At 31.7% G+C, this 115343-nt stretch carries 110 protein-coding genes and 1 tRNA gene (2 of these 111 only partly in view); 41 read left to right on the top strand and 70 right to left on the bottom strand.

Features of this window, described 5'->3' with window-relative positions; all coding sequences use genetic code 11:
• Positions 1-1567, top strand: the 3' portion of a protein-coding gene (locus FG167_RS06245; RefSeq protein ID WP_203460551.1) for a tetratricopeptide repeat protein. 494 nt of this gene lie to the left of the window's left edge; 1567 of the gene's 2061 nt are visible here — the last part of the coding sequence; its start codon lies beyond the left edge, outside the window; it ends in the stop codon at positions 1565-1567.
• A 202-nt stretch (positions 1568-1769) separates the two neighbouring features.
• Here the strand turns inward: FG167_RS06245 and FG167_RS06240 are convergent, their stop codons facing one another.
• The 11 genes from FG167_RS06240 to FG167_RS06190 form a co-directional block, all read right to left on the bottom strand.
• A complete protein-coding gene (locus tag FG167_RS06240; protein ID WP_203460550.1) occupies positions 1770-2369 on the bottom strand; it encodes a hypothetical protein in 600 nt (199 codons plus the stop codon).
• Between the two features lie 406 nt (positions 2370-2775).
• Positions 2776-5382 carry a T9SS type A sorting domain-containing protein gene (locus FG167_RS06235; protein WP_203460548.1) on the bottom strand — a complete coding sequence of 869 codons (2607 nt, stop codon included), beginning with the start codon at positions 5380-5382 and terminating at the stop codon, positions 2776-2778.
• A gap of 123 nt (positions 5383-5505) precedes the next feature.
• Complete coding sequence (locus FG167_RS06230; protein ID WP_203460547.1) at positions 5506-6000, bottom strand: CAP domain-containing protein; 495 nt, start codon at positions 5998-6000, stop codon at positions 5506-5508.
• A gap of 309 nt (positions 6001-6309) precedes the next feature.
• Positions 6310-7023, bottom strand: a complete 714-nt coding sequence (locus FG167_RS06225) for a LytTR family DNA-binding domain-containing protein (RefSeq protein WP_203460546.1) — start codon at positions 7021-7023, stop codon at positions 6310-6312.
• Positions 7024-7032: 9 nt separating this feature from the next.
• A complete protein-coding gene (locus FG167_RS06220) occupies positions 7033-7350 on the bottom strand; it encodes an Hpt domain-containing protein (RefSeq protein ID WP_203460544.1) in 318 nt (105 codons plus the stop codon).
• Positions 7337-8401 carry an ATP-binding protein gene (locus FG167_RS06215; RefSeq protein ID WP_203460543.1) on the bottom strand — a complete coding sequence of 355 codons (1065 nt, stop codon included), beginning with the start codon at positions 8399-8401 and terminating at the stop codon, positions 7337-7339. Before FG167_RS06215 ends, FG167_RS06220 begins: the two co-directional genes overlap by 14 nt.
• Entirely contained in the window at positions 8401-9534 is a 1134-nt protein-coding gene (locus FG167_RS06210) for an FIST signal transduction protein (RefSeq protein ID WP_203460541.1), read from the bottom strand. Before FG167_RS06210 ends, FG167_RS06215 begins: the two co-directional genes overlap by 1 nt.
• Positions 9535-9536: 2 nt before the next feature.
• Positions 9537-11495, bottom strand: a complete 1959-nt coding sequence (locus FG167_RS06205) for a PAS domain S-box protein (protein ID WP_203460540.1) — start codon at positions 11493-11495, stop codon at positions 9537-9539.
• Positions 11495-12034 carry a heme NO-binding domain-containing protein gene (locus tag FG167_RS06200; RefSeq protein WP_055444001.1) on the bottom strand — a complete coding sequence of 180 codons (540 nt, stop codon included), beginning with the start codon at positions 12032-12034 and terminating at the stop codon, positions 11495-11497. Before FG167_RS06200 ends, FG167_RS06205 begins: the two co-directional genes overlap by 1 nt.
• Before the next feature lies 1 nt (position 12035).
• Positions 12036-12449, bottom strand: coding sequence for a response regulator (locus FG167_RS06195; protein ID WP_055444002.1), 414 nt, complete (start codon positions 12447-12449; stop codon positions 12036-12038).
• A 117-nt stretch (positions 12450-12566) separates the two neighbouring features.
• Positions 12567-12884 carry a hypothetical protein gene (locus tag FG167_RS06190; protein WP_203460539.1) on the bottom strand — a complete coding sequence of 106 codons (318 nt, stop codon included), beginning with the start codon at positions 12882-12884 and terminating at the stop codon, positions 12567-12569.
• A 478-nt stretch (positions 12885-13362) separates the two neighbouring features.
• On the opposite strand from FG167_RS06190, the gene FG167_RS06185 reads away from it, so the two are divergent.
• Both FG167_RS06185 and FG167_RS06180 read left to right on the top strand, forming a co-directional pair.
• On the top strand, positions 13363-14877 hold the full coding sequence (locus tag FG167_RS06185) for a PAS domain-containing sensor histidine kinase (protein WP_203460538.1): 1515 nt from the start codon (positions 13363-13365) through the stop codon (positions 14875-14877).
• Positions 14864-15265: a two-component system response regulator gene (locus tag FG167_RS06180; protein ID WP_203460537.1), complete on the top strand. Its 402-nt coding sequence runs from the start codon at positions 14864-14866 to the stop codon at positions 15263-15265. Before FG167_RS06185 ends, FG167_RS06180 begins: the two co-directional genes overlap by 14 nt.
• Before the next feature lie 164 nt (positions 15266-15429).
• On the opposite strand, the gene FG167_RS06175 is transcribed toward FG167_RS06180, so the two are convergent.
• The 3 genes from FG167_RS06175 to FG167_RS06165 form a co-directional block, all read right to left on the bottom strand.
• Positions 15430-15503, bottom strand: a tRNA-Asn gene (locus FG167_RS06175).
• Between the two features lie 76 nt (positions 15504-15579).
• A complete protein-coding gene (rseP, locus tag FG167_RS06170; protein ID WP_203460536.1) occupies positions 15580-16920 on the bottom strand; it encodes an RIP metalloprotease RseP in 1341 nt (446 codons plus the stop codon).
• A gap of 72 nt (positions 16921-16992) precedes the next feature.
• On the bottom strand, positions 16993-18933 hold the full coding sequence (locus FG167_RS06165; protein ID WP_203460535.1) for a M1 family aminopeptidase: 1941 nt from the start codon (positions 18931-18933) through the stop codon (positions 16993-16995).
• A 113-nt stretch (positions 18934-19046) separates the two neighbouring features.
• On the opposite strand from FG167_RS06165, the gene FG167_RS06160 reads away from it, so the two are divergent.
• The 4 genes from FG167_RS06160 (at position 19047) to FG167_RS06145 (ending at position 22306) form a co-directional block, all read left to right on the top strand.
• Positions 19047-19718, top strand: coding sequence for an SCO family protein (locus tag FG167_RS06160; protein WP_203460534.1), 672 nt, complete (start codon positions 19047-19049; stop codon positions 19716-19718).
• A gap of 73 nt (positions 19719-19791) precedes the next feature.
• The gene (locus tag FG167_RS06155) at positions 19792-20028 is read left to right on the top strand and encodes a FeoA family protein (RefSeq protein ID WP_055444009.1); all 237 of its coding nucleotides are present in this window, start codon (positions 19792-19794) and stop codon (positions 20026-20028) included.
• Positions 20021-22120, top strand: coding sequence for a ferrous iron transport protein B (gene feoB / locus FG167_RS06150; protein ID WP_203460533.1), 2100 nt, complete (start codon positions 20021-20023; stop codon positions 22118-22120). The genes FG167_RS06155 and feoB overlap by 8 nt, the downstream gene beginning before the upstream one ends.
• A gap of 54 nt (positions 22121-22174) precedes the next feature.
• Positions 22175-22306, top strand: a complete 132-nt coding sequence (locus FG167_RS06145; protein ID WP_203460532.1) for a FeoB-associated Cys-rich membrane protein — start codon at positions 22175-22177, stop codon at positions 22304-22306.
• Between the two features lie 301 nt (positions 22307-22607).
• Here the strand turns inward: FG167_RS06145 and FG167_RS06140 are convergent, their stop codons facing one another.
• Together FG167_RS06140 and FG167_RS06135 are read right to left on the bottom strand one after the other, a co-directional pair.
• Complete coding sequence (locus tag FG167_RS06140) at positions 22608-23033, bottom strand: hypothetical protein (protein WP_203460531.1); 426 nt, start codon at positions 23031-23033, stop codon at positions 22608-22610.
• A 112-nt stretch (positions 23034-23145) separates the two neighbouring features.
• A complete protein-coding gene (locus tag FG167_RS06135; protein ID WP_203460530.1) occupies positions 23146-23802 on the bottom strand; it encodes a metal-dependent transcriptional regulator in 657 nt (218 codons plus the stop codon).
• A 99-nt stretch (positions 23803-23901) separates the two neighbouring features.
• Here FG167_RS06135 and FG167_RS06130 point away from each other — a divergent pair, with 99 nt between their 5' ends.
• From FG167_RS06130 to FG167_RS06105, 6 genes are all read left to right on the top strand, one after another.
• Entirely contained in the window at positions 23902-26154 is a 2253-nt protein-coding gene (locus FG167_RS06130; RefSeq protein WP_203460529.1) for a TonB-dependent receptor, read from the top strand.
• A gap of 40 nt (positions 26155-26194) precedes the next feature.
• Complete coding sequence (locus tag FG167_RS06125; RefSeq protein WP_203460528.1) at positions 26195-27106, top strand: metal ABC transporter solute-binding protein, Zn/Mn family; 912 nt, start codon at positions 26195-26197, stop codon at positions 27104-27106.
• Between the two features lie 146 nt (positions 27107-27252).
• Positions 27253-28050: a metal ABC transporter ATP-binding protein gene (locus FG167_RS06120; RefSeq protein WP_239004453.1), complete on the top strand. Its 798-nt coding sequence runs from the start codon at positions 27253-27255 to the stop codon at positions 28048-28050.
• A gap of 542 nt (positions 28051-28592) precedes the next feature.
• The gene (locus FG167_RS06115; RefSeq protein ID WP_203460527.1) at positions 28593-29720 is read left to right on the top strand and encodes a metal ABC transporter permease; all 1128 of its coding nucleotides are present in this window, start codon (positions 28593-28595) and stop codon (positions 29718-29720) included.
• Positions 29713-30873 carry a metal ABC transporter permease gene (locus tag FG167_RS06110; protein ID WP_203460526.1) on the top strand — a complete coding sequence of 387 codons (1161 nt, stop codon included), beginning with the start codon at positions 29713-29715 and terminating at the stop codon, positions 30871-30873. Before FG167_RS06115 ends, FG167_RS06110 begins: the two co-directional genes overlap by 8 nt.
• A 91-nt stretch (positions 30874-30964) precedes the next feature.
• Positions 30965-31111 (top strand): hypothetical protein, encoded by a 147-nt coding sequence (locus tag FG167_RS06105; RefSeq protein ID WP_203460525.1) that lies wholly within the window; start codon positions 30965-30967, stop codon positions 31109-31111.
• A gap of 81 nt (positions 31112-31192) precedes the next feature.
• Here the strand turns inward: FG167_RS06105 and FG167_RS06100 are convergent, their stop codons facing one another.
• The gene (locus FG167_RS06100) at positions 31193-31981 is read right to left on the bottom strand and encodes a TerB family tellurite resistance protein (protein WP_203460524.1); all 789 of its coding nucleotides are present in this window, start codon (positions 31979-31981) and stop codon (positions 31193-31195) included.
• Between the two features lie 425 nt (positions 31982-32406).
• Between FG167_RS06100 and FG167_RS06095 the strand changes: the two genes are divergently transcribed.
• The 4 genes from FG167_RS06095 (at position 32407) to FG167_RS06080 (ending at position 35318) form a co-directional block, all read left to right on the top strand.
• Entirely contained in the window at positions 32407-32817 is a 411-nt protein-coding gene (locus tag FG167_RS06095) for a BrxA/BrxB family bacilliredoxin (RefSeq protein ID WP_203460523.1), read from the top strand.
• Positions 32818-32932: 115 nt separating this feature from the next.
• Positions 32933-33670, top strand: a complete 738-nt coding sequence (locus FG167_RS06090) for a 1-acyl-sn-glycerol-3-phosphate acyltransferase (protein WP_203460522.1) — start codon at positions 32933-32935, stop codon at positions 33668-33670.
• A 4-nt stretch (positions 33671-33674) separates the two neighbouring features.
• On the top strand, positions 33675-34664 hold the full coding sequence (locus tag FG167_RS06085; protein ID WP_203460521.1) for an acyl-ACP desaturase: 990 nt from the start codon (positions 33675-33677) through the stop codon (positions 34662-34664).
• Positions 34665-34667: 3 nt separating this feature from the next.
• Positions 34668-35318, top strand: coding sequence for an HD domain-containing protein (locus FG167_RS06080; protein ID WP_203460520.1), 651 nt, complete (start codon positions 34668-34670; stop codon positions 35316-35318).
• Positions 35319-35321: 3 nt separating this feature from the next.
• On the opposite strand, the gene FG167_RS06075 is transcribed toward FG167_RS06080, so the two are convergent.
• Positions 35322-36194 carry an AraC family transcriptional regulator gene (locus tag FG167_RS06075; RefSeq protein ID WP_203461065.1) on the bottom strand — a complete coding sequence of 291 codons (873 nt, stop codon included), beginning with the start codon at positions 36192-36194 and terminating at the stop codon, positions 35322-35324.
• Between the two features lie 209 nt (positions 36195-36403).
• Between FG167_RS06075 and FG167_RS06070 the strand changes: the two genes are divergently transcribed.
• A complete protein-coding gene (locus tag FG167_RS06070) occupies positions 36404-37003 on the top strand; it encodes a hypothetical protein (protein ID WP_203460519.1) in 600 nt (199 codons plus the stop codon).
• A 296-nt stretch (positions 37004-37299) separates the two neighbouring features.
• Positions 37300-37899 carry a hypothetical protein gene (locus FG167_RS06065; protein ID WP_203460518.1) on the top strand — a complete coding sequence of 200 codons (600 nt, stop codon included), beginning with the start codon at positions 37300-37302 and terminating at the stop codon, positions 37897-37899.
• Between the two features lie 86 nt (positions 37900-37985).
• On the opposite strand, the gene FG167_RS06060 is transcribed toward FG167_RS06065, so the two are convergent.
• The 6 genes from FG167_RS06060 to FG167_RS06035 form a co-directional block, all read right to left on the bottom strand.
• The gene (locus tag FG167_RS06060) at positions 37986-39509 is read right to left on the bottom strand and encodes a hypothetical protein (RefSeq protein ID WP_203460517.1); all 1524 of its coding nucleotides are present in this window, start codon (positions 39507-39509) and stop codon (positions 37986-37988) included.
• Between the two features lie 24 nt (positions 39510-39533).
• On the bottom strand, positions 39534-40316 hold the full coding sequence (locus FG167_RS06055; protein ID WP_203460516.1) for an enoyl-CoA hydratase/isomerase family protein: 783 nt from the start codon (positions 40314-40316) through the stop codon (positions 39534-39536).
• Positions 40317-40366: 50 nt separating this feature from the next.
• Positions 40367-41818, bottom strand: coding sequence for a HAMP domain-containing sensor histidine kinase (locus FG167_RS06050; protein WP_203460515.1), 1452 nt, complete (start codon positions 41816-41818; stop codon positions 40367-40369).
• 139 nt (positions 41819-41957) lie between these two features.
• A complete protein-coding gene (locus FG167_RS06045; protein ID WP_203460514.1) occupies positions 41958-42506 on the bottom strand; it encodes a CopD family protein in 549 nt (182 codons plus the stop codon).
• 7 nt (positions 42507-42513) lie between these two features.
• The gene (gene hemH / locus FG167_RS06040; protein WP_203460513.1) at positions 42514-43545 is read right to left on the bottom strand and encodes a ferrochelatase; all 1032 of its coding nucleotides are present in this window, start codon (positions 43543-43545) and stop codon (positions 42514-42516) included.
• 33 nt (positions 43546-43578) lie between these two features.
• Positions 43579-44475: a helix-turn-helix transcriptional regulator gene (locus FG167_RS06035; RefSeq protein WP_203460512.1), complete on the bottom strand. Its 897-nt coding sequence runs from the start codon at positions 44473-44475 to the stop codon at positions 43579-43581.
• A 193-nt stretch (positions 44476-44668) separates the two neighbouring features.
• On the opposite strand from FG167_RS06035, the gene hemA reads away from it, so the two are divergent.
• The 8 genes from hemA (at position 44669) to hemB (ending at position 53125) form a co-directional block, all read left to right on the top strand.
• The gene (hemA, locus tag FG167_RS06030; protein WP_203460511.1) at positions 44669-45931 is read left to right on the top strand and encodes a glutamyl-tRNA reductase; all 1263 of its coding nucleotides are present in this window, start codon (positions 44669-44671) and stop codon (positions 45929-45931) included.
• The gene (gene hemC / locus FG167_RS06025) at positions 45924-47507 is read left to right on the top strand and encodes a hydroxymethylbilane synthase (protein ID WP_203460510.1); all 1584 of its coding nucleotides are present in this window, start codon (positions 45924-45926) and stop codon (positions 47505-47507) included. Before hemA ends, hemC begins: the two co-directional genes overlap by 8 nt.
• Positions 47508-47622: 115 nt before the next feature.
• Positions 47623-48648, top strand: a complete 1026-nt coding sequence (hemE, locus tag FG167_RS06020) for a uroporphyrinogen decarboxylase (RefSeq protein WP_203460509.1) — start codon at positions 47623-47625, stop codon at positions 48646-48648.
• 178 nt (positions 48649-48826) lie between these two features.
• Complete coding sequence (locus FG167_RS06015) at positions 48827-49579, top strand: EI24 domain-containing protein (RefSeq protein ID WP_203460508.1); 753 nt, start codon at positions 48827-48829, stop codon at positions 49577-49579.
• Complete coding sequence (locus FG167_RS06010) at positions 49579-50124, top strand: GNAT family N-acetyltransferase (RefSeq protein WP_203460507.1); 546 nt, start codon at positions 49579-49581, stop codon at positions 50122-50124. The genes FG167_RS06015 and FG167_RS06010 overlap by 1 nt, the downstream gene beginning before the upstream one ends.
• A 708-nt stretch (positions 50125-50832) precedes the next feature.
• On the top strand, positions 50833-51735 hold the full coding sequence (hemF, locus tag FG167_RS06005; RefSeq protein WP_203461064.1) for an oxygen-dependent coproporphyrinogen oxidase: 903 nt from the start codon (positions 50833-50835) through the stop codon (positions 51733-51735).
• Between the two features lies 1 nt (position 51736).
• Complete coding sequence (locus FG167_RS06000; RefSeq protein ID WP_203460506.1) at positions 51737-52126, top strand: YchJ family protein; 390 nt, start codon at positions 51737-51739, stop codon at positions 52124-52126.
• A gap of 6 nt (positions 52127-52132) precedes the next feature.
• Complete coding sequence (hemB, locus tag FG167_RS05995; RefSeq protein ID WP_203460505.1) at positions 52133-53125, top strand: porphobilinogen synthase; 993 nt, start codon at positions 52133-52135, stop codon at positions 53123-53125.
• 92 nt (positions 53126-53217) lie between these two features.
• On the opposite strand, the gene FG167_RS05990 is transcribed toward hemB, so the two are convergent.
• Positions 53218-54489 (bottom strand): hypothetical protein, encoded by a 1272-nt coding sequence (locus FG167_RS05990; protein ID WP_203460504.1) that lies wholly within the window; start codon positions 54487-54489, stop codon positions 53218-53220.
• A gap of 17 nt (positions 54490-54506) precedes the next feature.
• Positions 54507-54917: a hypothetical protein gene (locus FG167_RS05985; protein WP_203460503.1), complete on the bottom strand. Its 411-nt coding sequence runs from the start codon at positions 54915-54917 to the stop codon at positions 54507-54509.
• 419 nt (positions 54918-55336) lie between these two features.
• On the opposite strand from FG167_RS05985, the gene FG167_RS05980 reads away from it, so the two are divergent.
• From FG167_RS05980 to FG167_RS05965, 4 genes are read left to right on the top strand one after another with little or no spacing between them, the layout of a single operon-like run.
• Complete coding sequence (locus tag FG167_RS05980) at positions 55337-56419, top strand: CNNM domain-containing protein (protein ID WP_203460502.1); 1083 nt, start codon at positions 55337-55339, stop codon at positions 56417-56419.
• 2 nt (positions 56420-56421) lie between these two features.
• On the top strand, positions 56422-56952 hold the full coding sequence (locus FG167_RS05975) for a methylated-DNA--[protein]-cysteine S-methyltransferase (RefSeq protein ID WP_203460501.1): 531 nt from the start codon (positions 56422-56424) through the stop codon (positions 56950-56952).
• 60 nt (positions 56953-57012) lie between these two features.
• Complete coding sequence (locus FG167_RS05970; protein ID WP_203460500.1) at positions 57013-58164, top strand: serine hydrolase; 1152 nt, start codon at positions 57013-57015, stop codon at positions 58162-58164.
• A gap of 29 nt (positions 58165-58193) precedes the next feature.
• Entirely contained in the window at positions 58194-58907 is a 714-nt protein-coding gene (locus FG167_RS05965) for a 3'-5' exonuclease (protein WP_055444044.1), read from the top strand.
• A gap of 190 nt (positions 58908-59097) precedes the next feature.
• Here the strand turns inward: FG167_RS05965 and FG167_RS17410 are convergent, their stop codons facing one another.
• Positions 59098-61974 carry a GEVED domain-containing protein gene (locus tag FG167_RS17410; RefSeq protein WP_239004452.1) on the bottom strand — a complete coding sequence of 959 codons (2877 nt, stop codon included), beginning with the start codon at positions 61972-61974 and terminating at the stop codon, positions 59098-59100.
• Positions 61975-62140: 166 nt separating this feature from the next.
• Between FG167_RS17410 and FG167_RS05955 the strand changes: the two genes are divergently transcribed.
• Positions 62141-63832 (top strand): ABC transporter ATP-binding protein, encoded by a 1692-nt coding sequence (locus tag FG167_RS05955; RefSeq protein ID WP_203460499.1) that lies wholly within the window; start codon positions 62141-62143, stop codon positions 63830-63832.
• A 232-nt stretch (positions 63833-64064) separates the two neighbouring features.
• Here the strand turns inward: FG167_RS05955 and FG167_RS05950 are convergent, their stop codons facing one another.
• The 13 genes from FG167_RS05950 to FG167_RS05890 form a co-directional block, all read right to left on the bottom strand.
• Complete coding sequence (locus FG167_RS05950) at positions 64065-64709, bottom strand: hypothetical protein (protein ID WP_203460498.1); 645 nt, start codon at positions 64707-64709, stop codon at positions 64065-64067.
• A gap of 97 nt (positions 64710-64806) precedes the next feature.
• Positions 64807-65460: a CoA transferase subunit B gene (locus FG167_RS05945; protein WP_203460497.1), complete on the bottom strand. Its 654-nt coding sequence runs from the start codon at positions 65458-65460 to the stop codon at positions 64807-64809.
• 169 nt (positions 65461-65629) lie between these two features.
• Entirely contained in the window at positions 65630-66331 is a 702-nt protein-coding gene (locus FG167_RS05940; RefSeq protein WP_055444049.1) for a CoA transferase subunit A, read from the bottom strand.
• Between the two features lie 205 nt (positions 66332-66536).
• A complete protein-coding gene (locus FG167_RS05935; protein WP_239004451.1) occupies positions 66537-69221 on the bottom strand; it encodes a carboxypeptidase-like regulatory domain-containing protein in 2685 nt (894 codons plus the stop codon).
• Entirely contained in the window at positions 69208-69945 is a 738-nt protein-coding gene (locus FG167_RS05930; protein ID WP_203460496.1) for a GLPGLI family protein, read from the bottom strand. The genes FG167_RS05935 and FG167_RS05930 overlap by 14 nt, the downstream gene beginning before the upstream one ends.
• Positions 69946-70058: 113 nt before the next feature.
• Positions 70059-70238, bottom strand: coding sequence for a hypothetical protein (locus tag FG167_RS05925; RefSeq protein WP_203460495.1), 180 nt, complete (start codon positions 70236-70238; stop codon positions 70059-70061).
• 419 nt (positions 70239-70657) lie between these two features.
• Positions 70658-71365: a GLPGLI family protein gene (locus FG167_RS05920; protein ID WP_203460494.1), complete on the bottom strand. Its 708-nt coding sequence runs from the start codon at positions 71363-71365 to the stop codon at positions 70658-70660.
• Positions 71366-71414: 49 nt separating this feature from the next.
• Entirely contained in the window at positions 71415-71636 is a 222-nt protein-coding gene (locus FG167_RS05915; protein ID WP_203460493.1) for a hypothetical protein, read from the bottom strand.
• Positions 71637-71718: 82 nt separating this feature from the next.
• Entirely contained in the window at positions 71719-72426 is a 708-nt protein-coding gene (locus FG167_RS05910) for a GLPGLI family protein (RefSeq protein WP_203460492.1), read from the bottom strand.
• A gap of 30 nt (positions 72427-72456) precedes the next feature.
• Complete coding sequence (locus tag FG167_RS05905; protein WP_203460491.1) at positions 72457-72660, bottom strand: hypothetical protein; 204 nt, start codon at positions 72658-72660, stop codon at positions 72457-72459.
• Between the two features lie 538 nt (positions 72661-73198).
• Entirely contained in the window at positions 73199-75562 is a 2364-nt protein-coding gene (locus FG167_RS05900) for a penicillin-binding protein 1A (RefSeq protein WP_203460490.1), read from the bottom strand.
• A 49-nt stretch (positions 75563-75611) separates the two neighbouring features.
• Positions 75612-76103 carry a gliding motility lipoprotein GldH gene (locus tag FG167_RS05895; protein ID WP_203460489.1) on the bottom strand — a complete coding sequence of 164 codons (492 nt, stop codon included), beginning with the start codon at positions 76101-76103 and terminating at the stop codon, positions 75612-75614.
• On the bottom strand, positions 76093-77511 hold the full coding sequence (locus FG167_RS05890) for a regulatory iron-sulfur-containing complex subunit RicT (protein ID WP_203460488.1): 1419 nt from the start codon (positions 77509-77511) through the stop codon (positions 76093-76095). The genes FG167_RS05895 and FG167_RS05890 overlap by 11 nt, the downstream gene beginning before the upstream one ends.
• A 279-nt stretch (positions 77512-77790) precedes the next feature.
• Here FG167_RS05890 and FG167_RS05885 point away from each other — a divergent pair, with 279 nt between their 5' ends.
• Positions 77791-79203: a peptidoglycan DD-metalloendopeptidase family protein gene (locus FG167_RS05885; RefSeq protein WP_203460487.1), complete on the top strand. Its 1413-nt coding sequence runs from the start codon at positions 77791-77793 to the stop codon at positions 79201-79203.
• A 4-nt stretch (positions 79204-79207) separates the two neighbouring features.
• On the opposite strand, the gene FG167_RS05880 is transcribed toward FG167_RS05885, so the two are convergent.
• Together FG167_RS05880 and FG167_RS05875 are read right to left on the bottom strand one after the other, a co-directional pair.
• A complete protein-coding gene (locus tag FG167_RS05880; RefSeq protein WP_203460486.1) occupies positions 79208-80212 on the bottom strand; it encodes a radical SAM protein in 1005 nt (334 codons plus the stop codon).
• Positions 80213-81283, bottom strand: a complete 1071-nt coding sequence (locus tag FG167_RS05875; protein WP_203460485.1) for a rhodanese-related sulfurtransferase — start codon at positions 81281-81283, stop codon at positions 80213-80215.
• 675 nt (positions 81284-81958) lie between these two features.
• Here FG167_RS05875 and recA point away from each other — a divergent pair.
• The 4 genes from recA to FG167_RS05855 all read left to right on the top strand — a co-directional run bounded on the left by recA (position 81959) and on the right by FG167_RS05855 (position 85714).
• A complete protein-coding gene (gene recA / locus FG167_RS05870) occupies positions 81959-82966 on the top strand; it encodes a recombinase RecA (RefSeq protein ID WP_203460484.1) in 1008 nt (335 codons plus the stop codon).
• 101 nt (positions 82967-83067) lie between these two features.
• Complete coding sequence (locus tag FG167_RS05865; RefSeq protein ID WP_203460483.1) at positions 83068-83481, top strand: hypothetical protein; 414 nt, start codon at positions 83068-83070, stop codon at positions 83479-83481.
• A 26-nt stretch (positions 83482-83507) separates the two neighbouring features.
• Positions 83508-84050 carry an RNA polymerase sigma factor gene (locus FG167_RS05860; RefSeq protein WP_203460482.1) on the top strand — a complete coding sequence of 181 codons (543 nt, stop codon included), beginning with the start codon at positions 83508-83510 and terminating at the stop codon, positions 84048-84050.
• Positions 84050-85714, top strand: a complete 1665-nt coding sequence (locus tag FG167_RS05855) for a hypothetical protein (protein WP_203460481.1) — start codon at positions 84050-84052, stop codon at positions 85712-85714. Before FG167_RS05860 ends, FG167_RS05855 begins: the two co-directional genes overlap by 1 nt.
• A gap of 95 nt (positions 85715-85809) precedes the next feature.
• Here FG167_RS05855 and FG167_RS05850 read toward each other — a convergent pair whose 3' ends face one another.
• A complete protein-coding gene (locus FG167_RS05850) occupies positions 85810-86550 on the bottom strand; it encodes a 1-acyl-sn-glycerol-3-phosphate acyltransferase (RefSeq protein ID WP_203460480.1) in 741 nt (246 codons plus the stop codon).
• 115 nt (positions 86551-86665) lie between these two features.
• Between FG167_RS05850 and trpS the strand changes: the two genes are divergently transcribed.
• Positions 86666-87634, top strand: coding sequence for a tryptophan--tRNA ligase (trpS, locus tag FG167_RS05845; protein WP_203460479.1), 969 nt, complete (start codon positions 86666-86668; stop codon positions 87632-87634).
• A 291-nt stretch (positions 87635-87925) separates the two neighbouring features.
• Here trpS and dprA read toward each other — a convergent pair whose 3' ends face one another.
• Positions 87926-89029 carry a DNA-processing protein DprA gene (dprA, locus tag FG167_RS05840; RefSeq protein ID WP_203460478.1) on the bottom strand — a complete coding sequence of 368 codons (1104 nt, stop codon included), beginning with the start codon at positions 89027-89029 and terminating at the stop codon, positions 87926-87928.
• A gap of 104 nt (positions 89030-89133) precedes the next feature.
• Here dprA and FG167_RS05835 point away from each other — a divergent pair, with 104 nt between their 5' ends.
• Together FG167_RS05835 and FG167_RS05830 are read left to right on the top strand one after the other, a co-directional pair.
• Positions 89134-90072: an SPOR domain-containing protein gene (locus FG167_RS05835; protein ID WP_203460477.1), complete on the top strand. Its 939-nt coding sequence runs from the start codon at positions 89134-89136 to the stop codon at positions 90070-90072.
• A 209-nt stretch (positions 90073-90281) separates the two neighbouring features.
• Positions 90282-90797 (top strand): acyl-CoA thioesterase, encoded by a 516-nt coding sequence (locus FG167_RS05830; protein ID WP_203460476.1) that lies wholly within the window; start codon positions 90282-90284, stop codon positions 90795-90797.
• A 39-nt stretch (positions 90798-90836) separates the two neighbouring features.
• Here the strand turns inward: FG167_RS05830 and FG167_RS05825 are convergent, their stop codons facing one another.
• From FG167_RS05825 to FG167_RS05720, 23 genes are all read right to left on the bottom strand, one after another.
• A complete protein-coding gene (locus tag FG167_RS05825) occupies positions 90837-91601 on the bottom strand; it encodes a hypothetical protein (RefSeq protein WP_203460475.1) in 765 nt (254 codons plus the stop codon).
• A gap of 56 nt (positions 91602-91657) precedes the next feature.
• On the bottom strand, positions 91658-92890 hold the full coding sequence (locus tag FG167_RS05820) for a murein hydrolase activator EnvC (RefSeq protein ID WP_203460474.1): 1233 nt from the start codon (positions 92888-92890) through the stop codon (positions 91658-91660).
• Entirely contained in the window at positions 92890-93660 is a 771-nt protein-coding gene (locus tag FG167_RS05815) for a DUF4292 domain-containing protein (RefSeq protein WP_203460473.1), read from the bottom strand. The genes FG167_RS05820 and FG167_RS05815 overlap by 1 nt, the downstream gene beginning before the upstream one ends.
• Positions 93661-95022, bottom strand: coding sequence for a lipopolysaccharide assembly protein LapB (locus FG167_RS05810; protein ID WP_203460472.1), 1362 nt, complete (start codon positions 95020-95022; stop codon positions 93661-93663).
• 112 nt (positions 95023-95134) lie between these two features.
• Positions 95135-96154 carry a sugar phosphate nucleotidyltransferase gene (locus tag FG167_RS05805; RefSeq protein ID WP_203460471.1) on the bottom strand — a complete coding sequence of 340 codons (1020 nt, stop codon included), beginning with the start codon at positions 96152-96154 and terminating at the stop codon, positions 95135-95137.
• A gap of 97 nt (positions 96155-96251) precedes the next feature.
• Positions 96252-96686 (bottom strand): dUTP diphosphatase, encoded by a 435-nt coding sequence (gene dut / locus FG167_RS05800; protein ID WP_203460470.1) that lies wholly within the window; start codon positions 96684-96686, stop codon positions 96252-96254.
• 85 nt (positions 96687-96771) lie between these two features.
• Positions 96772-98196 (bottom strand): polysaccharide biosynthesis C-terminal domain-containing protein, encoded by a 1425-nt coding sequence (locus FG167_RS05795; protein ID WP_203460469.1) that lies wholly within the window; start codon positions 98194-98196, stop codon positions 96772-96774.
• Positions 98197-98250: 54 nt separating this feature from the next.
• Entirely contained in the window at positions 98251-98709 is a 459-nt protein-coding gene (locus FG167_RS05790) for a hypothetical protein (RefSeq protein WP_203460468.1), read from the bottom strand.
• A 10-nt stretch (positions 98710-98719) separates the two neighbouring features.
• Positions 98720-98878: a hypothetical protein gene (locus FG167_RS05785; protein ID WP_203460467.1), complete on the bottom strand. Its 159-nt coding sequence runs from the start codon at positions 98876-98878 to the stop codon at positions 98720-98722.
• 301 nt (positions 98879-99179) lie between these two features.
• Positions 99180-100040: an ATP synthase F1 subunit gamma gene (atpG, locus tag FG167_RS05780; RefSeq protein WP_203460466.1), complete on the bottom strand. Its 861-nt coding sequence runs from the start codon at positions 100038-100040 to the stop codon at positions 99180-99182.
• 161 nt (positions 100041-100201) lie between these two features.
• Positions 100202-101782, bottom strand: a complete 1581-nt coding sequence (gene atpA, locus FG167_RS05775) for a F0F1 ATP synthase subunit alpha (RefSeq protein ID WP_203460465.1) — start codon at positions 101780-101782, stop codon at positions 100202-100204.
• Between the two features lie 28 nt (positions 101783-101810).
• Positions 101811-102347 carry an ATP synthase F1 subunit delta gene (atpH, locus tag FG167_RS05770; protein WP_203460464.1) on the bottom strand — a complete coding sequence of 179 codons (537 nt, stop codon included), beginning with the start codon at positions 102345-102347 and terminating at the stop codon, positions 101811-101813.
• A gap of 9 nt (positions 102348-102356) precedes the next feature.
• Complete coding sequence (locus tag FG167_RS05765; protein ID WP_203460463.1) at positions 102357-102857, bottom strand: F0F1 ATP synthase subunit B; 501 nt, start codon at positions 102855-102857, stop codon at positions 102357-102359.
• Between the two features lie 93 nt (positions 102858-102950).
• Positions 102951-103139 carry an ATP synthase F0 subunit C gene (atpE, locus tag FG167_RS05760; protein ID WP_013993139.1) on the bottom strand — a complete coding sequence of 63 codons (189 nt, stop codon included), beginning with the start codon at positions 103137-103139 and terminating at the stop codon, positions 102951-102953.
• 36 nt (positions 103140-103175) lie between these two features.
• Entirely contained in the window at positions 103176-104297 is a 1122-nt protein-coding gene (atpB, locus tag FG167_RS05755) for a F0F1 ATP synthase subunit A (RefSeq protein ID WP_370568424.1), read from the bottom strand.
• Between the two features lie 165 nt (positions 104298-104462).
• Positions 104463-104849, bottom strand: coding sequence for a DUF6168 family protein (locus FG167_RS17500; RefSeq protein WP_370568408.1), 387 nt, complete (start codon positions 104847-104849; stop codon positions 104463-104465).
• Complete coding sequence (locus FG167_RS05750; RefSeq protein WP_239004450.1) at positions 104842-105051, bottom strand: AtpZ/AtpI family protein; 210 nt, start codon at positions 105049-105051, stop codon at positions 104842-104844. The genes FG167_RS17500 and FG167_RS05750 overlap by 8 nt, the downstream gene beginning before the upstream one ends.
• Positions 105044-105463 carry a polymer-forming cytoskeletal protein gene (locus FG167_RS05745; protein ID WP_203460461.1) on the bottom strand — a complete coding sequence of 140 codons (420 nt, stop codon included), beginning with the start codon at positions 105461-105463 and terminating at the stop codon, positions 105044-105046. The genes FG167_RS05750 and FG167_RS05745 overlap by 8 nt, the downstream gene beginning before the upstream one ends.
• 10 nt (positions 105464-105473) lie before the next feature.
• Entirely contained in the window at positions 105474-108044 is a 2571-nt protein-coding gene (locus FG167_RS05740) for a hypothetical protein (RefSeq protein WP_203460460.1), read from the bottom strand.
• A gap of 150 nt (positions 108045-108194) precedes the next feature.
• Positions 108195-108902, bottom strand: a complete 708-nt coding sequence (locus FG167_RS05735; protein WP_203460459.1) for an ABC transporter ATP-binding protein — start codon at positions 108900-108902, stop codon at positions 108195-108197.
• 11 nt (positions 108903-108913) lie between these two features.
• Positions 108914-110392 carry a DUF5687 family protein gene (locus FG167_RS05730; RefSeq protein WP_203460458.1) on the bottom strand — a complete coding sequence of 493 codons (1479 nt, stop codon included), beginning with the start codon at positions 110390-110392 and terminating at the stop codon, positions 108914-108916.
• 47 nt (positions 110393-110439) lie between these two features.
• Positions 110440-111165, bottom strand: coding sequence for a hypothetical protein (locus FG167_RS05725; RefSeq protein WP_203460457.1), 726 nt, complete (start codon positions 111163-111165; stop codon positions 110440-110442).
• Positions 111165-111503, bottom strand: a complete 339-nt coding sequence (locus tag FG167_RS05720; protein ID WP_203460456.1) for a PadR family transcriptional regulator — start codon at positions 111501-111503, stop codon at positions 111165-111167. Before FG167_RS05720 ends, FG167_RS05725 begins: the two co-directional genes overlap by 1 nt.
• Positions 111504-111612: 109 nt before the next feature.
• Between FG167_RS05720 and FG167_RS05715 the strand changes: the two genes are divergently transcribed.
• On the top strand, positions 111613-112665 hold the full coding sequence (locus FG167_RS05715; protein ID WP_203460455.1) for a ferredoxin--NADP reductase: 1053 nt from the start codon (positions 111613-111615) through the stop codon (positions 112663-112665).
• Positions 112666-112942: 277 nt separating this feature from the next.
• Here FG167_RS05715 and FG167_RS05710 read toward each other — a convergent pair whose 3' ends face one another.
• The 3 genes from FG167_RS05710 to FG167_RS05700 all read right to left on the bottom strand — a co-directional run.
• Positions 112943-113953 (bottom strand): glycosyltransferase family 9 protein, encoded by a 1011-nt coding sequence (locus tag FG167_RS05710; protein ID WP_239004449.1) that lies wholly within the window; start codon positions 113951-113953, stop codon positions 112943-112945.
• 91 nt (positions 113954-114044) lie between these two features.
• The gene (locus FG167_RS05705; RefSeq protein ID WP_203460454.1) at positions 114045-114653 is read right to left on the bottom strand and encodes a DUF4254 domain-containing protein; all 609 of its coding nucleotides are present in this window, start codon (positions 114651-114653) and stop codon (positions 114045-114047) included.
• A gap of 88 nt (positions 114654-114741) precedes the next feature.
• On the bottom strand, positions 114742-115343 hold the end of the coding sequence (locus FG167_RS05700) for an SdrD B-like domain-containing protein (RefSeq protein WP_203460453.1). 2125 nt of this gene lie beyond the right edge of the window; 602 of the gene's 2727 nt are visible here — the last part of the coding sequence; its start codon lies beyond the right edge, outside the window — the gene reads right to left on this strand; its stop codon occupies positions 114742-114744.

Here is a 115343-nt window from a genome sequence, read left to right as displayed (position 1 = left end):
TTTAGGCTATGCGTATCAAAAACAGCAATCGCAAAAATACGATGAAGCAGAAGAATTACTAAAAGAAAACCTTACACTATTTGATAATGATAAAGACACCTTATTAAACTTAGCCAATTTATATTTAATTGCCAATCGTTTAGAGGATGCCAAAGCAACCTATGACATTTTAGCTGAAAATCCTGAAAATAAAATCACAGCATTAAACGGTTTAGCATTAGTTTCGCATTTAAACGGAAAAGAAAAAGAGGCCTTACAATTAAGTAATCAAGCTTTTGAAAGTTTAGGAAGTGATACCAATCCAAAATTAATACAACCAACTACCGAAAGACAAATTCAAGCTTTAATTTGGAACAAGAAATACAAAACAGCAGATACACTTATTAATAATTTAATAGAAACCAAACCTAACGAAAACTGGTTATTAGCTTTACGTGCTACCCTTAATATTTATAAAAGTGATTTTAAAAAGAGTGTCAAAGATTACGACCAAATTTTAGTGAATGATAGTACTTCTTTTGATGGGAACTTAGGAAACGCAAATGCTTTAAAAGCTTTAGGTAAATATGAAGCTGCTTATACCTCTGCAGAAAACACCTTAAAGTTTTACGACAATCAAAAAGATGCGACCAACTTTATTAAAAACCTCAACACTACATTTACCCCTTTTTACGAAGGAAAAACATCCTATACCTTTGATAATGGCGATAACGAAGCATTTGCGTTTAACAACAATTTAGAATTTCCGTTTTCTACAAAATTTAAAGTATTAGCAAGCTATAATTACAGAAACACCACCAATGCTGTTACTAATAACGATGCAACTTCTAACGACTTTAGTTTAGGTTTATCTTATCAATTATTACCAAATGTAACCTTTAAAGGTACCGCAGGATTTACCTCTGCAAAAGCAACTACAAATGATTATACCCAACTATTAACCGATGTATCCTTTAATATTAAACCTTTTAAATTACAAGATTTAACGGTTGGTTACAAACGTGAATTACAAAGTTTTAATGCCGAATTATTAGATCGTGAAATCGTGCAAAACAACTATTATGCAAACTATAGTTTAAACACAAACTTTAACTTAGGTTGGTTTACACAATACTTTTATACCAGCCAAAGTGATAGCAATGCCAGAAACCTATTGTTTACTTCTTTATACTATAACATTTTACCAAAACCATCGCTTAAAGCTGGTGTAAACTACCAATACATCACCTTTAAAAACCAAGTACCAACGGTGTATTTCTCACCAGAAACTTTTAATGCTGTAGAGGTTTTTGCAAATCTTATTAAAGACGAAAACATAGCAAAACCTAAAGAATGGTTTTACGAATTGACTGCAGCAACAGGATTACAATATATTGAAGACGATAAAAGTCAAAGTACCTACAGAATACAAGGGAAGCTAGGTTATAAATTCTCCGACCGTTGTATGGCAAACCTATTTGGTACACGAAGTAATATTGCTTCTGCAACTGCTGCCGGTTTTACTTTTAATGAGATTGGATTACGTTTTAAATGGTTGTTGTTTGAAAAGCCTGTTTTTAGGGAGTAGGATATATTCTTCAAGCTTTTACTAGCTCAAATAAAAAGAGGTAATTCAGTCGTAACTCCTTCTGAATGACAACTCAAATTCTGTCATATAGAGTACAGAAAAGCATCTCATGTAATGAAAATTTCCATTACATGAGATGCTTCTGTTATTCCATTATAATCTAATCGAAACTCCTTTAGTATAACTCCAGCTCTCCTATTTATTAATTTTCTAGGAAGTCCTTTATTTCACCATTTTCAGTAAACGTCTGAATTTTAGGTTCTCCATTTTCATCAACATAAATCATCATTTTTGGTGCACCATCAGGTCCTGCTAAAAATAATCCAGAACTGTTTCCTTTTGTTTTACCAATAAACAAACGGTTTACAGCACCTTCTTTTTCCATTAACGCATTTATTTTTTCTTTGCGTTCTTCTTTATCTTCAATCGTTCTTAATTGTTTAAGCTTTTCATTTCTTTCGTCTACATTAGAACCTACGGGATATTGATTGATAGAAAGCCCTCTTTTAATATATGCTATACCATTAGAATAATACTCATCGTTTAGTATTTGTACTACTTGATCGTCTTTGTAATTGTCCATTGTGAAAGACATCCCAGAGATAATTTTCCCATCTTTTTCTTCCGTTTGAAATACTAAACCTCCACATTCATCTCCTTCGTTATTAAAGAAAATAAGTCCAGAAAGACGTTCTCTTTTTTCCCATTCTTTCCCATTCATTCTTCCTGGATGCTGTCTACTTTCATTACTAAGCACCATTCTAGGTAAATTATCTTCACCAATAACAGTGATTTTTTTCACGATGAGCTCATCAAACTATTCCGTTATATCTTTATTACTAACACTACTTATAGCAAAAAAGGAAATAACGCATGCACTTAAAATAGCATAAGCAATAAGGAAGTTAATTTTTCTTTCTAGTTTTTTGAGGAAGGAATTGTTGGTCGTATGATTTTTGGTTTAAAAAATTATAATCTGTTTTAAATATATTTCTTGTATTTACGAATTGAAATTTCATGAAAATGAGATGCTTCCGTTATTCGATTTCCATCGAAACTCCTTATCAATGACAATTCAAACTAGTACATTTTTCCTTTAAAATAAGACCAAAAAAAAGGCAAGAACCCTCGCTCTTGCCTTTAGTAGAAACCAACTTATAAGCTATTATTAGTTTTTAGGTTCCTACGCTATCAATAAATAATTAGTGTTACTTCACGAGTAACTTCAAGGGACTATATTGGGTTTGTGAACTTATTATTTTACAGATGTATAAACCAGAACTTAGATTATTTCTTTCTATTGCTATTTGGTTTTTTCCTGCTTGTGCTTTTACTGTATTATGAAATACTACTTTACCTAATTGGTTATAGATAACTAGTTGTACTGTTTCATTTTGATTGGTACTAAAGTGAATGTTAGATGCATTTTGCATTGGATTTGGATACGCTTTTACAGAAGTGGTTGTTGTTTCTGTTTCAAAATCATTTACAGATAAGGTATTTCCTGTAGAGAAACGTACATCTTGTACATGCATTTCTTTTGCTGTTCTTGTTCCGTCTTCGCTTACCATGGTAAATACTATGGTAACCACATCATTTGCTTGTAATTCGGTATTTAATACAGATGCAAATGCTGAAAAAGGTATTGCAAAACTTTGGTAATTCTCTGTTAAAGCAATAGTTGTTTTGTATTGCTCTTCCCAATTCGTGATGCTTTGTTTTACTAAAGTAATTTCTAAGTTTCCTGTCCCTTTTGCTTTAAGTTTAAAGTTATCGTAACTAGTTACATCTACTGCTTTAAAACGTGGTGTTAATGCTCTGTAAGCTGCAAAATAAGTACTTGTATATGCACTTAATGTTAGGTTTCTTTCTATTGGGAAATCTGCTGTATCAAAATTATTTGTATTTGGCGAAATAGCGTAGTTAGTAACTTCTGTACTGGATTGCGAATCGTCAATTCCCCAAGGGCCATCCGACATAAATAAATCATCTGGTGTGTTTATGCCATCTCCAATTCTAAATCCGACATCAAATAAATTTCCTGTTGGTACTTGAATTTCTGTAATGTAATTTTCGTTTAAATTCAGGTTTGAAGATGTATAGTTAAAGTCGCTAGTTTCTGTTTCTCTAAAACCAGAATCGAAAGTTACATTTTCGGTTGCATTGGTATTTATTATTTGAAGATCTAAAGCGCCATTGTTATACTTTCCTTTTCTTACAAAAACGGTTGGAGGCGTAGATAACTCGTAACCAGAAATTGGTTTTACTACTTCTAATAAGTTTAAGACTTCTTGAGACAAGCCATATAAATCATCTATAGAATTTGACCAAATTTGAAAGTTATAAAAGGTTACATTTTCTTCATATACATCTAAATTCCAGTGACTTTCTATTGCAAAATTATTATCGTTGTTAGCTACTTTAGCAGATAAGCTTAAAACATATTCAAAAGAACCATCTGCATTTTTTATAATGGATTTAATAAACGCTTGTTCATTGATATCTATGGTAGAAACCGAAATTAATTCTGCTCCTAATAACCTATCGCAAATATATTTTGTGTGTTCATAAACTCCGTTTTCTGTTTTTAAAGCTAATATAGAAGCTACAGATGCATCGTTTTGCATATAATCTACAGCGTATACTTCTGTTGCATTGGTAATGTTTAATAAGTCTGTAGGTGTAGATTCTACTGCATAATCTTCGTTAATAGTTGTTAATGGTACAAAGTCCTGTAATTGAAAATCATTGGTTGTTCTGCTCGTATAATTTACAGGATTTGGAGTAACACGTTTTGCCGACTTTTGGTCAAACGCATAGCTCTTTTTAGCACGATTAAAATTACGTTTGCTGATCGCTTCCGATAATCTTCCGTTACTTTCTAAACCACCATCGTTAGCTGTTGTTGGAGGCGCAATCACTTCGCAGCTACCAAAACCAGAACAAGAAGGATCTTCACAATCTATTAAACCATCGCCATCATCATCAATACCGTTATCGCAAATCTCTTGTGCTACAGGAGCTGTAGGACAACGTGCACCATCGTTACTAGAACTTGATGGTCCGAATGCAAATAAATTAGAGTCCATAGTAGATGTCGTGTTTAAATCTTGAACGCTTTGTATCACGTAAACAGTTCCTGTTTGATTTGCCGATACGTAAAAACGACCATCTGCATCAAAATAAACGGCTCCGTACGTATAGTTTAATCCAGATAAAATTGGCACTTCACCTAAAGCTTGTACCACACTTGTTGTAGGATCTATTCTATATAAAATATTTGAAGTTTTTTCTACTGCATATATATTACCATCTACTGCATTAAAAGCCCAATCATGAATGCTAATATTTTGCGTTAAATTTTCTGTAGATAGGTATTGTGCATAGGTTGCTGAGTCTGGATTTAAATCAATTTTAAAATAGCTTTTTCCGCCAGCTTTAAAATAATAAATACCGTCCGGACTAATATCTCCAACATACTTATTTCCTGTTGTTAATTCTGGTATTGTAAAAGAAGTTGTTTGAAAATCTTTACCAATTCTAACAATTGTTTTAGAAGGTGTACTTAAATATCCCCAAATAAAACCATCTGCAGGATTATAAGCTGTAGCATTAATATTCCCAGGTGTAATATCTGTTGCAGCTAAGAAAGAATTACCAGATGCCAAGTCTATTGCGTACACATCATTACGTTGAAACAAGTAAGCACTAAAATCGCAATTAAAAGGGGTATTCTGTGCTTGTATTGTTATGCTAAACAACACTACTGCTAAGATTACTATTTGATTTTTTAAGATGTGTAATTTTGTTATCATGGTTTCTTTATTTCTTATTTACAGTACAAATCTACTAGTATAACCTGCTTTAAAATGTATTTTTCGTTTCGTGAAGCTTTAGTGTAGACGAATGGTAAGTATATATAGATAAGCTATTTTAAATTATAGCTTTACAAAGATGTTTGTTACGTAATTACTACCTGTTTCATCTTCTTTTGAAGAAATACCAAAGTCGGTATAGCTTGGATTCTCTATAGCTTCTTTATGTCCTTCACTATTTAACCACGCGTTTACTATAGATGCAGCACTACTATACCCATAGCCTACATTTTCTGAAACCTTTTTGGCATTTACGGCATCTCTTAAATTTTGAGAACGCGCACTAAAATGATCATGACTAATAACACCTTGAGTAGCCATATATTGATTATGTACAATTGCTTCTTTGGATGCTGCATTAAGAATATTTAAAGTATTAAGTCCTTGTGAAATTCTGTGCGCATTAATAAGCTCTGCAATTTCATAATCTAATGTTGTGTATGTTACATTTACAACTTCTGTTGTAGAATTTCCTGAAGCACTAACTTCCTCTTCAACAGAGCAAGACATTAAAAATGTATTTAATAAAACGGCTGTAATAACTACTAATTTTTTCATCGTGATTGGTTTAATTTGATGACAAAACTATTAGGAAAGCGAGTTCCGTTTTATGTTTTTCGATTAGCGCAATTTAAAGTGTAGACGAGTGGTGTTTTTTTTTAGATAAAGGATTAGAACATTCATTTACCGATAATTAGAAGCAAAAAAAAAAGACAAAAGTTTCCTTTTGCCTTTTTTACCCTAATTAATCATTCAATCCCTTAAAAGATTACACTTCGAAAGTAGAAGGATTAAAAGTATTTGTTGTTTTTAAAAATGCTTGAAAAAAAGTTTAAGACAAAAGTGCTAATAAAATCGTTGTAATACCTATAACAGATTTAAACGCTTCATTAACTCTGGTCTATTCGATCTGCTTACAGGAATAACATCCTTTTTAATAAGCACACTGTTATCTTCAATATCTATAATTTTTTGAATATTTATTATATAAGATCGGTGCACTTTTAAGAACAAATCGTCTGGTAGTTTGTCTTCTATTTTCTTTAAAGTAGAATGTACGGTATAGTTTTTATCTTCGGTTTTAACTTGAATATAATCTCCTTTTGCTTCCACTAAATAAATACTTGGTATGTCTATTTTAATTAAGCGTCTGTCTATATTTACATACAAATCGTTACCAGAAGTAGCTTCTACTTTTTCCGTTTTTGATTGTATTGCAACCGGTTTGCTTTGTTTCGCTTCGGCTTTACCTATAGCCTTATTAAAACGTTCTTGTGTTATTGGTTTTACCAAATAATCGACAATACAATCGTACTCAAAAGCTTGGATTGCAAAGTTAGGATCGGATGTGGTAAGTATTATTTTTGGCGGATTTTTTAGTGTTTCAATAAAATCGAAACCTGTAAAATCTGGCATATGTATATCTAAGAAAATTAAATCAACTTCGTTTTGATTTAAGTATTTAATGGCTTGCATTGCATTAGGAAACTCTTCTAAAACATTAAGACTTGGTACGTTTGAGCATAATTGAGAAATAATCATTCTTGCAGTAGCTTCGTCGTCAATTACAATACAATTCATATGGTATATTTAAATTTCTTCTAGATATTCTGTTATGCTGTTTAAGATAGTTTCAAATGCTTCTTTCTGGTTTGTAGTACCTTCCAGTAAATTATTTTCGTACACTACCGCAACTTCATAACCTTTTTCGAGCCCTAAAATACTAATTTTATGTTTAAGTTTATGCACATTATCTGCTGCTAACTTATAATTTTTAGCATTGTAGTTATTAAGATACACCTGTTTCTCTTCTGGAAACTCTTTTTTAATAACATCTATTAGTTTTTGTTTAAAGGCTTCATCACCTCCAGACAGGCTGTTAATGTAAGATTGATTAGGTTGTTCCATTTGGGGATTTTTTTAAGGTGAAATAAAAAGTGGTTCCTAAATTGACTTGTGATTCTAGCCATATTTTGCCACCATATAATTCGACAATTTTCTTTACTATAGATAATCCTATTCCTGAGGATTCTGGATTGTTTTCTAACTTTTCAAAGGTTTTAAAAATTTTATTAAAGTAGGTTTCTTCAATACCTTTTCCGTTATCTTTTATATAAAATTGCCAATATTTATCTTGATCTTCTACTCCAATATCAATAGTTCCTTGAGCTTTATCATTATACTTTATAGCATTACCAATTAAGTTTTGAAACAGTTGTTGTAGTCTGTATTTATCGCCTTTAATTATTGGTAAATTGGTTTTTGTAATACGAATATGATCTGGAGTATGAATACTATTTATTATTTCTTCAATGAGATTATTTACATCTACTTCATAAACTTTAATTCGATTTTTTCCAATGGTTGAATATTCTAAAATACCACTAATTAAGGTATCCATTTTTTCCACATTGGTTCGTATCAGTTTTAATGTGTTTTTTCCGTTATCATCTAATTCTTCTTCATAATCTTGCAACAACCAAGCGGTTAATGTATCTATACTACGTAATGGTGATTTTAAATCGTGAGATACCATGTGCGCATAATCGCTAAGTTCTTGATTTTGATGCGCAAGTTCGTTTAGCATGGATTGCTTTTGCTTGTTCATCTTTACAATTTCTTTAGTTTGATTATCAATAAAATCTACCAAATTAGAACCTGTTAATTCTACTTCTTCTTCTTTTTCGTCTTCTTTTAAATTATAAAATTTTAGAGTATCAATAACACTTTTAAGTTTATCAATAACTTCCTTTTGCTCGTCTGCTTCCTTTTGTAATTTTCTATTAGCAACATATAACTCATCAGAGCTAATAGCCATTGCTCTTTGAATCATGACAGACTGTTCATCAAAATTATTATAAGACAAATCTACAGCATTAATAAACGCTGTTATACCCTCATTGTTTTTTAAGTCGTCGCTTAAAAACTTACGAATTTGTCTTTTTAATAATGAATTCATTATTCACTTATTAACGTTATGGTCATGGTTTGATTGTGTAATTGGCAAGCCATTTCGCCATGAAAAGGAGCAATTTCTCCGTAAGAATAAAAACCACTAGTTATGGTGTCTTTACCTATAACTTCAATGACTTCTTCAATTTCTTCTTCCACACGTTGATCTAATACTAACTTTCTACCAATACAGCTAACTAATATTGCTAGTTCTGGTTTGTTTTTTCTGTATTCTAATGCTTGTCTTGCTGCGCGTTCTGATGCGTTTGCAATATTATCTACATTGGTCATCATTAACTGCACTTTAGAGTTTTCTTTAATATCTCCTGCTAAGATTACAGCGTTGTCTTCTTCATTTATATTTAAAATAGACCTAACAATAGATTGTTTTTCGTCTGTAGAGGTTACATTTAAAGGATACAACAAAGCAGCTCCTGGTAAGTCTTTTGCTTTATCTCCTAAATATTTTTTGTACAAATCTAGTGCTGGCAGCCCATCTAACTCATATAAAATATTGCCTTTAGATTTAGTCACAATACGTTCTGGACCAAATGGTGTCCATCCTCCATGAATGGAAAAAGATATTTCTAAGGTATCGCCATAAAAACCAACAGCAACTAATTCTCCTTCTTTCGGACTTTCATTATAAGAAGCTAATGTTTTTTCGAAACGTGCATCATCGCCACATAAACCTCCAGTTATAATTATATTATCGTCTGTAGAAGCACTCATCCCTTTGGTAAGTTGACTACCATTAATAAAGCTACCTTCAGATACTACAAATACATATTTTAAACCTTCTTGAGGCAATTGCTGAATAAGTTCGTTTCCTGTTTTATAGCTATCTAAATCTGCGTTTAAAACATTACTTGTTTTAATTATAAACGTACTTTTTTCAAACTCGATAGCAGTTATAGTAACGCTATCTTGATTTACAGTATTCGATGAAATTTCTGCACAAGAAGATGCAAAAACAATATGTCCATCTGGGAATAACTGTCTAATATCACTGTAAACAACTTGATCTTCTAACATATATCTATTACCAAAAACCAAGACTAAAGGTTCTTTTAAGTCCTGTTTTTCATTAACATATTCCCAATCTTTATTTTTATGTTTTACTAGTTGTACTGTTTTCATTATTATTTTTTTAATGTGAAATAAAAAGTGGTTCCTACCTTTGGCTCGCTATCTAACCAGATTTCACCTTCATGTAAATTGATGATTTTTTTAACGATAGATAAACCTATTCCCGAGGAATCTTTACTTTTCTTTAAGGAATGAAATATTTTAAATATTTTATCGTGATACTTTTTTTCAATACCAATTCCATTATCCTTAATAGAAAATTTATAATGACTTTTTAAATCTTCTACATCAATAATAATGCTACCACATTTTTTATCTATAAACTTAACAGAATTACTAATTAGGTTTTGAAATACCTGCTGTAATTTCGTTTTATCCCCATTGATGTTTGGTAAAACATGAAGACTTTTAATTTCTATATGATCCGGAATATATAAAATAGATACCAGCTCATTTACTAAGCTATTTAGATCTACGTCTGTTTTTAAAGAGGTATCTGCTCCTAGGCTAGAATAATTTAAAACATCTGTAATCAGTTGTTCCATTTTCTCTAAGGTAGTTTCTATAAGTCCGAAGTTTTGTAGACTTACCGCATCTAATTTACCTTGATTATCTTCTTTTAACCAGCTAACCAATGCGTGTATACTTCGTAAAGGAGATTTTAAATCATGCGAGACAATGTGTGCATATTCTTGAAGCTCATCATTACTTTTTTCTAGTTTTTCTAATAGTTTTTCTTTTTGAAGTTCTAGGTTCTTTGTTTCAGTAACATCTAAATGAATACCAATAGACCCAATTATTTCGCCATCTATATTATAGTTTGGTGCACCACTAACTAGCCAATGTCTAGTTTTTCCTTTTTTACATATTGCTTTAAACTCATAAGAACTTGACGCTCCTTCCTTTCGTTTTTGTCGTTCTGCTTTTAGTATTTCAGCGTCCTCTTTGGCAGCAAAAAGCTCTCTTGCATTTTTCCCTTTAACTTCCGCTTCGGTATAGCCAGACATTTTTTCAAAACTATGATTTACCATTAGGATTTGGTCGTTGTTATCCAACTCCATCATTCCTAAATTCATATTTGCTATAATATTGTAATACTTTTGCTTTTGTGCTTCTAGGCTTTTTCTATACGTTCTTTTTAGGGTAACATCTGTAAAGGTCCATAAATACCCTTTAGACTTTTCTCCTATTTTTATTGGTGTATAATTACGTTCTAATATTTTGCCATCTAGCATCTCTAACTCATCACCAAGTACTACTTTTTTCTCGGCATCAATAGTTTGCATCCTTTCTAAAAAAGCGTCCGAATTTTTAAATAAGACTTTGTTTTGTTCGGATGCAGCTTTACAATCTAAACCAACTAAATCTTTAGGCGCTGCATTAATATTAAAAAGCTCACAAAACTTATTATTGGTAAGTACTATATTTCTATTTTCATCTTCTAATACAATACCACTATCTAGATTTACAACAAGCGATGCTAATCTATTTTCAGATTCTATTAATTTTTCTTCGGATGCTTTTTGGTGGGTTATATCTCTAACAATGCCTTGTGCTGCAACTGGTTTTTTATCTTTATCAAAAATCATACTTGCATTTATGTGCACCCATTTAACCTCTTTAGATTTGGTGTACACTCTTGCTTCGTAGTTTTTAAAATATCCTTTTGTTTGTAGTTCCATAAAGGAAGAGACGGCGTATACATAGTCTTCTTTATAAACAAGATCTACAACGTTCACTTCATCTCTACTAATATCGTAACCAAATAACTTGGTTGCCGCTTCATTAAATTTTATAAAATTTCCTTGTATATCCATAACTACGTATGCATCTACAATATTTTCGAATACCCCTTGAAGTTGTGAAGATTTTTCGTCTAGAAGTTCTTCTAGTTTTTGGGATGTTAAATATAAATCTCTTGATCTTTCTTCAAGAATTTTTTCGGCTTCTTTTCTTGCCGCTTTTTCTCTTTTTAAAGCACGTTGTAATATTTCTGATTGATTTTGACTCATTAATTTTTATGAATAATAAATCTAACTTCCGTTCCGTCTTCTTTAATTTTTTCTAATTCTATTTTCGCTGTTGCATTAAAATGCTCAAACGTTTTGTTCATTAAGCCTAAACCAAAGTGATGCATTGCTCTACTGGATGTGTAGATCATTATTAAGGAATTCTCTGTTTTTTCTACGACTTCAAAAGTCGGCAATTCTGCATCTGGATATATTTTTCTTACCTCAACATGAATATGGTTCTCTATAGAAGAAATCATTTCTATTGGATCTTTATAAGTAGCTAAAAGGCCTGGATAACTTTTTTCAATCACACTAAAAAAGTGCTCTGCATATACTAAAAGTAAATTATCAATAGATATGCCTGTGTTTTCACTTAAGTGTTGTAATAGTTGAAGCATTTCAGAAAAACTATACGTTCCTACTGCTGTATAAATACCTTCAGATTCTAATTTAGAATTAGAGATAATGTTATCTACCATTTCTAGTCCAAATTTATCTTCTACTAACTCTAAAAACTCCGTAAAAACAATCCCTTTCATCTTATACTACTATTAATTCATTTATACTCCAATATGCTAATAATTTTTCAATTTTACTAACATAATCCTCATACTTTAATGGTTTTAAAACATATCCTGCAACTCCAATTTTATAACATTCCAACAAATCTTTTTGATTATTAGAAGTCGTTAAAATAATAGTAGGGATGTATTTTAAAACATCGTCACTTTTCAAAATACTTAAAAACTCGATTCCATTAATTTTAGGCATATTTAAATCTAACAAAATAATATCAGGTAAGTTATCTTTTTGCTCTAAGATTTCTAGAGCTTCTTCACCATTATTTGCTTCAATAATTTTATGATCTAATTTTAATGTTGAAATTGTTCTGTTCAATTTCATTACTTCAATCATATCATCTTCAATAAGAAGTATTTTAAGTTTTTTCACCATTACGAAGGGATTTGTTTAATCTTTACAAAATTAACTTTATTGCAGGATTAACACTTTTTAATTCGATTAGAGTGATTTTAATGTCGACGGATAACCCTTTAGTGTCGACGAATGGTTTTATTCGAAAAGGCTAATAGAATGCAGCGTTGTTAGCAGATTACTTTGAGAATGCTGTTTTAATGTTTTTAAATCTGTAAAAAACTCTAGAGGAAAATTTTTTAATTGCTTGTCTTGTAAGTTCATTTCCAGATAATTAATAAACTCTAAATTTCTTATATTTTTATTTAAAGAATACCTTTCTATAGTTTTTAAGTTAAATTCTTTATCCTCTTCTTTTAATTGATCTTTATAAACCGAAGCATGGCTTTTAGATCTTTTTTTATTTTTACTTTGTATATTCAAAAATAATCGAGGGGAAATTTTTATTTTTAACATGGTTTTGTTTGGATTAACTATCACAAAACTAACCGAAGACTATCCTGATTTTTAAAATATTCTTTTAACAAACCATGTCTATAGTTAAAAAGAAAAGAAGTGTAGACGAATGGTGTTTTAAACCCATAAATCCCTGTTATTAAACATGATATTGCATTTACACTTTTACAGATGCAGCAAAAAAGCAACATATAAATTAATAAACAGCTTCATTTTCAAAGAATCCACGGACTATTGTTAAGTTAATGCTCTTTTTATAATTACTACTAATTATACACACTCACAACAGCAATAAAACAGTGTTTTTACCACTCAATACTCTATAAGTTTATTCCCACAACCTAAAAATAAATAATGAAAAAATTACTTTTTAACGTAAATAATCGCTCTTTATCGTGTTTTCTGCTTTATATTTGCAATTTTAAAACTATTTTATAAGAAGAAAGCGATAACTTATAAATTCAAACCTACCCAAACCATGAAAGATGTTTATAATAAATTACTTCATATTTCGAATAAACAAACATCTATATCAAATCCTTTTTTAGATTCCATCCAAAAATCTATTGCAATCGGGTCATGGGAAGTAAATCTTGAAACGATGCAAATTAGTTGGAGTCCTATGACTAAATTCATTCATGAAGTGCCACAGGACTATGCACCTAATGTTGAAGAAGCCTTAAGTTTTTATGAAGAAGGACATCATAGAGATTTAATCGCTGTATTATTTGATAAGGCTGTAAATAAAGGTGAAGAATTTGATCAAGAATTTTTATTGCGAACAGCTAAAAATAATTTAAAATGGGTGAGATCTATTGGCTACCCTATTATAGAAAATAATAAAACAGTTAAAATACTTGGTGTTTTTCAAGATGTTACAGAAAAAACAAATACTTATAAAGAACTTGAATACAAGGAAAAATTAATTAGTACTACCTTAGAGAATGCACCTAACGGAATGGCATTAGTAGGATTAAAAGGGGAAATTCTACATCTAAACAAAAAATTTTGTGATTATTTAGGTTACTCCAAAGTAGAGTTAATACATACTAATGTAAACAAACTCTCCTATCCAGATGACATCAACATTATACCAATGCACACTAATGAAATGATTAATGGTATAAAAGATAGTTTTGAATGTGAAAAAAGATATCTAAAAAAAGATGGATCCATCATTTACTGTTTACTATCTGTTTCTATACTTAGAGATGAAGCAAATAAACCACTGCATTTTATATCTAACATTATCGATATAACGAAAAGTAAAGAGGTAAATAAAAAAATTGCATCCCTACTACAAACTACAAAAAGTCAAAATACAAGGCTTCAAAATTTCGCACATATAGTATCTCATAATTTAAGATCCCATTCTGGTAATTTAGAAATGTTACTAGAATTAATGAAAGAAGAAATTCCAGAATCAACTAAAAATGAGTTCTTCCCTTTAATAAACGAAGCGGTAAATAAATTAAGCGAAACCATTCAAAATTTAAATGAAGTAGCGAATATAAATACAAAACAAAAGCAAGTATTAGAAAGTAATAATCTATTAGACTTTACCAATAATGCATTAGGAACTTTTAGAGCTGAAATAATAGAAACAAAAGCTAAAGTTAATATAGAAATTAATAAAACAATAGAAGTATTAGCCGTTCCAGCTTATTTAGAGAGCATTTTATTAAATTTTGTATCTAATGCTATTAAATATAAAAAAGAAGACTTAGACCCTGTAATTAACATTAATGCCGAGAAGGTAAAAAATTACATTAAAATAAAGATTGAAGACAATGGTCGTGGCATAAACCTAGATTTACATAAAGATAAAATTTTTGGTTTGTATAAAACATTTCACAATCATGAAGATGCTAGAGGCTTAGGACTTTACATTACCAAAAATCAAATTGATGCCATGAACGGTAAAGTTGAAGTAACTAGTAAAGTAAATATTGGTACAACTTTCACAATATATTTAAAATATGAAGCAAATTAATTCCGTCTGTTTAATTGATGATGACCCTATTTTCATTTTTGCTATTAAAAGGATTTTTAAGACATCTAATGTATGTGAAAATTTTACCGTGTATAATAACGGTGAAGATGCCATTAGTGGATTACTACAAACTATAGGGGCTGGAAAAGATATTCCCGATCTTATTTTATTAGATTTAAATATGCCAATAATGGATGGATGGCAATTTCTAGATGAATTTGTTAAATTGAAAATGTCTGAAAACATCACATTATATATTGTAAGCTCCTCGGTAGATCCAGTTGATTTTATGAAAGCTAAAGAATATGAACTAATAAAAGATTTTTTAGTAAAACCAATAACAAGTGAAACGTTAATGAGTCTTGCTAAAGATTTAGAACCTAATTAAACACTACTTCCTTCTTTTGCAAAGTGTATTTTCAACTCTTATAGCGTGTCAGTGAATCATTCTACACTATTTTAAGCGCTTGATTTACATATTAGTATTACAAAAACAACCTTGACTTTACTCCATAAAAAAAGCCACTATTTCTAGTGGCTTATTCTAACTTGCTCCTCTTCTAAGACTCGAACTTAGGACCCTCTGATTAACAGTCAGATGCTCTAACCAACTGAGCTAAAGAGGAGTGTTATTCGCTTTTGCGAGCGCAAATATATGTATACTTTTTAATTACCACAAATCTTTTTTGAAAAAATTTTAAATTATTTTAACCAGTCCTGTATTGCCTTAAATGCATCGTTACCATTTGCAAATAAAACTAAAGCTATAAGTAAAACAAAACCAACCAATTGCGCATATTCCATAAATTTATCTCCTGGTTTTCTACCTGAAATAATTTCATATAATAAAAACATTACATGACCTCCATCTAGTGCAGGAATTGGCAATAAATTTAAAACACCAAGCATAATAGATAAGAAAGCTGTCATTTTCCAGAACACTTGCCAGTTCCATTGTGATGGAAACATTTGTCCGATAGCAGCAAAACCTCCAATTTGTGAAGCTCCCTTTTTAGTAAATATATATTGAAACTGTGCTAAATAATCTTTAATCTCCCAATACCCTTTACTAATACCTCCTGAAACACTTTCACCTAAAGAGTATTCTCGCTGATTTACTTTTACAAAATCTGGATCTGTTCTTTTTACCGCAATACCAACCTTATTGTCTTCGGTTGGTGTTAAAGTGAATTTCTTTGTTTCGTTATTACGCTCTACTTCTAAAACAATATCCTTAGTGGCACTGTTTTTTAATTGATACGTGAAATCTGAAAAATAAGTTATAGGATTTCCATTTACAGCAACAATTTTATCTTGCGCCATTAGCCCTGCTTTTTCTGCAGGTAAACCTGGTTCTACTTCTTCTACTTGAAAAGGAGAACGTGGTTCAAAAGCTGGTAAGTCTCCTGCTGCAAAAAGTTGTTTCCCTATATCTTCAGGAATTGCAAGATCTTCAATAGCGCCATTGGTATGTTCTACTTGAATGGTTTCAATATTTCTAAACATTAAATATTTACTAACGTCTTCAGATAAATTTTCAATTGGTTCACCATCTACAGAAACAATTTTATCTCCTTGTTGAAAACCATAATTCTCCATGGTTTTACTAACGCCGTAACCATATTTTACATCGTCTTTTTGAATATAAACAGTTCCCCAAACAAATAATATAACCATGTAAAGGAAGAATGCCAATACAAAGTTCATAAAAACACCACCTAGCATGATGATTAAACGCTGCCAAGTTGGCTTAGAACGAAACTCCCAAGGTTGTGGTGGTTTAGCCATTTGTTCTTTATCCATACTCTCATCTATCATTCCAGCGATTTTTACATAACCTCCAAGGGGTAACCAACCAATACCATAAACGGTTTCGCCAATTTTTTTCTTGAATAAAGAGAATTTTACATCGAAGAATAAGTAGAACTTCTCCACTTTTGTTTTAAACAATTTTGCAGGAATAAAATGTCCTAGTTCATGCAAAACAACTAATATAGAAAGGCTCAAAAATAACTGAGCGGCTTTTATTATAAATACAGTCATGTATTGGGTTTTATTTGTAACGTGCAAAAGTAAGCTTTTATGCTTACTAAAAAAAACATGAATATGTATTGCTTAATCCTTTAACAGCCTTTTATGAAAAACCCCTTGATTTGTAGAAAATTTCACAAAGTGAACACCAGAAGACAAATTTTCGGTATTAATCGTTTCTCTATAATCCATTTCCAACACTAACTTTCCTAAAACATCGAATATTTGAATAGTATTAATTGTTAATGCATCTGGTTTTTCTAACTTAATATAGCTTGTGGTTGGGTTAGGATACATCAATAAACTTCTTGCAATTTCAAATGTATTCGTGTTTAGCGTTAAGTTGTTATTTTTAGAAATTAAATCTACATCTGGATCAAAAAGTATTTCGCTTATGGTAAAATTTACGGTTTCTACAAAAGTTTCCCCTGAAAAGGTATTATCTAAAACGATATCTAACACCTCTCCATTAGTACCCATAATGCGTATTGGAATAGGTACTTCAAAATAACTGACAGAACCATCACTTTGGGTTTGATTTACTTGAAATTGAAGTTGGTTTGTATTAATCCAATTCGCATTTATAGTATAACTTGGATATCCTTCATTGTAAATCCAATCGTTAAAAAACTCGGTTAAATCCTGACCACTAGCAGCTTCCAATTTTTCTATATAATCTGGTGTTTTCGCATAATTATAAGCCAAATTCGAATCACTTAAATAATCTTGCATACCTTGATAAAAATCAGCATCACCCACTTTTTTCCTAAGCATGTGTAATACCATTGCTCCTTTATTATAACTTAATCTACTGCTAAAAATTCTACCAACACTTGTAGTGTCTGTATCTGCCAAATACACAGCTCCGTCTGTTTGTGATGTAATAGAATTTACTCGTCCTTGTTTCCAGCTTTTAAAACTTTCTTCACCATCAAAATCTTCAATTACTAGTCCAGATAAATAAGTAGCAAAACCTTCGTTTAACCAAATATCTTTCCAACTGCCACAAGTAATTTTATCGCCAAACCATTGGTGTGCTAATTCGTGTGCTATTAAACTTCTTCCAAAGCTTCCCATAAAAGAAACCGTGGTATGCTCCATTCCTCCTCCCCAACCAAATTGGGCATGTCCATATTTTTCGGAAGCATATGGGTATTCTTCAAACTTAGTGGAAAATAACTCCATAATATCTACTGTAACTGCTGTACTTTCTTGCACAGAATCGAAGTCTTCGGGATACACATAGTTTACAATTTCAAAAGGGTTTCCGTTATTAGGAACGGTATGTGAATACACTTCATAATTAGTTGCAGCAATAGCTATTAAATAAGCAGGAATAGGAAACTCGTGTTTATAATGTGTTGTTTTACTTGCCCCATTTAAGGTTTGACTTTGCTCTACACCATTACTAACAGCAATATATTCTTCGCCTTGTGCATTGAATTGCGGCGTGGTGATATATACATCTATATTTTCAATTTTATCATTTAGATCTTGCTTACAAGGCCACCAACCTTTTGCTCCATAAGGCTCAGACAATGTCCAAATAATAGGATCACTATTATGTGTCGTTTGTGCAAAAGAACCAAAACCTGAACTTATTGGATTTCCAGAATAGGTGATTTCTACAATTCCTGTTTGCCCTGTATTAACAGTTGTTTGCAAAGTTATTACCAATTCATCATCTGTATTTTGCACATAAGTTAAAGCGTTTCCGTTTTGCAAAACTTGAGAAACAATCATATTATCTGCTAGGTCAAAAGTTACTTCTGTCATATTTTCCTTGGCAACAAAATGCGTGGTTACAACACCCAAAATACTTGCCACACTTGGATCTACAGTAAATTCTAATTTATGATAAATAACATCATAATTTCCGGTGTTCAAGTTTACTCTTTGCGTATAAATTCTATTGGAAGCAGATTTAGCTTCGGCCTCAACAAGTGAATGTAAATCTTCGTCAAAGGTTTGAGAAAAAGAAGAACTGATAGATAACAAGGTGATCAACAAAAAATAATATTTCATTTCAATAGCTTTTTTAAGAATTTAAAGTTACAATATTTAGTTTTAACTTATGTAACCATTATTACCTGTACCCCATAAAATAATTTGTAATTTTGTACCACAAAATACTTCTTATGCTTTCGTTTTTTAAGGACTACAAATATTTTGCTATTGTTTTAGCAATACTATCCATCATTATAATTACTATTTTCTATAATATTTTAAAAGTAGAGAAAGTACTTCCTATTTACCAACCCGCTTTAGTGAATCCAGAACTAGTAGATAGTACGATGCAATACGTGAAAAAATATCATAAAATAGCAGACTTTAGCCTTACTAATCAAAATGGAAAAACAATTACGCAAGAAGATTATAAAGATAAAATATATGTAGCTGATTTCTTTTTTACAACCTGTCAAACTATTTGTCCTGTAATGACAGATAACATGAATCAAATTCAAAAAGAAATTTTAAATGATGATGATGTGATGCTACTATCGCATTCTGTAACTCCTAAAATAGATAGTGTAGCACAATTAAAACGTTATGCATTAAAAAAAGGAGTAAATGATGCAAAATGGAATTTAGTAACTGGAGACAAAAAACAAATCTATGCCCTTGCTAGAAAAAGTTACTTGGCGGTAAAAACCTTCGGAAATGGGGATGCGTATGATATGATACATACAGAAAACTTTATACTTGTAGATAAAAAGCGACAAATTAGAGGTTTTTATGATGGTACTAACCTTGAAGAAATAGAACAACTTATTCAAGATATTAAAATCCTAAAAAAAGAATATAAATAGTTTATTCAGTAACAATTTTTTTAGCTACTACTTTTATATTACATTTGCTTCTTTAAAATCAATCTAAATAAGCTTGCAAGTAACTATAGCACATCTTAAACGTGGAGAACAAGGCATTATTACAGATGTTTCTTCTGCACATATTCCATTGAAACTCTTAGAAATGGGTTGTCTTCCTGGGAATACTGTTGAACTTTTACAGGTTGCTCCTTTTCAAGATCCAATGTACTTAAACATTAATGGAACGCATTTAGCAATTAGAAAAGAAACGGCAAGTCATATATTAATAGAAAAAATAATCCATGAGTAAACAAATAAATGTTGCACTTATTGGAAACCCAAATACAGGGAAAACTTCTGTATTTAACGCACTTACTGGTTTACACCAAAAAGTGGGGAACTATCCAGGAATTACAGTCGAGAAAAAAGAAGGTATCTGCAAACTACCTCGTGGTGTGAAAGCACACATTATCGATTTACCAGGAACTTATAGTTTAAATGCTTCGTCTTTAGATGAAAATGTAGTTATAGAATTACTTTTAAATAAAACGGATAAAGACTATCCAGACGTTGCCATAGTAGTAAGTGACGTAGAAAACTTAAAAAGAAACTTACTTCTTTTTACTCAGATTAAAGATTTAGAAATCCCTTGTATTCTGGTAATTAATATGTCGGACAGAATGCGATACAAAGGTATTTCGTTAGATATTGATTATTTAGAAGAACAACTAAAAACCAAAATCGCTTTAATAAGCACGCGTAAAAACGAAGGTATTGACAAGCTAAAACAACTCATTGCTAATTATAAAGAATTATCTATTACGCCTTGTTTGCATGCTTCAGAAATTGATAAAGAATATTTTGACAGGTTACGTCAAGCATTTCCAAATCAACTTTTATACAAACTATGGCTAGTAATTACACAAGATGTAAATTTTGGTAAAACAAGCAGACAAGAAATTGAAGCTATTGCTAGTTTTAAAACAAAATCTAAAGGCGACCTAAAAAGACTACAGCAAAAGGAAACCATAAAACGTTACCAGTTTATAAATAATACGCTTAAAAAAGGGCAAACCATAGATGCAAGCCAAGCGAAAGGTTTACGTGCAAAATTAGATAGAGTACTAACCCATAAAGTTTGGGGTTACGTTATTTTTGCAGTCATTTTATTAACTATTTTTCAAGCAATTTACGATTGGTCTAGCATACCAATGGATTTTATAGATACTACATTTGCTTCTTTAAGCGAGTGGACCAAAAACGTATTACCAGCAGGTGCTTTCACCAATTTAATTGCAGAAGGTATTATTCCTGGACTTGGTGGAATTGTTATTTTTATTCCACAAATTGCATTCTTATTTCTGTTTATTGCCGTCTTAGAAGAAAGTGGTTATATGAGTCGTGTGGTATTTTTAATGGACAGAATCATGCGTCGTTTTGGTTTAAGCGGAAAAAGTGTTGTGCCCCTAATTTCGGGTACTGCTTGTGCTATTCCTGCAATTATGGCAACTAGAAATATTGAAAGCTGGAAAGAACGATTAATCACTATTTTAGTAACACCTTTTACTACTTGTGCCGCAAGGTTACCGGTATATTTAATTATCATTGCTTTGGTAATTCCAGAAGGGCGAATATTAGGTTTAAGCTACCAAGCACTAACACTAATGCTATTATACCTAATAGGGTTTGGAACTGCTATTACCTCAGCATACATCCTAAATAAAGTACTAAAAATAAAGAATAAAACCTTCTTTGTTGTAGAAATGCCAAACTACAAATTACCACTTATAAAAAATGTTGCCTTAACGGTTTTAGAAAAAACAAAATCTTTTGTATTTGGAGCAGGTAAAATAATTCTAGCAATCTCTATTGTACTTTGGTTTTTAGCATCATACGGACCAGGAGAAAACTTTAATAATGCGGAAGAAATTATTAAAACAGAATACGCTTCTCAAAACCTATCGGAAGATGAAATCAATCAAAAAGTAGCTTCACAAAAATTAGAACATTCTTATATTGGTATCACAGGAAGAGCTATCGAACCTGCTATAAGACCTTTAGGTTACGACTGGAAAATTGGTATTGCCATTGTTAGTTCGTTTGCTGCTCGTGAAGTATTTGTTGGTACACTTGCAACTATTTACAGTGTTGGTAATGACGAAGAAGAGACCATTAAAAACAAAATGGCTAAAGAAATAAACCCAATTACTGGCGGACCATTATTTACATTGGCTTCTGGTATTTCACTATTACTTTTCTATGCCTTTGCCATGCAATGTATGAGTACATTAGCGATTGTTAAAAGAGAAACCAATTCATGGAAATGGCCAACCTTACAATTAATAATCATGACTGCTATTGCTTATATCGCAGCATTAATAGCCTATCAGTTTTTAAAGTGACCTAATTACATAGAAATTTTGTAAATTTATAGCACAATAAACGACCAATTAATTATGAATACAATCATTCAAGACATACTCGTTTTTTCTACCGTTTTACTAGCAGTAGCTTTTATTGTAAAAAAGTATTTCTATAAAAAGAAAGCTAAAAAGGCCTGTGGAACAGATGACTGCGGTTGTCATTAAAATCCCTTTGAAAAAAGGGATTTGATAAATTTTAAACTAATTTTATTCTATTTGGGCGTTACTTTTACACATACCTTCTAGGTTTTAAAAACCTTGTAGGATCGCAAAAGTCAGGCTGTCACTACTCAATCTTTTTTTGCAAAAAAGGATTTCAAACATGCCGTTCCATCCTTAACGCGATTACTCCAACACAAAAATCTTACAAATTATAAAAACCTTTAAAATCTTTGTAAACAGCATTTATTATAACTTTATTTGAGATTTACTGTCTCAAACGACTGCATCTTAATAATGCAATCTTCTACTTCCTCACATCTAACTGAATGTAATAATCTTCCATTGGAATTTTATTATTAGCAACAGGATAAGGCATCACGCTAATTCCTGAAATACTTAATGCTTCCGAAGAAAACAAATTACCAAGTTGCTCCTGCAAAGAAAAAGTGGGATTAATCGTTAACTTTTTTTGTTCTACTTTATTTCCGTTTTTAAAAACGTCTACTAAAACAATTACTTCTCCAGCCCAAATACATTGCACCGCTTTTGGGCAGCGAGAATCTTGTACTACTTCCACAAATTTTAATCGGATATCTTCGAACTGTACACTTGCACCAAAATGAAGTTTTGTTACAATTTTGGGCGGTGTTACTTTGGTTACATCTGTAGAATCTTGCGCAAAACCAATACTTGCTACTAAAAATGTGAGGATAAATATTGTATATTTCATCTTTAGTTTCCGCGAAAGCGGTAATCTTTTAAATTAATAAAGCGGTCTTTAGACATTAAATCCAATCCTAAATCATGCCAAATTATAAATTACAAAAAGATTGCTTACACTACTAAACTTTCTTTAAATACAGATTTTTGGCTACATTTTGAGAAACAACAATTTCAGAATCTTTTAATTCTATTTTTATAGAATTATCATAAGGCTCTTTATGTTTGATTTTAATAATAGTGCCTAAACCAATATTATTACTATCTAAATATTTTAAAAAACTAGAAGAAGTATCATCTACTCCAACACATTTATACACAGCACCTATTTCTGCTTTTGCTAAAACAATTTTTTCAATATGTTTAAAATTACCTTCTTTATCCGGAATTGGATCTCCATGCGGATCGTGTTTTGGAAACTCTAAAAAAGCATCTAATTGATTAATAAGTTTTTCTGATTTTATATGCTCTAAGTGCTCTGCAACTTCATGAACCTCATCCCAAGAAAAGTTTAATTTCTCAACCAAAAAAACCTCCCAAAGCCTATGTTTCCTAATAATATTTACGGCTACAAACCTACCATCTTTAGTTAACGTAACTCCTTGGTATTTTTTATAATTCGCATATTTTTTTTCAGACAGCTTTTTAATCATATCTGTAACCGAAGATGCTTTGGTTTGCATAACCTCTGCTATTGCATTTGTATTTACTGTTTCTTCACCATTGTTCCCAAGATGATAAATAGCCTTAATGTAATTTTCTTCCGTTAATGTGATCATAGTATAATTATGTCTTACAAATATAGAAAAGATATATTTCTTAAAATATTTTTAGACTAGTCTAAAAATAATTTTATATTTGATGAAAAATAAAATAAGATGAAACTAATTAAATTCTTAATAGTATTAACATTTTCTTCCGCTACAGCGCAAACAACCTTTAATATAGAAGGAAAAGTATTATCTAATGGAGAACCACTTGCTTACGCTAATGTTTACATAGAGAACACGACAAAAGGAACGACTACAAATGAGAATGGTATTTTTATTATTAAAAACATAGAACCTGGAAAACATAGTATAATAGCTTCTTTCACAGGGTATATCCTTCAGAAAAAAATAATTACAATAAAAAACAAAACAGTTTTTACAACCTTTAATTTAAATGAAAATGAAGATTTAGAGGAAGTGATCATTACAGGAACCTTAAAAGCGGTTTCTAGGTTAGAAAGCCCTATTCCTGTAGAAGTATACTCTCCCACTTTTTTAAAGAGAAATCCAACACCTAATATTTTTGAAGCGCTTCAAAATGTAAACGGTGTTCGCCCACAATTAAACTGTAATGTATGCAATACTGGCGACATTCATATTAACGGTTTAGAAGGGCCTTACATACTTGTTCTAATTGATGGTATGCCAATTGTTAGCGGTTTGTCTACCGTTTATGGTTTGTCAGGAATACCTAATTCTTTAATAGAACAAATTGAAATAGTAAAAGGACCTGCTTCCTCATTATATGGTAGTGAAGCGGTTGGAGGTTTAATTAATATCATCACCAAACTTCCTGAAAATGCTCCAAGATTCTTTGCAGATGCATTTGTTACCGGCTGGGGAGAAGTAAACGTAGACGCCGGGTTTAAAGCAAATGTTGGTAAAAAAACAACCGTTTTATTTGGTGCCAATTATTTTAAATACGATAATATTATAGACAACAACAAGGATAATTTTACAGACTTAACACTACAAGACCGTATTTCTATTTTTCAGAAATGGGATTTTAAAAGAGCTAGTAATAAAAAATTATCTCTTGCCGGGCGCTATTTCTACGAAGATCGTTGGGGAGGAGAACTACAATGGACCAAAGCAGATAGAGGAGGAAATGAGGTTTACGGAGAAAGTATTTACACTTCGCGTTTTGAAATCTTAGGAAACTACGAACTGCCTATTAAAGAAAAAGTAAATTTTCAATTCTCCTATTCCGATCACGATCAAAACTCTGTATATGGTGACACACCTTATTTGGCACAACAACGTATTGGTTTCGGACAATTTATTTGGGATAAAAAAATGAATAAGCATGATTTATTATTTGGTTCTGCACTTCGCTATAATTATTATAATGACAACACCACAGCCACCGTAAATGCAGATCAAGTTACTATTCCTTCGGTATTTGTTCAAGATGAAATTAAGTTCAGCAAAAAACAAAGTCTGTTATTAGGAATGCGCTATGACTACGATAGTAGACATGGTAGTATTTTCACGCCAAGAATCGCGTATAAGTACAAACCAACAGACAATGATATTATTCGATTAAATGCGGGTACAGGTTTTAGAGTGGTAAACCTATTTACCGAAGAACACGCAGCACTTACGGGATCTAGAGATGTTATTATTGAAGAAGCCTTAAATCCTGAAGAATCTTACAACATAAACCTTAATTATTTAAAAAAACTGTACTTAAAAAACGGTATGTACTTTACTTTTGACAGCTCGGTTTGGTATACCTATTTCACTAATGCTATTATACCCGATTACGATACCAATCCGAATCAAATCATATATAATAATCTAGACGGATACTCCACTTCTAAAGGTTTTAGTTTTAATATGGATGCTGTATTTGGAAGTGGAATAAGAGCCTCTTTGGGCGCAACCTACCAAGATGTTTCACAAACAGAAAACAGCCAAACTACAGAACAAATACTAACAGAAAAGTTTTCTGGAGTTTGGTCTTTTAGCTACAAAAATCACCCTACAAATCTTACCATAGATTATACTGGAAATATTTATGGCCCCATGCGATTACCGCTACTTGGAGAGCTAGATCCAAGACAAGAATATTCGCCAACATGGAGCGTTCAAAATATTCAATTAACATTTGATGGCATCCATAATCTTGAAATGTATGGAGGTGTTAAAAACCTATTAAACTGGACGCCTAACCAAGGAAATCCGTTTATAATTGCAAGAGCAGGTGATCCTTTTGATGAAAACGTACAGTTTGATGGAAATGGAGATGTTATTGCAACTGCAGACAATCCGTATGCGCTAACCTTCGATCCTTCTTATGTGTATGGACCAAATCAAGGTATTCGTTTATTCTTTGGAGTAAGATATAAATTAAATTAGTCAGGCATTTTTAGTACCTTCGTAATAAATATTTAGATATATGAAAAAAATAATTTTCCTTTTAGCAATCACCTCAACTTTAATTGCTTGTAAAAAAGAGGCTAAAGAAAACGGAAAACTAAACATAGTTACCACTACAACCATGATTACAGACTTGGTTAAAAATATAGGTGGCGATCATGTAAATATTCAAGGTTTAATGGGTTCGGGAGTAGATCCACACTTATACAAAGCCAGTGAAGGCGATGTTACTAAACTAGTTAACGCCGATATTATTTTTTATAACGGATTGCATTTGGAAGGAAAGCTAGTCGAAGTTTTTGAAAAAATGGGTAGTAAAACAAAAACACCTATCGCTTTAGCGGAAGTGATTGATAAAAGCACTTTAATTGGTTCCGATTATTTTGCATCCAATTACGATCCGCATGTTTGGTTTAATATTGCATACTTCCAACAATTCGCAAAAAAAGTAACTCAGGTTTTATCGGAAAAAGATCCACAAAACGCTAGTAATTATGCGGAAAATGAGAAACTATATTTAGAAAAATTAGAGATGCTTCAGCAAAACGTAAAAGCAACGATAGAAACACTTCCAAAGGAAAAAAGAATTCTAGTAACCGCACATGATGCCTTTAATTATTTCGGAAAAAACTATGGTTTTCAAGTTGTTGGTCTTCAAGGTATATCTACCGCAACCGAAGCTGGAGTACAAGACGTACAAAATGTTGCTAAATTTATAATCGATAATAAAGTAAATGCTATTTTTGTAGAAAGCTCTGTACCTAAACGTACTATAGAAGCTTTACAAGCGGCAGTTAACTCTAAAGATCATGAAGTAACTATTGGTGGTACTTTATATTCGGATGCATTAGGAAATGCCGGAACCGTAGAAGGAACCTATATTGGTATGTTTGAGTATAATGTGAATACAATTGTGAATGCTCTTAAATAGTATACAGTTTTCAGTCACTGTTTTCAGTGCTTACTCGATGGAATACAAAATATAATTAGAATAAATTCCTTCCTTTTTTTTAAGGGAAGGTGGATTTAAGCTTCCGAAAAAGCTTAAAGACGGAAGGGTTTTAAAAACTAGTATTAATGAAAAACAATTCAGAAGAAAATATTAAAAGTAGTATCCCTATTAATGAGACTCCTGCCTTCGCAGGAGTATTAGCAGTAAAAGTAGACGACCTAACCGTTGCCTACAACTACAAACCTGTACTTTGGGATATTGATTTAGAAATTCCGGAAGGCGTACTTATGGCTATTGTTGGTCCAAACGGCGCTGGAAAATCCACACTTATAAAATCTATTTTAGGCATACTAAAACCCATTGCTGGAAGTGTAACTATTTACGGAAAGCCTTATGACAAACAACGAAAACTAGTAGCATACGTTCCGCAAAAAGGTAGTGTAGATTGGGATTTCCCAACAACAGCCTTAGACGTGGTGATGATGGGAACTTATGGTAGTCTAGGTTGGATTAAGCGTCCGAAACAAAAAGAAAAAAAAGCAGCTCTGGAAGCCTTAGAAAAAGTTGGGATGCTTTCCTTTAAAGGAAGACAAATTAGTCAGCTTTCTGGCGGACAACAACAACGTATATTCTTGGCAAGAGCGTTAGTACAAAACGCATCCATTTATTTTATGGATGAACCTTTTCAAGGTGTAGATGCAACCACAGAAATTGCAATCATTAATATTTTAAAAGAATTACGAAAAGCAGGAAAAACAGTAATTGTAGTACATCACGATTTACAAACCGTTCCGGAATATTTTGATTGGGTAACTTTTTTAAATGTGAAGAAAATTGCCACAGGACCAGTTAAAGACATTTTTAATGATGATAATTTAACCAAGACTTATGGTATTAACTATAAAGTGAGTGTTCAGAAATAAATAGTAAGCAGTAAATAGTTAGCGTTGAGCAGTCATCAGTTGGCAGAGTTTACTCGATTAACTAAAAGGATGTCAGTTCGAGTGATTTGTGAAGAATGAACAAATTGTATCGAGAAGTCAATTAAAGTTCTCGATACAATTCCGAAGAAAAATCGGAATCACTCGAACTGACAAAAAAATAAATATAATTAGAAAAATTCCTTCCCTTAAAAAAAAAGGAAAAGTTATTTGATTTAAATAATGAAAGTCAAAAGAAAAATTAAACTTGAAATTCCGACAAAGTCGGAAAACATCAAAATTCAGAAATATTGAGCGAAGAGATGAAGATGCGAAGCGTAGCTTCAAGCATGAAATCTCGAAAGCGAAAGATGCTTTAGCAATTTCCTAATTTTGATTGTGATTTTTTGGTTCGTTTTGTATCAAGACAAAATGAACAGAAACAAAACAAGAAACCAACAGATTGCCACGACTTCAAAAAGTCTCGCAATGACAATAAAAAACAGATTGTGTAGTAGGAAGAGGTTCCTGCCTTCGCAGAAATTATGGACATAACAGAATATTTTTCATTAGTCTTTACAGACTACACACTTAGAACCATCACCCTTGGAACCGCTATTTTAGGCGCTGTTACAGGAATGCTTGGTAGCTTTGCTGTACTACGAAAACAAAGTCTTTTAGGGGATGCTATTTCGCATGCAGCACTACCTGGAATTGCAATCGCTTTTTTAATAACTGGAGCAAAAGACAGCAACACACTTCTTTTGGGAGCTTTAGTTAGCGGACTAGTTGGCACCTTTTGGATTCGAGGAATAATCACAAAAACCCATTTAAAAAGTGATACTGCTTTAGGCTTAATCCTTTCTCTATTTTTTGGTTTCGGGATGTTGCTACTTACATTTATTCAAAAACAACCCAATGCCAATCAAGCAGGTTTAGATAAATATTTATTTGGTCAAGCTGCAACATTAGTAGAAAGTGATGTTTGGTTAATGGCAATTGTAACAGGCATTTGTTTGTGTGTTCTTTTACTTTTCTGGAAAGAATTTAAACTCTTACTTTTTGATGCCGACTACACGAAAACACTTGGCTTTAACACCAAGTTCATAGATATTCTTATAACTACTTTTATTGTTTTAGCTATTGTTTTAGGTTTACAAACCGTTGGTGTAGTTTTAATGAGTGCTATGCTACTCGCTCCTGCTGCTGCTGCACGACAATGGACAAACAGTCTTGCAACCATGGTTTTCTTAGCTGCAATTTTTGGTGCTTTTTCTGGTGTATTTGGAACCGCAATAAGCGCTAGTCAGAACAACCTTTCTACAGGACCAGTAATTGTATTAGTTGCTGCTGTATTTGTAGCATTTTCTTTTATATTTTCTCCCAGTAGAGGATTGCTTTTTAAACAAATTCGTTTTATAAAAAACAGACGCGATTTAGAGCTCCATAAAACGCTAGCCTTTATGTATCATATAGCAGAAACGCATGAGAACATTTCGCATCCGCACACGATTAAATTACTAAATAACTTTCAAGGTTTTACTAAGAAAACGCTTCAGAAACTAGTGGAGAAAAATTATGCAACTATTGATGGTTCGATGTGGAGCTTAACCGATTTAGGTTTTGAAACCGCTGCCAACTTATACACCAAACAAAACACAGAAGATGAATAGTGCGCAAATAGAAATACAACTTATTGCAAGCTTAGTAGCTATTGCTTGCGCGATTCCTGGAACCTTTCTTGTTTTAAGAAAAATGGCTATGATTAGTGATGCCATTAGCCATTCTATCTTGCCAGGAATTGTAATTGGATTCTTTATAACACAAGATTTAAACTCTCCGTTATTAATATTACTAGCCGCGTTTACAGGAATTATTACTGTGGTTTTGGTAGAATATATTCAGAAAACAGGATTGGTAAAAGAAGACACAGCAATTGGTTTAGTTTTTCCTGCGCTGTTTAGTATTGGTGTTATTTTAATTGCTAAAAATGCGAATGATGTACATTTGGATGTCGACGCTGTTTTACTTGGTGAATTAGCCTTTGCTCCTTTTGATAGATTATTTATTGGAGGAACCGATGTTGGTCCGAAATCCCTGTGGATTATTGGTTCAATTTTAGTGATAACTATTGGTTTACTGCTTGCCTTTTTTAAAGAATTAAAACTAAGTACTTTCGATAAAGGTCTTGCAGCTTCTTTAGGTTTTTCACCAGCAATTATTCATTACGGTTTAATGTCCGTAGCATCGGTAACAACAGTTGGTGCTTTTGATGCTGTTGGTGCTATTCTAGTGGTTGCTCTAATGATTGCTCCTGCAGCAACTGCGTATTTACTAACCACAGACTTAAAGAAAATGCTTTGGCTTGCCGTTGGTTTTGGCGTATTAAGCGCTATTTCCGGTTACTGGTTTGCGCATTGGTTAGATGCATCTATCGCAGGATCTATCACTACCATGTTGGGTTTCATTTTCTTAATGGTATTCTTATTTGCACCAAGTAAAGGAATAATTGCCGTAATGTACAGAGAAAAGCAACAACGTACAGAAGTCTCTTTACTAACCTTTTTATTGCATTTAAAAAATCATACCGAAGAACGCGAACGTCATGTAAATCACCTACAAGAACATATTAATTGGCAAAAAGTAAGAGCTAAAACAGTTTTAGATTTGGCGCTTAAAAACAACATGATTGTAGTTAATAAAAACATTGTTTCTCTAACTAAAAAAGGAGATGCTTTCACCTCTAAAGCCATTGATTATATTATTACTAATGAAGATGCACAAATTGAAGATATGAAAGACGATTTCTTCTTGTTTAGAGGTTAATAAATCTATGTAGTCAGAATTCAAAAAAAACTAGTTATACACGGTAAGCTTCTTTATTTAATAACGACTTTTACATCTTTAAATAATAATCATGAAAATATTAGAATACCTAACAGGAAAAGAAGGAATGTTGATTCTTGGATTCGTTGTTATAGCCATCTATTTTGTTAGAAAATGGAAAGAAAAACGCTATTTCAAGAGTATTGAGAAACGAGTAAATAATAAAAAGGGAAAATAAAATTCTGTTTTTGATTCCCCTTTTCATAGCAATGACAATTTGAACGGAAACCAAACCCAGAACGTTGAGATTTTTTTTCGATTAGAAACCTCTCTCCTTTTGCAGCTGTTCGTAAGCTTTTTGTATTTGTTTAAACTTTTCTTCTGCTCCTTTTCTATGTTCCTCACCTAAATGTGCTACTTTATCTGGATGGTACTTTTTAGCCATGGTACGATATGCCTTTTTAATTTCGACAACAGTTACCGATTTTGTAATTTCTAAAATCTGATACGCATTATCGCTACTGTTATAAAACATCGCTTTAATACTATTATAATCCCGAGAGCTTATCCCTAAATATCCAGCAATAGTAAAAATGGTTTGTTCTTCATCTTCGGTAACCATACCATCTGCTTTAGCAATACCAAATAGAAAATGCATCAATTGCAAACGCGATGCATGATCCATCATTTGTTGTATTTGTTTACATACTTGGCGTAATGGTACCGTTTGACTACTTATACCTTTAAATAATTTAAATGCTTTGTTCGCTCTGTCTTTTCCATACATGCTCACAAATTGGCTACGTACAAAATCTAATTCGCGTTGGTCTTGTACACCATCTGCTTTTATAACTACTGAAGCCAAAATAAGTAAACTGACTTCAAAATCACCAGAAGTAGTTTGTGCTCTTCGTTGTTGTTGGCTTCTATAATTTGGCCTTTGTCTTTGTTGTGTACTTCCTCTTTCAGAACCTCCTTCACCAATAGTAAATCCTTTACCTGAAGATAATGTATCTACAAAACTACCAAGCGCCAAACCTATAATAGCACCAATTGGTCCTCCAAAAGACCATCCTAAAGATGCTCCAATCCATTTTCCGAAACTCATGTTTTTTATTTTTTAAAGTTCAAAGATACTACTTGTTAGTTATAAATTCTGTGGTTTTGTTACAGAAACCCTTTCGTATCTTTCTTACCTATTTTCTTAAAACAAAGAAAGGAAAACTAGTATTATAAATGAAGTTGCACGCGTTAAGCCTGCCGGCAGGCAGGCAGGGATAGAAACGACATCCTTTTTTTACTTTTTTGAAAAAAAGATATTGTGTATAGCCTGACACTTTGTAGCTTTAAGCGAAGAAGTGTAACGCCAAAAAAAATAAAGTTCACTTAATAAGATTCCGTTTTACAACGAAATTAATTCGATTACGCCATTTTCCTGCGTCATTCTGTCTTTAAAAATGGCTATCTCATTAAATTGCATGGTTTTTGATTACCTTTGCATATTAATAATTATTAAACATAAAATTACAAGATATGTATCCAGCAGAATTAGTAAAACCAATGCGTGAAGATTTAACGAACGTAGGTTTTGAAGAATTACATACCGTTGCAGATGTTGATGCAGCGATTGCAAAAGAAGGAACAACTTTAGTGGTTGTAAATTCGGTTTGTGGTTGTGCAGCGGCAAATGCAAGACCAGGAGCTAAAACAAGTTTAAAAAACGCAAAAAAACCAGACCATATTGTAACGGTTTTTGCAGGTGTAGATAAAGATGCAGTGAATAAAGCTCGTGAATATATGATTCCTTTTCCTCCAAGCTCGCCATGTATGGCTTTGTTTAAAAACGGAGAATTAGTGCATATGCTAGAGCGTCACCATATTGAAGGTAGACCTGCAGAAATGATAGCAGAAAATCTTATAGATGCTTATAATGAGCATTGCTAGAATACTTTTAACATCATATGTTAAAAGTTACATGTAAACACAAACTATTACCACTAAACCACGTTTTATAGACGTGGTTTTTTTATTTTTGAAGTCTTACATTTTAACAAAAAAAATGAGAAAAATAATAGCATATCCTTTATCTTGTATTTATTATCTTTTTTTCGGATTAGCATTACTAGTGTTTCATCCAATACAATGGTTTTGTTTTAATGTTTTTGGATACAATGCACATAAAAAAAGTGTAGATGCTTTACAGTTTTGCCTTATGCGATGTGTAAATCTTTTAGGATCTAGACACAGCTTTTATAATGCGTATCCATTAGATAATTCGCAACCTGTAATTATTGTTGCTAACCACCAAAGCATGTCAGACATACCTCCTCTTATGTGGTATTTTAGAAAACACCATGTTAAATTTGTTAGTAAAAAAGAATTAGGAAAAGGCATTGCAAGTGTGTCGTACAACTTACGTCATGGAGGTTCTGTTTTAATTGATAGAAAAAACGCAAGACAATCTATAGTTGCTATTCGTAAATTTGGAGAGTATATTGAGTCTACAAATCGTGCAGCAGTTATTTTTCCAGAAGGCACAAGAAGTCGCGATGGCAAACCAAAACCTTTTCATACTAAAGGATTAGAAACATTAATAAAATATATACCAAGTGCAGTAATTATTCCGGTTACTATAAATAACTCTTGGAAAAACCTACGCTATGGCAAGTTTCCTTTAGGCATAGGAAATCACTTAACTTTTACAGCACATAAACCTGTGCAAAAAAGTGATTTTGAAACCCAAGAATTAATGCTTGAGCATATTGAAAAAACAATAAAAAACAGTATTAAACTATAAAATTATGTCCATAAAAAATGTAAGATTAGAAGTAATGTCGTTTTTAGAAAAAGACATAGACTCTTTAATTCAAAAATATTTAATTCCTGTAGATACCATTTGGCAACCATCAGACTTTTTACCAAATAGTGAAGGCGACAATTTTTTTGAAGAAGTAAAAGAAATTAGAGAACTAGCCAAAGAATTACCTTATGATTTCTGGGTAGTTTTAGTTGGTGATATGATTACCGAAGAAGCCTTACCAACCTATGAATCTTGGTTAATGGATGTGGAAGGTGTAGATCAAGTAGGAAGAAATGGTTGGTCTAAATGGGTAAGACACTGGACCGCTGAAGAAAACAGACATGGCGATGTGCTAAACAAATACCTATATCTTTCTGGACGTGTAAACATGAAAGAAATTGAAAGAACCACACAACATTTAATCGCAGATGGTTTTGATATTGGTACGGATAGAGATCCATATAAAAACTTTTTATATACTAGTTTTCAAGAATTAGCAACGTACATTTCTCATAATAGAGTTGCAAAAATGGCGAAACAAAAAGGAAACAAGCAACTTTCTAAAATGTGTAAAATCATTTCTGGAGACGAAATGAGACACCATCATGCATATTGTGAATTTGTAGAACGTATTTTTGCTGTAGATCCTAGTGAAATGATGCTTGCTTTTCAATATATGATGAAGCAAAAAATTACCATGCCTGCGCACTTTTTAAGAGAATCTGGAAATAAAATAAGTTCTGCATTTGAAGAGTTTTCTAATACCGCACAACGTATTGGTGTGTATACCGCTGCAGATTATGTAGATATTTTAGACAAACTTATTGTTCGTTGGGAGATTGATAAAATTTCCAATCTAACCGATGAAGCTGAAAAAGCGAGAGATTACCTAATGAAGCTTCCTTCAAGAATGGTACGTATAGCAGAACGCATGAAAGTTCCTGAAAATTCCTTCGAATTTAATTGGGTTGAACCTGCAAAATTAAAATAGTACATGCATACTATCATTGAATCTACTAAGGGTTTTGTAAAAGAAACCCTTAAAAATGCCGAAGGTGGTCATGATTGGTTTCATATTGAACGTGTATATAATAATGCGTTACTTATTGCAAAAGGCGAAAATGTAGAGGTATTGGTAGTTGCATTAGCTGCTCTTTTACATGATATTGCAGATAGCAAGTTTCATGATGGCGATGATACTGTTGGTCCAAGGATAGCTCGTGAATTTTTATTTAAAGAAAATGTGTCCTCTGAAATTATAGAACACGTAGTAAACATTATTGCTAATATGTCTTTTAATAAATCTTTAGATGGTGCTTTAGCTTTCACTTCTAAAGAATTAGAAGTAGTACAAGACGCCGATAGATTAGATGCTATTGGAGCTATTGGTATTGCCCGTTGTTTTAATTATGGCGGATTTAAAAACAGAGCACTTTATAATCCCGAAATTGCTCCTAATTTAAACATGAGTAAAGAAGAATATAAAAAATCTACTGCGCCAACTATTAATCATTTTTATGAAAAACTACTCTTGTTAAAAGATAAAATGAATACTAAAACAGGAAAGGAAATTGCACAAGAAAGACATCATTATATGGAAGGTTTTTTAGCGCAATTTTATGCCGAATGGAATGGTGAAAAGTAATTCCTATTGAATGATTAATCGCATTTCATTTCTATACTTAGAGGCACTTTTACCAATAACCTCATTAAACACTTTATTAAAGTGTGAAAAGTTATTAAAACCACATTCAAAACAAATATCTGTTATACTACTTTGGCTTTCTGTTAATAGTTTTGTTGCGTAGAAAATACGACACTCATTAACAAACTGCGTAAATGTTTTTCCGGTTACTTTTTTAAAATACCTACAAAACGCTGGAACCGTCAAATTTACATAGTTAGCAATTTCATCTAAAGTAATATGTTGCTGATAGTTTTTATTAACGTATTTAAAAATTTTATCAATTTTACTACTGTCTTGTGGTTGGGTTTCAAACATGTACCCGTTTTCATTAAGCAAAACATAGTCTGTGCTCAATGCCAATTGCTCCAGTATCTCTAATAGCTTAGTCACACGTTTTATACCTTCGTACTTTGGCAACTTCTCTATTTTTGGACCAATAATTTCTTTTATTTCTCTTTTAAATAAAATTCCCTTTTTAGAACGTTCTATTAACTGCGAAATATTTTTCATTTCTGGCAACTTATTAAAAAGGTCTCCCAAAAACTCCGGATGAAATTGCACCAATGTTTCTTTTCCTTTAGAAGTTAAACGATCTGTAAATCCATTATGCGGTAAATTAGGTCCTATTAAAATTAATTGACTATTATTAAAATAAGAAAGATGATTACCAATATGTCTTCTCCCCTTTCCTTTATTAACGTATACCAATTCTAACTCTGGGTGAAAATGCCAAAAAGCTTCACTTCTTTTACGCTTTTTAGTTTTCTGAATAGCAGTAATAGAGCTACCAAAATCTGGAGTTATTTTTTTAAAAGTAGGTTTTAATTGCAAAATTTTTCTGGGTATTAAATATAGTAGCAAAATTACAAATAATTAATATGGAAACGTGTGTTAATTTACCACTATTATATGTTATTTTAACATATAACGTTTTCGTGTTAAGTAATCAGGGTAAAATAACATATATAGTTGCAAATATAGATGCTTTTTAAACTCGTCATTGATTATACCTTTGTCCACATAATCATTAAACCCAAAAGATTATGAAAAAATTAATGAAAAACACTTTAGTAATAGTAGCATTATTTACTGCTTTACTAGCAAATGCAAATGCACCTTTAAACAATTTAAACGATGCAAGAAAAACAACTTTAACATTAGACAATGTTAAACAAGGAGATATACTAAGAATTAAGAATAATTATAATGTAGTTATTTACAAAGAAAAAATTAAAACTTCTGGCAACTATATTAAAGGCTTTGATTTAACCGAATTACCAAAAGGGGATTACTATTTTGAATTGAACAAAGACTCTGAAATTAATATAATTCCTTTTCACGTTTCTAATAGTTTAGTTGCTTACAAAAGCGGAAAAGAGTCTACCATTTTTAAGCCTTCTATTAAAAGCATAGAAAACAAGGTATACATCTCAAAACTATCTTTAAACCAAAAACCATTAGATATTAAGGTTTATTATGAAAACTTTGAAGGTGACGACTTCAATTTAATTTATTCGGAAACTATTAATAACGATGCTAAAAATATTGGTAGAGTATTAAACTTAGACGAAAAACTAGAAGGAACATATAAGGTTGTTACAAAAACCGAAGGAAGAACATTTGTTGATTATATACAGTTTTAGTTAGATTATATAATATCAACGCAAAAAAAAGCGAGCATTTATGCTCGCTTTTTTTGTTTATAGACTTTCTGTTTACATTAGGATTTAAAACTCCCAGCACTTTTAATATATGATGCATATAAGTAAAAACAAAAGAAGATTAATAGGTGCTAAATCAACAACTAAATAAAAAAAACTAACTTATTGTTTATTAATTCGTTAGTGTTAAAATAACACACATAGTCGCAAAAATAGCTGTTTTTTAAACACGCCTTTCCATATACCTTTATCTATATAATCATTAAACCTATAAGATTATGAAAAAATTAATAAAAAACACCTTAGCAATAATAGTATTATTTACTGCTTTACTAGCAAATGCAAATGCACCTTTAAGCGATTTAAAGAATGCAAAAAGAACTACTTTAACATTAAACGATGTTAAAAAAGGAGACAAACTTCTAATTAAGAATACTCAAGGAATTATTCTCTATAATGAGTCCATTCAAAATTCTGGTGATTACACCAAAGGATTTGATTTAACGGAATTGCCAAATGGAGATTACTTTTTTGAATTAAACAAAGCTATAAAAATCGTAATAATTCCTTTTCATGTTTCTAATAACATCGTTATATTTAAAAAAGAAAAAGAACTTACCATATTCAAACCTTATATTAGAAATAAAAAGAATAAAATTTACATCACTAAATTATCTTTAGACCAAAAACCGTTAGACATTAAAGTCTATTATGAAGACCTAAATGGTGACGACTTCAATTTAATTTATTCGGAAACTATTAATAACGATGCTAAGAATATAGGCAGAATATTAAGTCTAGATGAAAAACTAAAAGGAACATATAAGATTGTTACAAAAACCGAAGGAAGAACATTTATTGATTATATACAGTTCTAGTTAGATTATATAATATCAACACAAAAAAAAGCGAGCATAAATGCTCGCTTTTTTTGTTTAAAATACTTTTGTTACTCTGTAAAAATTTAGATTTTTATTTTAAGAAATCTTTTTTGTTCCCCAGAATCACCAAAAATAATTATGTTTCCTTCAGCATCTATAATATTGTCTTCTGTATGAAATAGAATGTCTAAATCTTTGTCTTCGTATATTTTTTTATAATTTGACTTTCCGTTTTCATCTAAAATAACACAATAGATAGCAGATTTATCTCTTTTGAATTCCCCAAATTCAACCACGCCATTTTTAGATTCTTTTATTTTTGGAGAAGCATTAAAAAAGTAATATAGTTTGTCATTCTTAAATACAGAACCATAGGATGCATGTACAGTATTAGCAACATCAAAATAAGTATCCGCCTGCTCTTTAATTATATTTTTAGCCCAAGTTAATTCACCATTATTGTTCATTTTTATTGAAATAATATCATCATAGAGATAAGTTATTCCTGTATGCTGACCATATTTATCTAGTTGTTCTTCTGCAGCTAAAATAATATTACCATTATCTTGCATGTAACCAGCATTAATATTCAAATCTTTAAGCCCTTTATCCGATTTTTTACCAAGTTTTTCAATAATAAAATCATCTGAAAATTGAGCAAAACTACTTTTTTCTATACTTAGATTTTTAATATTTATATCAAACCTACATACTCCATTTGATTTTTCTTCCTTGTCTTTTCCATAAAAACCAACATAAGATAAATTATTCCCTTTTCTAACTGGCACTAAAGATTTAACAAAGTTATTGTTTGTTTGTAAATCTACTTTTTCTTGTCCATTATTAGTTAGCTTAAAGAGTTCATAATGATAGTTTACTTTATCGTCTATTATTAATTTTCTAGTATTGTTTTCAAAAACTTTACCTAATAAAAGAATGGAACCGTCTGTGTCATCTACATTAACACTTTGAAAATCAAAAAATACATCTGGAATGTTTTTCTTGAATGTGTACTCCTTTACTTGTTCGAATTTCTTATTAAAAACAAAAACTTTATGTGTTGCTTCTTCTTCATTTTTAATATCAAAAATCAAAGCACTATAGTTTTTGTTTTCAGAGAAATATACGGTTCCAAAAGAATTAGGATCATATGTTTTAGATGAAGCGTACAAAGACATAGATAATTTTTGATCTTTCCCTGATGAGCATAAATGCTTCTTTTCAAACTTCATGGATTCAATAGTAGATGATAATAAATTAAACTCATATGCATTTGTTGCTTCATCCAAACCAAACATAATCATATTAATTACACCATTATCTATAACAATATTGCTTGAAGCATTATCTATTTTCACTCTATTAGTTAATTTCAAATCACTATCATAATGCTCTATATAGTAGGCTTCCGCATTTGATCTAGAGTGCACATGAAATGTTCTTACAATTACAAGACCACCATTTCCATCATCTTCAGAAGAAACTATTTGTGTCCAATTTGTTTGATCTTTAAAGACAGGTCCTTCAATAATATTGTCAAATTCATTTTGTCCAAAAGTTAAAATACTTGTAAATAAAATTATACTTGTAATAAGTAGTTTCCTCATATATGTTTTTATTAAATATATCGTTTATTTACCTGGAAAATTTGCTTTTCTTTTTTCTAAAAAGGCTGTAGTTCCTTCTATAAAATCTTCGGTTCCAAAGCATTTTCCAAATTGCTTAATTTCTACTTTATACCCATTTTTACCATCTTTATAATTAGCATTAATTGCTTTGATTGCTTTGGCAATTGCAACCGTTGAATTACGCATAATTTTACCTGCTATTTTTTCAGCCAATGGTAACAACTCTTCTTGTGTGGTTATATGGTTTACTAATCCGTAATTTTTTGCGGTCTCTGAATCAATCATTCCCGCTGTCATTACCATTTCCATAGCACGACCTTTACCAACTAATTGCGGCAAACGTTGTGTACCTCCATAACCAGGAATTACACCAAGAGAAACTTCTGGTAATCCCATTTTAGCATTATCACTTGCAACTCTAAAATGGCAAGCCATAGCTAATTCTAATCCGCCACCAAGCGCAAAACCATTAACAGCTGCTATCACTGGCGTTTCTAATTTCTCAACAAAATCGAATAATAATTCTTGTCCTTTTGCTGCAAGTTTCCCTCCATTATCTACACTAAAATTTGCAAACTCACTAATATCTGCTCCAGCAACAAATGCTTTCTCACCACTTCCGGTTACAATAATAACCTTGGTGTTTTTATCTTTATTAGCAGCTTTAAAACCTTCGTGAAGTTCTTGAATAGTTTCCTTGTTTAACGCATTAAGTTTAGTAGGTCGATTAATGGTTATTGTTGTTATTCCATTTTGGGTTGTAGATAGTATGTTTTTGTATGACATAATATTATTTTTAGTTTAAACTCCTTGCCTACGCAGGAATTACAAATTAGTTATTCTTTTGGAAAAGTTACCGTAAAAGTGGTTCCAATTCCTAATTGTGATGTAAAGGTAATGCTTCCGTTATAAGTTTCCATAATATTTTTAACCATCGCTAAACCTAATCCCATGCCACTGGTTTTTGTGGTAAACTTTGGTTCAAATATTTTAGATTTATTCTCGTCCGAAATCCCTATACCATTATCAGAAACCGTTATTTTAATCATCTTATTTTCTTCCAACACTTTCACCACAATTTCTGGTGTTTTATCTTTAGGAATTGCCTGAATACCATTTTTAATTAAATTAGTAACCACTCTAATAAGTTGTGTTCTATCAAAATTAGCAATAATTTCTTCTCTATTGGAAGAAAACGTGATATAGTCTTCATTAAATATATCTAAAGAAAGATCTACAACTTCTACCACGTTTAGCATTTCGTTTTTCTGAGCCGGCATTTTTGCAAAGTTAGAAAATGCAGAAGCAATAGAACTCATAGTATCAATTTGCTGAATTAAGGTCTTGCTGTATTCGTCTAATTTTTGGTGTATATTTTCATCGGTAGGATCAAACTTACGCTGAAAACTCTGTACTGTCAATCGCATTGGAGTTAACGGATTTTTAATTTCGTGTGCTACTTGTTTCGCCATTTCTCGCCAAGCTTGTTCTCGTTCACTAGTAGCTAATTGCACAGCACTTTCCTCCAACTCATCAATCATACTATTGTACGATTTTACAAGTGCTGCAATTTCAACAGTGGCAGAATCAATTTCAATTTTTTGATTTCTTCTTTCTAACCTTGTTCTGTTAATTTTATCACTAATGGTATTCAATGATTTGGTTATATATTTTGATAACACATAAGCCAAAGCAATTGCCATTAACAACATAAACAAATAAGCAAAAGCTATTCGTTCTAAAAACTCATTCAATTCTTTTGCTAAAAAATCATCATTCTCTAATAATGGCAAATTTAAAATAGCAATTGGTTTTGATTTTTGATCTTTTATATAGGTAAAGGAAGATTGATACGTTTCACCATTTACTTTTCGTTTTTGAACAAATCTATGCTCTACAGTATTAGCCAACGCATTTAAAACTTCCGCATTTAAGCAAGTTTGAAGAGAGTCTTGCGTTAAAGTTGCTATCGAAGATTTTAAAAGCTGACCATCTAAATCATATAAATTTATTGGCAAATCATGTACAGAGGCAATTTTATAAATTTCTTCTTTAAAAATAAAAGGAAGTTTCTCTGTTTTAACTTCAAAAGAAGTTTCTTGAATTACAAAATCAATATGCCTTTTTATGTTGGCTTCTTTACGTTCTAATCTTTGCTCATGGTAGTCTTTAGTTTCTTCCTTATTTTGATAAACAGCAACTCCTGTAATTAAAATAGAGGCTAAAAGCACCAAAAAAATCATGGCAATAAAGATACGAACTCGTAAAGACAGTTTTTTTAATTTCATAGAAAGGCCTGCATAAACAGGTATCTTAAATTAGTATTTGTAATTGTCTAAATATAACAATAATCACACCAAAAACACTTTGACCACATCGCAATAACAACAATTTCCTAATTCCATATTTTGGGTTTTGGAATTTTAGTTATGCGTCCGGATTCTTGTTACGTATATTTTTATAAACTTTAAAACCTAACATGAGTAATACGCCAAGAATAAAAATACCTAGTACACCAAAAATCCAATTAAAAGCACTTTTAAGTATTACAAGAAACACTACAGCAAATAAAATAAAGGTGGCTCCTTCGTTCCATAAACGCATAAAGTTGGATGTTTTTTTAACCACATCGTTTTGCAATTGTTTATAAAACTGATGCGTTTTTAAATGATAAATAATCAGTAAAATCACAAATCCTAATTTTACATGCATCCAAGGTTGTTGTAACCAAATGGGTTGTAAAATGAGTAACCAAATTGCAAATCCTGTAGCCAAAATTGCAGATGGCCAGGTAATGATATTCCATAAACGCTTTGCCATTAACTTCAACTGTTTCCCAAGAATCTCTTTGTCTGGAGAAGGTTTATGAAATGCTTCAATTTGATACACAAATAGTCTAGGAATATAAAATAATCCGGCAAACCAAGTGATTACAAAAATGAGATGTAGCGATTTTATGTAGTTGTAATACTCCATAGTTATATTACGATAAAACTCCTTTTTCAGACCAACCATTTACCCATTTAGCAAGTAAAGAAACCCATGCATCATCATCATTTAAACAAGGAACGGTTGTAAAATCTTTTCCTCCCATTTCATGAAAAATCTCTTGACCTTCCATCGCAATCTCTTCTAAAGTTTCTAAACAATCGCTTACAAAAGCTGGAGTTACAATAGCCATATTTTTTACGCCTTGTTTTCCTAAACGCTCAATAGTTCTATCGGTATAAGGTTGCAACCAAGGATCAAATCCTAATCTAGATTGAAACGAAGTAGAAAAAGCACCTTCTTTAAACCTTAATTTCTCTGCGACCAAACGAGTCACTTCTAAACATTGATGTCTATAACAAAACTCGTGTGCTTTGCTTGGTGTTACACAACAACTACCGTCTATTTTACAATGCGATTTTGTAATATCACTTTTTCTAATATGTCTTTCTGGAACACCATGATAAGAAAACAAAACATGATCATAGTTTTTATCTTCTAAATGCCTTGCAATACTATTGGATAACACCTCAATATAATCTGGCTTGTTGTAAAATGCAGGAACAGATTCTATTTTTATATTCGGAAAAAACTTTTGACGCAGTTTTTCGGCTAAAACAGTAATTGTTTCTGTAGTTGCCATAGCAAATTGCGGATATAAAGGAAAAAGTAAAACTTCATCTACACCTTTATCTATCAATTCTTGAATCCCTTTTTTCATGGTCATCGTTCCGTAACGCATGGCCAAAGCAACAGGCATTTCTGTCTCCTTTTGTAATTTCTTTTGAAGTCTTTCTGAAAGTACAATAAGTGGTGAACCTTCTTCCCACCATATCTTTTTATAGGCTGCTGCAGATGCTTTTGGTCTTGTGTTTAAAATAATACCTTTCACTAAAGCTGTTCTTGCTAAAACAGGTATATCGATAACACGTTCATCCATTAAGAATTCTCCTAAATACTTTTTAACGTCTTTAGGTTCTGGACTTTCGGGAGAACCTAGATTTACTAATAATATTCCTTTACTCATATATTATATTTTTCCGCGAAAGCGAAAACTGTTTTAGTTTATAGATTGTATATATTTTTTCGGAGTCGTTCCGTACTTCTTCTTAAAAGCAGCAATAAAATGACTAGACGTGCTGTATCCTACTTTTAGTCCGACTTCGTTTACATTATGATCGCCAGATTCTAATAGTTTTCTGGCTACTTCCATTTTATAGTCTAACAAAAAGCTAAAAACAGAATCCCCATAGATTTGCTTAAATCCTTCTTTAAGCTTTTTTAAACTTAAAGAAATCTCATCTGCTAACTCTTGCAAACTTGGTGGTTCAGCCATTCTAGATATCATAATATCTTTTGCTTTTCGTATTTTAATCACATTGGTTTCATCTACCAAAAACGGACATTGCTCTACATTTGCATCTTCATTTCTATTAAAATACAAGCTTAAAAGCTCGTAAGCCTTTCCTTTAAAATATAGGTTTTTAATAGATTGGTTTAAGTTATAATGTATTAATTGATTTAATACAATAGACATGGAAGGGCTAATTTTCCCGTCTTTGTAATATTTTTTATCCTTATTATCATCGCTTAAAAATGTGATATAATCTGCTTCCTGACTAAATAAACCATGAAATTTTTTAATCGAAATCAAAAGGGAAACCAACCAAGTATTAGCATCTACCTGTAAATGAATGGGTAAATCGCGTTGCGGATTATACAAAAGCAAAGAAGTTTCGTCTTGAATATTTAAGGTATAACTTCCTTTATTAAACAAAAAAGCAGCGGCACCTTTAATACAAAAATGAAACTGAATAAAACTACTATCAATCTCTCGCTCCAGCGTTTCAACTAATTGACTTTCATTTTGGTAGCTTAGCACAAAAAAACCATCATCTACTTCTGTTTCATTAAAAGTACCTCTAGCGACATTTTTTAAAGTAGTATTCTCTTTCATTTTAAAATTCTTATTTAGAATAGTTCTAAACAATAGCATCAAAAAGGGTTGCTATTACTGCAAAAGTATGATATTTATCATATATTATTTAAAAATAGTACTAAAAAACCACAAACGACACTAAAAGTTCTTTTAGCGTTACTTTTATCCGCATAAGCGTTCTATTTTTGTCCGGTAACATCCAAATCAGGTAATGGAGCAATACAATATTTCTAAAGGCAATTCATTTTACGCAATTGGTCTAAGCTACAAAAAAGCGGATGCCGAAATACGTGGGCATTTTAGTTTAGACGCACAATCTAAAATAAACTTATTAGAACAAGCAAAACAAGAAGGTGTAGAAAGCCTTGTGGTAACATCTACATGTAACCGAACTGAAATTTACGGATTCGCACAACATCCTTTTCAACTTATAAAATTACTTTGTGACAACACAAAAGGTACTGTCGAAGAATTTCAAAAAGTAGCATTTGTCTTAAAAAACAAAGATGCTATTTCGCACATGTTTCGTGTAGGATCTGGATTAGACAGTCAGATTTTAGGAGATTTCGAAATTATTGGTCAGTTAAAACACGCTGCTTCCCAATCTAAAAAAGAAGGTTTATTAAATCATTTTTCAGAGCGTTTAGTAAATGCGGTTATTCAAGCAAGTAAACGTATTAAAACCGAAACAAGCATTTCAACAGGAGCAACTTCTGTTTCCTATGCTTCGGTACAGTATATTTTAAATGAAGTGGAAAACATTTCGCAAAAAAACATTCTACTTTTCGGAACAGGAAAAATCGGTAGAAATACTTGCGAAAATTTAGTAAAACATTCCCAAAACGAACAAATTACTTTAATTAATAGAACCAAAGATAAAGCGGAAGCTATTGCTGGAAAATTCAACCTTGTGGTTAAGGATTACAGTAATTTACAAGAAGAAATTCAAACTTCTGATATTTTAATTGTTGCCACTGGTGCGCAAATGCCAACGGTGGACAAACATATTATACAAAATAAAAAACCACTTCTAATTCTAGATTTATCGATACCTAAAAACGTAAACGAAAACGTAAACGAATTAGAAAATATCACTTTAGTACATCTCGATCATTTATCTAAAATAACAGATGACACCTTAGAAAATCGCAAGCTAGACATTCCACTTGCAGAAATAATTATTGAAGAAGTTAAGACAGAATTTAATGCTTGGTTAGAAACTAGAAAGTTTGCACCAACTATTAAAGCTTTAAAGCTAAAATTAAATGATTTTAAAGTTGCAGAATTAGATACGCAACGTAAAAAAATGAATAATTTTAACGAAGAACAAGCCGAATTAATTAGCAATAATATTATTCAAAAAATAACAAATCATTTTGCGCATCACTTAAAAGATGATGCTATATCTACAGACGAAAGTCTAGAACTCATAAAAAAAGTGTTTCAATTAGAAACATCCTCAACAAATGTCTAAAACAATTAGAATTGGTACTCGCGATAGCGAACTTGCACTATACCAAGCAAAAATAGTAAAAAGCCAATTAGAACATCTTGGTCACAACGTAGTATTAGTTCCTGTAAAATCTACAGGAGATTTACAACTAAACAAACCATTATACGAATTAGGAATAACTGGAATTTTCACTAAAACCCTAGATATTGCGATGCTAAATGGTGATATAGATATTGCAGTTCACTCTTTAAAAGATGTACCAACGCTTTTACCAAAAGGCATTGTCCAAGCCGCTGTTTTAAAACGTGGTAACGTACGTGACACTTTGGTTTACAAAACAACAGAAGAGTTTTTAGGTGCACGCGAAGCCGTAATTGCAACAAGCAGTTTACGTAGAAAAGCACAATGGTTAAACCGTTACCCAACACATACTATCGAAGATATTCGTGGTAATGTAAATACGCGTTTACAAAAACTAGAGGAGACAGAACATTTTGATGCAGCCATTTTTGCAGCAGCAGGAATTGGTCGTTTAGAATTACGCCCAGAAACCGCTGTGAATTTAGAATGGATGATTCCAGCAGCTGGACAAGGAGCTATCGTTGTTGTTGCATTGGAAGAAGATGAAGAAACAAGAGCTATTTTAAACGAAATTAATGACGAAGAAACACAAACGTGTACGCAAATTGAGCGTGAATTTTTAAATCGTTTAGAAGGTGGATGTTCTGCACCAATTGGTGCATTATGCTACATAAAAGAAGAAGAAATACACTTTGATGGTATTTTATTAAGTCCTAACGGAAGTAAAAAAATAACCGTACAACGTGTAAAAAAATTAGGAGAACACCATGATATGGCAGCATGGTGTGCAGACTATGTTATAGAAAAAGGTGGAAAACGTTTAATGGATGCCATACAAGAATCTAGCAAACCAACTACCGTATATTCTACAAAATCCTTTACCGAAGACCAACGTTTATTAGTAAACGAAAATCTTGGTGTAGAAAGTTCCGATTTTGTAAAAATAAGCACCAATAGATTAAAACCACAAGTGGTTAGAAATCCTATCCAAAATGTGGTGATTACAAGTAAAAATGCAGTTGAAGCATTACTTCAAAACTTTTCTGCTGTCGAGTTACAATTCCAAAACATTTACTGTGTCGGACGTAGAACAAAACGTTTAGTAGAAAAACGTATTGGTGAAGTGAAACATACAGAACCAAATGCTAAAAAGCTTGCCGAATACTTAGTTGAATATATAGAAGGAACCGAAGTTACTTATTTCTGTAGCGATTTACGTTTAGATGCACTTCCTACTATTTTAGAAGAAAACAATATTACGGTAAACGAAATTGAAGCATACCAAACGAAATTAGATGCCGTAAAACTAGACGATACTGTAGAAGCTGTTCTATTTTATAGTCCATCCACAGTACAAAGTTTTAAGCAAGAAAATAACGTTTCAGATAATATGATTGCCTTTTGTATTGGAGAAACTACTGCGCAAGAGGCTAAAAAACATTTTAAAGATATACGAATAGCTAAGGTTCCTACTGTAGAAAGTGTGATCCAATTAGTGAATGAGCATTATATTTAAAACCTCTCGACTGCGCTCGAGGAGACAAAACGCTGTCTGGTCGAGCGCAGTCGAGACCTATTTAAACTAAAGTTACGTTGAATTAAAAAGATTTCCGATTTCGCGGAATGTGAGCATGATAAAAAACGATTTATTTTTAAGAGCATTAAAAGGAGAAATAGTAGAACGTCCACCAGTTTGGATGATGCGTCAAGCAGGTCGTTATCTTCCAGAATTCATGGAGATAAAGGCAAAGTACGATTTCTTTACACGATGTCAGACACCAGAATTAGCAAGTGAAATCACAGTACAACCTATCCGTAGATTCGGAATGGATGCTGCCATTTTATTCTGTGATATTTTAGTAATTCCACAAGCCATGAATATTGAGGTACAAATGAAACCAAACTTTGGGCCTTATTTACCAAACCCTATTCGCTCACAAAAAGATGTCGATACGGTAATCGTTCCCGACGTAAAAGAAAGCTTAAGCTACGTTTACGATGCCATTAAAATGACTAAGGAAAAACTAAACGATGATATTCCATTAATTGGTTTTGCAGGTTCCCCATGGACCATCCTTTGCTATTGTGTACAAGGACAAGGAAGTAAAAACTTTGACAAAGCCAAAGAATTTTGCTTTACCAATCCGGTTGCTGCACATCAATTATTACAAAAAATTACAGATACAACCATTGCGTACTTAAAAGAAAAAGTAAAAGCAGGTGTTAATGCGGTTCAAGTATTCGATTCTTGGGGAGGCATGCTTTCTCCAGTAGATTATCAAGAATTTTCTTGGCAATATATCCAACAAATTATCGATGCTTTAAAAGACGAAACTCCGGTGATCGCATTTGGTAAAGGATGTTGGTTTGCTCTTGGTGAAATGGCAAAATCTGGCGCTGCAGCTTTAGGTGTAGACTGGACATGTTCGGCAAGAAACGCACGTTATTTAACTGGCGGAAACATTACACTGCAAGGTAATTTTGATCCGACACGTTTATTTTCGCCTCCTGCAGAAATCAAGAAAATGGTACACCAAATGATTAACGAATTTGGTAAAGACAAGTACATTGTAAATCTAGGTCATGGTATTTTACCAAACATTCCGTTAGAAAATGCCAAAGCTTTTATTGATGCAGTAAAAGAGTATAAAGCATAAAATAATTTGGGCGTTACCTACTTTTTTCAGTAACATCTAGTTGCTAATTACTACTTATAGTTATAAAAAAGTAGGTCGCGCTTTCCGCAGTCGCTTTTTATTTGCTTTTAATAGCAAAAAAAGAGCTTCAACAAATGCTTCAATCGCTAACGCAAGGCTTGGTTTTAAAATAAGGACTATGGTTAAAAACATACTAAAAGGCTTAAAAGCATACGCAAACAGTTTCGCATTAATTTCTAAATTAAAACTTTGGAAATTCTTTTTCATACCAATAATTATCAGCTTAGTAACCGCAACCATAATAGGTATTACCGCTTATGGTTTATCGGATAATGTTGGTGATTTCATTGCAAAAATTTGGTTTTGGGAATGGGGAAAAGAAACCTTCACCTCTATTTCTACAGTTATTGGAGGAATTGCAGTTCTAGCCATTGGATTAATCATTTACAAACACATTATCATGGCACTTTCTGCGCCATTTATGAGTCCGGTTTCCGAGAAAATTGAAGCACACTTAACAGGAATAGCAAACCACACCCATCGTAAAACTTCTTTTAAAGAACAGTTATGGCGAGGAATTCGTATCAATATTCGAAACCTAGGAAAAGAACTTTTGTTTACCATTCCGTTATTACTGCTTAAGTTTATTCCTATAGTCAATATATTCTCCACCGTTTTATTGTTTTTATTACAAGCATATTACGCAGGTTTTGGTAATATGGACTACACGTTAGAAAGACACTTTAATTATCGCGAAAGCATATCGTTTATTAGAAAAAACCGAGGCATCGCTATAGGAAATGGAATCGTTTTTATGCTCTTTTTATTAATTCCAGTAATTGGTGTAATTTTGGTTTTACCTCTTAGTGTTACTGCCGCTTCTATAAGTACAGTACAACTATTAAAACCAGAAACAGAAACTTTAAACTAATGACTTTATATTTTGACGACTTCGAAATAAATCCTATCCATAGCGGAGATGCTTGGAAGCTTTGCGATTTCATGGTCTCCAATAAAGATCGGTTTAAACGCTATTTCCCAGGTACTTTAGCCGAAAATGCAACACCAACTTTAGCCAAACTGTTTACGGAAAAGAAAGTCAAACAATTGGAGAAGAAAGAAGAATATCTATTCACTTTAAAACATTCCGAAACTAGAGAATTAGTAGGAATAATCTATATTAAAGAACTAGATCATACAATAAAACAAGGGGAATTTGCCTATTGCATTGGCTATCCTTTTAAAGGAAAAAAACTAATTACGAATGCCGTAAAACTATTATCCGAATACGCATTTAATCATTTAGACATAAAAACACTTCAAATCATTGCACATAAAGACAATTTACCGAGTGTAAACGTCGCTTTAAACAATGGTTTTGTTTGGCAAAAAACATTAGAGAACGAATTCACTCCAACTAATGAAAACCCGTTAGACATGGAGTTATACGAATTATACAAACCTAGCAGGTTTTGAAAACCCGACTGGTTTCCATAGAATAAATATAAAGTTAGACCTGCGAGGTTTTAAAAACCTTGTAGGTCTAAATCACAACAAACCTAGCAGGTCTATAACTTATAATAATAAAAAACAATGGAATTACTAAAAAAAGAAAATTACTACCATGTTTATAATCGAGGAATAAATAGTGAAACTATTTTTCACGATGAAGAGAACATGACTTATTTTCTAAAATTAGTAACTAAACATTTAAGTCCAAAAGTTAATGTCCTGGCTTATTGCCTATTAAACAACCATTTTCATTTTGCTATTGAAGTGACTTCGGAAAACAAAGTTGTTAACCAAGCATTTTCAAATTTATTTAATGCTTATACTAAAGCATTTAATAAGCAAAACTCTAGAACTGGAGCTTTGCTGGAAAGACCTTTTAAAAGGAAACTAATTAATAATGAAGATTATTTAAAGCAACTCATTTTATATATTCATAAGAATCCTGAAAATCATAATATGATTAAAGATTTTAAAACTTACGAGTTTTCATCTTATAAATCATTTTTATCTAAAGACGTGACGTTAATTAGTCACAAAAAACCATATATCATTGCCCTTTTTAATGATTTAAATAACTTTATGGAAACACATAATAATAATAATAATAATAATAATAATAATTCCAACGATTTTAATATGGATCATGACGATTCTAGACCTGCTAGGTCGTCAATGAAAGATACATTTTTCAAATACATACATCAATTACAAGACACTATTACAGCTGGCCTAGAAAAAGTGGATGGTAAAGCAACCTTTCAAGAAGACATCTGGGAACGTCCTGAAGGTGGTGGCGGAAGAACCAGAGTAATAGAAAACGGAAACGTTTTTGAAAAAGGAGGCGTTAATATTTCTGGAGTTCACGGTAAATTACCAGATTCTATGCAAAAATATTTTGGTGTAGAAGATGCCGATTTTTTTGCTTGCGGATTGAGCTTGGTATTGCATCCTAAAAACCCAATGGTTCCAACGGTACACGCGAATTGGCGTTATTTTGAAATGTATGATAAAGAAGGAAATATTGTAGACCAATGGTTTGGTGGCGGACAAGATCTAACGCCTTATTATTTGTTTGATGAGGATGCGAAACACTTTCATCAGACTTGCAAAACGGCTTGCGACAAGCACAATCCAGAATTTTATACAAAATATAAAGCACGTTGTGACGAATATTTCTATAATGCACACCGAAATGAAGGTCGTGGTATTGGCGGTTTATTCTTCGATTACTGTAAAGCTTCCGAAGAAATGAGTATGCAAAACTGGCATGATTTTGTTACCGAAGTTGGCGATAGTTTCCTAGAAGCCTATGTTCCTATTGCGGAAAAAAGAAAAGATTTAGACTATACGAAAGCACAACGCGATTGGCAAGAAATTCGTCGTGGTCGTTATGTGGAATTCAATTTAGTGCATGATAAGGGAACGCTTTTCGGATTAAAAACAAACGGAAGAATCGAAAGTATTTTAATGAGTCTTCCTCCACACGTACAATGGGTTTATGACCATCATCCAGAAGCTGGTAGTGAAGAAGAACGTTTAATTGAAATTTTACAAAATCCTATAGATTGGGCTTAAAATGAATTGCTACTGCGGAAATAACAAAACTTACAAATCCTGCTGTGAAGTCTTTCATTTAAATAATGGAAAAACAGAAACAGCACAACAACTTATGCGTTCCAGATATAGTGCATTTGTATTAGCAAATGGCGATTACTTAATGGAAACGCATCATAGCTCTACAAGACCAACATCCGAAAAAAAAGCGATTGTAAAATGGGCAAAATCTGTAGCGTGGATAAAACTAGAAATAGAAGAAACTACCAAAGGTTTAGAAAAGGATAAAGAAGGTACAGTAACCTTTAACGCCTATTTTTATGAAAACAGCAAAGTAGATGTGATTCATGAAAAATCTGCTTTTATAAAAGAAAATAACAAATGGTATTACTTAGGTTATGCCAAAAACTAATATAATATGTATCCAATTAAAAGAAATAGAAGATTAAGAACCAACGAAGCGATTAGAAGCTTAGTTAGAGAAACCATCATTTCACCAAACGATTTTTTAGTACCACTTTTTGTAGTGGAAGGAAAAGGTATTAAGGAAGAAATTGCATCGATGCCAAATTACTATCGTTACAGTTTAGATTTACTACAAGCCGAAGTAAAAGAGCTTTGGAAACTAGGTTTAAAATCGGTGTTACTATTTGTAAAAGTACCAGACAATTTAAAAGACAATAAAGGTACGGAAGCAGTAAATCCTAACGGATTAATGCAACGCGCTATAAAAACGGTTAAGAATGCTTGTCCGCAGATGTTAGTAATGACAGATGTAGCACTAGATCCATATTCTATTTATGGTCACGATGGTATTATTGAAGATGGTAAAGTTATTAACGATGAAAGTGTAGACGTATTAACCGAAATGAGTGTTTCTCATATAGAAGCTGGAGCCGATTTTGTAGCACCAAGCGATATGATGGATGGTCGTATTTTATCTATCCGTGAAGCCTTTGAAGATGAAGGCTATGCAGATGCCGGAATCATGAGTTATTCTGCTAAATATGCTTCTGCTTTTTATGGTCCTTTTCGCGATGCTTTAGACTCTGCTCCTGTAGATGCACAAGATATTCCGAAGGACAAAAAATCGTATCAAATGGATTATGCAAATCGTTTTGAAGCGATACGTGAAACCGAAATGGATATTGACGAAGGTGCAGATATCGTTATGGTAAAACCTGGTTTATGCTATTTGGATATTGTCCGTGAAATTAAAAATGAAGTAGATGTTCCTGTTGCCGTATATCAAGTTTCTGGTGAATACGCAATGCTTAAAGCAGCTGCAGAAAAAGGTTGGTTAGACCATGATGCGGTTATGATGGAACAAATCACAGCTATTAAACGTGCTGGTGCAGATATCATTGCTAGCTACTTTGCAAAGGATGTTGTCAAAATTTTAAATGATTAGAAAATCTACAAACAAAACGAATTTTTATCATCCTGAGCGTAGTCGAAGGGTTGCTAAAGATGTTGTGAAGTTATTGTAAGCGCAAATTAGACTTATTCTGGTAAAAATGATTTTTCGCCAAGGTTTAAACCCCAATTAACACCTAAAATAGTAACTAGGTTTTCATCTATTGGAAAGTCTTTACCAAAGCCTCCTGTAATACTCATTTTTTCAGATAATTGGTATGTAATATTTCCAACAGACCTGTATTTATCATAATTACCTGTTCGTTTTAAGTATTCATAAGCTAATGTAAATTTATTAAGTTCTAACTCTAACTTACCACCATAATCCCAAAAATTTTCTGTAAAATAAAGCCCTTCATCCGTAAGACTAAAACCATCATCGATATATTTTGCAATGCCATAAATGTGTAAATAATTATTATTAGTTAATTGCAATGCTACATCCGCAGTTATCCAACTTCCAAAACGGCTAGCTGTTGCAGAACCAGATTTATTTTCTTCAAACAAAAAACTATAAGCCAATGCTCCATCTAAACGTAGTATTGGTTTAATGGTTTTGGGGTTATTAACAAAACTAGAAATATTTTCGCACCGCTCTTTAAAATACTCAGAAACAATACTTTCCTCTCTTATTTCTTCTCGTTTTTTATCTCCAAAAATTAATTTTCCTCGTTCTGCTATTTCATCTGGATCATCAGGATCTTGTTCTTCAAAAATTCTATCCAAAAAATCACTAGCTATAGTATTAAACTCATTTTTTAAATCGGTATTATTCTCAATATCGTTACAACTTCCAGTACCTGGATTATTAATACCCTCTTGGTTAAAATAATCTTCAAATAAAATATTTATTGATTTGGTTACGCCTTTATCAACTATACTAATTGCTGTTTTAATTTTTTCTATTCTAACTTTATTATATAGTTTTAGCATTGTTGTTCTATACCCTATAGCAATTGTTTTCTTTTCATCTTCAGCTCCCTCAAATTTTTTATTAATGTATGCTAAAGAAAAAGATGAGTTTGTTTTCCATCCTATAAAAGGATCTATATATGTTTCGCCATTTTGTTTCATTTTAATTCCTCTAAATTTTTGATATGAACGTTTATCTTCAAAATCGATTAACCAATAAGGATTTGTTTCTAATGCAATATTTGTATTGGAAAAACCATTAGATAAGTATAATGCTAGACTTTTTAAATTGCTTGGCGTATTGATTTCTGAAGGTGATTCACCGATAAGTGTAAACGCAGGATTTGTAACACTTTCAAAATTAAAATCGTTAATAGATGCTTCTTCTTGTGCAAATAGTAAAGAACTGATTAAAAAAAGTATTATTATTAATTTTATTTTTAACATTTTGATTCTATTTAAAATTAGTTAAATAATACTTGTATTCTTTTCGTAATACTAAAAGTTTCGTCTGTTGTTCTTCCTAAATCATATTCGTCTTCATTTATATCAAAACTAGATTCAAAATTTTCATCATCTAATTTATAGGTAATTGTAGTAGTTTTTGCAATTTGTTCTTTTAAAGCTAAATCATCCACAATAAAATTGGTTCTAATCTTTAGAATTGGTCTTTTAATTAATCGTGATTTATCTGTGCTAGCATTAAAAATATTAGAACCTTGATCTATTACATCTACTTTTCTCCATTTTCTTGGCGCATCTTCGTGATAAATAGATAATCTCACTTTTCCTGATCCATCCAAAAGAGCATCACTAGAAGGTTCAACAATAATTTGTATTGGACTAATATCAAACTCAGTATTAAATGTTTCCATATTCATAATTAAATATTCCGAAAAACTTAATCACTTTTAGATTAAAGATTATAAGTATTTCTATTAATAAAATCACGCTACTAAACTAAGAACTATAGGGAAAGAATACCATACCCAATAAAAGGTATATTAGGTAACTAATTTACAAAAAAAATCAACATAACACTATTTAGCAATCTATTATTCAAATGATTACCTTTATTCTATTTAATACTAGATGTTAGATTTGCACTGTTTTAAGGTAAAAATATTATAGAAAAACTTTTATAGAAATAAAACAAAAATTCATGTATATATTAACAATAAATTACACAAATAAATTTAGTTTAAGCCCTAATTTAAAAAGGCTAAAGAACCTATTCTCTTGAAGTTGATTATTATAGATAGTATTTTGTAAATTAGCCAAAAACAAATCCTTTATGACTGCACTAATTCTTTGGGCAACAATCTCTATTTTCTTTTCGTTTCTATGTTCTATACTAGAAGCGGTACTTTTAAGTGTGACTCCAACATTTATAAATGTAAAAAAACAAGAAGGAAAAGAGTATGCAACTACACTTGAAACGCTAAAAAAAGATGTAGACAAACCTCTTATTGCTATACTAACATTGAACACCATTGCACATACTTTAGGAGCTATGATGGTTGGTATTCAAGCAGAAAAACTACCTTATAAATTAGAATTTTTTGGTATTAATACCGTTGGTGTTGTTTCTGCAATAATGACTTTATTAATATTAGTAGCTTCAGAAATCATCCCTAAAACCATAGGTGCTACCTACTGGAAAAGCTTAGCAAACTTTACATCTAAGGCTTTACTTGTATTAATTTTTCCTTTAAAATGGACAGGGATCTTATGGGTTTTACAACTAACCACAAAACTAATTGGAGGTAAAGGACACGGAAGCGTTTTAAGCCGAGAAGGTTTCTTAGTTATGGCAGACATGGCACATGAAGAAGGTGTTTTTGAAGGAAATGAAAGTAAAATCATTAAAAACCTTTTAACCTTTAAAGAAGTATTTGCTAAAAACGTAATGACACCACGTACAGTGATGCAATCGGAAAACGAAGAAACTACAGTCGAAGATTTTTTTAATAGAAATATGAACCTTCGTTTTTCTAGAATTCCGGTATATTCTGAAACAGAAGACAACATAAAAGGACTTGTTCTAAAAGACGAAATATTTAAAGAAATGGCTTTAGGTAATGGCTCTAAAAAGTTAGTCGAATTAAAAAGAGACATTATCATTGTAGAAAGAAACTTACCAATACCGACGCTATTTGAAAAACTAGTAGAAACCAGAAATCACATGGCTTTAGTGGTAGATGAATATGGTAGCGTAAGTGGTATTGTAACCATGGAAGACGTAATAGAAACCCTTTTAGGTATGGAGATTATGGACGAAAGCGATAACGTAAGCGATCTACAAAGTCTTGCAAGAAAAAGCTGGGAAGCACGTGCAAAGAAACTAGGTATCATAGAAGATAACAGCACAGAATAACCATGGAAGAATGCATTATCAAAACCCCTTTAGGTTTCACCAAAATAATGGGTGATATTGATGGTATTGCATCCGTAACCGTTTTAAATCATATAGAACGCTTCGAAGAAGAAACAGATAAGCTATCATTACAGCGAAAGCTGGAATCTGAAGAAAAAGTAACCGATATCATTCCGCAAGTACTAGAGGACTGTGTCATACAGCTACAAGAATATTTTAAAGGGGAACGCAAACAATTCCATTTTAAAATAAACGCAGAAGGCACCGATTTTCAAAAACGTGTTTGGCAAGAATTACGCAACATTCCTTATGGTAAAACCACCTCATACCTTAAGCTATCCCAACAACTTGGAGACGTAAAGGCCATCCGAGCAGTTGCAAATGTCAATGGTAAAAATCCACTTTGGATTATCGTGCCATGCCATCGTGTAATTGGCAGTGATGGAAGTCTAACAGGTTATGCAGGAGGATTACAACGAAAACAATGGCTACTAGAACACGAAAGTCCGTATAAACAACACACCCTTTTTTAATAATAACTCACATTTCTTTTTTTAGAGAAAATATTCTATATTTATAAACTGTAAAGCATTATGAAATTTTTAAAAAAAATATTTAAATTCTTAGTTATCGTAATAGGTTTAACTGTTGCTGTTCTATACATCACAGATACCGATTATCTAATAAAGGCGGTTCGTACTATTTATATGCGCGGTTATACCACAGCTTTTTTAGATGATTATAAAAGATTTGATAACCAAGTTATAGAAAACGGCACACCTCAACCTTGGCCAAACCATAAAAACTATAATACGGTAACAGAAACAGAATCTTTACAAAAAGCGAATAAAGACTGGGGAACTATCGCATACGTAATTATTAAAAACGATAGCGTTTGGTTTGAAAACTATTATGATGGTTACAATAAAGACTCTAAATCCAATTCCTTTTCTATGGCAAAAAGCTATGTTTCTGGCTTAATGGGAAAAGCAATTAAAGACGGTTATATTAAAAGTTTAGACCAACCTGTTTGCGATTTCCTACCTGAATTTTGCGATGGTGAAGCAGCAAAAATGACGGTTGGCGATTTAAGTAGTATGGCATCTGGAACCAATTGGGACGAAGCGTACTATTCGCCATTATCGATTACCACACGTGCGTATTTTGATGACGACTTAGCGAAAGTTATGAATGGTTTAAAAGTAGTTACAGCTCCTGGAAAGGCTTTTAAATACGCAAGTGGCGACACGCAAATGCTTGCCATGGTAATAGAAAAGGCTACTGGAAAAAAATTATATACGTACTTAACCGAAAGTTTCTGGAAACCTTTAGGAAGTGAAAACGCTACGCTTTGGCAAGTAGACAGTGAAGATCATGATTTGGTAAAAGCATATTGCTGTATTGCAAGTAATGCGAAAGACTTTGCGCGTTTTGGAAAACTATACAAAGACCATGGAAAATGGAATGGAAAACAGATACTAGATTCTACTTTTGTAGCAAAATCTTTAAAACCTCGTTTTCCTGCTAGTCCAGAATATGGTTATGGATGGTGGCTTAAAAACCAAAACGGAAAAGACTTTTTCATGATGCGTGGGCACCTTGGACAATATGTAATTGTGCAACCAGAAGACAATGTTATTATTGTCCGTTTAGGACACCGAAAATCTCCGGATGCAGGAATTGGAGCGTATACAAATGATATCTCGCTGTATATTGAAGAAGCCTATAAGATGTTGAATAATTAAAAAAAATACCGCTTTCGCGGAAAGAAAACATGATTAGTAAACTAAACTTGGAAGACATATTGTTTTTAGATATTGAAACGGTTCCGGAAACGGAAAAATTTTCAGAGCTAGACAAAACGAAACAAGAACTTTGGGATGCCAAATCACGTTACCAAAGAAAAGAAGAATTTACGGCCGAAGAATTTTATGATCGTGCAGGAATTTGGGCGGAGTTTGGTAAAATTGTATGTATTTCTGTTGGCTATTTTTCTATAACAAATGATGTAAGAACTTTTAGAGTTACTTCCTTTTATGGCGAAGAACCTAAACTTTTAAAAGACTTTAAAAACTTAATACTTTCGCATTTTAGCCAAGCCAAACATTTGCTTTGTGCGCATAACGGGAAGGAATTTGACTTTCCGTACATTGCTAGACGTATGATTATTCATCATATTGAATTACCATACAAACTAAATCTATTTGGTAAAAAACCTTGGGAAGTACCGCATCTAGATACGCTAGAACTGTGGAAATTTGGCGACTATAAAACCTATACTTCTTTAAAATTATTAACCAATGTTTTAGGAATCCCTTCTCCCAAAGATGATATTGATGGTAGTGAGGTGTACCGAGTATATTACCAGGAAAAAGAAATAGATAGAATTGTTGTTTACTGTGAAAAGGATACGATTGCAGTGGCACAAATCTTCTTAAGACTTCGTGGAGATGATTTACTTCATGATAACGAGATTATTCATATTTAGTTTAGTATCGCAAAAAGGATGGAGGCTTTGTTGGAGCTCCTCACAGAGAGCGACTGCCGAGAGCCTGGTTTTTTTCTTCAAAAAAATTTGACCAAAAATAAAAACAACTTTTTCTAAAAAAAGGAATAATAAAAAAAGCCCAGAGCTTTCACTCTGGACTTTAAAATAAACTAATTCTGAGGATTAATTATTAATGTTTTATAAACTTTTTAACTTTTGTTTTCTCTCCAATATGCAATTGTAAAACATACATACCGTCTTGTAATTTAGAAACATTAATGCTATTGGTATATCTACCTTGAAGTACGGTTTGTCCTAACAAGTTTTTAATCTCGAAACGTTGCGCTTCTAAACCGATTAGACTTACATTAAGCGTTTGCTTCACTGGATTAGGATACAGTTTAAACTGATTATCTAAAGTCTCTACGGTACTTGCAGCATAACTGTACGTAGCGCTTGATGCTCCACCAACACAAAAGGTTGTTGTTTCTGAGCTAGTAAAAGAACTTCCGCTTACTAATACGTTTCCTCCATCTGTTAGAGAATAGGATCCATTTCCATAAGAACAGCAAATACCGTCACCATAAACATCACTAATTGTAAAGGAATAACATCCTGCAGGTAGTGTTTCATTAAGGTTTAATGTAGAACCATCTGCTTGATTTCCGTACGTTCCTCCGGATGCTACCACACTATTAGAACCATCTGTGATTGTCCAAGATGTTTCTTCTGGATAATTATCGAAAGTAATAGATAATGAAACATCTGTAGTAGTACCTGTTGACCCACCTGATGTAGATAAGCTTACAGCATCTACTGCCATATCTCCTTGCCATGTGGTTCCTGTAACACCATTAAAACGTAGTTGCACAGTTCCTCCTGCATACGCAGATAAATCTACAGATGCTGTTTCCCAAGCATTTCCTTGATTTCCTGATACACTCCAAACACTTGCCCAAGAACTTCCGTTATTACTACTTGCTTCTACAGCTAAGCTTCCCATTGCTGTAGTACCATACATATGGTATGCAAAGGTAAAAGTAGCTTGAGATTCTCCATTTAAATCAAAACAAGGAGAATTTAGAATAGCTCTCTTTGTAGAGTAGTTAGGAGAAGAAGACTCCATAAAAATATATTGAGAACCTTCTGATGCACTAGATGGCCCAGTGTTACTTGAAGGTGTAGCACCAGATTGTCTTGTCCAGTTAAAATCATCTCCAGTTCCTTGGGTCCAAGCTCCAAAACTAGATTCAAAACCTTCGTTATAAGGGAATGAAGAAATAGCTCCAGAACATCCAGTTGTACTTGCTGGACTTACCACTATAGATCTAGATACTTGGTCTGCTGGATTACCTGCTGCATCACTAACATTATAGTTTCTGGTATAGGTACCTGCAGTATTTGTATTTACAGTTCCTGTTATTACTATACTAGAAGTTAAGTTTCCATCTATATTATCTGTTGCAGTAGCACCTAACTCACTGTACGTATCACCAACCGTTAAGTTAATCGTTGCACTTCCTGTTAAGGTAATCACTGGTTTCACAGTATCTGCAACTCCAGTAGTAATATTTACGGTATAATCTTCTACTTCTCCATAAGAAAAAGCTTCACAAGATGTTGGTACTCCATTATATTTCATAGAAACACGTAATCTTTTATCTCCACTTGCTGTTCCTGTTGGCACTGTAAATGAACCGCTTGCTGGTGTTACCGATGATGCAGCTAAAGAAAATATTTGCTCTCCAGCATCTGTAAAATCACCATCATCATTATAATCTATCCAAGCAGCATATCCTTCACTATATGAAGAACCTGTCCATGTTGGCGTTACTGTTAATGTATAACTAGAACCTGTATCTAGATCTGTAGAAACACTTGTGAAATCCGAATATAATTGTGCTCCAGAAGTATTGTTAATAGTACCTACTTGCACTCTAGAAATATACTCATCATTAGCATTGTTACCTTGCGAATCGCAATATTGTGTTCCAGTTTGACATGGTGCACAAGAAGAACCTCCACAATCTATTCCAGTTTCATCTCCATTTTGAATACCATCTGTACATGTTGGTGTAGTTCCTGTTGCTCCACATTTATCAGATAATGCTAAAGTACGTCTTGCTCCTCCTGCCTCTAACACAGCGCGCATTCTTGTTTTTTGTCCTTGTGTGAATAAGTTCATACAAGAGTCATTGGTATAATCCATATAATTCTCCACCATATCTGTAGAAGAACAAGAAGTTTGCCCAGTTGGACAACCATAGTTAGAAGTTTGATGTGTTGGTGTATCACTTACAAAATCGTTACCACAATTAGAGTCTCCCCAAATGTGACGTAAATTAAAGTAGTGTCCTATTTCATGTGTAGTTGTTCTTCCTCCATCATACGGAGAACTTACTGCTCCTGTGCGACCAAAAGCATTGTAAATCATTACTAATCCATCTGTTGCCGCAGAACCTCCAGGGAATTGCGCATAACCTAAAAGATTAATCGTTTGCCCTCCAGAAGTCGTAGTCATTTTTGGTACAATCCACATATTAAGGTATTCGGCAGTGTTCCAAGGATCTATTCCTCCTGAAGAAGAACGCTTCGCTTCGTCATTTGCTCCCCAATCAGATCTTGTTGTAGATTTTCTAGTAATACCAGTTGTAGCATTTCCATTAGGATCTACAGTAGATAAACAGAATTCTATCTGTGTATCTGCGGCTTGAGACCACGTATTATCCGCGTCCGGGTTAGTACGTCTAAAATCTTCATTTAAAACATCTAATTGCGATTGTATTTGTGCAACGCTAATGTTTTCTGTACTATTCGTATATAACACATGTACTACTACTGGAATCGTAATAATACTACCATCTACTCTATATGCATTGGGATTATTTTCTAATGCTTGAATTTTTGCCTGAGTGAAATTCTCTATCTCAGTCATTCGTTGCTCCAATTGTGGATCTAATTGCTTTCTGTATTCCAGGTTTTCCATGGTAGCACATCTTCGATCTTGAGCGAAAATGGAAGCTACCATTAAAAAACACATAATTGATAATGTAAAGTTCTTTTTCATACGAATATTGTAATTTTTTGGTTAATATTTTGCTGAAAGTAATATTTTTGATTCAAATAAATAATTAATTGATGCTTTTTCGATGAAATACATTTTTTCTGTAAAAAAACCCTTATATTTTACGGTTTTCCCGTAATTTTTATGACTAAAAATGCTATTTTTAACCATGTTAAAAAACAAAATACTTGCTGTTGAAAATCTATCTATTTCCTTCTTTAATAAAAAGGAAGAAAAAGAAATTATTCACAACATTTCTTATCATTTAAATGAAAATGAAATATTAGGTATTGTTGGGGAATCTGGTTCAGGAAAATCGGTTTCTACCTTGGCTATATTAGGGTTATTACCAAAAAACATCTCCAAAATCACGAACGGAAGCATTTTATATAAAAACGAAGACCTAACAAAATTAGACGAAAAAGGATTTCAGAAAATAAGAGGAAAAAAAATATCTATAATTTTTCAAGAACCAATGAGTTCTTTAAATCCTTCGATGACTTGCGGAAAACAGGTTTTAGAAATTGTTTTACAACACACCAACTTAACTAAAACCGAAGCAAAAGCACAAGTAATTACTTTATTTGAACAAGTGAAGCTTCCTATTCCTGAAACTACCTACCATAAATATCCGCATGAAATATCTGGCGGACAAATGCAACGAGTTATGATTGCAATGGCTATCGCCTGCGAACCGGAAATTTTAATTGCCGATGAACCCACAACGGCTTTAGATGTAACGGTACAAAAAGATATCATTCTGCTTTTAAAAGAATTACAAGCAAAAAACAAAATGAGCATTCTTTTTATCACGCATGATCTTTCTTTAATATCTGAAATTGCACATCGCGTTTTAGTCATGTATCAAGGAAACATTGTTGAACAAGGCAGCATAGAACAAATATTTAAAAACCCAGAAAATAATTATACTAAAGCACTTATAAGCTCTAGACCCTCTTTAAATACAAGGTTAAAAATACTACCTACCATTCAAGATTATTTACAAGGAACAACTTCTACAGAAGTAATAACTGCAGAAGAAAGACAAAAACATCACGAAGCTATTTACAGCAAACCTCCTTTATTAGAAGTAATAAATCTGGAAAAGGAATATTTTACGACTTCGGGTTGGTTTAATAAAACGGAAGGTTTTAAGGCTGTAAACGATGTGAGTTTTAAATTATATGAAGGAGAAACTTTAGGATTGGTTGGCGAATCTGGCTGCGGAAAATCTACTCTTGGAAAAGCTATTTTACAATTAGACAAAGCTACCGCTGGAAGTATTCTATATAAAGGAGTGGATATTACTAAAATATCTACTCAGGAAATGCGAGTACTAAGAAAAGATATTCAAATTATTTTTCAGGATCCTTACGCTTCTTTAAACCCAAGACTTACTATTGGAAATGCTATTTTAGAACCAATGAAAGTGCATAACCTTTATAATACATATACCGAAAGAAAGGAAAAAGCATTAGAAATTTTACATAGAGTTGGTTTAAATGCGGATGCATTTAACAGGTATCCACATGCATTTTCTGGCGGACAAAGACAGCGTGTTGGAATTGCTAGAACCATTGCATTACAACCAAAACTAATTATTTGTGACGAATCTGTTTCGGCTTTAGATATCTCTGTACAAGCGCAAGTACTAAATTTATTGAATGAATTAAAAGCAGATTTTGGCTTTACCTATATATTTATCTCGCACGATTTGGCTGTTGTAAAATATATGGCAGATCAATTACTGGTAATGAATGCTGGTAAAATTGAAGAGTTAGCAGATGCGGATGTTATTTATAATAATCCGAAAAAAGAATACACAAAAAAGTTAATTCATGCTATACCTAAAGGGTTATAGCATGAATACTTTTTTTGTTAAATACAATAAGCTTCCTATAAATTTGAATGTGTTTTTTACTTTTTTAAAAAGTTTTAAAAAAAATAAATCCGTATTCATAATTCATAATTTAAGGTTAAGTCTATGGTAGACTCGGGTTATTATATTTGGTACATTTGGGGACTCCAAAGATGTAACTTATTTTATAATAATCAGTTAAAAAGCATAATAAATCGATGAAATACGCTAAATTTTAACGTTTGAAGAGCTTTCGTAGTCCTTTCCTTATCTTTTTAACACCTAAAACATGTGCTACCGGATAATAATTCCGACCATAATTAGAGCGTTTATCTTCCCCTAATCTTTTTGCTACTTGATTGGTCATTTTAATTACAAAGACTTCTTCCGCATTGGGAAAGGACAAATCACGACCATCTTGATCTACTTTTTGTCCTCTGGAGGTATGATCGTGCTTTCTTGCATGATACGCTTCGGTTTCATACAATTCATTATAACAATGTATCAGTTCATGGCTAAGTAAAGCTAAGGGAGAGTTATAGCCTTTGTTGCGTTTAAACCACTTTCTTTTATGGTTCTTTCGGAACACAACACCATGCGTATCATAAAACATAATAGCATTATGCTTAAAGTAGTATGCATTCTTTTTTCCTGGTACGATTGTAATATTATTTACCGTGTCTTCTATTAAAACATCTATAATATCCACCCTTTTCATCTCTTCTTCGTCTTCAAAAGAGATGGTAAGGGTATTGTTCTTTATTAAAAAATCAAGAGCTATGGTGGTATTCCGAACAAAACGATCGGTAATCGTTTCATAATCCCGATCTTCTTTATATTGATAGTTGAAAAACTCTCCGTTAAGGGATTTTATTTTCATTCCGAATATTAAAGACTCATTTTAATTTTACATATTCTATTACCCTAAATCGGAAAAATTGAATTCGCCATTAGCAATTTAGAATAATAGCATGTTTTTACAGACTCATTTCCGGCACTTCGCCTTCCACAATTAAAGTACCTTCAGTAGCATTTTGAATGTCTTCAACAGAAACTCCTGGAGCGCGTTCTAGTAATTTAAATCCGTTTGCTGTTACTTCTAAAACAGCCAAGTTAGTTACAATCTTTTTTACACAACCAACTCCGGTTAAAGGCAAGCTACAATTTTTAAGAAGTTTTGATTCTCCAGCTCTATTGGTATGCATCATGGCAACGATTATGTTTTCTGCACTAGCAACTAAATCCATTGCGCCTCCCATTCCTTTAACCATTTTACCAGGAATTTTCCAATTGGCAATATCTCCATTTTCCGAAACCTCCATGGCACCGAGAATGGTAAGATCTACATGTTTACCTCGAATCATTGCAAAACTCATTGCAGAGTCGAAAAAACTAGCTCCAGGAAGCGTGGTAATGGTTTGTTTTCCTGCGTTAATTATATCTGCATCTTCTTCTCCTTCAAAAGGAAATGGTCCCATTCCTAAAACGCCATTTTCACTTTGAAATTCTACTTCTATATCGTCTCTAACATAGTTTGCTACTAATGTAGGTATACCAATACCAAGGTTTACGTAGTAACCATCTTGTACTTCTTTTGCAATTCGTTTTGCTATTCCTGTTTTATCTAACATGTTCTTTTGTTTTTTGTCATTCCTGCCTTTCGTCTTCGCTCAAGATAAACTACGGCAGGAATCTTTTTAATTGAAACTGTAATTCTGTAAATGGATTCCTGCTTTACTCTTTAATTTCTTTTTAATTATTGAAATCATGAACCTTCGATGTAGCAGGAATGACAATTCTTTAACTTCTTTGTCTTACTGTACGTTGCTCAATTCGTTTTTCATATTTGGCACCTTGAAAAATTCGCTGTACAAATATCCCTGGAATATGAATTTGATTGGGATCTAGCGCTCCTACAGGAACTAATTCTTCCACCTCAGCAACGGTGATTTTTGCAGCACCACACATATTCGGATTAAAATTTCTAGCAGTTCCTTTAAAGATTAAATTTCCTGCAGCATCGCCTTTCCATGCTTTTACAAAAGCAAAATCGGCCTTAAAAGCATGTTCTAAAACATACATTTTACCATCGAATTCTCTGGTTTCTTTTCCTTCCGCGACTTCTGTTCCATATCCTGCTGGTGTATAAATTGCAGGAAATCCAGCTTGCGCTGCTCTACAACGCTCTGCTAATGTCCCTTGCGGAATAAGCTCTACATCTAATTCACCAGAAAGCATCTGACGTTCAAATTCTGCGTTTTCGCCAACATAAGAGGAAATCATTTTTTTAACTTGTTTTTGATGTAATAACAAACCTAGACCAAAATCATCTACTCCTGCGTTATTCGAAATACAGGTGAGTCCTTTTATATTCTTTTTTACTAATTCTGCTATAGAATTTTCGGCAATACCAGAAAGTCCAAATCCGCCAAACATGAAAGTCATGTTGTCTTGAACACCTTGCAATGCTTCTTGTACAGAATCTACTTTTTTATTAATCATTTTTGTAATTTTTTGGAACTGAAAAATACGAAATAAAAAAACCATTCGGAATAGAATGGCTTTGAATTTATGTGTGACTATTAGTGAACTAATTTATTTATTGGAAAATTAAAATTCGCTACGCTTATTTTTCTTCAAACCTTCCGACTTTCCATAAAATGAAAAGCCACCTTCCTTATAACTAAAGGAAGGAGTTAATTAAAAATTAAAGTTTATAGATTAATTTAAATAGAATTATTCTTGGAAGAATATAAGTTTTACTATCACTTATTAAAAAATTTGAAAAAGAATTTTGTTGTTTGAATTTGGTATCAAAAATATTGCTTGCTGAAACCTCAAATCCCCAAGGACTATCTTCCTTTTGATAAAACAAGGAAGCATTTGCATTTTCAAATCGGTTTTTTGATTGTATATTTTTATTTTTATAATTATTTAAACTGTAATCTGCTTTAAAAATAAAATCGTTTAAAAAATCGTATTCTAGGTTTACAAAAAAGTCATCATTTTCAAATTTGGTTTTATTACCAAATGATTTATAGTTGTTAAAATCTTTAGAATAACCGATTTCTATATTAGGATAGTTTTTAAAAAAAGTTTCTGCACTTACAGTTGTGTTTATATTTTTAGAAATATTTTTATTAGTTACATTATTTAAAATTTGATAAAAATCATTGTAAGTATATCTACTTTTAAATTTGTATCTAATTTTTTTAATTTTTTTTGCAATGCTTCCGTTTAAGGTCCAATTATGTTCTGGTTCTTCAAAAAGAATTGGTGTACTAAACTGCTCAATACCTTGTAATTGTGTTACGCTTTTAAAAGACTTTACACGTTTATTAAATGTAGTACTTGCATTAATGTTTAAGTTTTTAAATAAACTAAATTTATAATAACTCAAACTAGCAGAATGATATAGCTGATTCTCTAGAGTTGGGTTTCCTTTATAAACACTATTAAAACTAGAAAGCATAAAATTACTTGCTAGTTGGTTTACACCAGAAAAACTAGCATTTAAGTTGTATTTAAAATTTATTTTCTCACTATTATTAAATTCTATTTTAGTAGTGAATTGTGGTAATAACAAAGCTTTGTTATTAGAAAATTTATCTGTAAATTGTTGTGTGTTCCAAGAATAAAAATGATAATATAAAGCTGGTTTAAATGTAGCAATACCTATTTGAAATTTGTACTCTAAACCAACAAAGGTATTTATTATATGGTGTTTAAAATCATTGCCAAAGCCAGCACTTGAAAAATTGTTGCTATTTCCATTACTTAAAAGCTGTTCGTCTTGATTATAAAAATCATTAAAAGAAGCATTTACTCCAACGCTTGTATATAAATGATTAAAATTATTTAAAACCCAATAGTCTTTTACAATTGCATTTGCAGTATGCGATTTTACTTTTTTAGTTTGTAAAATATGATAGATTTCTTCTTCTTGTAAAGGAATTAAATCTTGTAAAATTTCTTGATTGGTAAGCCAATTAGTAATGGGTTTATCATTTTGAAAATTATAAGTTGCTTCTAAAGTTGCTGTATGGTCTTTAGTTAACTTTCTACTATAACTTATATTTTGCTTTAGGTTTATATTTTTAATGTCTGTTTTGGTAGTAATGTTGTTATTTTGTGTTGGGTTTATAGTATTTACAAAACCATGACTATCATTATTAGTAACTTTAATAAAGCTATTATAAGCAAAGTCTTCTTCATAACTTGGGTCATAGTCAATTGTTACTTTGCCAATAGTAAAAAAGTTGTTAAGTGTGTTAGTATTGCTTCTATTTTCCATAAAAGCTTCTTCACTAATTAAATACTCATTTAAGGTATTGTCTTGGGTTTCTGTTTTTGCTTTACTAGTAATTACATAACCAGAAATATCTGTAATATCACTTACAGACTGTCTAATATTTATTGCACCAAATTGGTTGGTGTTTGCTGTAAAATCTTGGTTATTTAAATACTTGGAAAAGTCACTATTAAATAAACTAAAGTAACTAGAAGCATCACTCATTAATTTACCAAAACCACCTTCAAACTCTAGATAATCTCTAAAAGAAAAGCTTTTTACTCCTGTATTATTTAAGTCTCCTATAAAATTAATAGTAGTTTTTGGGCTGTAATAAAACAGGTTAGGATGCACCACATAACGTTCTTTAATTCCTGCACCAAACTCCACATCTCCAAAGGCAAACTTTTTTTTGTCTTCTTTAAGCTTGATATTCATGGCAAGGTCTTCACTATCTTGTAAACCTTTTAGCATAGCAACCTCATTATAGTTATCTAGAACCTCTATTTTATCTATAGCATCTGCAGGTATATTATTTACTGCAAGTTTACTGTTGCCAGTAAAAAAGGTTTTATCTTCTACTAAAACCTTGGTTACTTTTTTGCCATTTACTGTAACATTACCACGTTTATCTACTTCTACTCCAGGTAGTTTTTTTAGTACGTCTTTTAGTTTGCGTTCTTCTCCTGTTGTAAATTTATCTACTAGATAAATGGTAGTATCTTTTTTTATTGTAATTGGTGGTGTATAATCTATAATAACTTCATCAAGTTGATCATGATTTTCTTGTAATACAAAATGATGTGTAAGATTATCTTCTTTTGTATTAAGTATTAGATTTTCTGGTAAAAAACCTAAATAACTTACAGTAATATTATAAGACTGATTTTGTGCTAGCTTTAGTTTGTATTCTCCTTGTTCGTTTGTAATTGCAAAATGCACTTCTGCATTTTCAGCTTCTGGTAAAGCTAGAATGTTTGCATAAACCAAAGTGTTTTGCAAAGAATCTGTAACCTTACCTTGAATTATAATGTTTTGTGAATAAGAAGTTACTACTACTAGGAGAAATGAAAATATTATTAAATGTCTAATTTTTACCAATAGTTATTTTATTATTACCCATATCAATTCCTATATTTTCAAATTCTTCTTTAGACAAATTCTTTCCTCTTTTAGGTTTTTTAACTTTAAATCCATCATCAGTATTTATAACAATTTCAATTGCTTTATAATTTAAGTTTCGTTCTTGTAATTCTAATATTAACCCAGGTAACCCATAATATTCTTTTGGGCCAAAGGGAATTGGGATTTCAGTAGTGTACCACGCTATTACAGGATATGTAAAAGTTCCTTTGCTATTATTTACTGTATAGTATGTAGTCGCTTTAAAGCAGTTGTATTTTCCAATTTTTTTCGACTCTTTTTTCAATACCCATTTTTTTTTTCTATTATGAACTATAAATAATTCTCCATAAGCATCAACTTGGTAAAAAGATTCTTTAGTTTTAAGGTTTGTATAATGAACCTGATTACCTCCAAGTAATATAGTCGCTAATTTTATTTTAAAATTTTTATCATCTTCTATTTTACGGACTTGAGAGTAAGTTGACTCATTATTATTAAAATACAATTCAAACTCGATTGGAGCCATTCCTGAGATTAAACTATCAATAGTTTTTATTTTCGATTGTTTTTTGTTTCCCGTAGCAATTAACGACTTGTTTGGGACTCCATTATAAACAATTCTTCCACTATTCTGTTGAGAAAACATACTGTTAACTAAAAGAAAATTGACTAGAAAAGCTATTATTATATTATTGTTCATCTTTAAATTTATTTTTTTATCAACTTTCTTTTAGTTTGTTTTTTCTATAACCTTATGTTGATGTAATTTTTTAATATTATTACAACTTAAGGCGTTTTTATTGACAAATAGCCTTATAATGTGCCACCTGCCGCTATATAATTACATAAATCCAAGTAGGCTCCGGAAACATTATAGGAATGTTGATGAGACCATCCTTCATCCATCAAATCATTGTGTACGTCTATAGCTTCCATTTCGCAATCAGATAGTTTTTCAAAAACAGTTGTACTTGATTTAGTTGCCATACTCATCATTAAAAGTGAAGCACAAGCTATTCCAAATACTTTTTTACTTAAATTTTATATAATTCTAAAATTTTAAACCAGTTTATAGTTTAATACTGGTTGGTTAATAAAAATTAAGCCGAATTTTAAAGCCGAAAATGTATTAAAATAACAAGCCGTTATTATTTTAATGCACTATTTAATAGTTAAGGGAGTTAATAAAAAAACTAGTACAAGTTATAGATTAATCCTAATGTCATTAGCAAATCTTTAATCGGCTTTGATTTAAACTTTTACCTCTGACTGGACAAACCTAAAAAAAAAAACTAATACAGCAAGTTTTTATAGAAAATATTCTATTATATTAAAATTTACGGTTTTCCCGTAAAAAAAAGCTTGTTTTTGAGTAAAAAGCCATTCAGAAAAGAATGGCTTTGAAAATTGATTTAGTTTTCAATATACTCTTTTGTTAACTTACTTATTAGATTTTCATATTCTTGTTGTGTCATTGCTTTAGAAGCATCAATTTCTTCAATTTTCGAAATTGTATTTGGTTTAATTTTTTTTACTGATACTACAGCTCCTTTTAAATTAACTTCAGCAATTAATCCTGGAAGTCCATTAAAAATATCTGGACCAGATTGTAAAGGTATTGAAGGAATAAACCAGGCTTCCACTTTTAATTCCTCATCTGTTACTGGATCATAATAATTCCCTTCAGCTTTCTTTGCTACAAAACCAAGAATGTTTTTTGATTCATCCTTAATAGCCCAATTAAAATTGTAGCAATCTCTTTTAACTAAAAAATCTTTATTCACTAAATTTCTAACAAAAACAATACTATTTTCATTATGATTAGTATAAACTTTTTTGTTAAAAGAAGGGAATCTTTTTGCCATTCTTGATAGCATGTTATCGAGTGGTGTATCGCTTTCTTTTCTCAATGTATCTTCTAACTGAAAATACGAATTTTCATTATTAGATATGAGTATGTAATGTACTTCTTTTGCTCGATCAGCAACTTGCTTAGTAATACGTTTGCCTTTTTCGTCTAGATTATCTATAGAACCCTGAAGTTTAATTTTTGAAATATTATAAGTTACCTTATAAGATGTTTGTGCATATAAATTTGGTGTTGAAACCAAAAAAAACATGCACAAAACAATCTTTAAAGTAAAATAATGCAAATATGAATAGCTCATTTTATTCGAATAAGGCTTGACATTGTGATACTAGATTATTAAAGTCACCTACATTGTCTAGATTAATTCCGCCATAATATTCATGGAAAAGTCCATGATAAAAAGAGAAGCAACTTTGTCCTTTCAATAATATATATTCGTTAATTTCTTTAGTATTGACTGCATTGGCATTAAAGGATGTAAACAACATAAAAACACCAATAAAACTAATTATTTTTTTCATAATTCTAAAGTTTTAAACCAGTTTATTACTGGTTAGTTAATAAAAATTAAGCCGAATGTAAAGCCGAAATATGGTAATAAAGTTAATTTTCATTGAAAAAATCTGCCATTTTGTTGCTAGCCATTTTTAAAAAATCTTCTTCAGTTATTGTTTTATTAGCTTTTGGCTTTTCTAAAAACTTAACTTCTGTTTCATTAAAGTTAATTTGAGTAGCGTAAAATGTTAATTTTTCATTTATAGTAGTTTCTAAAATTAAACCTGGAAGACCATCAATTCCGTTAGGTCCAAATGGAACTGGAATTTGATTTGTAAACCATGCAATTATATTAGATTTTGATACAATTTTATTAGCTTTAAAGCATTTATAACCTCCAATTTCTTTTGTTTCATTTGTAATTTGCCATCTATGTTTATTAAACGGAATGATTACATTGAAATTTACATCTGAAAAATTTTTGTTTAATATTTTTAATGAATCTTTGATGTTTGAATAATATAAACCTCTTATAACAATTGAAGCTAATTTATAAGATTGGTCATTATTTAATGACATTTTTTTTTCTTGATAAAAAACACTTTCATTTACATTAAAATGCAACTTACATTCTATTAAATCGCTAGCTTTATTAATGGCTTTTATCCTGTTTTTAATAGAAGTTTCTAAATCTAAATCTTCAACATTATTATTTGTACTGATTTTGTAAATAATTGTAGAAGTTTTCTTTGAGTTTTGTGCAAAAGAAACATTAACAAAAAATAAAATTAAAAAAAATAAATTTGAAAAATTCATGCTTAGCTCTAATAAAATTTAATAATCTGTTTAGCATCCTTCTATTATAAGCAAAACTAATTCAGCACCTTGATCTTCTGAATAACCATGATATTCCATATAATAAAATGCAATTGCTCTAGCTTCATCTATACAGTCCTTTTTTGGGATTACTTCTTCAACTTTTGTTGTCATACTCATCATTAAAAGTGAAGCACAAGCTAAACCAAATACTTTTTTACTTAAATTTTTCATAATCTTAAAATTTTAAACCAGTTTATAGTTTTATAACTGGTTGGTTAATAAAATTAAGCCGAATTTTAAAGCCGAAAAATGTGTTAAGCCGAAGTGTATTAAAATAACAAGCCGTTATTATTTTAATGCGCTATTTAATTGTTAAGGAAGATAATAAAAAACTAGCGCTAGTTATAAATTAATCTTAATGTCATTAGCAAATCTTTAATCGGCTTTGATTTAAACTTTTACCTCTGACAGGACAAACCTAAAAAAAAAAACTAATACAGCAAGTTTTTATAGAAAATATTCTATTATATTAAAATTTACGGTTTTCCCGTAAAAATGTTACGGGAAAACCGTGAAAAATCAAATTTTTTGAATAAAAAAACCATTCTGAAAAGAATGGCTTTGAAATTGTTGAGATTCCTCGACAAGCTCGGAATAACGGAAAAGATTATAATTGTAAAATAAAAATTCGCTTCGCTTATTTTTGGCCAAACCTTCACTTCATATCATAATTAAGTTACAATCATGAGATTCCTGCCTTCGCAGGAATTTAAAAGTCTAATTCATCAGGTACATCTTCATTTGGAGTATCTGAATTAGAATCTTGCTCTTTTTTATACTTATCGCAATCTACTTCAATAGATAGATTAGCTGGTTTTTCAAAATCGTCTTTAGATATTTTAAGCTCTGCATCTTCATAACAGCTTTTCATATACATTCCCCAAATTGGTAATGCCATTGCAGCACCTTGACCATACGTTATAGATGCAAAATGTGCTGCTCTATCTTCTGCACCTACCCAAACACCTGTTACTAGATTAGGTACCATTCCCATAAACCAACCATCACTTTGGTTTTGCGTGGTTCCTGTTTTTCCAGCTATTGGATTGGTAAATTCATAGGGATAACCTGTAATTACTTCTCTATAATCTGCACGCCATTTATCACGTCCTTTACCTCTTAATCTTGCTCCTGAACCAGATTGCGTTACACCTTCCATAAGGTTTACCGTTACATACGCCACTTCTTCACTTAACACATCGCGAGATTCTGGTGTGAATTGATATAAAATCGTTCCGTTTTTATCTTCAATATGGGTTACCATTACTGGCTTTGTATATACTCCTTGATTTGCAAATGCAGAATATGCTCCAACCATTTCATAAACACTTACATCTGGAGTACCTAAAGCTATTGAAGGTACAGCAAGAACTTCAGATTCTATTCCTAATTTCTTTACTAAATCTACAACAGGTTGTGGACCTACTTTATCCATTAAACGTGCTGTAATAGTATTCACAGAATTTGCTAAAGCGTTTTTTAAGGTTCTTGTTCCGCCATATTCATTATTATCATTTCCTGGTGTCCAAGGTTCTGGATTCCCATATTTATTAGCTTCAATAGTAATTTGTGAGTTTGGCAATACATCACAAGGAGAAAGGTGCAACTGGTCGATTGCTGTTGCGTACACAAAAGGCTTAAAGGTAGAACCTACTTGACGCTTTCCCTGTTTTACGTGATCATACTGAAAATGTTTATAGCTAATACCACCAACCCAAGCTTTTACATGTCCTGTTTGCGGATTCATAGACATCATTCCTGTATGTAAAAAGGATTTATAATAACGCATAGAATCTATAGGTTTCATAATAGTATCTATTTCTGAAACTGCGCCATCTTTCCAAGAAAAAACGGTCATTTTTCTAGGCTTATAAAAAGATGCTCGGATTTCTTTTTCCGATTTCCCTGCTTTTTTTAATATTCTCCAACGTTCTCCTCTACTCATTGCTTTTTGCAATAAAGAATCTACTCCTCCTCTTGTAAGATCTAAAAATGGTGCTGTTGGGTTTCTTTCTGGTGTATTTTGATGAAAAAACTCAGCCTGTAATCTTGGCATGTGTTTCGCTACAGCATCTTCGGCATATAACTGCATACGTGAATCAATTGTAGTGTACACTTTTAATCCATCGCTGTTGATGTTATATTTTGTGCCATCTGGTTTTCTATTGGCTTCATCCTTGGTCCAATCTTTCATAAAAGCACGAAGATATTCTCTAAAATAGGTAGCTGTACCTTCACGATGCGATTCTGGTGAATAACGCAAGTCTAACTCTGTTTTTTGAAGTGAGTCTTTTACTGCTTCATCTATGTAACCATACTTTTCCATTTGTGCTAAAACAACATTTCGTCTGTTTTTTACACCAACTGGATTTCGTCTTGGGTTATATAAAGAAGAGTTTTTAAACATACCAACTAGCATGGCAGATTCCTTTAAATCAAGATCCCTTGGTTCTTTACCAAAATAAATTCTGGATGCAGAACGAATACCATCACCATTGTTTCCAAAGTCATAGATATTAAAATATTGCGCAATAATCTCTTCTTTGGTGTATTGACGTTCTAGTTTTGTTGCAATAATCCACTCTTTTAATTTTTGAGTAATTCTGCTAATTGTATTTGTAGAAGCCACACCAACAAATAACTGTCTAGATAATTGTTGCGAAATGGTACTTGCTCCTCCTTTAGTACCTAAATACACGAAAGCTCTTAGAGTTCCTCTTGCATCGATACCTGAATGTTCGTGAAAACGAGCATCTTCCGTTGCTATTAAAGCATCTACTAAATTTTGTGGTAAATCGTGATAACCAACAGGTGTTCTATTATCATTAAAATAAAACTTACCAAGTGTTTGTCCGTCAGATGAAATAATCTCTGTCGCTAAATTAGTTTTTGGGTTTTCAAGAATAGTATAATCTGGAAGCGCTCCAAAAACGCCCCAAGATGCTAATAAAAACACGAGTATTATTGCTAAAATACCTCCTGAAAAAAGTTTCCAAAACCAACTTATATATTTTGAAAAATCCTGAGTTACTGTTTTTTTATTTGCCTGCTTTTTTGCTTGCTTTTTTGCCATTAACTATTTTCTTTTGTAAGATACTTCGACTGCGCTCCGTATGACATTTTTAATTATTATTTATATTTTCTACTCTAAATCCAACATCTGTGATACCTTCTAAATCTACAATACCATTTACTTTGCCGTTTTCACGCATGGCATGTTGAATCTTTATTTGGTATTCTCCAGGTTCATTAAAAATAAAACCTTCTTTATACCACAATTTATTTTCTTTAATACTAGAAAATCCGGAACCTAAAAATTCACCATTAGGTTTCGCCATTTTATATTCTAAAGTATCTTTTACCGTTTTTCCGTGCGGGTAATTCATTGCTACTATTAGATACAAATTATTGTATTTGTATTCTTGATTGTTTCGCAGGTTTACAAACAAATTGTATTTATTAATACTATCTGGAGCTTGCACTTTAAAAAGCAAAACATCCTCTTTATTCCATTTGTTATCTATGCTTTGATAGGTATCAAAAACACCATTAGCATCACAAGACACAAAAATTAGAGAAAGAAAAAAAAGCAATAGAAAAATACTATTTCGCATTGTTTGTTTTATTGGTATTACTGTTTTTATTTGTGTTTCTAGTTTTGTTGGTATTGCTAGTTCTGCTTGTATTACTCGTTTTGTTGGCTTTATTGGCATTACCTGCCTTGTTGGTGTTATTACTTTTATTTGGGTTATTACTTTTGTTAGCATTACCAGGTTTGTTAGCAGTATTGCTTTTGTTCGTAGTACTTGTTTTATTCGTATTACGGGGTTTATTAGTATTCGATTTGTTTGGCTTATTGGTATTTGTATTGTTGGTACTATTTTGAGGTTTTGCTCTTCTCTTATTATTTTTACGTTTTTTATTGCCTTTTGGATTATCGAAACGTGTTAAACTATCTTGACCAACAACGTTTTCAAACTCGGTTTTAGTATCTTCTACCAGTTCTAATGCGTATTCTTCTAGACTTTCAATCTTTTCTTTTTTCTTATTGATTGCAATAATTTCATTGGCTTGATCTTTCGTAATCTTGTGCCAATTCATCCATTCGCCTTCATAAGCATACCATAAATGACCTTGAAAAATATCTGTTTTCTGACAAACAGCAGTTCCTTTTTTAGTATATAATTTTATTTCCGGTTTTGGAAGTGTTTTTAAAGCATCTAAATAACTATCTAACTCATAGTTTAAACAGCATTTTAACTTACCGCATTGTCCTGCTAATTTTTGCGGATTTAAAGATAATTGTTGGTAACGTGCCGCAGAAGTGCTTACCGAACGAAAATCGGTTAACCAAGTAGAACAACATAACTCACGACCACAAGAACCAATACCACCAAGTCTTGCTGCTTCTTGTCTAAAACCAACTTGTTTCATTTCAATTCTGGTTCTAAACTCTCTTGCAAAAAGCTTAATAAGCTCTCTAAAATCTACGCGTTCTTCTGCTGTGTAATAAAAAGTGGCTTTACTGGCATCTCCTTGAAATTCGATATCCGAAATTTTCATTTTCAATTTCAAATTTATTGCAAATTGGCGTGCTTTTACCTTCATTGCTTCTTCTCTATCACGAGCTTCAGACCAAATATCGATATCTTTTTGTGATGCTTTTCTGTATATTTTCTGAATCGTTTCTGGTTTTTCTGAAACCTTTTTACGTTTCATTTGTACTCTTACCAACTCTCCAGAAAGGGTTACCATACCAATATCATGACCAGATTGTGCTTGTGTTGCAACCACGTCACCAATTGCTAAAGTTAGGTTTTCGGTATTTTTGTAGTATTCTTTTCTTCCGTTTTTAAAACGAACCTCTACCCAATCAAAGGGTTTTTCTCCGTTTGGAAGCGACATGTTTGCTAACCAATCAAAAACAGTAAGTTTGTTACAACTATCTGTTCCACATGTTCCGTTACTTTTGCAGCCTTTTGGTTGGCCATCTTTTCCTGTTGAACAAGTTCCACAAGCCATAAAGTGTATATATTGATTCTGAAAAAGCACTCTTTTTCAGAAGAAGATTAATAAAAAATAGTTTCTTTTTTAAAGATTTCCACTTACATAGAAATTACAAACCAAAGTATTACTTTGGAATGTAAAGATAATATTATTTATTAAGTTAAAAAGCTAGTAAATTTATAAAACTGAATATTATAAAAAAATTGTATATTTATACCTCCTAAAATTTTTTTAGCCAAAACATTATAATTCGTTTTTTAAGCGCATTAGAGAACCCTTAAAGCTATTCATATTATGAAAAAAATCACTAAAACTTTTATTGTACTACTTTCTGTTTTCGGATTTTTAATTACTACACACGCTCAGGAATCTATTCCTAAAATAAATGGTGGTGAATATATCTTTAATGCAGCAAAAACCCCTTGCTTAACACTAGAGCAAAGAGAAAATATTAAAGATTTTTTAAAGGAAAATGAAGCTGTATTAAAACAAGAAAACAAACTCGTTTTTAACGAAGAAAACAAAGCTGGAGGACATGTTTTATTCGATTGGCCCATACAGCAAGCAACCGGTTTTAATTACAATGAAACTTGGGCCATTTCTGGTTATGTAGATCATAATGCTACATTTCCAAATCAGTTATTAGATTATAATTGTGGCTCGCAAACTTATGATACCGCTTCCGGATACAACCATCAAGGTGTAGATGTTTATTTATGGCCTTTTAGTTGGAAACAAATGGATGACAGCCAAACGGAAATTATTGCTGCTTCTGCTGGTCAAATCATAGGAAAAGGAGATGGTCAATTTGATAGAAGTTGCGGTTTTAACAATAATCAATGGAATGCGATTTACATACAACATAGCGATGGAAGTGTTGCTTGGTATGGCCATATGAAAAGTGGATCTGTTACTACCAAAAACATTGGTGATTTAGTAACTACTGGTGAAGTTCTTGGAACGGTAGGAAGTTCCGGAAATTCAACAGGACCACATTTACATTTTGAAGTATACACCGATGCGAGTTATTCCCAATTAGTAGATCCGTATTACGGAACATGCAATAACTTCAATCTGGACTCTTGGTGGTTAAATCAAAAACCATATAGCAATCCAAATATAAATGCGGCATTAACACATAGCGATAATCCTATTGTTTTTCCAACATGTCCAACAGCAGAAACCACTTATGAAAGTAATGATTTTGAATTAGGAGACACCGTTTATTTAACTGCTTTTTTAAGAGATCAGATTGCAGGGACCAATTTAAGTGCACAAATTTTAAGACCAGACAATAGCATTTTTTATAGTACTTCCTTTAATACCTCAACAACAAGTTCTTCTTGGTATTACTACTGGTCTTTTAATTCTTTTGATGTCATTGGCGAATGGAAATGGAGAATTACTTATCAAGGACAAACCGTTACCCATTTGTTTAATATTCAAACTTTAAGCATTGCTGAAAACGAATTAGAATCCGTTTCCATTTACCCCAATCCAACTAAAGATTATATTAATATTTCATCTAGCAATAGTATTACAAAAGCTAGATTAGTGGATCTACAAGGTAAAATTATTCAGACCATCCATAACGTTTCCGAAGGAATACAAAAAGTGAGTTTAGAAGCTGTTTCTAATGGCACGTACTTTTTAACATTGGAAAGTAATTCCAACCAAAAAAAGACTTTTAAGATTATAAAGGAATAGCTTTTTAATTAAATTCTACTTCGTAGTTTAATCTATTGGTAAGTGATTTTAATTCGGTTTCCGACTTAAAAGCATTGGCATATAATTCTTTGCTCCAACCTATTCTTTTAGAGTAATCATTAAAGCTTTCTTCTTTCCAATTAAAGCCTTCTTTCCAGAATTTATTGGGAGAAACATAGCAAAACGTATAGTCGAAAATTAGACTAGAGTTGTTTATTTGTGTGCTTTTAGGAATTTCGTTAGAAGCCAAAAGCATAATATTATTCGCTTTACAATTGTCTCGAATTTGTGTTATCAGTTTTGGATAATCGGCACGAATACTTTCTAAATCGAAATCATTATACTCGGTATTCCCAATTTTTCTAATGGGACGAATTTGAAGTATATCGAAGCTTTTTCCGCTAAAATGATTAAAGAGCTCTGTTAATTCGTAAAAATTATCTTTATTAAAAGTGTAATTAATTCGGACTTTAAAATCGTATTTGCTTTTTAGTTTCTGAAAAGCATTAAATGCATTATGAAACTTCTCATAGCTCGATTTTTTCATAAAACCCTCGTAGCTTTCTTTTGTTACGCCATGTAATGAGATTGTAAATTCATTAAGTCCTGCTTCTAAAAGAGCTTCAATCTTTTCTTCATCCAATAAATTCGCATTGGTTGTCACAGAAATATATGGCACGCCATATTGCTTCCCTAATTTTACAATTTCTGGTAAATTTTTATAAAGCGTTGGCTCTGTACCACAACCAATTTGTAGTTTTAAAGCACGTTTAAAAATGGTTTTTGCTACTTGCTCTAATTCTTCAGGTTTAAATTGTCCCTTTAGAGTTTTAACATAATCGGCATCTGTAAAATAACACATTTTACAACGCAAGTTACAAGCCATTACAGGGTCTAGATTTACTGCTAAATAACGTTTGTTAAGTTTATGTAACAGCCAAAGCCCTAGAAATTTAATTCTATGGCTTTTAATCTTTCGATTGAGTTGTAATAGCTTGTAAATATTCATTTACTTTTTATTTGGTAAAGATTCAAAGATATTTCTTAAATCTTTCTTGAAAGGTAAGTGATCTGCTCTTCCTTTTTTAAATATATCGTTACTATTTGCTTGTCCTTTTCGTAATTCTTTTTGTTCTTCAAAAGGCATTGCATGAATTTCTTGACAGGTTGTAGAACAACAGTTATTCATTTCTTCCTTACACGCATCACATTGAATAAATAAAAGATGACACGCATCATTTGCACAATTGGTATGAATATCGAATGCATCGCCACATTGATGGCATTTTGCAATAACATCTTCGCTTATTTTTTCGGCTCTTCTTTCATCAAAAACAAAGTTTTTTCCAATGAATTTATTTTCTAAACCTTCGGCATTAATTTGACGTGTATATTCTATAATTCCGCCTTCTAATTGGTATACATTTTTAAAACCTTTGTGTTTATAGTATGCACTTGCTTTTTCACAACGTATTCCTCCTGTGCAATACATTAAAAGATTTTTTTCTTCTTTAAATTCTTTTAGGTCTTCTTCAATAATATCTAAAGATTCTCGAAACGTATCTACATCTGGCGTTACAGCACCATCGAAATGACCAATCTCACTTTCGTAATGATTACGCATATCAACACAAACGGTGTTTGGGTTGACTAACATTTCGTTAAATTCTTTAGCAGAAAGATGCACTCCTTTATTTCGCACATCAAACGTATCATCATTTAATCCGTCTGCAACAATCTTGTTTCTAACTTTTACTTTCAATTTTAGAAAGGACATATTGTCTTGCTCTACCGCAATATTTAATCGTATTCCTTTTAAAAAATCAATAGTATCTAAATGAATTTTAAAAGCTTCAAATTGATCTGCAGGTAAAGATAGTTGTCCGTTTATTCCTTCATGGGCAATATAAATTCTACCAAGAACATCTAAGGCGTTCCAAGTTAAAAATAAGTGGTCTCTAAATTCTTGAGGATTTGTAATTTTAGCGTATTGATAAAAAGAAAGTGTTAATCGATCTTTTCCTGCTTCTTCGATTAACGCGGCTCTTTCTTTTGCGCTTAAGGTATTGTACAGTTGCATGCTATACTAATTTTTAAGGTTAAAGAATAATTTTATACAAAGGTAGTATTTTAAAAAGAATAGGCAAGATTTGTGTGTTTTGATAATAGAATATAAAAGTTAAAAACAAAAAAAAGTCCTTTACGCTCTGCAAAGGACTTTTAATAGACTAACTCGTTATTAATATTATTAATTTCTTAAAATATTTTACGAGTTAACCTCCATCGGCTTTACAATTGCTATTTATAAATATAGCAACGGAACCGCCTAGTGCATGAATACATTTTTTAAAAAACTTCATAGTTTGATACCTTATAAGATTAAACTATATATACCTAACAAAGACTAAAACAGCGCACTATCTTTATTTCTATTTCCTTTCAAGTTCCAACACAAAATAAAACGTACTTAAGCAATGCTTAAAGGACTATTTCATCCAAAGAAAATAAAATTCAAATTTCGTTACTACTCTTTTAAAATTTATTCGGCACTATTTATTAAAAAGCAAGGTCATTTTTCTTTTTCATAGCATAAAATTTTCCCACTTTATATAGTAGATGCAGAAAGCATAAAAAGGTTGCGTCACAAAGGCAATTATTATTTAATAAATTTAAAATGAAATGTATTATTGTATTGCAATATGACAAAAGAAGTAGTATTTTAGCGTCTCTTACACGAATAAATTAATATACACAGATGAGCAGCGAAAAAGAAGCAAAATTAAAAGCCCTAAAACTAACTTTAGACAAGTTAGATAAGGCTTACGGAAAAGGAACAGTAATGAAAATGAGCGATAAAGCAATCGTGGATGTAGAGGCTATTTCTTCTGGATCTTTAGGATTAGATATTGCTTTAGGCGTTGGTGGTTACCCAAGAGGTCGTGTTATTGAAATATATGGACCAGAATCTTCTGGTAAAACCACATTAACTTTACATGCTATTGCCGAAGCGCAAAAAGCTGGAGGTATTGCTGCATTTATTGATGCAGAGCATGCTTTTGATAGATTTTATGCAGAAAACTTAGGAGTAGATATCGATAATTTAATCATCTCGCAACCAGACAATGGAGAACAAGCACTTGAAATTGCAGATAATTTAATTCGTTCTGGTGCTATTGATATTGTGGTAATAGATTCTGTTGCAGCATTAACACCAAAAAGTGAAATTGAAGGTGAAATGGGAGACTCTAAAATGGGTTTACATGCAAGACTAATGTCTCAAGCATTAAGAAAATTAACAGCATCTATTAGTAAGACCAATTGTACGGTTATTTTCATTAACCAATTAAGAGAAAAAATTGGTGTTATGTTTGGTAACCCAGAAACAACAACTGGTGGAAATGCATTAAAATTTTATGCCTCTGTTCGATTAGATATTAGAAGATCTACACAAATTAAAAGTACAGATGGCGATGTGCAAGGAAATAAAACGAGAGTTAAAGTAGTTAAAAATAAAGTAGCTCCTCCTTTTAGACTTGCAGAGTTTGATATTATGTATGGTCAAGGAATTTCTAAAGTTGGAGAAATTCTAGATATAGCAGTAGAGTTTGAAATTGTTAAGAAAGCTGGTTCGTGGTTTAGTTATGGCGAAACAAAACTAGGACAAGGTAGAGATGCTGTAAAAGAATTAATAAAAGACAATCCAGAACTCATGGATGAGCTGGAAGGCAAAATTAAAGCTGCGATTAAAGAAGCTAAAGAATAAATAAAAATCCCGATATAATCGGGATTTTTTGTTTTTACACGCAACCTTTTACACTTTTTTGCATCTAGTAATTAAAACATGTATTTTTTATTGTCGTAAAAATGAAAAAAATATTAGTAGTCTTATTATTCATAATTATCTCTTCTTGTAGTGTTACTGATGATTCACCACGTATACAAACAGAATTTTTGCCTATAGAAAGTGTTAACATGCCAGATGCATATAGAATAAATCAAACCTATACTATATATTTAACTTATTATAGACCATCTAATTGTCATGCTTTTAACGGTATTTATTCGCATATAAATAGTAACGAAAATACGATTGCCATAGTTAGTGATGTATATACCAATAATAATTGTCAAGAAATAATTACAGAAGCAGAAGCTTCTTTTAATTTTAGACCAACAGAAATAGGGACTTATATTTTTAAATTTTGGCATGGTGAAAACACTATAAATAATGTAAATGAAGACCTTTACTTAGATTATGAGATAGAAGTAGTAGAATAAATAAGTTTAACTAATATATATATCCTTTGAGTTTAGACCAACTCATTTTAAATTGTAAAAAAAATGATGCTAAAGCACAAAGCGAACTATACCAGCTCTTTTCGAGTAAACTGTTTTCTCTTTGCTTAAAGTATTCAAAAAATTACGTTGAAGCGGAAGATAATCTGCAGGATGCGTTTGTGACTATTTTTAAAAAAATATCACAGTATAATAACAAAGGTTCTTTTGAAGGTTGGTTAAAACGAATAACAATAAACACCGCATTACAATGCTATAGAAGCCAAGGTGTTTTTGAAATTGTAAATGAAGAAAATATTGAAGAGGTAACGCTTGAAATAGAAGACGATGAATTATCTATAGACTATCTACTACAAATTATACAAGAACTACCAGATAGGTACAGATTAGTGTTTAACCTGTATGCGTTAGATGGCTATTCTCATAAAGATATAGCATCTATGTTAAGTATAACCACAGGAACCTCAAAATCTAACTTAGCAAGAGCTAGACAAATTTTAAAAGATAAAATAGAAACCTATAGAGCGAGTTTAAATGCGCAAACATTATAATGAGTGACAAAAAACATATAGATAGAATTTTTCAAGAAAAGCTTAAAGATTTGGAGGTAACTCCAGATGCTAAGGTTTGGGAAAACATTCAAAGTCAACTAGAACAGCCTAAAGAAGATAAAGAAAAGATTTTCCCGATTTGGTTCCGTATTGGTGGTGTTGCAGCATTACTATTGGTATTATTAACTGTTGGAAACCTTTATATTTCTAACAAAAACAATACTACTAAAACAAAGGTTGTTGATATTGAAAATGCTACAAATCCTTCAGCAGAGGAAAAAAACAGTACTAACAAGAATAGTACGAATTCAGAAAACCCAAATAACGCCATTGTAGAAGAAAGTAGTAAAGCTTCTAAAAACGAAGAAACCATTGTTGACACTAAAAATATTTCCGAAGAAAACAAAAACAGCACAAACACGAGTATAGTATCTTCTAGTTCTTCTGAAAAATCAATTAATAAAAATTTAAATACTTCTAATTCAAGATACAATAACACATCACAAAACAATAAAACAGTTACGGTTTCAAAAAATAAAAGCAAAACCTCAACCAATAAACAAACACCAGTAATAGTTGCTAAAAATAACGCTCCGTTATATACAAATTCTAAAGGAATTACTCCAAACTATGCACCATCTAGAAATCCAAAGAAGAATGCTGTTGCGAATAATTCTAAAGATCAAAACACAAACATTACCAATAAAAACAAGAATGCCATTGTACAAAACAGAACAGAAAATAGTAATAATACAACTGAAAATGTAACCGAATTAGATAAAAATAAAGTAGCTACGGAATTACAAAATAGTACTACAAATGCTATCACGGAAAACACCATAAATACCGAAGTAGAAAATACCATTACAGATGCAGACCCTAAAAAAGAAGAACCATCTATTGAAGAAGAAATAGCAAAAATAGAAGACCTTACTGAAAAAGAAGAAGAAAAAGTAAACAAGTGGCAAGTGTATGCAAATATTGCACCTGTTTACTATAATACACTTAGCAAAGGATCTCATATTGATGACCAGTTTATAGACAACTCAAAATCTGGAGAAGTAAATACGAGTTATGGTGTTAATGTAAGCTATGCTTTTAACAATAAATTAAAATTACGCTCTGGCGTTAACTCTTTAAATTTAAGTTATGACACCGATAATGTTATTTTAATTCAAAGTGCCGATGGAAACAACGGAGGACTTGCTTTAAAAAATATAAACTTTAATAACGACCAACATATATCTGCCATTTCTGCAAATAACCTTGTGGTACAACAAGCAATAGGTATTTTGCCAAATACAAACGCTGCTATAAGTCAGCGTATAGGGTATTATGAGGTTCCTATGGAGCTCGAATATACAGTATCTAGCAAAAAATTTGGCGTAAATGTTATTGCAGGATTAAGCACATTTATTTTAAATGACAATAAGATTTTTTCTGAATTTGAAGGAAGAAAAACAGAAATTGGAGAAGCAAACAATATAAACAATGTGAGTTTTAGTGGAAACTTAGGTCTTGGATTAGACTATAAATTTTCTAATAAAATTAAATTCAACGTACAACCAACCTTTAAATACCAAATGAATGCCTTTGAAAATACCTCTGGTAATTTTAGACCATACATTATTGGGGTATATACCGGGTTGAGTTATAAATTTTAGTTTTTAGTTGGTTAAATTGGTTATTGCTTTTTTAAGTGTATACCATTAAAAAAAGTAATAATACAAAAAGCTGCTCTGTGCCAAGAGCAGCTTTTTTATTTTAAACGATACGTCTTTAACTGCTTTAATATAATAGCTTTAGAAGTACTATTTAAAGCTTTAGTATCTTTTGTTGTTAGGTCTTTAGTTGGAATAAACTTATGGATCTTAGCTCGCATCCTTCCCGGACTTCCACTAAAGAAGGTATATGAAAAACGTTTCTTATTATCTGCAAAAGTTAAGGGTACAATTGGTATTTGGTGGTTTATTGCTAGTCTAAAAGCACCATCTTTAAATTCGGTTAAAAGCACATCATCATCAGGAACTAATCCTTCCGGAAAAATACAAATACTTAATCCTTGTCCTAAACGTCTTTGCGCATTTCTAAAAACTGCTTTTCTACTACGCTCACTACTTCTATCCACTAAAATACTAGTCCGTTTATAAAAGAAACCAAACAATGGTATTTTTCCTAATTCTGCCTTACCAACAAATACAAATGGATTTTTTACAGCAACCAGCATCAGCATAATATCCATCATCGAAGTATGGTTAGCAATAAGCATATAGCTTGTTTTAGGCTCTAGAGTTTGTTCGCGATCAATTTTGGTTTTAAAACCCATTCCTATTAAAATAAAACGTGCCCAAATACGTGCAATCTTAAAAAAGAAAGGATACCAAGTTTCTTTTAAAATAGAAATAATTAAAAATGGAAATAATATAATAATTGGTATAGCAACCAGTATATAAAACCAAATGCGATAGAAAATCCAGAAAATGTACTTAAAAACTTTCATAAGCGCCAAAACTACTAAATTTATCGAACTCCTCTTTATAAAAAAATTATCTTTGCTTTATCAATTAATATTTAAGTTTAATTTAAAAAGATTTCCGTTTTCGCGGAAAGGAAACATGGCAAGAATTTTAACAGGAGTACAAAGTACAGGAACACCACATTTAGGAAACATATTAGGCGCAATTATGCCCGCAATAAAAATGGCAGAAGATGCTAAAAACGAGTCGTTTTTATTTATTGCAAACCTGCATACCTTAACGCAAATTAAAGACGCAGCACTATTAAAAGAACATACCTATTCTGTGGCTGCAACTTGGCTTGCTTTTGGTTTAGATATTGAAAAAACGGTTTTTTACAGACAAAGTGATATCCCACAAGTTACCGAGTTATCTTGGTACCTATCTTGTTTTTTTCCTTACCAACGTTTAACATTAGCGCATGGTTTTAAAGACAAAGCAGATGTATTAGAAGATGTAAATGCAGGTTTATTTACCTACCCAATGCTAATGGCTGCAGATATATTATTATATGATGCGAATATCATTCCTGTAGGAAAAGACCAATTACAACATATAGAAATGACTCGTGATGTTGCTTCGCGTTTTCATAACAAGATGGGTGAAACTTTTGTGATACCTGAAGGAAAAATTCAAGAAAATATCATGCTTGTTCCTGGAACAGATGGAAATAAAATGAGCAAGAGTAGAAATAACTTTATCAATTTATTTTTAACAGATAAAAAATTGAGAAAGCAAATTATGAGCATAGAAACAGATAGTACAGCTTTAGAAGATCCTAAGGACTGGAAAACCTGTAATTGCTTTGCTCTTTATAAGCTTTTAGCTTCGGAGGCAGAAACAGAAACGATGAAAGCCAACTATGAAAATGGTGGTTATGGTTATGGTCATGCAAAACAAGCTTTATTTGAATTGATAGTTGAAAAATTCGCAACGCAACGTGAACGTTATAATTACTATATGAATAATTTAAACGAACTAGATGAAGCCCTAGCAATTGGTGCTGAAAAAGCAAAACTAGTTGCCAATGACGTTTTAGCAAGAGTTAGAGAAAAAGTTGGATATTAATTCCTTTTTAAATTTATTTTATAAAAAAAGGCTGTCTAATAATTAAGACAGCCTTTTTTGTTCTTTACACTTTCAGGTGTTTTCTATTTAATAATTACTTTTTGTTTCCTATTGGATATTTAGACCTCCCTTCTTTTCCACCGTTATCATTCTTTAATTTTTTTCCCGTTGAAATAATACATTACAAAAGGTATCGATTTAGACGATTTTAAATTAAAGATTAACTGTTTTTTACATGTTTTTTTGGAACTAAGGTTAATGCATCTATGTAAGTTAATTTCTGCTTATTAATTAAATCACCTCAAACAATTTACCTGGAAGCGGTCTTACCACACCTTTTAATTCCATGTTTAAAAGCAAACCTGCAACTTTAAAAGTTGGTAGGTTACAACGCAAAGCAATAATATCTAACAATTCTTTTTCTTGGTCTTTCAAGAAGTTGTAAATCACTTTTTCTTGGTCGTCAAGTTCTACAAATAATTGTTTTTGTACCGCAGGTTTTTTACTGTCTTCTAATTCCCAATTTAAAATATAAGGCACATCTAAAGGCGTAGATAACATGTGTGCTTTTTGGTGTTTTATTAAATTATTACAACCAATACTTTGGCTATCTGTAACTCTACCAGGAACGGCAAAAACATCTCTATTGTAGGAGTTTGCAATATCTGCAGTGACGAGGCTTCCACCTTTTTCTGCTGATTCTATTACAATGGTAGCTTGGCTAATTCCCGCAATGATTCGGTTGCGTTTTAAAAAGTTGTTTCTATCAAAGGTATCACTACTCCAAAAATCGGTAAAAAAACCACCATTTTTCTCCACTTCTGCAATATACTTTTTATGGGTCTTTGGGTATACCTGATTTAAACCATGTGCTAAACAACCTATAGTTTGTAGATTATGTTTCATTGCTGCTTTTTGTGCTGTAATATCTGTACCATAGGCAAAACCTGAAACAATTACAGGATTAAAAACAGCAAGTTGTTCTACTAACTTGTCACAAAAAGCAATACCATTTGTAGTAACCTTTCTTGCGCCAACAATACTAATAATACGTTGCTGTTTCAGATTAATATTTCCTACTTGAAATAATAAAATAGGACTATCTATACAGTGTTTCAACTTTTCAGGATAGGCTTCTTCTGCAAAATAATGACATAAAATATTTTCGTCTTTAATAAATTGCAACTCTTTTTCGGCAGCTTTTACATGGGTATTGGCAAATAAATCGCTAATTACAATGCTTCCTATACCATCAATTTTTAAAAGATTTTGCTTTTTTTCTTTAAAAACAGCTTCCGCAGAACCGCAATGAGCTATGAGCTTTTTTGCAGTAATGTCCCCAATCTTAGCAACATGCTGCAAAGCTAAAACGTAAAGCAATTCATTATTATTCATGATATAGAATTTTTTCTATACTGCAAAGTAAACAAAAAAACATAATGTTAATAACTCATACACGCGTTCTTTTTTCTGAAGTAAAAAATTTATAACTTTGTTTTATGCGATTAGAAACCTACATAAGTGATTTATTATACAGATACGACTGTGTTACAGTACCTAACTTTGGTACCTTTTTAACACAACGCGTTTCTGCGAAAGTACATGCCTCAACAAATGCCTTTTATCCTCCAAAAAAAGTATTGTCTTTTAACGAGCAAATACAACAAAACGATGGTTTGTTGGCGCATTATATTGCGGATGTAGAAAAGATTCCTTTTGAAGTTGCTGTTAAAAAAATAGAGAAAAGAGTAAAATCTTTAAAATCGTATTTAACAGAAGGCGAAACACTAACCTTTGATAATATTGGAGATTTATCTTTTAACAACGAAGGTAAAATGTTGTTTGAGCCATCGTATCATTTAAATTACTTAACCGATGCTTTTGGTTTAAACCAATTCGTTTCTCCTACAATTACAAGAGAAGTGTATAAGGAAGAGGTAGAAGCAATAGAAAAAGTAATTCCGCTTACAATAACTCCAGAAAAACGCAAAGCGAGACCTTATTTAAAATATGCAGCAATTGCATTATTAGCATTAACTGCTGGAGGTTTGGTTTCTTCTAATTACTATGTAAGCCAAATTGAAACACATAACCAACTAGCACAAGAAGAAGCGAATACACAACTTGAAAACAAAATTCAAGAAGCTACTTTTGTAATAGATAATCCGCTTCCTGCTGTAACCCTTACGGTAAACAAGCAAACTGGTAAATATCACATTATTGCTGGTGCTTTTAGAGCGGAAGAAAATTGTGATAAAAAAGTAAAGCAATTAAAAAATCAAGGCTTTAATGCTAGAAAAATTGGAGCTAACAAATATGGTTTGCACCAAGTTGTTTATTCTAGTTATACTGATAGATTAGAAGCATTACAAGCGTTACGTGATGTTAAAAAAACACATAATAAAGAAGCTTGGTTATTAGTTAAAGATTTAAACTAATTTCTAAACGACATCCTATTATAAAACCTTCCTTTTTTGGGAAGGTTTCTTTTTTTATACCCTTTACAATACATACAGATAGCGTTAAATCTACTTCCTGTTGCTATTTTAATTTATGTTTTTATTAGCTACTAAATCTTAAATTCGGTTTACCTTTGCATTTTCAATTATTTTCGGTTTTTCGGAAACAAAAAATTAATACATTTTTGATGCAAGCTAAAACACCTAAAGAATCTAGAACAATAATGACAGATATGGTTTTACCTGGTGAAACCAATCCAATTAACAACCTTTTTGGTGGCGAATTACTGGCAAGAATGGATCGCGCAGCAGGCATTAGTGCTCGTCGTCATTCGCGTCGTATTGTGGTAACTGCTTCTGTTAATCATGTTGCTTTTAATCGTGCTATTCCTTTAGGAAGTGTGGTAACCGTCGATGCTAAGGTTTCTAGAGCCTTTAATAGCTCTATGGAGATCTATATAGATGTTTGGATTGAAGACAGAGAATCTGGCATTAAAGACAAAGCTAACGAAGCTATTTACACTTTTGTTGCTGTAGATGAAACTGGACGACCAATTAGAGTTCCAGAACTAGAACCGGAAACCGAATTAGAAAAAGAACGTTTTGAAGGAGCATTAAGGCGTAAACAATTAAGCTTAGTACTTGCTGGAAAAATGAAACCTAATGATGCTACAGAATTGAAGGCTTTGTTTGTAGATGCGTAGATTTCTTTGTTATTTCAAATTTGTCGAGAAATCTAGATACTAATCTTGATAAGTAAATGTGGATTGTGTTACTAATTCTCCACCCAAATATTCATTAGAGGTCAGTGGATAACCAGCGTCATTATAAGTGTATTCTAATGTATATACATTTGTCCCATTATTTGTTGAATAAACTCTTTTTGTTTTATTGTTATAATTATACCCTATTATTTTACTGATTTCTTGGTTATTATATAACGTGTTGGCTGGATTATTTTTATTATCATACTCAAAAGTATATTCTATAAATGAACCATCATTTTCCTGATAGGTATTTTCTATATTTCCGTTATTAGTGTAAGTATACTCTTTAGATGCAGTTTCGATATTATTTTCATTTAAAATAGACTCTCTAATTAACTGATCTATATTATTGTATGAATAATTTCTCCTATAAATGGATCCGTTATTATGGTATCTAGTTGAAGATGTAATTAAATCAATATTGAAAACATACTCTGTTATTTCATCATTCCCTTCATAAGTGCTTGCATGTCTTACAATTTGTCCGTTTGAATTATAGGAGTATGTTACAGTTGTATTTCTGGTTTCATCAGTTAAAAATATCTTTTGATTTAAAGAAGCTATCCTTCCTCTGCTATCGAAAGAATACGTGAGTTTAGAAGTAATATCTGAAATTAGGTTAAAAACCTCCACTTTTATTAAAGCGCCACTTGGTGCATTACTTTGTGATACATTATCTGAATCATTACTACTACAAGCTGTTACTAGAATACAAATGGCAATTACTAAATATTTTTTCATGTTATAAATTTGGGTTCTAATTCAACGATTAAGAGATTCATGCCTTCGCAGGAATTTTACATTTTAAAAATCCAAGAAGCTGGATTTTCTGTTTTAGAGTTATTAAACACACTAAAACTTAACATGGTTTGCCCGTTTGAAGGGTTTGTAAAAACTTCACCTATTTCTTGTTTAGTGGTTACTTTATCTCCTTTTTTAACGTAGATTTTTCCTAGATTAGAATATGCCGTAAAGTAATTACCATGTCGAATTAAAATGGAAGGGTTTCCGTTTTTAGATCCAATTATTCGATATACTTCTCCATTAAAAACGGCGCGTACTTTTGCGTTTTTTTCTGTCGCAATTCTAACCCCATTACTTTGTATCATAATGGTTTTTACAATGGGACTTGGCTGTCTACCATAGCGTAATTTTACAATTCCTTTTTCTACAGGCCAAGGCAATTTACCTTTACTAGTAACAAAACTATTAGCCAATACCTTATCTTCTGGTGTCATGGCATAAGCTGTGGACTTAGAAGTAGATTTTGTTCCAGATTTGGCATTAGAACTTGCAATAGCCTCTTTAATTATTCTTTCTATTTCTCTGTCTATTCTACTTGCTTCTGCTTGTCGGCTTTTAATTTGCGTTGCATATTTACTCACATCTTTATTAATGGCAGCCATTAAGGTTTCGTGTTGTTTTAGCTCTTTTTCTAATTCAACTTGTGCTACTTTATTTTCACTAATAAGCTGCTGCTTGTCTGCTTTTTGCTTTAATAAAGCCGTATTGATTACTTGTAACTCGGCTGTTTTTGCTTTAATAGATTCCCCTTGTTCCTTTTGGTATTCGGCATATTGGTTAATATATTTTATACGTTTATAGGCTTGCTGAAAATTACTAGAAGACAATAAAAACATGACACGACTTTGCTCACTTTTACTTTTATATGAAGTAACAATCATTTTAGAATAATTGTCTTTTAGCGTTGCTAACTCTTCTCTTAGCTCGGATATTTTATTCTGGTTATCGTTAATTTCACGAGTAAGCAAATTGGCTTGTTGGTTGGTAACTTTTATTAAGTTTCTACGCACACTAACCTTATAATTCAAGTCTTCTATTAGTGTTAATTGCGATTTTTGTTGCGATTTATTTTTCGTAAGCAGACTGTTTATTTGTTGTATCTCGCGACGCAATTCTTGTCTGCGTTCTTCTAACTCTTGTTGCTTTTTACTTTGTGAAAACGAAAGGGAAGTGCAAAAAAATAATGCGATTAAAAAGGCTATTTTGTATGTAAGTTTACGCTGCATTATTTAAGTGTAATTTCATCAAATCCAGAAGGAATATTATACGGAAAGCTTAGTTTTTCATTTAAAGCTATAGACTTAAACTCTAGATTTAGTCTTGTTTCTTCAAAAGCTTCTACGGCATTAATTTTTATATGCTGCGGAAAAGTTTGTTTGTCGACCTCTTGATAGCTTGTATAATCTATTTGAAGCATTCTATTTTCTTTTTCTTGGGCGAGTTGTTGCGAGTTTATTTTAAAATGTGAAGCATTTAGAATATAAAATAACTCGAAAGCTTCAGGCTGAATTTTAGGTTTCAAAACATATTCATTTCCTTGTGTGAAAACTTCAAAATCATTCTTGTTTAAATCGTACAAAGCTTCTCCTAAAAGCATGTTTTGCACCTTATCAAAATCTAAATCGGTTCCTAATAAATCACTTAGATATTTGTAATCTCCATCAAAATAGCTGTTATCTAATTTATTGTAAAAGCTTACGCGTTCTGGAGTAATTAACACCTTGACAAAGCCAAATTTACTCATCCAAATGGTTTTGTCTTTTTCCATTCTTAGACTTATCGTTGTGCTTTGAGAGGCTTCTCCCTTGGCATATTCTATTTTCACTCTTGCAGCAAGTGTTTTAAAACTTGGTGTTTGCTTTGCATTTTCTTTTATAAGTTGCTTAGCGGTTAGGTTTAAATTGCCTTTTCTAGATGTTACTGTTTTGGTAGCGGTACAACCTACTAACAAAAAAACAAAAAAGAAAAGGGAATATATAAGGCGTTTTGTATGCATCTAATTTGTAGATTCTAATTGTTTTGCTTTCTCACTAAACGTTTTTGCTTTGTCTGTATTGTTTAATTGGGTATAAGAAATACTTATTTGTTTGTAAAAATCACCTTCCATTTTATGATCATCAATTACATAATCTAAACCAGTTTCTAAAACTCGTATTGCTTTATCTGGTTTATTTAATTTATTTTTAGCAACACCATTTACTAAATAAAATATGGGTTGTGAAGGGAATTTATCTAAAGCTAGGTCACTTTTTTCTACCGCTTTTGAATAGTTTTCTACATCTATGTATAATAACAATACATTACGAAGTACACCAAAGTTATCTGGTTCTTTTTCTAATGCTTTTTCGTAATACATCACTGCTTTGGCTTTATCTCCTTTAGCCAAAAAGTATTGTGCAACTTCTATATTTGATTTCCCTTTTTCGTCTTCTGTGATGTTTGAAGTAATTTCTACCAGTTGGCTTTCATATTCTGGATGTATAGCTACAAATTTCACAAAATCGGACAATACCATCATTTTAGCTTCTGGTTTAATTTGACTCGATTTAAGTACAATTTGCATAGAAGCTACTGCCTTTTCGGCTTCATTATCATCTAGGTAAAACTTGTATAAAGCCAAATGTACCATTTCTGAATTAGGATGGCTTTTTAATAGTTTTATTGCCGTTTCAAAAGCTTTTTCTTTTTCGTTATTATCGCTATATCGAAAAATTAGAGAAAGGTAGTTTTTCTCTTCCTCCGGATTATCCTCTACGCGTTCTTCTAAGTTTTCAATTTGATCTTTTTTATTTCCAGTTGCATTATAAATCATGTTTCTAACACGATCTCTTGTGGTTGAAACACCAAGCTCTGCATCCATTTCATCTAAAACTTTAAGAGCATCATCATATTTCTTGGTTTTAACATACAGCGTTGCTAAATCCTCTTTATAATCTGGATGGTATTTAACAAGTTTTTTTACGGTTTTAATGGCGTTTTCCAGATCGTTTTGTTTTGCATAAACTCCGTAAAGCTCATCTAAATACCATTCGTTATCTGGTTGTTTTTTTATTGCTTTTTGAAGGGCATCTTCTGCTGCTCCAAAGTTTTTAAGTTGGCTGTAGTTTTTTCCTAGTTCAAAAAACAAAGCAGGATCTGAATTGTCTATTTTTTCACATTTTAATAATGCTTCAATAGCACGATCGTAGTTTTCAATGCCCTTTTGTTTTAAGGCTTCGAAAAAGAATTCTTGATATGCATCTTCATTGTCTCCTAAATCATCATCAGGCTTCTTATTAAAATCAACTTGTGCATAGTTTGCCTGCGGAAAGAGAAGTATTCCGAAGATAAATAGTAATATGTACAGTTGTTTTTTCATATTTATTTCCCTTGAAAAAGGGAACCTTAATTTTCTTTTACGTTGGAATCTATTGTTATTCCAAACTCGATTTAATTACATTCATGAGATTCCTGCCTGCGCAGAAACTTTGTTATTCCAAAACAGAATAATCACCAATACTAATTCTAGTAAACTCGCCATTATACTTTACATGGTTTCCAATCATTGCTTCGTCTAAATTAGCGTTTTTTATGCTGGTATGGTTTTGTATTAAACTATTTTTAACGCTAACGTTTTCTAAGGTACAATTATTACCAATAGATACATTTGGTCCGACAGTAGTATTGGTAAGTTTCACGTTTTCGCCAATATAACAAGGTTCAATAATTTTAGAGTTTACTAAAGTTACAGAATCTGCAATTAATTGTTCTTCATTATCTGCTTTTAAAAAGCCTAACATTCTGGTGTTGGTTTCTATAGTAACGGCTTTGTTACCACAATCCATCCACTCATCAACGGTTCCTGTTTTAAAGACTTTTCCTTCAGCCATCATGCGTAAAATACCATCGTTTATTTGGTATTCTCCTCCATTCATAATGTTTTCATCTAAAACCTCTTGCAGTTTTCCTTTTAAAACAGCAACGTCTTTAAAGTAATAAATCCCTATTACAGCTTGGTTACTAACAAAGGATTCTGGTTTTTCAACAAGCTCTGTAATATTATTTTCTGCATTTAATTTTACAACACCATAAGCTTCTGGGTTTGCCACCTTTTTAGTCCAAATCACAGCATCTGCTTCTGGATCTAAGTTAAAATCTGCACGAATTAACGTATCTGCATACGCAATAACCGCAGGACCAGAAAGGGATGGCTCGGCACACATAATAGCGTGACCAGTGCCTAATGGTTTGTCTTGTCTATAAATAGATGCTTTTGCACCAAGACTTTCTGCTAGAGCTTTAAGACTTGTAACTACCTCTTCACCAAACCAAGCTGGATCCCCAAGAACAAATGCTATTTCTTCTATTGGTTGCTTTAAAACTTTGGCAATATCTTTAACCAATCTATGTACAATTGGCTGTCCTGCAACAGGAATTAATGGTTTTGGTACGGTTAAACTATGTGGACGTAAACGAGAACCTCGTCCTGCCATTGGAACTATTATTTTCATTGAAAATTATATTTTCATTTCCACTTTCGTGGAAATCTGTTTCATTAAACTTTATGTTATTTATACCTGCTAGGGTTTAAAAACCTTTCAGGGTTTCCTAAGAAGTCCCTGTACTTCCAAAGCCGCCTTCTCCTCGATCGGTTTCCGAAAGTTCATTTACTTCTATCCATGCTGCACGTTCGTGTTTAGCAATAACTAATTGAGCAACACGCTCCCCGTTTTCTATGGTAAAATCTTGGTTCGATAAATTTACTAAAATAACCCCTATTTCTCCTCTGTAATCTGCATCTACTGTTCCTGGTGCATTTAATACGGTAATTCCTTTTTTTGCAGCAAGACCACTTCTTGGTCTAACTTGTGCTTCAAAACCTATTGGTAATTCTATAAACAAGCCCGTTTTAACAATAGTTCTTTCTAAAGGCTTAAGTACTATGGATTCGGTAATATTTGCTCTTAAATCCATTCCAGCAGACGCTATGGTTTCATAGTGTGGTAATGCGTGAGTAGATTTGTTTATTATTTTTATTGTCATGTTTTTTTTCCGCGAAAGCGGTACTTTTTAAATTCACTTTTTAATTGTAATGCGACCTCTAGACTGTGCTCGAGGTGACAAATAGTTATTGTTTTAATAGTTGTTTGATTTTATTTTTTTCGGAAAAGAAAACGATTCCCAAAAATAATAAAACTAATGCTGTATTAATATAATAGTTTCCGTTTGTATATAATGCTAAAATAGATAATATAATCGCTACCCCTAAATAGCCAAGTATTGCTTTTATGTTATAAGGCACTGGATAATGTTTTTGTCCTAAATAATACGATAAAAGCATCATGATGCCATAAGCTAATAAAGTTGCCCAAGCAGATGCTATAAAACCTATTTTAGGAATCATTATTAAATTAAATGCTATAGTAATGACTGCACCAACAATGGATAGATACATGCCATATCTCGTTTTATCTGTAAGTTTATACCAAATGCCTAAGTTGAAATAAATACCTAAACACAAATTTGCTAATAATACTATTGGTACAATATCTATTGCAATCCAGTACGCTTCATTAGGAACTAGTTGTTCTTTGATTACATCTAAAAAAGCAATAATAACCAGTAACATTATACTACCACAGATTACAAAATACTTCATAATATCGGCATAGGTTTTTGTTGCATTTTTTTCTTTAGCATGATTAAAGAAAAAAGGTTCTGCTCCTAGTCTAAACGCTTGAATAAAAATAGTCATAAACACGGCTATTTTGTAGCATGCACTATATGCACCATTGATATCTTTTCCTAATTCTCGTGGTAATATCCATTTATCGAAACTTTCGTTTATTACATAGGCTAAACCAGCAATCATGATTGGCCAACCATAATTTATTAGTTGCTTAAAAATAGTCTTACTAAATTGTAGTTTCGATTTAAAAAAATAGGGTATTAGTAGTAAAAAGGTAACCATACTAGCTACTAAATTGGAAATAAATATATACTTCACTAGATCTTCTTTATCATAAAAAGAAAACTGTAGATTAAATTTTGGAACGGCCCAAAAGAAGAAGTAATTTAAAATAACATAAACAACAATATTAGAGAGTTTAATGGCTGTAAATTTGATAGGTCTTCCTGTAGCTCTTAAATATGCAAAAGGAGCTACAACTAAGGTATCTAAGGCTAATACACCTATTAAAAGATTAAAATACTCAATATCTAAATTAACAAAGGAAGCTATTTCATTATTGAAGAATAATACGACACCTAAAAAAACAATAGTGGTAATGGAAAGGCTAATTAATACGGTGGAAAATACTTTTAGTTTTTCTTTATGCGAATTATAAAACCTAAAAAATGAAGTTTCCATACCATAGGTTAGAAGGACATTAAAAAAAGCCGCATAAATATAAAACGTTGTATTATCTGAGTAATTAGAAAGTGCCAAATTACCCGTATGTAAAGGCACTAAAATAAAATTCATAAGCCTTGGCAAAACTGTTGCCAACCCATAAATAATTGTGTCTTTAAAAAACCTTTTTAATGTACTCAATGTTATTTTTTAATTAGGCTTAAATGTATTGAATTTGTTGCAGTATAAAAAGTATTAATCTTTTGGAGGTCCATCTAGATAATAAACACCTTCTTTTTCTTCTACATAATTTACTTTATAGTATTTAACTACGCCGTGTTCTAGGTAACTAATTACACATTCTCTGTTTCCTAATTTAAAAGGAAAAAATCCATTAGTTGTTAGTAAATTATCTTCTGCATTGGTTAATCTTTTAGTTAATCTAGAGGTATATAATCCTTTTCCCTCTTTTAACTTTCCTTTCATTCTTCTAAAAAACACACTATCTATGGTTATATTTTTTGCTGGTATTAGATTTGCAAAATATATATTTAAACCTGTACTGCCAATTTTAATCCCGGTAGTCCAATTATTAAAATATGCACGTGTTAATTGAAAAGGGGCCTCTTTTTGAAATGCGTATTTGGAAGGTTTACAACCAATTAGGCAAATAAGGATTAGTAATAAAAAAGTAATTTTTAAAGAAGCTTTCATATTTAGAATACTATATACCATTTAGTTTTTGGGTCTCGCTTGGATATTCATCTCTTGGTTTTTCTATGAGATCCTCAATTTTATAATACTTGGTTGTACTATCTTCTATATAAATAATAACACATTCATTACCTTTTAACTGAAAAGGGAAATCGGCTTTTTTTGCCAATTGGTTACCATACAAATCGCGTTTAAACGTACATATTACAATATCTTCCTTTTGGTTTGCTTTCCTTATTTATTTCTTAACTACTAGAACAATTGGAGAAACTTGCCAAAAGAAAAAGTATGAAAAAAGATAGAATAGATGTTTTATTGATCCTTATGGACATTCGTTTAATAGTTATAAAGATAGTAAATCGAATAATGTTCCATAAAAAAAGCTCTACTAATAATAGTAAAGCTTTGTTTTAGTTTATAAAAAGACCTTTCGACTGCTCTCAAGGTGACATTTTAATAATATTTATTCTTTAGTTATTTAAAGCTTCTGCTCCACCAACGATCTCTAATATTTCATTAGTAATAGATGCTTGACGTGCTTTATTGTATGTCAATTTAAGTTGATCTCTTAATTCTGTTGCGTTATCTGTAGCCTTATGCATTGCTGTCATACGAGCACCATGTTCACTAGCAAAAGAATCTCTAATTCCTTTATATAATTGTGTCTTTAACGACTTAGGAATTAATTGCTCAACGATTTCTAATTTTGAAGGTTCAAAAATATAATCTGCATTATTAACCGCTTCACCTTCTACAGGAACAATTGGTAAAAATTGTTCAGTCATTATGATTTGTGTAGCAGCATTTTTAAACTTATTGTACACAATTTCGATCTTATCAAATTCTCCTGCAACAAACTTTTCCATTAGCATTTCTGCTATTACGGAAACATTATCAAAGGTTAAATCATCAAAAATAGCACTCTTGTTGTCAATTACAATTCCTTTTTTAGAAAAGGCATCGTTAGACTTTTTTCCTATTGCTAATACAGATACTTTTTTACCTGCATGTACATTAGAAATTAAGTTTTGTGTTTGCTTAATAATGTTTGAATTAAAAGCACCACATAAACCTCTATTCGAAGTTATAGCAACAATTAATACATTATTTACCTCACGTTGCTCCGAAAATTTACTTCCAGAATCTGCATCAAGTGTTGCACTTAAACTTTGTAAAAGCTCCGTTAACTTATCTGCATAAGGACGCATTGCTGTAATAGCATCTTGTGCTTTTTTCAATTTTGCAGCAGATACCATTTTCATGGCACTAGTAATCTGCATCGTTGAAGATACTGAAGCTATTCTATTACGTATTTCTTTAAGATTCGCCATTCTTTATTTATGTAAAGACTCTTCGCCAAGATTTTCTTGGTGCCTTCAACACAAAATACATTTTATGTTTTGGCAATGCTAAGAGTGACATTAATTTTATAATTGAAATTTAGAGTTATGAGTAAGTAAACTTTAAACTCATAACTCTAAACTTAAAACTTCTAAGCTCTATATTTAGCAGAAAGGTCTTTACATACAGTCATTAATGTGTCTGTAACCTCATCTGTTAATTTACCTGCTTTTAATGTATCTAAAACATCTCTATGTTTAGCATTTAAAAATTCAAGATAATCTCTTTCGAATTCTTTAATTTTATTTACAGGAACGTCTTTTAATAAATTTTTAGATCCAGCATAAATAATTGCTACTTGATCTTCTACTGTAAACGGATCATTTTGACCTTGTTTTAAGATCTCCACGTTACGTTTTCCTTTATTAATTACATTTAAAGTAACCGCATCTAAATCAGAACCAAACTTAGCGAAAGCTTCTAGCTCACGGTATTGTGCTTGATCTAATTTTAAAGTACCAGATACTTTTTTCATAGACTTAATCTGTGCATTACCACCAACACGAGATACAGAAATACCTACGTTAATTGCTGGACGAACACCAGAGTTAAATAAATCTCCATCTAAGAAGATTTGTCCATCTGTAATAGAAATTACGTTTGTTGGAATATATGCTGAAACGTCACCTGCTTGTGTTTCAATAATTGGTAATGCTGTTAAAGAACCACCACCTTTTACGATTGGTTTTAATGAATCTGGTAAATCATTCATTTCTTTAGCAATAGCATCATTATTAATGATTTTTGCAGAACGCTCTAATAATCTTGAGTGTAAATAAAATACATCTCCAGGATACGCCTCACGTCCCGGTGGACGTCTTAATAATAAAGATACCTCACGGTAAGCAACTGCTTGTTTTGATAAATCATCAAATACAATTAAAGCTGGTCTACCAGTATCTCTAAAGTACTCTCCAATAGATGCTCCTGTAAAAGGTGCATATACTTGCATTGCAGCAGGATCTGATGCATTTGCAGCTACTATTGTTGTGTACGCTAAAGCTCCTTTTTCTTCTAAAGTTTTAGCAATAAGTGCTACTGTTGAAGCCTTTTGACCTACAGCAACATATATACAATAAACAGGTTCCCCTGCATCGTAAAATTCTTTTTGGTTTAAGATAGCATCAATACAAACTGCAGTCTTACCTGTTTGTCTGTCACCAATAACTAACTCACGTTGTCCTCTACCAACTGGGATCATCGCATCAATTGCTTTAATACCTGTTTGTAACGGTTCTGTTACTGGCTCTCTATAGATAACTCCAGGAGCTTTACGCTCTAAAGGCATCTCATAAGTAGTTCCAGCGATTGGTCCTTTACCATCGATAGGATTTCCTAGTGTATCTACAACACGACCAACAATACCTTCTCCTACTTTAATAGAAGCAATACGATTAGTACGTTTTACTGTAGAACCTTCTCTAACTCCTACTGAAGTTCCTAAAAGTACAATACCTACATTATCTTCTTCAAGATTAAGTACAATACCTTCTAATCCGCCATCGAATTCTACTAACTCACCATATTGCGCGTTAGCTAATCCGTAAGCACGTACAATACCATCACCTACTGTTAATACTGTTCCAACTTCGTCTAATGAAGCGCTTGCTTCAAAACCGGATAGTTGTTGTTTTAAGATTGCTGATACTTCAGCTGGTTTTACTTCTGCCATCTTACTTATTTATTTAGATATAAATATCTTAGTTTATTGTAAATTCTCTTTTCAATTTATTCAATTGGTTAGATATACTAGCATCATACTGCGTATCTCCAACTCTTAATATGAAACCACCTAAAATGCTTTCATCTACTATATTTTTAATTGCTGTTTCTTTCCCTGTAAGTTCTTTAACTTTTGCTAAAACTTTAGACTCTAAAGTTTCTGTTAAAGGTACAGCTGTTGTAACTATTGCAATTTGACTTCCTTTTTGTTGCTCGTATAAGGTAATAAACTTAGAAGCTACTTCTGCTAATAAACTTGTTCTCTTATTCGTAATTAACGTATCTATTAGGTTAACCGTTGCAGGATTGATTCCTTTAAAGATTTCTAATAAAGCTGCTTTTTTTACAGTCGAACTAATTACAGGGCTATAAAGCATATCTTTTAAGTCTTTACTTTGCTCCACTGTATTATTAATTAGCTCCATATCTGCATTTACAACCTCCGCTGTATTTTTGTCTGTAGCTAAACTTAAAACTGCTTTTGCGTAACGTATTGCTGCTCTTTCTCCTGCCATGATTTAAACTTAGTTTAATTTAGCATCATTTAACATAGACTCTACTAATTCTAGTTGTTTGTCTTTGTTAGATAATTCTTGACGTACTACTTTTTCTGCAATCTCAATAGATAGACCAGCAACATGGCTTTTTAATTCTGCCATAGCCGATTTCTTTTCGCTTTCAATAGCAGCTTGTGCTTGAGCAATCATATTGTTTGCTTGTGCTTGAGCTTCCGTTTTAGCGTCGTCAATCATTGTGTTTTTAATATCTCTTGCTTCTTTAAGCATAGACTCACGTTCTGCACGTGCTTCTTTTAATAAGTTTGCATTATCTGCTTGCAGGTTTTGCATTTCTAATTTTGCTTTTTCAGCAGCATCTAAAGCACCTTGAATTCCTTCTTCTCTTTCTGTTAAAGAACTCATGATAGGTTTCCATGCAAATTTTACCATTAATAAAATTAATAGTAAAAGAAGTATTGTTTGTACTACAAACAATCCTGGTGAAAAATCATTTAATAACTTATCCATTTCTAAATGTATTTAAATTTCTTCTTTTTTTAATTTAATAAACACAACCTGTAACCAACCGTTACAGGTTTGTGTTCTTAATTTGATTGCTGCTTATTTTCCTAAGAATAAAGCACCGAATGCTAATCCTTCTAAAAGTGCTGCAATAATAATCATTGCTGTTTGGATTTTTCCTGTTGCTTCTGGTTGACGTGCAATACCTTCCATTGCTTTTCCACCAATTTGACCAAGACCAATTCCTGCTCCGATTACGATTAAACCTGCTCCAATTAAATTGTACATAATAAAAAATTTATAGTTAAATTAAAAAAACTCTTGTTAAATAAAATCTCCTCGCACATCTTCTGCGTCAGGGACTTCTTTACCATGATCATCATGTGCATGATCATGATCGTGCTCTGCTACAGCCATACCAATAAACAATGCAGAAAGCATGGTAAAGATATACGCTTGTAAGAAAGCAACTAATACTTCAATTAATGTTATAAAAAAGGATAATACTAATGATAATCCTGTAGCTCCTACAACTCCTAAAGATTTTTTAAGAGTAAACATAATAGCTATTAAACTCATTACTACAATATGTCCTGCAGAAATATTTGCAAACAAACGTACTAATAATGAAAATGGCTTAATGATTAATGCTCCAGCTAATTCAATCACAGCTAAAACTGGACGAATTAAAATTGGCACTCCTGGCATCCATAAAATATGCATCCAGTAATCTTTATTACCACTTACTGTATATATTACTAATGTAAAGATTGCTAAACAAGCAGTAACTGCTAATTGACCTGTTACATTAAAACCAAATGGTGTTAAACCTAATAAGTTTAATATCCAGATAAAAAAGAATACCGTTAATAAGTAACCTGTAAATTTTCTATAATGTTTTTCACCAATGTTTGGTCTTGAGATTTCGTCTCTTACGTATAATACTAAAGGCTCTAAAACGCGACCAAAACCAGTTGGTACTTGTCTCTTTTTATATTGTCTTGCTAAACCAGAAAACCAGATTAACATTAATAAACCAATTAATAAGACACCTACTACACTTTTAGTAATAGAAAAATCTAATACTCTGTGTGCATTTGTTGCATGGTGTGTTTCGTCAAAAGCTACTGTTGCAGCTCCACCGTCTAACTCATAGATTTTAGAATGAATCTTTGCGAATTTCAATCCGTTTTTCTCCACAATAACATGACCATCATCATTATGATGAAACTCTGAAGACATAAAAGTTGTTAAACCATTACTTGACCATAAAATAATTGGTAAAGGGAATCCGAAATGTTTACGCTCTCCTGCATCGTTTGTATATGAGAACAAAGAAAAATCATGAGAATCTTGAATATGATGCAAAATATAAGCTTCCACTTCTTCTTTTGTATCTATTTGACTACCTGTATCTTTCCCTGTATCATTAGTGTTTTCAGCCATTGCAAAAGCACTAGCGAAAAGCATTACTGCCAGAGTGAATAATTTAAAAGTTTGTTTAGCTACCTTCATTGTTAAAAAAATCAAAAAAACTGTGTTTTTAAATTCGGTGCAAAACTACGGAAATTATTGAAAAAACAATTACTTTTTTTTTAATAATATTAACCACTATTTTTTACTTAATATTCTGGCTATGAAATAGACTTCTAAAAAAAGAAAAAGGAACACCGGAATTAGCAGATTAAATCCTTCTAATTTACTAAGGTTCTCGACTTTAAAAACAGAATTTTTAAAGACCACTACAAACAACATAAGTTTTGTTATTAAAGTAAATAAGTACACAAAACCCAACTGTTGTGACCATTTTTTAGTAGTTTCAAGTACTGCAAAAACGACACAAATAAATAGCGATACTATAAAATGAAATAGATAGATAGAAAATAGTGGTACCCTAAGTTTAATGTTTAAATCTTTTAAACTGGATAAGTGAATAGCATAAGAAGCTGCAAATAAAAATGAAAAAGCAATACTATAGAAAACGATTCTTTTAATCATTGTCTTTATTATCTTTTGATATTTTTAAAACCTGGCTAATTACTAAGTACATAGCAATAAAAACCGCTAGAAGCGTAATGGTGTTTTCTAAATAAGTGGTTTGATATTTAACATCTAACCATTTTCCTAATACATTACCTAACCAAATGGTTCCTCCCATTTGAAAAGCTGTAGATGTAAATCTTAAAAATTTACTAGGCACTTCTTCCTTTTTTTAAATTTTGTGAAGTGTTGCTATTATTTAATTCTTTTAAGGCTCCTTTCATTACACAGTTTACATTAAAAGTTGCTCCTGGCTCTACTTCTAATTTCCCTAAAACCACTTCACCTTCAATATGCGCAGAAGATTTTAAAGTTAAGGTTCCTGTTAAGGTTAAGTTTCCTGAAAATTTTCCTTCAAAATAAGCATCAGATCCATTTAGCGTCCCTTTAATTACACCAGATTTCCCAACTACTATTTTTCCTGGAGTAGTTAGATTTCCTTCAATAGTACCATCTATTCTTAAATCGCCTTCACTAGAAAAGTCTCCAACAATATTGGTTCCTTTTGCTATAATGTTTTGGCTGGAAGAATTTTCGTAAGCTTTTTTATCTTTTTTGTTATCTGAAAACATGATTCTTATTTTATAATTGCTGTGCTTTAGTATAATCGTCTAAATTCTTATGAATCTGAACAATTTGATAATTTGTAGATGAAATAGCAATAGATGGTTTTGTTATTTTAGATCTATCTTCATCTCTTAATATGTATGCAAATCCTTTTGCTCCATCGATACTTTTTAAACCGTGAATGACAACAAATGTTGTTTCTGGGTCATACACATCTACCGAAGTACTTAATTTATAATGTGGCACATGTGCTGTTACTTCCTTTAAGGTTTTTACAAAACTTGTTATTTCTTCTGTATTCGCTGTATTAAACTTGTACAACACTTTATAATTACCATTTAAACTATCTGAAGCAAATTCTTTTTTAGCCATCTTAGGTAATGCATTAGTGGATAAATCCTGTGCTCGCTGTCCTTCTGGTGTGTTCGCATAATTAAGCGCTACAAAATTAATTGCCTTTTTATAGGCTTCATAACCATATAAACGCCCTGTTGCTGTTGCTTTAAGAAGTTCGAATTTAGAAACTATAGCTTCTGCTTCAAAGGCTATAATATACTTTTCTATATCGGAAAGTACTTTTACGTATTCCTGATTTTCAAATTGATTATAAAGATTTTTATATATGGTTTCCGGACTATTTTCATCTTCCAGATTTGCGGCTTCCGGATTATTTAAAATAGTTGCATATCTAGAATCTGGATAATTGGTGATAATATCTTTTTTAGTAAAATCTGCTTCGCCTTGTTCTCCTAATAATTGATAAATCTTGTATAGATTATATTTAGAAGGAAGCACTAAGTTTTCTTCGGGATTATTATTTAAAAGTTCTGTAAATTTAATCTTTGCTAAAGGATATTCTTTAAATTTCTCTTTATAGATTAACCCCAATTGATAGTAAGCAAAGTTTCTTTCTTTTATTATGCTGTCAACAACTTTTTCTTCGGTAGGAATTTGATCGATATAAAACTGAGGATCATATAATTCTACTTCGGAAGCATTTGCTATCGCAGGGTTTTCTTCGGAAGCATTTATTCCAGAATTTGTGTTGCTAGACCATCTCCAATCGTCTTCCAATTTACGGTTTCCCCAATCTTTAAAAAATTCTGATTTACCATAAGCTACTGTTGTTGGATTATAAAAGTAAAAAGAAGAACCTTGACCAGGAGTTGATCCTCCTCTAGAGTCCTTTCCTCCTAACGCCGGAGTATTACCAAAACTATTATTGGTTGTTACAATACCTTTGTTTCTTTCTGCGGCTTCTGCTTTTTCTTGTTCTTTTTCTGCTTCCTCTTTAAGTTTCTCTACATGCTTTGTAAAAAATGCAAGCTTATCTTCTTTAGACAAAGAAACTAATCTTATAATACTATCGTTATTTTTCGCAATGTCTTCATATAGAATAACATCTTCCAAATTATCTCTTTTGCGTTTAATGACTCTGTATGGTTTGGTATTTACTACCATATTTGTCATGGTACTATCATAATAATCACCAGCACTTTTATATGCTGCTGCAATAAATTTCATATCACCAATAATCTCATAGGTTTTTGCTTTTAAAACCTTATCGTTGGTGTCTGTTCTTAAAGATTTATTGTAGTATGCTAGCGCTAAAGAATCCGATTGATTCTTTAAATGGTATTCTGCTATCTGATGGTAAATTTTATCTAGATAAGGTCTATTTTCCCTATTTTCTTCTAAGTCTGTAAGTAATTCTAGGAACTCTAATTTGTCTCCTTCTTCATAGTCAAAGTTTTTAGCCTTTTCAATATGTGCACTAATAAGGTACATTCTTGGCGTGCTTCGGTTTAAATCTATAACTCTATCAAAGGCTATGTTTGCACTGTCTTTATCTCCTAAAGCATTGTATAATTGTCCTTGTATAAAACGATATCTTCCGCGTTCATCATTACTTTTTGTAGCGTTAGATGCGATATCAATTTGTGTTAATGCACTATCTAAAGACTTAGTGTTTATATAGGCTTGTGCTAGTATGGATGTGGCATCTGCTAAGTCTTGACCGTCTAATTCTTCTTGATCTAAAAGGCGTTTTAGATTTTTAATAGCTAGTTCTTCGTTTTCTAGACGAATATTAGATTTTTCTCTCCAAATTTTAGCTTGATTGATTTTATTACTAGCCGGATATTTATATAAAATGTAGTTGAAAGACTCTAAGGAAGGCACAAAACGTTGGTCAAAATAACGCGCTTTTCCTAAGAGTAAATACGCTTCGTCTATTTGGTAATTATATTCTTTTCCTTGAATATTCATACCATGCTTCTGAATGGCTTTTACTGCTTTTTCTTCTGCTCTACTAAAGCTTTCGTTTTTGTTTTGCCCAGGAAGTGTAACCTCTTCAAAAACTTGCATGCGCTCTATAGGAAGGATTTCCCAGTAATTATCTGTATAGCTTTGATTCAGGTTTTCTCTTCCTTCTTCTAAAGCATTGTAACCGTTAAAAAGCGTATTATCTCGTGCAGACAATGCGTGATAATTTCTGCTAATAAAAGTGTTCTTTTTTCTAGAACAACTGGTTATTAAGGTTACAGAAACTAAAAGGACTAATATAATTTTGTAAGATGTTTTCAAAAGCTGTGTATTTAACTCAAATAAATAACTGTAAACTCAAGCATATATTATAAATAGCTCCTCTAATTTTAAATTAGAAAGCATATAAAAACCGCCTAAGCACGTAAAAATACGCATCTTTTTTAATTTAGCTATAAAAACGAGGTGTTTTTAGATTATTTCTGTTCCTGCAAAATGTGCTTCCAATTCTTTTAAAGTTGCTTGGCTAGTTACAATATCTTTAACCACCTCTCCTTTTTCAAGCACTACAATACGTTCACAAACATCTGTAACATGCATTAAATCATGACTAGAAATAAGTACGGTTACTCCTTGTTCTTGTGCTAAATCTTTTACTATTTGTTTCAGTTTTATTTGCGTTGTAGGATCTAGATTAGCAAAAGGCTCATCTAATATAATGACTTCTGGATTACCAATAAGTGCCGCAACTATTCCGGCTTTCTTTTGGTTTCCTTTACTTAGGTCACGAAGGTATTTTTTCTGTCCGAGAATTTCTCCATGGAAAAAATCTTCAAAAGTAGCTACTAAGGCATCTACATCTGCTTTGTTTTGCCCTCTAAGTTCGCCAATAAAATAAAAGTATTCTTCTGCGGTTAGGTAACCAATTAAAAAGCTTTCATCTATAAAAGACGACGTAAATGGCTTCCAGTCTTCACTAAGGTTTACCTGAATATCGTTATTTTTAATATACCCTGTAGTTGGTTGTATTAAATCTAAAAGCAGACTAAAATACGTGGTTTTTCCTGCACCATTATTACCAACTAAACCGAAGCTTTGTCCTTTAGGGATTTCTAAACTTTCAATATTTAAAACGGGATTTGCATTGTATTTTTTGGTAAGGTTTGTAGTAGTTATCATGTGGTTATATTTTAGTTGTCTTGATCAAAAGCAGCAATCATTTTATATTTTGAAGCTAAATATCTCTTGGTTATTAATTTCATTATTTTTTGATGGAAAATAATTCCGGTTACTCCTAAAAGAATAAGCACTAGAATACCAATTTCGAAATTGAATGCAAAATTGAAAATAGCGAATATTCCCATTGGTAAAAGCATTAACGGAAAACCAATAATCCACTGTACCGCTCCAGTACCTTGAAAGTTAAACGCTGCTCTTTGGTTTAAATCTATTTTTTTTCGATTGAAAGATCCTCCTAATAAAATGACATAGGTGTTTACTCCAATATTATAAACTGCTGCAGCAAAATGTGCTAGTAAAATTTTCCAACCAAAGTATACGTAAGGAATACTTAACACAAATAAAATAATAACACTTAAAGTCATTAAAGTGTATTTAGATTTTAAGTATTGTTTGTATTTAATATTTTGACTCATTAGCATTTTGTAATAGCCACTATCCCATGCAGGAATGAATTGTCCGAAGTTGATAAGAAAAATTCCAGTTACAAAAATACCAACAAATGCAAACAAGAATTCTTTGTCTTGATACATAGGATTTGGATAAAAGAATAAACCATATAAAAGTCCTATTAACAGCATCCAAACCGAAGATTTTGGTCGTTTATTACGCCAAAGTAATTTTAAATCTAATTGCATAAAAGGCGCAATGTCTCCAAACTTTTTAGTCCATTCTAAGTTGGAAGCATTTACTTCTTGTGTTTTAGATTTTAGAGAACTATCTAAAAATAATTTAGCACGAAGAATTTTAAAGTTATACAGGTATAGACCAATTAAAACAAGTATTGGAACCACTAGGAACAATGGATTATTAGAAATAGCCTGAATACCATTAGATAAAACTTCGGCAATATTTATTATTTGAAAATGATTTAATGCAAAAAGAGATCCTGCAAAAAGTATAATTGGTAAAAAAGATAATTCTGTTTTAGCAGATAGGCTTTCAATAATAAAATTTAAGAAGTTATTTATTAGTGTAATTAACACAATGGTTAGCATCCAAACCAAAACAGTAGCAACGCTATAATCTTTTAATATAAGTGTGATCCCAAAGGGTATTATTGCAAATAAAGGCAAGAAATTAAAAAAGGATAATGCAGATTTTCCTAATACGAAGTTTACCACTTTCGCTCGTTTGATAGGAAGTGTAAGTAAGGGTTTTACACTCATTACTGGTAATTTCTGAAAGAAAAATCGGATTACTAAATCGCCTAAAATCCAAAAGAAAATAAATCCGTTAAACATTATTAAAGGATCACTTTCTGGAAACACTTTTTTAAGTAGCGGATACATTGCAATTCCCATGATTAAAAACATAGCAACAAAATACAAGGCAAAAAAGGCCATTACTATTTTTAGTACTACGCTTTTACCAAAGCTTGCTGATCGAGTAAACTGTTTCCATTCTAAATCTAAAAAACGTTTTATCATTTTGGTTGGGTTTGGTTTAAAGGTTAGTAGTGAAAAATATAAAAATGTTACACACAGAATTCGGGATAGGTTTTATTCAATAATTCTTCCGCTTTTTGGGGCAATATTAAAAAGCTAATATATAGCCAAAGAAAAAATAAAGTTGAAAAAATAGAAAAGCCTAAAACAAAATAGAAATTGGTAAATAAATTATCTGAAAGATTATACAAAGATGGCAATTGAGACATTAATAATAGTACAGATCCTCCAGCTTGTTTAAATATTATTTCTTCTAGCATCCATTTTTTATTAGAAACTTCCTTTCTTCTTTTAAACTGTCTTTTAAGCTGTACACTTTTAACAAAAGACCAAATACAGACTATCCCATAAAAAGCAAAAATAAAATACGAGAATAAAGAAGAGGTAAAAGCAACATAGATCATTATAAAAAGGGCAGCCGTTTTAATTGCTTTAGGTAAAGTAAACCATTGCTTAAGCTCTGTCCATAAAAACTTTAAATACCTTTTATGCATTGCTTTTTGACGTTGCTCAACAGCGTTCATAAATCCGAAAACACCAAACTTTTCAAAAGCTTTATCTCGCGCATTTTCATAAGGTAAATCAGGGTTGTTTTCCCAAATAGATTCTATATCATTTGCCAGATGATCTACTAATTCTGTTTGCAAATCGTAATGCTCTACAAAATGTTTTCTGGTGAATTGGTAAAGGTTTTCCAGTTGTTCTTTGTCTACTTTCCTACTGTACGACATATTTTCTTTATTGGATGTTTTCATTAATCCAAACTAAATTTAGGGTTTACTAGAAGCTGCATCGTTTTAATATAATCCTGAAGCTCTTGCAATTTACTATTGGTTTCTTTGCTTCCTTTTTCTGTTAACTTATAGTATTTTCGCAGTCTATTATCTACTTTTTCTACCTCAACATCTAACATACCATCTGCTTCTAATTTATGCAAAGCAGGATATAAAGCACCTTCAGTTATCTTTAATTCTCCTTTAGTGATCACTTTTACTTTTTGGGTGATTTCATAACCGTACATCTTACCTCCTTCATCCAGAAGTTTTAAAATAATTGTTGTTAAACTTCCTTTATATAATTTATTATTCGCCATAAATCAAATATACATAAAATTCTTATGTATAAGATAATTAGGTATAAATTTTATAATAAAAGAAAGGCAAAACGAAAATGCTTCATTATTTTTACAAAAAATAATAACTATGTCACAATTTCATAAATTAACCATTAAAGATATACATAGAGAAACTGAAAAAGCAGTAACTATAACCTTTAATGTACCAGAAAACTTAAAAGATATTTTTGCTTTTAAAGCAGGACAATATATAACGGTAAAAACCACGATTAATGGCAATGAAGTAAGACGTGATTACTCTTTATGTTCTTCGCCAAAAAGCGGGGAATTAAAAGTTGCAGTAAAAGAAGTAGAAGGTGGTACTTTTTCTGCCTATGCAAATAACACTTTAAAAGCTGGAGACACTTTAGAAGTAGCTTCGCCAAAAGGAAGGTTTACATTTACACCTAACGACTCAAAAACTAAAAATATAGCTGCATTTGCTGCAGGAAGTGGGATTACTCCTGTTTTAAGTATTATTAAATGTGCTTTAGAAGAAGAAGTACATAGTAAAGTAATTCTGGTTTATGGAAACAAAACCACCAAAGACACGATGTTTTTGGATGAGTTATTAGCCTTACATCATAATTACAAAGAACGTTTTTCTATACAGTTTGTATTTAGTCAAGAAGATGAAGAAGATGCTATTTTTGGAAGGATTGAAAAAAGCACCGTTAATTATGTAATGAAAAACAAGCACAAGCATATAGATGTAGATGCTTTTTACCTTTGCGGACCAGAAGCAATGATACATACCGTTAAAGATGTTTTAACAGGACATGACATAGCAGAAGACACCATACACTTTGAGCTTTTTAAAGCTGCAAAACCAGCTGCAATAAATGAAGAGGCTGTAAACGGTGAAACAGAAATTACCATTACTGTAGATGATGAAACAACCACATTTATCATGTCTCAAAAACAATCTATTCTTGAAGCCGCATTAGATAAAGATCTAGATGCTCCATATTCTTGTCAAGGCGGAATTTGTAGTAGTTGTATTGCTAGAATTACAGAAGGAGAAGCAAAAATGAGACAAAACAATATTTTAACAGCTAGTGAATTGGACGAAGGGTTAATTTTAACTTGTCAAGCACATCCAACTACCTCTAAAATTACAGTGGATTATGATGATGTATAAACCGTAAAAAAATATTTAAAATCATTCTTGTGCTAACATTTTATCGATGAAAATCTGGTTTTAGCTTAAAAAATATACACTTTAACGATTTTATTATCTTTTCCTAGATGTTTATTTTTTTTAAATAATAAACCCAATATATTCGTTCTAGTTTTAAACGATAAATGATAATAGTTAGGGATTATTAATTTTATGGTAAGTTTAAAATGAACCCTACTCTTTGGAGTAGGGTTTTTTTATAGTACGTTTAAAATCTAAATATCAACAATTTAATCTTTTAAATTATAGCATTTATTGTGTCTATAATTTTTTGCGGAGCAATACTTTTGGAAGCTTCTTCATAACCCTCAGGAAACTTATTTCCGTAAATAGAAGTTGGTATTAAAGGAAACTGTTTTTTATCTGCTAACAACGCATAATTTTCTGGTTGATTAAAAGGTGAAAATCCTGCAAAAGGATGTGTAACTCCCCAAATGGTAACTGCTTTTTTACCTAGCATCGCTGCAATGTGCGCATTACCGGAATCCATAGATAACATGACGTCTAAATTAGAAATAACATCTAACTCTTCGTTTAAACTTAATTGTCCGGCTAAATTAACCACGTTCTTATTTATCTGTAAAGCCTGTAACTCTTGTATATCTTGCTTTCCTCCAAAAAGAAAAACAGTATACGTTTTAGAAAGTGCTTCAATAACAACTTGCATAGCGTCTAAAGGATACATTTTACTTTTAAAGGCAGCAAAAGGTGCAATACCAATCCACTTTTTTGTTTTATCTCCTGTTTTAGCAAGCGTATTTTTTTGAAGCTTAACGGTTTCCGAAAAAGTTGGATTACTTAAATCTACAGGTAAACCTAGGGCTTTAAAAACATCTGCATATCGCTCGTGAGATGTTTTTAGCTGCTTAAACGCTTTACCAGAAATCAATGCTTTCTTTTCTGCTCTACCTTTGTTTATTTGCATGTATTTTATTCCGAAGAAAAAGACTTTTAAAATCTTAGTTCGCAATACATTATGCAAATCGGCAACGCCATCAATATGTAGTTTTTTTAATTCTTTTGAAAGTTTGAAAAGTCCGAAAACACCTTTATGCCTTCCTTTTAAATCTATAGGAAAAACAGTAACGTTGTCTAAGTCTCTAAAAAAAGGAGTAAAAAACGCACGTGTTAAAACGGTGATTTTCACTCCTGGATACTGCTGTGTAAATGCTCTTAAAACAGGAACTGTCATAGCAACGTCTCCCATTGCAGAGAGACGAATGACTAAAATATGTTTTTGTGTATTCATAAAACCTTTCCGTCTTTCAATTTTTTAATAAATTGAAATCCACCTTTCCTTAAAAAAAGTAAAGGAGTTTCTTATAATGAAAAATTATGTATTACTTCAGTGAACGTAAAACTGGGTTTAACTCATCGTCATTATACATTTTCATTTGCTTGTAAACTTTCATGTATTTATCACCATTTGCAATATCTTTTAACAAGGTATCTATTGCTGTTGATAAATCTACACGTTGTTCTAATAAGATGTCTAATTTTTTTTGACAAGCTGCTTTATGTGCGTCTGAAGCATTTTCTCTAGTTGCTTCTTCATGCATGTGATATACTTTTAAAGCTAAAATAGATAATCTATCTACACCCCAAGCAGGGCTTTCGGTATTAATTGTCGCATTTTCTTTTACAGAAACATTTTTATTTTTCTCTAAAAAATAACTATCAATATACTCTACCATATCTGTTCTATCTTGGTTAGAAGCATCTATTTGACGTTTTAATGCTAAAGCAGCAACAGGGTCTATTTGTGGGTCTCTAATAATGTCTTCATAATGCCATTGTACCGTATCAATCCAACATTTTCTGTATAATAAATGTTCTAATAAATTGGTTTCTTTATTATAAATATTAGTGAAAGGTTGATCTACAGTATTTAAAACGTGATAGGTATTAATTACGTCTTGAAATATTTTATTGGCTTTTTCTGAAAACATTTTTTAATTTATTTGATTACAAATATACATTTTTGAAACCAAAAAGCCGCTAAAAGCGGCTTTTTGGAATTCAATTAAATTTGATTAATTATTGTTTAACAAACCTTTTAACTATGGTTTTATTTTCCTTAGTTGAAATTTTCGCAAGATATAATCCAGCACTTAATTGTTCTAAGTTAAGTTTTACTTCACTTATATTAGACGCTGTACTGTAATCTTTAGTCAGAATTAACTTCCCAGTAATACTGTAAACTTTAATAACAGTATTGGTATCTAATAAATCTGATTTTACAATAATGTATTTAGTAGCAGGATTAGGATATAACTTCACACCATTATATAACGCTAAAGATTCTTCATCTAAATCTTGACTGTTTTGCGTAAATTGTCTTATTACAGTATCGTCAAGTATTGGTTCTTCAGATTTTCCTTTGTCTTTTCCTCCATCTGCTTCTGTTTTAGAGTTACCAAAGACTTTATCTATACCAAAATCAACTCCTTCTGTTGTTTCCTGTAAATTAAACCCATAAAAACCATCTGGATTATTAGTCTCATCATCTAAATCAAATGTAGTAGTATAAAACAAGAATGGTGGGTTATTTTCAGGTGTTATTGCATTTACTATTTTACTACCTGCCGTAACATTATTAAAGATATAATTAGGGTTTGTGGAAGACGTAGATTGCGTCT

This window comes from Lacinutrix sp. WUR7, from assembly GCF_016864015.1.
Taxonomy (GTDB): Bacteria; Bacteroidota; Bacteroidia; order Flavobacteriales; family Flavobacteriaceae; genus Oceanihabitans.
This window is presented reverse-complemented; position numbering and strand designations above follow the sequence as displayed.

What these genes read in the sequence shown, in the direction of transcription:
- FG167_RS06235 (WP_203460548.1), bottom strand. Translation starts at nt 5,382, where the DNA reads ATGATAACAAAATTACACATCTTAAAAAATCAAATAGTAATCTTAGCA.
- FG167_RS06230 (WP_203460547.1), bottom strand. Translation starts at nt 6,000, where the DNA reads ATGAAAAAATTAGTAGTTATTACAGCCGTTTTATTAAATACATTTTTA.
- FG167_RS06225 (WP_203460546.1), bottom strand. Translation starts at nt 7,023, where the DNA reads ATGAATTGTATTGTAATTGACGACGAAGCTACTGCAAGAATGATTATT.
- FG167_RS06220 (WP_203460544.1), bottom strand. Translation starts at nt 7,350, where the DNA reads ATGGAACAACCTAATCAATCTTACATTAACAGCCTGTCTGGAGGTGAT.
- FG167_RS06215 (WP_203460543.1), bottom strand. Translation starts at nt 8,401, where the DNA reads ATGAATTCATTATTAAAAAGACAAATTCGTAAGTTTTTAAGCGACGAC.
- FG167_RS06210 (WP_203460541.1), bottom strand. Translation starts at nt 9,534, where the DNA reads ATGAAAACAGTACAACTAGTAAAACATAAAAATAAAGATTGGGAATAT.
- FG167_RS06205 (WP_203460540.1), bottom strand. Translation starts at nt 11,495, where the DNA reads ATGAGTCAAAATCAATCAGAAATATTACAACGTGCTTTAAAAAGAGAA.
- FG167_RS06200 (WP_055444001.1), bottom strand. Translation starts at nt 12,034, where the DNA reads ATGAAAGGGATTGTTTTTACGGAGTTTTTAGAGTTAGTAGAAGATAAA.
- FG167_RS06195 (WP_055444002.1), bottom strand. Translation starts at nt 12,449, where the DNA reads ATGGTGAAAAAACTTAAAATACTTCTTATTGAAGATGATATGATTGAA.
- FG167_RS06190 (WP_203460539.1), bottom strand. Translation starts at nt 12,884, where the DNA reads ATGTTAAAAATAAAAATTTCCCCTCGATTATTTTTGAATATACAAAGT.
- FG167_RS06185 (WP_203460538.1), top strand. Translation starts at nt 13,363, where the DNA reads ATGAAAGATGTTTATAATAAATTACTTCATATTTCGAATAAACAAACA.
- FG167_RS06180 (WP_203460537.1), top strand. Translation starts at nt 14,864, where the DNA reads ATGAAGCAAATTAATTCCGTCTGTTTAATTGATGATGACCCTATTTTC.
- rseP (WP_203460536.1), bottom strand. Translation starts at nt 16,920, where the DNA reads ATGACTGTATTTATAATAAAAGCCGCTCAGTTATTTTTGAGCCTTTCT.
- FG167_RS06165 (WP_203460535.1), bottom strand. Translation starts at nt 18,933, where the DNA reads ATGAAATATTATTTTTTGTTGATCACCTTGTTATCTATCAGTTCTTCT.
- FG167_RS06160 (WP_203460534.1), top strand. Translation starts at nt 19,047, where the DNA reads ATGCTTTCGTTTTTTAAGGACTACAAATATTTTGCTATTGTTTTAGCA.
- feoB (WP_203460533.1), top strand. Translation starts at nt 20,021, where the DNA reads ATGAGTAAACAAATAAATGTTGCACTTATTGGAAACCCAAATACAGGG.
- FG167_RS06145 (WP_203460532.1), top strand. Translation starts at nt 22,175, where the DNA reads ATGAATACAATCATTCAAGACATACTCGTTTTTTCTACCGTTTTACTA.
- FG167_RS06140 (WP_203460531.1), bottom strand. Translation starts at nt 23,033, where the DNA reads ATGAAATATACAATATTTATCCTCACATTTTTAGTAGCAAGTATTGGT.
- FG167_RS06135 (WP_203460530.1), bottom strand. Translation starts at nt 23,802, where the DNA reads ATGATCACATTAACGGAAGAAAATTACATTAAGGCTATTTATCATCTT.
- FG167_RS06130 (WP_203460529.1), top strand. Translation starts at nt 23,902, where the DNA reads ATGAAACTAATTAAATTCTTAATAGTATTAACATTTTCTTCCGCTACA.
- FG167_RS06125 (WP_203460528.1), top strand. Translation starts at nt 26,195, where the DNA reads ATGAAAAAAATAATTTTCCTTTTAGCAATCACCTCAACTTTAATTGCT.
- FG167_RS06120 (WP_239004453.1), top strand. Translation starts at nt 27,253, where the DNA reads ATGAAAAACAATTCAGAAGAAAATATTAAAAGTAGTATCCCTATTAAT.
- FG167_RS06115 (WP_203460527.1), top strand. Translation starts at nt 28,593, where the DNA reads ATGGACATAACAGAATATTTTTCATTAGTCTTTACAGACTACACACTT.
- FG167_RS06110 (WP_203460526.1), top strand. Translation starts at nt 29,713, where the DNA reads ATGAATAGTGCGCAAATAGAAATACAACTTATTGCAAGCTTAGTAGCT.
- FG167_RS06105 (WP_203460525.1), top strand. Translation starts at nt 30,965, where the DNA reads ATGAAAATATTAGAATACCTAACAGGAAAAGAAGGAATGTTGATTCTT.
- FG167_RS06100 (WP_203460524.1), bottom strand. Translation starts at nt 31,981, where the DNA reads ATGAGTTTCGGAAAATGGATTGGAGCATCTTTAGGATGGTCTTTTGGA.
- FG167_RS06095 (WP_203460523.1), top strand. Translation starts at nt 32,407, where the DNA reads ATGTATCCAGCAGAATTAGTAAAACCAATGCGTGAAGATTTAACGAAC.
- FG167_RS06090 (WP_203460522.1), top strand. Translation starts at nt 32,933, where the DNA reads ATGAGAAAAATAATAGCATATCCTTTATCTTGTATTTATTATCTTTTT.
- FG167_RS06085 (WP_203460521.1), top strand. Translation starts at nt 33,675, where the DNA reads ATGTCCATAAAAAATGTAAGATTAGAAGTAATGTCGTTTTTAGAAAAA.
- FG167_RS06080 (WP_203460520.1), top strand. Translation starts at nt 34,668, where the DNA reads ATGCATACTATCATTGAATCTACTAAGGGTTTTGTAAAAGAAACCCTT.
- FG167_RS06070 (WP_203460519.1), top strand. Translation starts at nt 36,404, where the DNA reads ATGAAAAAATTAATGAAAAACACTTTAGTAATAGTAGCATTATTTACT.
- FG167_RS06065 (WP_203460518.1), top strand. Translation starts at nt 37,300, where the DNA reads ATGAAAAAATTAATAAAAAACACCTTAGCAATAATAGTATTATTTACT.
- FG167_RS06060 (WP_203460517.1), bottom strand. Translation starts at nt 39,509, where the DNA reads ATGAGGAAACTACTTATTACAAGTATAATTTTATTTACAAGTATTTTA.
- FG167_RS06055 (WP_203460516.1), bottom strand. Translation starts at nt 40,316, where the DNA reads ATGTCATACAAAAACATACTATCTACAACCCAAAATGGAATAACAACA.
- FG167_RS06050 (WP_203460515.1), bottom strand. Translation starts at nt 41,818, where the DNA reads ATGAAATTAAAAAAACTGTCTTTACGAGTTCGTATCTTTATTGCCATG.
- FG167_RS06045 (WP_203460514.1), bottom strand. Translation starts at nt 42,506, where the DNA reads ATGGAGTATTACAACTACATAAAATCGCTACATCTCATTTTTGTAATC.
- hemH (WP_203460513.1), bottom strand. Translation starts at nt 43,545, where the DNA reads ATGAGTAAAGGAATATTATTAGTAAATCTAGGTTCTCCCGAAAGTCCA.
- FG167_RS06035 (WP_203460512.1), bottom strand. Translation starts at nt 44,475, where the DNA reads ATGAAAGAGAATACTACTTTAAAAAATGTCGCTAGAGGTACTTTTAAT.
- hemA (WP_203460511.1), top strand. Translation starts at nt 44,669, where the DNA reads ATGGAGCAATACAATATTTCTAAAGGCAATTCATTTTACGCAATTGGT.
- hemC (WP_203460510.1), top strand. Translation starts at nt 45,924, where the DNA reads ATGTCTAAAACAATTAGAATTGGTACTCGCGATAGCGAACTTGCACTA.
- hemE (WP_203460509.1), top strand. Translation starts at nt 47,623, where the DNA reads ATGATAAAAAACGATTTATTTTTAAGAGCATTAAAAGGAGAAATAGTA.
- FG167_RS06015 (WP_203460508.1), top strand. Translation starts at nt 48,827, where the DNA reads ATGGTTAAAAACATACTAAAAGGCTTAAAAGCATACGCAAACAGTTTC.
- FG167_RS06010 (WP_203460507.1), top strand. Translation starts at nt 49,579, where the DNA reads ATGACTTTATATTTTGACGACTTCGAAATAAATCCTATCCATAGCGGA.
- hemF (WP_203461064.1), top strand. Translation starts at nt 50,833, where the DNA reads ATGAAAGATACATTTTTCAAATACATACATCAATTACAAGACACTATT.
- FG167_RS06000 (WP_203460506.1), top strand. Translation starts at nt 51,737, where the DNA reads ATGAATTGCTACTGCGGAAATAACAAAACTTACAAATCCTGCTGTGAA.
- hemB (WP_203460505.1), top strand. Translation starts at nt 52,133, where the DNA reads ATGTATCCAATTAAAAGAAATAGAAGATTAAGAACCAACGAAGCGATT.
- FG167_RS05990 (WP_203460504.1), bottom strand. Translation starts at nt 54,489, where the DNA reads ATGTTAAAAATAAAATTAATAATAATACTTTTTTTAATCAGTTCTTTA.
- FG167_RS05985 (WP_203460503.1), bottom strand. Translation starts at nt 54,917, where the DNA reads ATGGAAACATTTAATACTGAGTTTGATATTAGTCCAATACAAATTATT.
- FG167_RS05980 (WP_203460502.1), top strand. Translation starts at nt 55,337, where the DNA reads ATGACTGCACTAATTCTTTGGGCAACAATCTCTATTTTCTTTTCGTTT.
- FG167_RS05975 (WP_203460501.1), top strand. Translation starts at nt 56,422, where the DNA reads ATGGAAGAATGCATTATCAAAACCCCTTTAGGTTTCACCAAAATAATG.
- FG167_RS05970 (WP_203460500.1), top strand. Translation starts at nt 57,013, where the DNA reads ATGAAATTTTTAAAAAAAATATTTAAATTCTTAGTTATCGTAATAGGT.
- FG167_RS05965 (WP_055444044.1), top strand. Translation starts at nt 58,194, where the DNA reads ATGATTAGTAAACTAAACTTGGAAGACATATTGTTTTTAGATATTGAA.
- FG167_RS17410 (WP_239004452.1), bottom strand. Translation starts at nt 61,974, where the DNA reads ATGAAAAAGAACTTTACATTATCAATTATGTGTTTTTTAATGGTAGCT.
- FG167_RS05955 (WP_203460499.1), top strand. Translation starts at nt 62,141, where the DNA reads ATGTTAAAAAACAAAATACTTGCTGTTGAAAATCTATCTATTTCCTTC.
- FG167_RS05950 (WP_203460498.1), bottom strand. Translation starts at nt 64,709, where the DNA reads ATGAAAATAAAATCCCTTAACGGAGAGTTTTTCAACTATCAATATAAA.
- FG167_RS05945 (WP_203460497.1), bottom strand. Translation starts at nt 65,460, where the DNA reads ATGTTAGATAAAACAGGAATAGCAAAACGAATTGCAAAAGAAGTACAA.
- FG167_RS05940 (WP_055444049.1), bottom strand. Translation starts at nt 66,331, where the DNA reads ATGATTAATAAAAAAGTAGATTCTGTACAAGAAGCATTGCAAGGTGTT.
- FG167_RS05930 (WP_203460496.1), bottom strand. Translation starts at nt 69,945, where the DNA reads ATGAACAATAATATAATAATAGCTTTTCTAGTCAATTTTCTTTTAGTT.
- FG167_RS05925 (WP_203460495.1), bottom strand. Translation starts at nt 70,238, where the DNA reads ATGAGTATGGCAACTAAATCAAGTACAACTGTTTTTGAAAAACTATCT.
- FG167_RS05920 (WP_203460494.1), bottom strand. Translation starts at nt 71,365, where the DNA reads ATGTTTTTTTTGGTTTCAACACCAAATTTATATGCACAAACATCTTAT.
- FG167_RS05915 (WP_203460493.1), bottom strand. Translation starts at nt 71,636, where the DNA reads ATGAAAAAAATAATTAGTTTTATTGGTGTTTTTATGTTGTTTACATCC.
- FG167_RS05910 (WP_203460492.1), bottom strand. Translation starts at nt 72,426, where the DNA reads ATGAATTTTTCAAATTTATTTTTTTTAATTTTATTTTTTGTTAATGTT.
- FG167_RS05905 (WP_203460491.1), bottom strand. Translation starts at nt 72,660, where the DNA reads ATGAAAAATTTAAGTAAAAAAGTATTTGGTTTAGCTTGTGCTTCACTT.
- FG167_RS05900 (WP_203460490.1), bottom strand. Translation starts at nt 75,562, where the DNA reads ATGGCAAAAAAGCAAGCAAAAAAGCAGGCAAATAAAAAAACAGTAACT.
- FG167_RS05895 (WP_203460489.1), bottom strand. Translation starts at nt 76,103, where the DNA reads ATGCGAAATAGTATTTTTCTATTGCTTTTTTTTCTTTCTCTAATTTTT.
- FG167_RS05890 (WP_203460488.1), bottom strand. Translation starts at nt 77,511, where the DNA reads ATGGCTTGTGGAACTTGTTCAACAGGAAAAGATGGCCAACCAAAAGGC.
- FG167_RS05885 (WP_203460487.1), top strand. Translation starts at nt 77,791, where the DNA reads ATGAAAAAAATCACTAAAACTTTTATTGTACTACTTTCTGTTTTCGGA.
- FG167_RS05880 (WP_203460486.1), bottom strand. Translation starts at nt 80,212, where the DNA reads ATGAATATTTACAAGCTATTACAACTCAATCGAAAGATTAAAAGCCAT.
- FG167_RS05875 (WP_203460485.1), bottom strand. Translation starts at nt 81,283, where the DNA reads ATGCAACTGTACAATACCTTAAGCGCAAAAGAAAGAGCCGCGTTAATC.
- recA (WP_203460484.1), top strand. Translation starts at nt 81,959, where the DNA reads ATGAGCAGCGAAAAAGAAGCAAAATTAAAAGCCCTAAAACTAACTTTA.
- FG167_RS05865 (WP_203460483.1), top strand. Translation starts at nt 83,068, where the DNA reads ATGAAAAAAATATTAGTAGTCTTATTATTCATAATTATCTCTTCTTGT.
- FG167_RS05855 (WP_203460481.1), top strand. Translation starts at nt 84,050, where the DNA reads ATGAGTGACAAAAAACATATAGATAGAATTTTTCAAGAAAAGCTTAAA.
- FG167_RS05850 (WP_203460480.1), bottom strand. Translation starts at nt 86,550, where the DNA reads ATGAAAGTTTTTAAGTACATTTTCTGGATTTTCTATCGCATTTGGTTT.
- trpS (WP_203460479.1), top strand. Translation starts at nt 86,666, where the DNA reads ATGGCAAGAATTTTAACAGGAGTACAAAGTACAGGAACACCACATTTA.
- dprA (WP_203460478.1), bottom strand. Translation starts at nt 89,029, where the DNA reads ATGAATAATAATGAATTGCTTTACGTTTTAGCTTTGCAGCATGTTGCT.
- FG167_RS05835 (WP_203460477.1), top strand. Translation starts at nt 89,134, where the DNA reads ATGCGATTAGAAACCTACATAAGTGATTTATTATACAGATACGACTGT.
- FG167_RS05830 (WP_203460476.1), top strand. Translation starts at nt 90,282, where the DNA reads ATGCAAGCTAAAACACCTAAAGAATCTAGAACAATAATGACAGATATG.
- FG167_RS05825 (WP_203460475.1), bottom strand. Translation starts at nt 91,601, where the DNA reads ATGAAAAAATATTTAGTAATTGCCATTTGTATTCTAGTAACAGCTTGT.
- FG167_RS05820 (WP_203460474.1), bottom strand. Translation starts at nt 92,890, where the DNA reads ATGCAGCGTAAACTTACATACAAAATAGCCTTTTTAATCGCATTATTT.
- FG167_RS05815 (WP_203460473.1), bottom strand. Translation starts at nt 93,660, where the DNA reads ATGCATACAAAACGCCTTATATATTCCCTTTTCTTTTTTGTTTTTTTG.
- FG167_RS05810 (WP_203460472.1), bottom strand. Translation starts at nt 95,022, where the DNA reads ATGAAAAAACAACTGTACATATTACTATTTATCTTCGGAATACTTCTC.
- FG167_RS05805 (WP_203460471.1), bottom strand. Translation starts at nt 96,154, where the DNA reads ATGAAAATAATAGTTCCAATGGCAGGACGAGGTTCTCGTTTACGTCCA.
- dut (WP_203460470.1), bottom strand. Translation starts at nt 96,686, where the DNA reads ATGACAATAAAAATAATAAACAAATCTACTCACGCATTACCACACTAT.
- FG167_RS05790 (WP_203460468.1), bottom strand. Translation starts at nt 98,709, where the DNA reads ATGAAAGCTTCTTTAAAAATTACTTTTTTATTACTAATCCTTATTTGC.
- atpG (WP_203460466.1), bottom strand. Translation starts at nt 100,040, where the DNA reads ATGGCGAATCTTAAAGAAATACGTAATAGAATAGCTTCAGTATCTTCA.
- atpA (WP_203460465.1), bottom strand. Translation starts at nt 101,782, where the DNA reads ATGGCAGAAGTAAAACCAGCTGAAGTATCAGCAATCTTAAAACAACAA.
- atpH (WP_203460464.1), bottom strand. Translation starts at nt 102,347, where the DNA reads ATGGCAGGAGAAAGAGCAGCAATACGTTACGCAAAAGCAGTTTTAAGT.
- FG167_RS05765 (WP_203460463.1), bottom strand. Translation starts at nt 102,857, where the DNA reads ATGGATAAGTTATTAAATGATTTTTCACCAGGATTGTTTGTAGTACAA.
- atpE (WP_013993139.1), bottom strand. Translation starts at nt 103,139, where the DNA reads ATGTACAATTTAATTGGAGCAGGTTTAATCGTAATCGGAGCAGGAATT.
- atpB (WP_370568424.1), bottom strand. Translation starts at nt 104,297, where the DNA reads ATGGCTGAAAACACTAATGATACAGGGAAAGATACAGGTAGTCAAATA.
- FG167_RS17500 (WP_370568408.1), bottom strand. Translation starts at nt 104,849, where the DNA reads ATGATTAAAAGAATCGTTTTCTATAGTATTGCTTTTTCATTTTTATTT.
- FG167_RS05745 (WP_203460461.1), bottom strand. Translation starts at nt 105,463, where the DNA reads ATGTTTTCAGATAACAAAAAAGATAAAAAAGCTTACGAAAATTCTTCC.
- FG167_RS05735 (WP_203460459.1), bottom strand. Translation starts at nt 108,902, where the DNA reads ATGATAACTACTACAAACCTTACCAAAAAATACAATGCAAATCCCGTT.
- FG167_RS05730 (WP_203460458.1), bottom strand. Translation starts at nt 110,392, where the DNA reads ATGATAAAACGTTTTTTAGATTTAGAATGGAAACAGTTTACTCGATCA.
- FG167_RS05725 (WP_203460457.1), bottom strand. Translation starts at nt 111,165, where the DNA reads ATGAAAACATCCAATAAAGAAAATATGTCGTACAGTAGGAAAGTAGAC.
- FG167_RS05720 (WP_203460456.1), bottom strand. Translation starts at nt 111,503, where the DNA reads ATGGCGAATAATAAATTATATAAAGGAAGTTTAACAACAATTATTTTA.
- FG167_RS05715 (WP_203460455.1), top strand. Translation starts at nt 111,613, where the DNA reads ATGTCACAATTTCATAAATTAACCATTAAAGATATACATAGAGAAACT.
- FG167_RS05710 (WP_239004449.1), bottom strand. Translation starts at nt 113,953, where the DNA reads ATGAATACACAAAAACATATTTTAGTCATTCGTCTCTCTGCAATGGGA.
- FG167_RS05705 (WP_203460454.1), bottom strand. Translation starts at nt 114,653, where the DNA reads ATGTTTTCAGAAAAAGCCAATAAAATATTTCAAGACGTAATTAATACC.